Here is a 115,343-nt window from a genome sequence, read left to right on the forward strand (position 1 = left end):
CTTCGGCCTGTTCCTGACGCCGGTGTTCTACGTACTGCTGCGCACCCTGGCCAAACGCATGGAAAAGAAACCAAGCCATGCGCCTGGTATCGCTGTCGTGAAAATGGAAGGAACCCACGGATGAAAACGATGATTGCAAGGGGCGTCCCCGCTTTGCTGGCAGCGCTGCTGCTGGCGGCTTGCGGCGCGCCCGAACTGAAGCAGCCGGCCATCGAGGTGCCGACCGCATTCAAGGAACCACAGGACCGGACGGATGTGAAAACCGCAGCCGATGGCACGCGCTGGAAACAGGCGCAGCCTGCCGAACAGCAGCCGCGCGGCGAATGGTGGCTGGCGTTCAACGACCCGGCCCTGAACGAGCTGGTGGCGGAAGCGACCCGCAACAACGCCAACCTGGCCGTGGCGGCAGCGCGTGTAAAGCAGGCGCGCGCGATTGCCGGCGTGGCCGAAGCGGACCGCATTCCGCAGGTAGGCGTCGGCGTCGGCGCCCAGCGCGGGCGTCAGTCGCCGCTGGAGCTGGGCCTGCCGCAAGGTACGGACGTGCGTCCGACGACCAGCTACTCGGCCCAGCTGTCCGCGAGCTATGAAGTGGACCTGTTCGGCCGCGTGTCGTCCAACGTGGCCGCCGCCCGCGGCGACGCGGCGACGGTGGAAGCGAACTACCGCTCCGTGCTGTTGTCGCTGCAGGCCGACGTGGCGCAGACGTATTTCCGTTTGCGTGCCACGGACGCCGAACTGGCGACGCTGGCGGAGACGGTCCGCCTGCGTGAGGAAAACGTGCGCATCAACCAGCGTCGCTTCGACCTGGGCGATATCGGCGAGTTCGACCTGTCGCGTGCCCGCACCGAGCTGGCCACGACGCAGGCCGAAGCCATCGGCCTGGAACGCCAGCGCGCCAACGCGGAGCACGCGCTGGCCGTCCTGCTGGGCAAACCGGCGGCTGCCTTCACGGCGGGCGTCAACCCGCTGCAGGACTCGACACTGCTGCCGTCCATTCCGGCCGGCCTGCCGTCGGCACTGCTGGAACGCCGGCCCGACATCGCCGCCGCCCAGCGGGCGATGGAAGCGTCGAACGCCCGCATCGGCGTCGCCCGCTCGGCCATGTTCCCGGCGCTGACGATCAACGCGGCCGGTGGCGGCGTGGGTCCCGCGTTTGCCGACGTGTTCAAGTGGAGCAGCCGTTCGTGGGTGCTGGGCGCGTTGCTGAACCTGCCCGTGATCGACGGCGGCCGTAACCGCAACAACATCGTGCGCAGCGAAGCGGCGCTGGAAGAATCGGTGGGCCAGTACCGCCAGAGCGTGCTGACGGCGTTCGCGGAGGTGGAGGACAACCTGGCCGGCCTGCGCATCCTGTCCGGCCAGACGCAGCGCATCGACGAAGCCGTGCTGTCGGCCCGCCGTTCGGCCGACCTGGCGCGCAAGCTGTACGACGCCGGCCGTTCCAGCTACCTGGAACTGCTGGACGCGCAGCGCAACCTGGCGACCGTCGAACGCAACGCGGTGCAGCTGCGCGGCGAGCGCGCCGTCACCACGGTGGCACTGATCCGCGCGCTGGGCGGCGGCTGGGACGGCGCTCCAGCCGTCAACAACGCGCAGGCCCGCAACTGATGTAGCTTCCTCCAAGCAGCAGCCCTTGGCGGCGGACCCCTCACGGGGCCGCCGCTTTTTTTATGGGGATAGGCGTTTTGCGTGCGTCACCAAACCGGGGGCAGGTCCGATCGAGACGCTTGAGAAGTGCCGGGGTCGGACCCGCCGGGTTGGACCCCGGATCTCCTCGAAGGCCGTCGATCGCTCCAAAAAAAAAGCGGGCTGCTCAAAGGCCATGCGCACAGGGGGCAGGCGGTGCGTTATCATTCCGACCACCAAAGGAGACCGGCTTGATCACCAGCGCACTGTTGAACACGATCCCGAATAATCACCACGGTTTCGGCACGGCGGCGGAATTGGTGCCTGCCGTCTTGCAACCCGTCTGGGACGAGCGCCCGAACAAGCGCCAGGTCCACGGCACGCGGGCCGTCCACATCGTCGAAGTGCGCCAGCCCGTGGGCGACGCCGACGCGTTTCACACCGCAACGCCGGGCATTCCAGTCAGCGTGATCACGGCCGACTGCGTCCCGCTGCTGCTCGCCCGCCGCGACGGCGGTCATGTCGCGGCCGTGCACGCCGGCTGGCGCGGCCTGTACGACGGCATCATTGGCCAAACGCTGGCGCAGCTGGGCGGCGGCGACTGGGTTGCCGCCATCGGCCCCGCGATCTGCGCCGCGTGCTACGAGGTCGGCGCCGAGCTGGCCGACAGTTTCGTCCAGCGCTTTGGCGCCGCTATCGTGCCGACATACCGCCACCTCGACCTGCGCGCGCTGGCGCAGCGCCAGCTGGAGGAGGGCGGCGTGGCGGCCATCGAGCATGTCGGCGGTTGCACGCACTGCGCGCGCGCCGACGATGGCAGTTTCCTGTTCCGCAGCTACCGGCGCGGCGACCGCAATTCGCAGCAGCACGCCGGCCTTTTTATCCACCACGACCACTGACACAATGAAAAAACTTCTGCTGTCGCTGCTGCTTGCTTCGTCCACATCTCCCACCCTTGCCCACAACTGGGACGAGCCCCAGGAACCGTTCACCATGTATGGCAACGTCCATTATGTCGGCCAGCGCGGGATCAGCGCCGTGCTGGTGACCTCGCCGCAGGGTCACATCCTGATCGACGTCGGGACCGAGAAATCGCCGCAGGCGGTCGCCGCGCATATCCGGCAGCTGGGCTTCAAGGTGGAGGACATCAAATATATCCTCACGTCGCACGCGCACGGGGATCATATCGGCGGCACCGCCGCGCTGCAACGGCTGTCCGGCGCCACCGTCATCGGCAGCGCCAACAGTGTGCCCGTGCTTGCCAGCGGCAAGCCGGATGAGGCGGACCCGCAGGCGGGCAGCCTGCCGGACACGGCTCCCGTTGCCAGGACGCGGGTCGTGAAGGACGGCGATGTCGTCACCGTCGGCCCGCTGGCGCTGACGGCGCACGAAACGCCGGGCCACACCCGGGGAGGGCTGAGCTGGACGTGGCAGGCCACGGAAAACGGCCGCACTGTCGATATGGTGTTTGCCGACAGCCTGAATGCCATCGGCGCGAACGGCTTCAAGTATGGCGGCGATCCGCGCTACCCGCAGGCACGCGCCGATGTCGCAGCCTCGATCGCCAAAGTCGCGGGATTCAGGTGCGACGTGCTGATCTCGGCCCATCCGGAGGGCAGCGAGCTGTGGGAGCGCAAGGCGCGGCAGGCAAAGCTGGGCAACGCGGCGTTCATCGATGCGGAAGCGTGCCGCAAGTATGGCGCGAAGGCGAAGGCGAGGCTGGCGAAGCAGCTTGCAGGCGAAAAGTAAAAACCTCGGCGACAGGCACCTGGGCAGGCGCCTATCGCTGAGGGTCAGGCAACGTCAATCCTTCAGATACCCATGCCGGCGCGAATCCGGCATGATCCAGGAAGCCGCCAGCGCGACCGCGCAGACGGCGGCAACGTACCAGAAGAACGCGCTCTCATGCCCGTTCGACTTGAACAGCAGCGCCACGTATTCCGCGGTGCCGCCAAACAGCGCATTGCCGATGGCGTAGGACAGGCCAACGGCCAGCGCCCGCACCTCCGGCGGGAACATCTCCGCCTTGACGATGCCGCTGATGGAGGTATAAAAGCTCACGCCGGCGAGCGCCGAGAGGATCAGCGCCAACGCGGCAAACGGCGTCTGCACCTGGCCGATGGCCGTCATCAGCGGCACGGTGCCCAGCATCGTCAGGATGCCGAAGCAGATCATCATGTTGCGTCGTCCGATGCGGTCGGACAGCGCGCCGAACGCCGGCTGCAGCAGCATGAAGCAGAACAGCACGGCCGTCATCACGAGCGTCGCCGTTTCCGCATTCATGTGCGCCGTGTTGACAAGGTACTTCTGCATGTAGGTCGTGTACGTGTAGAACGCCAGCGAGCCGCCGGCCGTGTAGCCCAGCACCGTCAGCAGCGCGCGCGGGTGCTGCAGGATGCCCTTGATCGTGCCGGCCTGGGCGTTCTTGCGCGACGCTTCCGTCGTCGTCTCGACCAGTGCGCGGCGCAGGAACAGCGCCACGACGGCGGCCGCCGCGCCGATGACGAACGGGATGCGCCAGCCCCAGTCGCGCAGCTCTTCCGGCGACAGGAACTGCTGCAGCACGACGAGGACGAGGGTTGCCAGCAGCTGCCCGCCGATCAAGGTCACGTACTGGAACGATGCGTAGAAGCCCCGTTTGCCGGCGACTGCCACCTCGCTCATGTAGGTCGCGCTGGTGCCGTACTCGCCGCCCACCGACAGGCCCTGGATCAGGCGCGCGACCAGCAGCAGCAGCGGCGCGAAGTGGCCGATGCTGGCGTACGTGGGCAGGCATGCCACCATCAGGGAGCCGAAGCACATCATCAGCACGGAAATCATCATGGAGTTGCGCCGGCCGTATTTGTCGGCGATGCGCCCGAACAGCCACCCTCCCAGGGGGCGCATGAAGAAGCCGACGGCGAAGATGCCGGCCGTGTTCAGCAGCTGCGACGTCGGGTCGCCTTTCGGGAAGAAGGCAGCGGCAAAATACAGCGATGTAAAGGAGTAGGCGTAGAAGTCATACCACTCGACGAGGTTGCCAGAGGAGGCACCGATGATCGAGAAGACAGGATTATGGATCTTGTGGTCGTGGGGTTTTGAGTCGAAGGTCGTGGAATCGGACATGGTTGCTCCGCTTAAGTCAGAGCCCCGATAATACCGGCTGGACCGCCTCAGGCCGTGCCCGATTGGCGCGCATCCACCGTTCGACGAAAAAAGCCCCCGCCGGAAGGCAGGGGCAAGGGAGGGGGTACTTTCGTTATTGTTTTGTAGCAGCCTGAGAGTGGCCTTGTTATCGGGTTTGCGCAGCGACGCTGTCGTGCTTGTCTTCCTTGGCGTCAGCTTTCTTGTGGGCTGCCTTGCTGTGTGCCTTGGCTTTCTTTTCCTTCGCATCGGCCTTTGCTTCGGCGACGTCCTTCTTCGCCTCGGTCGATTCCTTTGCCACTTTGGCGTCGGCCTGGGCTACTTCCTTCGCTTCCTTGGCTTCCGCCTTGGCAGCAGCCTTGGTTTCCTTCGCTTCCTGTTTCCCGACATGCGTATCGGCGTGAGCGGCCGGCGCGGCGGTTTGGGCGAATGCAGCGCCTGCGAACAGACCGGCGATCATGGTGGCGATAATCTTTTTCATGACGTATTCCTTCAGAAGTTAAAGTCCGGGTGGTGCACCTTGCAGTCCAATCTGCACGTGTCACTGGGCAGAAAACGCCGCCCGTTTCACACCAGTTGACGCCGATTACAAGTGTTACAAATTGCCGCTCTTCTGTTAGCTGACGTACCGAACGCTGCGCGTGCGGCGCCTACAGTGGCAACATGAACGATTCCCTCAAAACCTATAAAGCCAAGCGCAACTTCGCCATCACGCCGGAGCCGGCGGAGGGCGGCGAGGTTGGGGTGGAGGCACTGACCTTCGTCATCCAGAAACACTGGGCGACGCGGCTGCATTACGACTTTCGCCTGGAGCTGGACGGCACGATGAAAAGCTGGGCCGTGCCGAAAGGGCCCAGTTACGACACGCACGACAAGCGCATGGCGGTCCATGTCGAAGACCATCCCATTTCGTACAACGACTTCGAGGGCACGATCCCGGAAAAGCAGTACGGCGCCGGCAAGGTCATCATCTGGGACAAGGGCACGTGGCATCCTCTCGGCGATCCGCACCAGGGCTACCGCGACGGCAACCTGAAGTTCGAGCTGCGTGGCCACAAGCTGCGCGGCAAATGGGTGCTGATCCGCATGAAACGCTCGGGCGAGAAACAGGAACCGTGGCTGCTGATCAAGGAGAAGGACGACTACGTGCGCTCCGCCGACGAGTTTTCCGTCATCGACGAGATGCCCGACAGCGTCAGGATGCTGGGCATGCCGACGGCCGAGCAGCTGACGCCGGCCGCCGGGGAGGCCGAGGAAACGGCGCGCGAGCATGCGGCGCCGGCCCGCAAGAAAGCGGCAGCAGGCAAGACGCCGGCAAAGACCGCACCGGCAAAGAGCGCACCGGCAAAGACCGCCGTGGAGAAGAAGCCGGCCCGCAAGGGCGCCGGCAAGGAGGCGCCGGCAGTCGGCAGCCGCGTGGCGCTGCCCGACACGTTCACGCCCGAGCTGGCGACGCTGGTCGATGCGCCGCCCGGCGATCCGCACGACTGGCTGTTCGAGATCAAGTTCGACGGCTACCGGCTGCTGGCCCGCGTGGATGGCAAGGACATCCGCCTGATCACGCGCAACGGCAATGACTGGACGCACAAGCTCGAACCCTTGCGCGACGCGATCGAAAAGATGAAGCTGCCGAAAGGCTGGTACGACGGCGAGATCGTCGTCCACGACGCGAGCGGCCGGCCCAATTTCGGCCTGCTGCAGCAGGCGTTCGACGGCACCAGGACCAGCAATATCGTCTACTTCATCTTCGATGCGCCTTACCTGGACGGCTACGACCTGCGCGACGTGCCGCTGGCGCAGCGCCGCGAACTGCTCAAGACCGTGATGGACCGCGCGGGCAACGACGTCGTGCGCTACTCGGCCGAACTGGACGCCCCGCCTCAGGAGATGGTGGCTGCAGCCTGCCAGATGGGCCTCGAAGGCATCATCGGCAAGCGCCGCGATTCGACGTATGTATCGCGCCGCTCGCCCGACTGGATCAAGCTCAAATGCGCGCAGCGCCAGGAGTTCGTCATCGGTGGCTATACGGATCCGAAGGGATCGCGCGTGGGCATCGGCTCCCTGCTGCTGGGGTACTACGGCGAAGACGGCAAGCTGCACTACGCCGGTAACGTGGGCGCTGGCTTTAATGAAACGGGCTTGCGCGACATTGTCGCCCGGCTGAAGAAGCTGGCCAGCGACACCAACCCGTTCGCGCCGACCAAGGCGATCGAGAAGCGCGCGCACTGGGTCAAACCGACTCTGGTGGCCGAGGTGACGTTCGGCGAATGGACGGGCAGCGGCTCGATCCGGCATTCCGTCTTCCAGGGACTGCGCGCGGACAAGAAGGCAACGAGCGTGACGCGCGAGAAGGCGGCTCATATGGAAACGCTGGTGGAGGGAACCATGCAGACACAGAGTGCGGCGAAGGCTGCGAAAGCAAAACCGGCGGCAAAGACGAAAGCCGCGGCAAAACCCGAAGAAAAGCGCGCGCCGGCAGGACTGGACGCGGACAGCCGGCTGCCGGCGTCGCTGAAGGTGACGAACCCGGACCGCCTGATCGACCCGGCCAGCGGCACGACCAAGATCGGCCTGGTGCGCTACTACGCGCTGGTGGCGGACTTGATGCTGGAACACCTGAAGGGGCGGCCCGTCGCGCTGGTGCGGGCGCCCGCCGGTGTCGGCGGCGAGCTGTTCTTCCAGAAGCACTCGGAAACAGGCAAGCTGCCCGGCGTGAAGCAGTTCCCGCAGGAGCTCGACCCGGACCATCCGCCGATGCTCGAAGTGGCGACGATGCAGGGGTTGCTGTCGTCGGCGCAGTGGAACGTCGTCGAGTTCCACACGCAGAACGCGTTCGGCAAGAACTACGAAAAGCCGAACCGCATGATTTTCGACCTCGACCCCGGCCAGGACGTGTCGTGGAAGCAGATCCAGGAAGCGGCCCAGCTGATGCGGGCGTTCCTGGCCGAGCTGGGTCTGCCGTCGTTCCTCAAGACGAGCGGCGGCAAGGGCCTGCACGTCGTCGTACCCATCAAGCCGCAGCACGACTGGGATACGATGAAGGGCTTTACGAAGGCGATTGTCGAACACATGTCGGCAACGCTGCCGGACCGGTTCGCGTTCAAGAGCGGGCCTAAAAACCGTGTCGGCAAGATCTTCATCGACTACCTGCGCAACGGCCGCGGCGCCACCACCGTTGCCGCCTGGTCGGCCCGCACGCGCGCCGGCCTGGGGATCTCGGTGCCGGTCGACTGGAGCGAGCTGGAACACCTGCGCGGCGGCGATCACTGGACGGTCGCCACCGTGCACGACCGGCTCGACGAGGGCAACACGCCGTGGGCGGATTACGCGAAGAGTGCCGTCAGCATCACCAAGGCGATGAAGCAGCTGGGGTACACGGGGCCCTGAGTCGTCCGGGGATTGGAGCTGGAATAAGCAGGCCAGTGGCACCGGAAGGTGCCACTGGCCTCAGCATCATGCGGCCTTGCGGCGCGTGCTCGAGGACTTCGATGCGGCCGGCTTGGCGACCGCCTTCTTAGCCGCCGGCTTGGCTGCAGGCTTTGCCGCGGCCTTCTTCGCCACCGTTTTCGACGCGGCGGCCTTGGCCGGGCTGCCCTTGGCCTTGGCGGTAGCAGTGCTCTTGCTGGCGGAACCCGTGGACCCGCTGCTCCGGGCATTCACGCTGCCGGCACTGCCCCGCGGCACCGGCCGGCGTGCCTTCGGCGGCGGTTCGTCGTCGTCCGAGTCCTCGTCCGCCTCGTCGGTCTGCTCCTCCTCCTCCTCCTCCTCGGCCGCTTGCGCCGCCTTGCCCTTGCCGGGTTTGGCGCCGAGCGACTGCTTCAGCAGCGCGACCAGGTCGATGACGTTCGAGCTGGGCGCTTCCTCGTCGCCGTCCTTGGACGGCATCGTGATCGTTTTGGTCTGCTTCGCCTTGATCTTCTTTTCGACCAGGGCAAGCACATCATCTTTATAGGTGTCGTGGTACTGCTCCGGCGCCCATTCCTCGCTCATCCCTTCCACGAGCGAGAGCGCCATTTCCAGTTCCTTTTCCTTGATGCCGGTGGCCTTCATGCCTTTTTCCGGCAGGTCCAGGCCTTCCGTGTCGCGGATCTCGTCCGCGTAGCGCAAGGTGTTCATGATGATGCCGTCTTCGGCCGCCACCAGTGCGCACAGGTGCTGCTTGGTGCGGATGACCACAGTGGCGATGGCGATCTTGCCGGCCCGGCGCAGCGTTTCGCGCAGCAAGGCATAGACCTTCGCGCCGCCGCGGCCTGGCGCCAGGTAGTAGGGCGTCTCGTAGTACGTCAGCGGAACATCCTCGGCATCGACAAATGCCTGGATGTCGATCGTCTGCGTGGCCTTGACGTTGGCCTGGCGCAGGTCTTCATCCGACAGCACCACGTATTCGCCGTCCGCGTATTCGTAGCCCTTGATGATGTGGTCCCACGTGACTTCCTTGTTGTTCGACTTGTTGTAGCGCTTGTAGCCGATGGGCGAGAAGTCGCGTTTGTCGAGCATCGTCAGATCGAGCTCGTTCTGCTTGATGGCCGAGTACAGCTCGACCGGGATGTGGACCAGTCCGAAACTGATGGCGCCTTTCCAGAGCGAGCGTGCCATGATGGTGTCCTCCTGCGGTTAAAGGGCGGCTTGCGCCGCCCTCGGGGTTCAGCCGACGCTGCCGGTGATCGGCAGGATGATGCCGGTGATGTAGCTGGCGCAGCTTGGCGCGGCCAGGAACACATATGCCGGCGACAGTTCTTCCGGCTGGGCCGGACGTTTCATGTCCGTGCTCTGGCCGAACTGCGAGATTTTCTCGGGCGTCTGGTCGGCCGGGTTCAGCGGCGTCCAGACCGGGCCCGGCGCGACGGCGTTGACGCGGATGCCTTTCTCCAGCACGTTCGACGCCAGCGACATCGTGAATGCATGGATCGCGCCCTTCGTGGACGAGTAGTCCAGCAGCTTCGACGACCCCTGCAGGCCCGTCACCGAGCCGGTGTTGATGATCGACGCGCCCTTCTTCAGGTGCGGCAGCACGGCCTTGGCCATGTGGAAGTAGCCGTAGATATTGGTCTTCATCGTCAGGTCGAAGCGCTCTTCCGTCAGGTCCTCGAGCGAGTCCGCGTGCTCCTGGAAGGCCGCGTTATTGACGAGGATGTCGATCTTGCCGAATGCCTGCAGTGTTTCATCGACGGCGTGCTTGCAGAAGGCCATGTCGCGCACGTCGCCGGGAATGAGGATGCAGCGGCGGCCTTCCGCCTCGATGCAACGCTGCGTTTCGACGGCGTCTTCCTGCTCGTCGGCCAGGTAGACCAGTGCCACATCCGCACCTTCGCGCGCGTACAGCACGGCCACCGCGCGGCCGATGCCCGAGTCGCCGCCCGTGACGATGGCGCTCATGCCTTCGAGCTTGCCGCTGCCCTTGTAGCCGGGTGCCATGAACTGGGGCTTCAGTTCCATGTCGGCTTCGATGCCGGGTTTCTCCAGGTGCTGGCTGGGGAAGTCGCCATCCGGGAAGTCGTGCGTGCCGGCTTGCACGCCCCCCTTTTCGTCGCCGCCGCCTTCGGACTTGTTCGCGTCGCGCGCGTCCTGCTCCTGCTGGATTTCTCGCTGCAGGTTGCCGACATTGCCGGCCTGGTTGAGTGATTCGTTCTGACTGTTCTGCGAATTCGACATTGCGTGTTCTCCATGGGTAAGCGTGAGAAATACGAAGGGTCAGTATTGTCAATCGGACGTGTTGCGACAGTGCGCTTGCGCACACATGCGTGCGAGCGCCGCCGCGGGCGACGTGGAAATAGTGTTTTAAGTTAAATACTATTGTTATTTTTGTACAGTCTGGCAAACTGTCGGCATCTGCGTCATATCTGTGGGAGTTTGTAAAGCATGTCGGAATCCGGTCCTGGCCGCATTGGCCTGTTCGTTCATCCGGAAGCCGCCCGGCGGGACTTGTTCCGCGCCGCCTGCGGCGAAAGTTTTGACAGGTTGTACCTGGTCGACACGGCAAGCGCCGCGGTCGAGCGCATGGCGCGCGGCGCCGTCGGACTGCTGGTGCTCGACCTGGCCGGCAGCATGCCGGGCGATACCGCGCAGCTGGCCGCGCTGTCGATGCTGGTCCGCACCCGCAACGGCGCGCCCACGATGGTGCTGTGCCCTTACGCGCATACCGCATGGCTGCCGGAGCTGCTGGCACACGGGCCGCTGCAGTATGCCATTCTCCCGTTGCCCGCACCGCAGCTGCGCAGCGCCGTCGAAGCGCTGTTGCGTGCCGTGCCGGATGCGCAGGCGCTCGCCCGTCAGCAGCTTCTGGACAAGGAACGCGAGCTGCGCGACCTGCTGACGCTCCAGCGCAGCGTGCAGCGCGCCATGGCGCAGGTCGACGATGGCGCGCGCCTGGCTGCGCAAGTGTGCGCGGCACTGTGCAGCTACCCCGGCGTGCGGCACACGGCGCTGCTGCGCCAGCGCGAGGGCAACGTGGCGGTGCTGGCGCAGGAAAGCCGCAATCACCTGGATCTGGTGCGCCTGCTGGAGCGGGGCGAAGACCTGCTGGCTTCTCCCTTTGCCGATGTCTTCCCACCGTTGCTGGCCGTCCGCTCGGGCGAGCCCGTGCTGCTGGACGCGCCCGAAAAAATGGGCGATCCGGCGCTCGCGCTGGCGCTGCACGAACGGGGCGTGCGCATGGTGCTGGCGCTGCCGCTGCGCGGCGAGCAGGGCGGGCCGGTATTGGGTGCGATCTGCGTGATGTTCGACCGCGTCGTCCAGCTGTCGCGCGAGGGCTTCGCCTGCTTCAACAGCCTGGCGCAATCGATCGGCAGCGGCCTGGCCATGAGCGACCTGAAGCAGCAGAACGAAGCACTGGCGGCGCGCCTGACGGAACTGGCCACGTTCGACCCGCTGACCGGGGCCATCAACCGCCGCGCTGGCGAGGAGCTGCTGGCGGCGGAGATCCGGCGCGCGCGCCGCTACGGCATTCCGCTGGCCATCATCGCCCTCGGCATCGATAACTTTCGCTGCGTGAACGACGCCTACGGCTACCCGATCGGCGACGGCGCACTGCGCGCGGTGGCGCAAACGATCCAGTCGCGCCTGCGCGCGTCCGACACGCTGGTGCGCATGCGTGGCGAGGAGTTCCTTGTCGTCGCCACGCACACGGGCGCCGCCGAAGTACGCCGGCTGGCCGAGAAGCTGCGCGAAGCGGTGGCGGGGACGCAGCTGCCTGGCTGCGATCACGTGACGATCAGCCTTGGCGTCGCTCACGTGGCGCCGGACGAAGGCGCCACGTCCGCCATCGACCGGGTCGACACGGCAATGCGCGGCGCCAAGCGGGCAGGGCGCAATTGCGTGGAGGTGGCTGGCTGATACGCCCGGGTGCAGGGTTCCACAGCCGTCCCGACTGCAGCGCATTGAGCTTTTGCATCCGGCCGGATGCTTATAACGCACATCCCTCGTTCTACCCGACCCGCATGCCCCCAAACCACCAAACAATTCTCTGGCTGACGTCCGAGCAAACCGGCAAGACCTTTCCCGTCGCGCAGTTCTCGGCCGACACGGACCTTGTCACGATGGGCTGGGTGTCGCTCACCAGCGTCGAGCGCCCTGACATCGTCGTGACGGCCATGACGGCGAGCGAGCTGGCAAATGCGATGACGGACACCGCCGGCTACCTGCAACTTGAAGCGCGGATCAACAAGCTCCTGCACCGCACCGATCTGGTCAGCTGCTGGCTCGTCGCTGTCGAGGAACCCGTGTACGACGTCGACATCGCCACGCTGTCGTTCCAGCAGTTCCGCAAGATCGAAAAGGCGCCGCGCCTGATGTATCGCGACATCTACAGTCCGCATACCTGCGCGACGGTCTCCAGGCAGGTCTCGCGGCGTCAGTTCGAGCGCCAGGGCGGGACGATCCGGGTGGTCTGAACGGCGCCGGATCGCCCGCCAAGTCCTGCGCGATGTTCCTGGCCTGCGACGTCTGGCTGGCGTCCGCCCGCCGCCAGGTCCTTCTCGTACGGAAGGACGAAGGTGGCGCCTGTCCTCACTCCCCCGGGCAGGTGCCCTTCGAACATCGGAAGTGCTGCTGTCCGTCCAGTGTCGGAATGCGCGGCGCGACACCGCGGCGTCGGAGGAACCCATGCCTGTCCCCCGGCGGCGCGGCAGTCTGGCGTCCTGTCATCAGCTCGGCCGTGGTAGGCTTCTGCCTTTGACAGAGTAACGGAACTGCAATGCTGCTTTGGCTGAGGCGCTACCGCCGTGCCGCGCTGCCGGGGGACATCGGCGCGGGTATCGTCGTGGCGATGATGATGATCCCGCAGGGGATGGCGTATGCGCTGGTGGCGGGCCTGCCGCCGGTGGCGGGACTGTATGCCAGCATTCTGCCGCCGCTTGTCTACGCGCTGTTCGGCAGCAGCATGACCCAATCGGTGGGACCGATGGCGATCGTGTCGCTGATGACGGCGGCGGCCATCGGCCCGCTGGCGCCGGCCGGCACGGCGCTGCATGGGGTGCTGGCGGCGCAACTGGCCTTGGTCGCCGGCGCCGTGCTGCTGCTGTGCGGCCTGCTGCGCCTGGGTTTTCTCGCCAGCTTCTTCTCACGTCCCGTCATGAGCGGCTTTACCGTCGGTTCGTCGCTGGTGATTGCCTGGGGCCAGGTCAAGCCGCTGCTGGGCGCGGCGCCGCCGCACGCGCACCTGCCCAGCGCCGCGCTGGGACTCGGTTCGCTTGTGCTGCTGGTGCTGGCGCGGGCCTACCTGGCGCCGCTGCTGGCGCGCTGCGGCCTGACAAAAAGCGCGGCCGACGTGGCGGCCAAGCTGGCACCGATGGTCATCGTGCTGGCGTCCATTGGCCTGGTGTCCGCACTGGATCTGCCGGCGCGCGGCGTGGCCGTGACGGGACCAGTACCCGCCGGTCTGCCGGAGCTCAACCTGGCCACGTCCAGCCAGCACTGGCAGGCGCTGTTGCAACCGGGCCTGCTGATCGGCTTCATTGTCTTCCTGATCAGCATGTCCGCCGCGCAGACATTGGCGCAGAAGCGGGGCGAAAAGCTGGTCAGCAACCAGGAGCTGGTGGGGCTGGGCGCGGCCAATATCGCCAGCATGGCGTCGGGGGGCTTTCCCGTCACGGGCAGCCTGTCGCGCTCCGCCGTCAATTTTGCCGCTGGCGCGAATACGCCGCTGGCCAGCGTGATTTCCGCCGCGCTGCTGGCCGCCGCGCTGGTGCTGCCCACCGGCTGGCTGGCGCTGCTGCCGCTGCCCACCCTGGCGGCGACGATCATCGTCGCCGTGCTCGGCATGCTGCAGCTCGATACGCTGCGCACCGCGTGGCACTACGACCGCGGCGACGCGCTGGCGTGGCTCGTCACCTGCGTCGGCGTGCTGGCGCTGGGCGTGGAGGCCGGTGTCGTCGTCGGCGTCGTGCTGTCGATGGGCACCCTGATCTGGCGCGCCAGCCGCCCGCATATCGCCGTGCTGGGGCGCATCCCCGGCACGGAGCACTTCCGCAACGTCGACCGCTACGCCGCCACCACGTGCGCGGCGGTGCTGATCCTGCGGGTGGATGCCAATCTGTTCTTCGGCAACGTCGAGGCCGTCAACGAGCGGATCGAGGACGAGCTGCGCGCGCATCCGTCCACGCGCCACCTGGTGCTGGCCATGTCGGCCGTCAGTTCGATCGACACGACGGCGCTGTTCGCGCTGCAGGAGCTCAATGCCAGCCTGCGCACGCGCGGCATCCACCTGCACCTGGCCGAAGTAAAAGGGCCCGTGATGGACCGGCTGCGGGCCAGCAGCCTGCCCGATACGCTCAATGGCCGCATCTTCCTCAGCACGGCAATTGCCAGCGATTTCCTCAACAACGAGAACTACCCTGACAAGGAACCCCGATGAAAGAGATGAACGCGGCCATGCTGGCCGCCTGCCTGCTGCTGGGCGCGCATGTAGGTGCCAACGCGGGCGCGAACGCGGTCGCCAAGGCGGGAGCCGCCACGAAATCGCTGGACGACCAGTTCCGCGCGATCTACACGCAGGAATGGAAGTGGCGCCAGTCGCAGCGCCTGGAGGATGCCGAGGACGACACCAGCGGGATTCGCGCCACGCTGCCGAAAATCGACGCGCCGACCCAACTGGCACGCCAGCGCTACTGGGAAGAGACGCTGCGCCGGCTCGACGCCATCGACGAGAAGCGGCTGTCGGCGCCGGAGCGCATCAACTACGCCGTCTACCGCGCGCAGATTGCCGCGCTGCTGGACAACCAGCGCTTCCGCGAATATGAGAAGCCGCTCAACGCCGACTCGGCGTTCTGGTCGAACCTGACGTACGAAGCGCGCAAGACGTTCCGCACGGCGGCGGAGTACCGCGCCTACGTGGCCCAGCTGAACGACGTGCCGCGCTACTTCAACGACGAAATGGCGAACATGCGTGCCGGCCTGGCGCGCGGCTTCACGCCGCCGAAGGTGACGTTGCAGGGCCGCGACGGCTCGCTCGTCGCCGTGGCGGACGCGAAGCCGGAGGACACGGCGTTCTTCAAGCCGTTCAAGGACATGCCGGCGACGATACCGGCGGCCGAACAGGCGTCGTTGCGCGAGGCGGCGTTGGCCGCCATTCGCACGGCCGTCATCCCGGCCCATGCGGCGCTGCTCAAATTCATGCGCGAGCAGTACGTGCCGGGCGCCACGGACAACCTGGCGGCGCAACGCCTGCCTGACGGCAAGGCCTACTATCAATCCAAGATCGTCGAGTTCACGACAACGAACCTGACGGCCGACGAGATCCATAACATCGGCCTGGCGGAGATGGCGAAGATCCGCGCCGAGATGGCGCAGGTGATGAAGGACGTGAAGTTCGACGGCGACCTGCCGGCATTCCTGCACTTCCTGCGTACCGATCCGCGCTTCTATGCCAAGACGCCGGAAGAGCTGCTGATGCGCGCGGCCTGGATCGCCAAGAAATTCGACGGCAAGGCGGAGCAGTATTTCGGCCGCCTGCCGCGCAGCCGCTTTGCCATCATCCCCGTGCCGCCGGAGCAGGCGCCGTACTACACGTCCGGCCGCGGCGGCCCGGGTGTCTACCTCGTCAACACGTACAACCTGCCGGCGCGCGCGCTGTACAGCCTGCCCGCGCTGACCCTGCACGAATCCGCGCCGGGCCATGCGTTCCAGATGCCGGTGGCGCTGGAGCAGAAGGGCCGTCCGGCGTTCCGCAATGCCTATATCTCCGCCTACGGCGAAGGCTGGGCGCTGTATTCAGAGCGCCTCGGCACCGAGATGGGCATCTATGAGACACCGTACGAGGTATTCGGCATGCTCAGTTACCAGGCCTGGCGCGCGTCCCGCCTGGTCGTCGACACCGGCATCCATGCCAAGGGCTGGACGCGTGAGCAGGCGCAGCGCTACCTGATGGAGAATACCGCGCTGTCCCGCCATGAAGTGGAGACGGAAGTGGACCGCTATATTTCCTGGCCGGGCCAGGCGCTGTCGTACTACCTCGGCGAGATGGCGATCATCGACGCGCGCCGCCAGGCGGAAGCGGCGCTGGGTGCAAAGTTCGACATCCGCGCCTTCCACGACACGGTGCTGGAGCTGGGCTCCGTGCCGCTGCCGGTGCTGAAGGCACGCATCGAGCGATTTATTGCGGAAGGCGGGAAGGGGCCGTATTGACCGTTGAGTAACTGCAACATGCGGACGGGAAACGACTTCTACAGTGAGTCTTTCCACTGTGAAGGAGGTCCGCATGAACGTCATTCTCCGTACCGCCGCGCTGGCGGCGCTGCTGCTGGCGGCCGGCAGCGCATCCGCTGCCGGGGCCAAGACCGAAGCCATCTACAAGTTCAAGGATGCGCCGCGCACCGGCAGCCACGTCGCGCGCAACGTCGCGTTTTCTGCGGTGCCATTCGACAAGCGCTACGCCGACCTCAGCGCTGCTCAGCGCGACGTGGTGCGGGGTGCCTATGAACGCTTGGGCGAGAACGACGAACCGCCGTTCCCGGCCTACGGACTGAACCCGATCTTCCGCCTGCTGGCCCGGCTGGACCGGTCGCTGATCAAGGCCGGCCTGCTACGCGCCGCAGTCACGGTAGGCCCCGACGGCAAACCGGTTTCCGTGCGGGTGCTGGATGCGCCCAACGAATTTCTGACGGGATTTGTCGGCAACGCGCTGCTGCTGCAGGATTACAAGCCGGCCATCTGCGCCGGCCAGCCGTGCGGCCAGGAGTTCCTGCTGCTGGCAACGCTGACTGACGAATAGCGTGTGTGTATGCCAGGGCGCTGTCGGGTATCATAGCGCCCTGACAACCCGGAGTTTCACCGATGCCTCTTTATCAGATCTGGTACAACGATCTCGACCAGCCGCTGGTCGTCAACCCGCCTTACCGCCTGCGCGACGTGGAAATCGTCGGCGAGGTGCTGCGCCACGAACATCGTGCCAACCGCCAGAGTGCGGACCCGAGCGGCCTGACCGTGCGCGAGCTGCTGCGCATTAATGGCCTGCGCAACCTGCGCTACACGATGGACGAAAGCGAGCCGGTCACCCTGACCGGTTGACGGTGGCGCTGGGCGCGCTGCCTTGACAGGCAAGCGCGTCCTCTTTCCGGGCACCGGGCATATTCGCGCACCATTCTGGTGCGGCGGACCGGGCAGCCGTCGGTCCCGGGTCCCTCGTAGCTTGGCACGCTCCTTGCATCTGATGGGAGGTCTGCCACCAGTGCCAAGCCCATGCCCGATTGCCACCCCGATTCCGTTACCACCGCCGCCTGGCAGGCCCGCCTGCGGCTGGGCTTCCGGCGCGACGGTGGCGTGACCCGGCTGGCGCAGCGCGAGCACAGCGGCCCGCTGCGCGTGCAGAAGGCGCTGTATCCGGAAGATCCGGCAATCTGCCATGCGATCGTCGTGCATCCGCCCGGCGGTGTGGTGGGCGGCGACCGTCTCGCCATTGACGTCCATGTCGGCGAGACCGCCCACGCATTCCTGACCACGCCCGGTGCGGCCAAGTGGTACCGCGCCAATGGCAAGGTGGCGCACCAGCAGGTGACGCTGGACGTCGCCGCTGGCGGCTCGCTCGAATGGCTGCCGCAGGAAACCATTCTCTTCAACGATGCCCACGTCGAGCTGGATCATCACGTCACGCTGGCGCCCGATGCCGCCTACCTGGGCTGCGAAATCCTGTGCCTGGGCCGGCGCGCCGCCGGCGAGACGTTCAACACCGGCCGCATCGGCCAGCGCATGTCGATCCGCCGCGGCGGCCGGCTGCTGTGGTGGGAGCAGGGCGCGCTGACGCCCGGGCTGCAAGAAAGCCCCGTCGGCATGGCCGGTGCCAGCGTCTGCGCCACGCTGCTGGCCTGTGGGCCACAAGTCCCGCCGGACGTATTGCAGGCAGTCCGCGCCCTGGCCGACGTTCCGCACTTCGGTGCGACCCAGATGAAATATTTGCTTGCCGTGCGCTGGCTGGGCGACGACAGCGAGGCCGCGCGCGACATCATGCTGGCCGCGTGGCGGCTGCTGCGGCCGGCCGTGCTGGCCCGCGAGCCCGCCGACCCGCGCAGCTGGCGCACCTGAAAGGAAACCTCATGGACCTGACACCCCGCGAAAAAGACAAGATGCTGATCTTCACGGCCGGCCTGCTGGCCGAGCGCCGCCTGGCACGCGGCCTGAAACTGAACCACCCGGAAAGCGTGGCGCTGATCAGCGCGGCGCTGCTGGAAGGCGCCCGCGACGGCAAGAGCGTGGCGCAGCTGATGTCCGACGGGACAAAGATCCTGACGCGCGACCAGGTCATGGAAGGCGTCCCGGAAATGATCCCGGACATCCAGGTCGAAGCCACCTTCCCGGACGGCAGCAAGCTCGTGACCGTCCACAACCCCATCGTGTGAGGCCACCATGATTCCCGGCGAATACCAGCTGCAGGCAGGCGAGATCGCGTTGAACGCGGGCCGCGAGACGGACACCGTCGTCGTTGCCAACAAGGGCGACCGGCCGATCCAGGTCGGCTCCCATTTCCATTTTTTCGAAGTCAACAGCGCGCTGTCGTTCGAACGCTGGAAGGCGTACGGCCGGCGCCTGAATATCGCTGCGGGTACCGCCGTGCGCTTCGAGCCGGGCCAGCAGCGCACCGTGGAACTGGTGGCGCTGGAAGGCGACCGCGAGGTGTACGGTTTCTCCGGCAAGGTGATGGGCAAGCTGAAGGACAAGCCTTGACGACGATCTCGCGCCGCGCCTATGCCGAGATGTACGGCCCCACCACGGGCGACCGGATCCGCCTGGCGGACACGGCGCTGTTCATCGAGATCGAGCGCGACTGCGCGACCTACGGCGAAGAGGTCAAGTTCGGCGGCGGCAAGGTGATCCGCGACGGCATGGGCCAGTCGCAGCGCGCGCACGCGCTGGTGATGGACACCGTCATCACCAATGCCGTCATCGTCGATCACTGGGGCATCGTCAAGGCCGACATCGGCCTGAAGGACGGCCGCATCGCCGCCATCGGCAAGGCCGGCAATCCCGACATCCAGCCCGACGTGACGATGGCGATCGGCGCCGCCACCGAGATCATTGCCGGCGAGGGAATGATCGTCACCGCGGGCGGCGTGGACAGCCATATCCACTTCATCTGCCCGCAGCAGATCGAGGAAGCGTTGATGAGCGGGGTGACGACGATGATCGGCGGCGGCACCGGTCCCGCTGTCGGCACGGCGGCAACCACGTGCACGCCGGGGCCGTGGCATCTGCACGCGATGCTGCAGGCGGCCGATGCATTCCCGATGAACCTCGGTTTTCTCGGCAAGGGCAATGTTAGCCTGCCGCTGCCGCTGGAAGAGCAGATCCGCGCCGGCGCCATCGGCCTGAAGCTGCACGAGGACTGGGGCAGCACGCCGGCCGCCATCGACAACTGCCTGAGTGTGGCGGAGCGCTTCGACATCCAGGTCGCACTGCACAGCGATACGCTCAACGAAGGCGGCTTCCTGCAGGACACGCTGGCCGCGTTCAAGGACCGCACCATCCACACGTTCCATACGGAGGGCGCGGGCGGCGGCCATGCGCCGGACATCATCGCCGCCGTCGGCCAGGCCAATGTGCTGCCGTCGTCGACCAATCCCACCCGGCCGTTTACCGTCAACACACTGGACGAGCACCTGGACATGCTGATGGTGTGCCACCACCTCGATCCGGCCATCGCGGAGGACGTGGCGTTCGCCGAATCGCGCATCCGCCGCGAGACGATCGCCGCCGAGGACATCCTGCACGACCTGGGTGCGATCTCGATGATGTCGTCGGACTCGCAGGCGATGGGACGGGTGGGCGAAACGATCCTGCGCACCTGGCAGACGGCGCACAAGATGAAGGTGCAGCGCGGCGCGCTGCCGGAGGACGGTGCCGGCAACGACAACTTCCGCGTAAAACGCTATATCGCCAAGTACACCATCAACCCCGCCATCACGCATGGTGTGGCGCACGCCGTCGGCTCGCTGGAGGTGGGCAAGATCGCCGACATCGTCCTGTGGAAGCCGGCATTCTTCGGCGTCAAGCCGTCGATGATCCTGAAGGGCGGCGTGATCGCGGCGGCGCAGATGGGCGACCCAAACGCGTCGATTCCGACGCCGCAGCCCGTGCATTACCGGCCCATGTTCGGCGCGTTCGGCGGCGGCCTGAAAAAATCGTTCACCTTTGTATCGCAGGCCGCATTCGACGCCGGCATCGGCACGGCGCTCGGGCTGTCGAAGACGCTGATCCCCGTGCGCGGCATGCGCCAGCTGCGCAAGCACCACATGATCCACAACGGCGCCACGCCGGTGATGGAAGTGGACCCGGAGACCTACGAAGTGCGGGCCGACGGCCGTCTGCTGACGAGCGAACCGGCCACCGTGCTGCCGATGGCGCAGCGCTATTTTCTCTTTTGATTCGCCTGTTCCGTTCCCCGGAGACACCATGCTGACACTGCACACGAAAATCAACGACCCGCGCGCGCCGGTCGACGGCCGCCTGGTGCTGCCGTACGAGCTGCGCGAAAAATGCCGCCTGCGCGCCACGCTCGACACGGGCGAGGACGTCGCCATCTTTACGGTGCGCGGCACCGTGCTGCGCGACGGCGACCTGCTGAAGGGCGACGATGGCCGCGTGGTCCGGATCGAGGCGGCACCCGAGGCGACCTATAAGGTCACCTGCGAGAATGCCCACGCGCTGCTGCGCTGCGCTTTCCACCTGGGCAACCGGCACACCCAGGCCCAGGTGGGCGACGGCTTCCTGCGCATCCGCGCCGATGCCGTGCTGCGCGAGATGCTGGCCGGCCTCGGTGCCACGGTGCGCGAGCAACTGGCGCCGTTCGAGCCCGAGTCCGGCGCGTATGGCAGCCACGGCGGCGGTCACCACCACGACCACGGCCCGCTGGCACCCGTGCCGCTGCGCCAGCGCATCCACCGTCCGGGCGACCCGGCATGATCGGCGCGGCGCAATTGCTGCACCTGCTGCAGCTGGCCAGCCCGTCGCTGCCAATCGGTGCCTACAGCTACTCGCAGGGGCTGGAAGCGGCCCTGGAAGGCGGCCTGGTAACGGATGCGGACAGCGCCAGGCGCTGGATCGTGCACCAGCTGCACGACGTCGTGGCAGCCTGGGAGGCGCCCATGACGTGGCGGCTGATGGCGGCGTTCACGGCGCGCGATGCGCCCCTGGCGGCCGAGCTGTCGGAACAGTTCCTGGCGTCGCGCGACACGTCCGAGCTGCGTGCCGAGACGGTGCAGATGGGCTTCTCGCTGGCCCGCCTGATCGGCGAACTGGGCATCGCTGACGAGGGCGCGCTGGCGATGCTGCAGGCGCATGGCGAAGTGCCGCTACCGGCGGCGTATGCGTGCGCTGTCGCCGCGCTGGCCATCCCGCACGAGGAGGCGCTGCTCGGGCTGTTGTTTGCGTGGGCGGAAAACCAGGTGCTGGTCTGCGTCAAGTCCGTGCCGCTGGGGCAGGTGGCGGGACAGAAGCTGCTGCTGTCGCTGCGCCCGGAACTGGAAGTGGCCGCGCTGCGGGCCCGGTCGCTGGCAGACCGGGAATTGTCGAACTGGTCGCCGGCGTTCTCGATGCTGTCGATGCGGCACGAGGTGCAGTACAGCCGCCTGTACAGATCATGAAAGGAATCACGATGAAGATGGGATCGGACCCGCTGCGGGTCGGTATCGGCGGGCCGGTCGGCTCGGGCAAGACGGCGCTGTGCGAGATGCTGTGCAAGGGCATGCGCGAGCGCTACGACATGGCCGTCATCACCAACGACATCTATACCCGCGAGGACATGGAAATCCTGCTGCGCGCGGACGCGCTGCCGGCCGCGCGGCTGATGGGCGTGGAGACGGGCGGCTGCCCGCACACGGCGATCCGCGAGGACGCGTCGATCAACCTGGAGGCGATCGCCCGGATGCAGGCCGACTTTCCCGACCTGGACCTGATCCTGGTGGAGTCGGGCGGCGACAACCTGGCGGCCACGTTCAGTCCCGAGCTGTCCGACCTGACGCTGTACGTGATCGACGTGGCGGCCGGCGAGAAGATCCCGCGCAAGGGCGGGCCCGGCATCACGCGCTCGGACCTCCTCATCATCAACAAGACGGATCTGGCGCCGCACGTGGGCGCCGACCTGGGCGTGATGGCACGCGATGCCGCGCGCATGCGCGGCGACCGGCCGTTCGTGTTCACCAATCTGAAGCGGGGCGACGGTGTCGACAAGGTGATCGCGTTCATCCGCGAGCACGGTCTGATGGAAGCCTCCGGGTAAGCGCCCGTCGGCGGGGCTTCGTTGCGTGCTCGGACGCGTGCTCAGTTACGTGGACTTTCGCGCCGCTCCGACAGCACGATGGGCGCCGCGTTCTCCGGGTGCTTGCCCTGGATCCCCTCGTACACGGCGCGGATGGCTGCCATGTCGCGCTCCTGGTCGCCCGTCAGCCAGACGTGGTCCGCCATGCTGAGGATCCGGTTCGCGTAATCGAGGTAGACCAGGCACAGCGGCACTTGCGCTTCCATGGCCAGGTGATAGAAACCGCTTTTCCAGTGCGGCCGGTAGCCGCGCGTGCCTTCCGGCGTGATGGTCAGCCAGTACCACGGCGCCGCGTTCATGCGCGCGGCCTGCGCGCGGATCATGCCGCTGGCCGCGCTGCGGTCGACGGGCTGCCCGCCCAGCGCGAGGAACCATTTGCCCAGCACGGGAATCCGGAACAGCGAATCCTTCCCCAGCCACAGGAACGGCAGGTCCACGGCCCATTTGCTGAACAGGCCGATGGGGAAATCCCAGTTCGACGTATGCGGGTAAACCACCAGGATGCCGCGCGGTCCCGGCAGGGGGCGATACATCATTTTCCAGCCAAACAGATGCAGCACGCGCAACGCCAGGCGCTGTCGTCGTGTGGGCAGTTGGGCAGGCTCGAGCCTGTAATTGGTCATGCATTGTTCCTGTGAATGGCATGGGCGTGGGGCGCATTGCGCGAGAGCGGCGCGACAGCCGACGTGACGCACGTTTCACGTTGTGAAAACCGCGGACGAAATTCTATCCCGTTCGCAAGAGGCAGGGCAAGCACAGTTGCCAGAATGAAAAAACGTTTCCGCAGCAGCGCTGCGGACCGTCTGTCGTTCCCGTGCCCGGCAGTGCCGTAGCCGTGGCAGGCGAAGGTGCGCCATTTGGGGTAAGGTAGCGTGCCGTACATCCAGAACATAAAGGAACAATACGATGTCCCGTAACGTTATATTGCGCCGCGTCGCGCTGGCTGCCGTTCCGTTCGCCGCGCTGGCGCTGGCCGGCAATGCCGCCCTGGCTGCGGCACCGATGGTCAAGACCCAGGCGCCCGGTTTCTACCGCACGATGGTGGGCGACTTCGAAGTGACGGTCGTCAGCGACGGCACCGTCGATCTGCCGATGGACAAGCTGCTGCAAGCGCCCAAGGCCAAAATCGAGGGGCGCTGAGCCGCAACTTCCTCAGCGCGCCCGTCGAGACGTCCGTCAACGCTTTCCTGGTCAACACGGGCAGCAAGCTGGTACTGGTGGACGCCGGCGCCGGCAACCTGTTCGGCCCCACCCTGGGCAAGCTGCTGACCAGCATCAAGGCTGCCGGCTACCAGCCCGAGCAGATCGATGAGATCTTCATCACGCACATGCATCCGGACCATGTCGGCGGCCTGAATACGGGCGACAAGCCGGCCTTTCCGAATGCTGTCGTGCGCGCCGACCGGCATGACACCGACTATTGGCTCAGCAAGACGCAAATGGATGCCGCACCGGCCGACAAGAAGGGCTACTTCCAGGGCGCCCAGGGCGCGCTGGGGCCGTATGCGGGCGCCAACAAGCTGCAGCCGTTCAGCGGCGGCACGCAGCTGGTGCCGGGCGTGCGCGCCACGTCGAGCTACGGCCATACGCCAGGGCACACCAGTTATGTCGTGGAAAGCCGCGGCCAGAAGCTGGTGCTGCTGGGCGACATCATGCACGCGAAGTTCGTCCAGTTCGACGACCCGTCCGTGACGATTGCCTTCGACAGCGACAGCAAGGCGGCGCTGGCGGCCCGCAAGGCCGCGTTTGCCGAAGCGGCCAAGGGTGGCTACCTGATCGGTGCCGCCCATCTGCCGTTCCCGGGTCTGGGCCATCTGCGCAGCAGCGGCAAGGGGTACGAGTTCGTTCCCGTCAACTACACCGTGCCGCGCTGAGGCGGGGCCAGGCTGAGACAAAAAAAGGTCGCCGCGGCGACCTTTTTTTGCGAAGAACGACCGACTATCCGACAGCCGCTTACGCCAGCGCCGGGTAGTCCGTATACCCCTCCGGGCCGTTGCCGTAGATGACATTCGGACGCAGCGGGTTCAGCGGCGCGCGCAGCCGCAGGCGCTCCGGCAGGTCCGGGTTGGCGATGAAATCCTTGCCCCAGGCGATGGCGTCGGCGGTTCCCTCGTCCAGGGCCTTTTGCGCCGCTTCCAGGCTGAACTGCTCGTTGGCGATATAGATGCCGCCGAATTGCTTCTTCAGCAGCGGGCCCAGGCTGTCTTCGCCCACGGCTTCCCGTGCGAAGATGAACGCGATCTTGCGCTTGCCCAGTTCACGCGCGACGTAGCCGAACGTGCCGGCCGGATCGGAGTCCCCCATGTCGTGCGAGTCGCTGCGCGGTGCCAGGTGCATGCCGACGCGGTCGGGGCCCCAGACGGCGATGGCCGCGTCCGTCACTTCCAGCAGCAGGCGGGCGCGGTTTTCGACCGGCCCGCCGTACTGGTCGGTGCGCTGGTTGGTACTGTCCTGCAGGAACTGGTCGAGCAGGTAGCCGTTGGCACCGTGGATCTCGACGCCGTCGAAGCCGGCCTTTTTCGCGTTTTCCGCACCCAGGCGGTAGGCCGCCACCACATCGGCAACCTCGGCCGTCGTCAGGGCGCGTGGCACGGGGTAGGGGCGCATCGGGCGCAGCAGGCTGACGTGGCCCTGAGCGGCAATGGCGCTTGGCGCCACGGGCGCTTCGCCGTTCAGCAGGCTCGGGTCGGAGATACGGCCCACGTGCCACAGCTGCATGAAGATCTTGCCGCCGCGTGCGTGCACGGCCTGCGTGACGAGCTTCCAGCCTTCCACCTGCTCGTCGGACCAGATGCCGGGCGTGTTCTCGTAACCGACGCCCTGCGGCGTGACCGACGTGGCCTCGGACAGGATCAGGCCGGCGCTGGCACGCTGCGCATAATATTCGGCCATGAGCGCGTTGGGCACGCGACCTTCGCGGGCGCGGGCGCGGGTCAGCGGCGCCATGATGACGCGGTTTTTCAGGGGCAGGTCGCCAACGGTGACGGGATCGAACAGTGTGGTCATTTTCTCTTCCTGTGATGAGGCGCTGCCGGCCGCCGCGCGGGCGCGGGCCGTTACAGACCGAGGTTCATATGGTCGAGGAAACCCTGGATGACTTCGTCGTTGCGCCTGAACATATTCCACTGTCCCAGCCGCGTCACGGTCACCAGCCCGGCCTTTTGCAGGATCGCCAGGTGGCCCGATACCGTCGACTGCGACAGGCCGCAGCGCTGGTCGATCATGCTGGCGCACACGCCCAGCGAGACCGGATGCAACTGCTGCGAAAAATAGGTGTCCGGCTCCTTCAGCCACGCGAGGATCTGGCGCCGCACAGGATTGGCCAGCGCCTTGTGGATCGCGTCGATGTCGAGTTCAGTCATGGGTTTCTCCGATGCTTGCATCGGCATTCGCCGATGTGCATATTGGTATTCTACGATATAGGCGGGGCGCCTGCAGGCGATGCCCGAAATCTTGCAAGGGCGGAATGATATACTGTCGAGCCACCCGCGGGGACGACCCCGCCGGCTCGAACGCCGCCGGGTTCAGGCAGGGACGACCTTGCCATAATTTGGAGAGTTTATGTCCTGGATATTCCTGTTTTTCGCGGGCCTCCTGGAAGTCGCGTGGGCCGTCGGGTTGAAATATACGGCCGGCTTTACGCGGCTCGTTCCCAGTGGCCTGACGCTGCTGGCAATGCTGGGCAGTATCGGCTTGCTGGGCCTGGCGCTGCGCCACCTGCCGCTTGGCACGGCCTACGCCGTCTGGACGGGCATCGGTACCGTCGGCACCGCCGCGTTCGGCATGATCGTGCTGGGCGAGCCGGCCGGCGCCGCACGGCTGCTGTGCATCGGGCTGATCGTGGCCGGCATCGTCGGCCTGAAGCTGCTGTCGCCGCACTGACGGGGCCACCGCATGCAGTCCATTTCGATCGTCGATTCCCACACGGGCGGCGAGCCGACCCGCCTGATCGTCGGGGGCGGCCCCGACCTCGGGTCCGGCCCGCTGTCCGAACGGCTGGCGCGCATGCGCGAGCAGTACGACCGCTTCCGCACCGCCACCGTCTGCGAGCCGCGCGGCTCGGACGTGCTGGTGGGAGCGCTGTTGTGCGAACCGCATGCGCCCGACTGCGTCGCGGGCGTCATCTTCTTCAACAATGTAGGGTATCTCGGCATGTGCGGCCACGGCACGATCGGCCTGGTCGTGTCGCTGGCACACATGGGGCGCGTCAAGCCCGGCGTGCACCGCATCGACACCCCCGTGGGCGTTGTCATGGCAACCCTGCATGACGATGGCAGCGTCACCGTCGACAACGTGCCGGCGCGGCGCACGCGCCATGCGGTCCAGGTCGAGGTGCCGGGTCACGGCCCGGTGACGGGCGACGTGGCGTGGGGCGGCAACTGGTTCTTCCTGATCGGCGCGCATCCGTTTGCCGTCGTGCCCGGGGAAATCGACGCGCTGACGGCGTTCTGCGTGGCCGTCGGCGACGCGCTGGCCGCCCATGGCATCACCGGCGACGACGGCGCGGCGATCGATCACATCGAAGTGTTCGGCGCGCCGCGCAGCGCGCAGGAGGCGGACAGCCGCAGCTTCGTGCTCTGTCCGGGCAAGGCGTACGACCGCTCGCCCTGCGGCACGGGCACGAGCGCCAAGCTGGCGTGCCTGGCGGCGGACGGCAAGCTGGCGCCCGGCGTCGTGTGGCGCCAGCAAAGCATCATCGGCAGCGTGTTCGAAGGCAGCTACCGGATCGAAGCGCGGATGGACGGCGAGCTGGTGTTGCCGTCGATCCGCGGACGTGCCTGGGTCAACAGCGAGGCGCGTCTGCTGGTCGATGACGGCGATCCGTTTGGCTGGGGCATTGCGCCTGGGACCTAAAAATCGGCGACAGTGCGCGCCAGGTAGAACCACTCCTGGTTGGCGCGGGCAGCGGTGTCGGGGAACAGCATCATCGCATCGTACGGCGCCAGCACCGGCGTGCCGTCGGCGCGCCGGCCGATCTCCGCGCCCGCCGCGACGCGGTCGAAACTGGACCAGGGTCGGGTGAAGACATCGTCGTCGTGCATCTTGTCGTGCACCTCCATCATCGACAGCGCCTCCATCCTATCGCGCGCGATCGCCATTGGCGCCGGCGCCTCGATCAGCCGCAGGTGCGCCAGCGTGTTCATGATCGCCTGCCACGCCACGCGGGGCGCCTGTGGGTCGTCATGCTGGCCGCACTCGAGCGTCAGCGCGTAGCCGCCCGTCGTGCGCATGTATTCCGTCGTGCCGACGCCGTAGCGCAGCACCGTTTGCAGCCGGCTGTCGCCGCTCAGCCGGCGCTGCACGCCCGCACCGTAGGTCCGCAGCCAGCCATCGACGAATCTGCGCACGCCCAGCACCCGCGCCAGCGCGCGTTCTTCGGCCTCGTGACAAAACGGCTCCAGCGGCCCGTCGTTGTCGCGCGGCCCGACCATGACGAACGGCTCGCCCGGCGCATTGAACGAGTGCAGATCCAGCAGCACGTCGTGGGCCGCCAGCAGGGGGCACAGCCAGTTCGCCACGCGGTCTTCGAAGTCCTCGGGGCTATCGGTAGGGAACAGATTGCGGTTCAGGTTACGTTCGCCCGCCCGTTCGCCTTTGGCGTAGGCGAGGGGATTGGTCACCGGCACGAACGTGACGCTGCCGGCGGCAATGGTCAGCGCGCCGCTGTCGAGTTGCCGCATGACGCGCAGGATGCCCTGCGTGCCCGCCGTTTCGTTGCCGTGCACGGCGCCCGTGACGATCAGTCTGGGTCCGGCACCCAGGCCGGTATAGGTCACGGAGCGGAACTGCAGCGCGGCGGTGGCGGTCATCGGGGCCTCTGGGTCTCGGAGCAAGCGGGGAGCATCATTCTAGCGGCATTCGGGCAGCCGGCACGACAGGGGCGGCGGTTAAAATGCCGGCATGAAGCCCATTTCCTCCCGCCTGTACGGTCTGGACACGCTGCGCGCGCTGGCGATCCTGCTGGTGTTCGCCAACCACTACGTTAACTTCGTTACGCGCCGGCCCACACTGGGGTTTGTCGGCGAGATCGGCTGGGCGGGTGTGGACCTGTTCTTCGCACTGTCGGGCTACCTGATCGGCAACCAGATCTTCGCCGGCATGCGGCGCGATGCATTCTCCCTGCCGCGCTTCTACGCGCGCCGGCTGCTGCGCACGCTGCCCAATTACTATGTCGTGCTGGCGCTGTACGCCTTCTGGCCCGTGTTCTCCGCAGGCGCGCACCATGCGCCGTGGTGGCAATACCTGACCTTTACACTGAACTTCGACCTTCGGCCAGGCACGCTGTTTTCGCATTCCTGGTCGCTGTGCGTCGAGGAGCAGTTTTATATGGTGCTGCCGGCGGTGGCGCTGCTGGCGGGCGCCGTGCGCGGCGCGTGGCGGCTGCGGCTGGCCTGGGCGCTCATCGCGGCCGGCTTCGTTGCCGGGATGCTGATGCGAGCCCATGCATGGGACGATGTCCGGCCCCCGCCGGGCGGCAACGGCACCTTCTACCGCGAGATCTACTATGCAACGCTGTGCCGCTTCGACGAGTTGCTGGCCGGGGTCGCACTGGCGCTGATGAAAAACTGCCACGCGGGACTGTGGACGCGGCTGACGGCGTGGGGCAACACGACGCTGGCGCTGGGCGTGCTGCTCGTCGGCTGTGCGTTCCGGCTGTTCCTGGCCGATCACTTCGGGCGCAGCGAAACCATCTTCGGCTACCCGTTGCTGGCGCTGGGATTCGGCCTGCTGGTGCTGTCCGCGCTGAGCCCCGGTTCGCTGCTGCACCGAGTGCGCGTACCCGGTGCCGCCAGCATCGCCGTGTGGTCGTATGCCATCTACCTGATCCACAAGCAGTTGTGCATCGTGCTGGCCAGGGAGCTGACGCCGCTTGGACTGGACCCGAACATGCCAGCCGGGGTGGCACTGCTGCTGGCCGCCAGCATCCTGGCCGGCTGGGTGCTGTATGCGCTGGTGGAGACGCCGTTCATGTGGCTGCGCGAGCGTTATGTTCCCGCCGACCGGGGCGAAAAAAAACCCGCGGCCGAAGCCGCGGGTTTGCGGGGTGCCGGGTCCTGAGCTCAGGCTTTTTTCGCTTTGCGGCGTGCGGCATAGCCCAGCAGGCCCAGGCCGCCCAGCATCATGCCATAGGTGCTTGGCTCCGGTACGGCGGCGACCGATACGTGCAGGTCGTTGATGGTGGCCCAGACGCCAGGCTGGTCGCCCGTTGCCATCGTCAGCGAAACGAGGTCATCGGTCGACACGAAGCCGACAAACGAATCGAAGTCCGGCGTGTTCAGTGTGTAGGTGACGGAGGCACCTGAGCTGTCGGTGGCCGTCAGCGTGATGAAGTCCGCCGGCGTGGACGAACCGAGCAGGTCCGAGCCGAAGAAGAAGCCGCCGGCGCCGGCCACCTGATTGGCGAATGTGAACGAGACCGTATCAAGGCGATTGCCGCCCGTCAGCCAGAAGTCGGAGAAGTCGTCGGTAGCACCCCACACGGTGCTCGCATTCGGACTGGCCGACACGGTGTAGCCGTAGTCGCCCGCAAAGCGGTCCAGCGGGCCTTCGTATTCGTCCAGGTCCAGATCGTCGAAGGTGTCAACGCCGGTGTTCCCCACTGCGGCCAGGTAGGCGGCCTGGCTGGTGTAGGTCGTGATTTCTGCTTGGGCGGCGCCGGCGGCGCACAGCAGGACTGCGGAAGCGATTGCGGTCGATACGAAGCTGGAAATACGCACAGTGAACTCCTTGACAGATTTTGGGAAGGGCACCCCGTTTTCGGCAGGTGCAGCCCCACTGTACTCCTGCCGGTTGCTAATGCAACAACGAATTAAGCATGACTTAATACAGTTTTTACCATGCGCTTCTGCGAACTTCATTGATTTGTCATCAAGTTGTCATCAAATGCTGAGCTGCTGCGGCAAATCGGCTCAACAGTAAAAAATCGGCGGCCCGGTTGATGTTGTCTTTATCGCACACCTGCCAAAAGCCGGGTTGACAGCAAGTTACTACTTGGGCGTTGCCATGTTCATCTCGATGACATCGAACGGCGCCTGCGCTTGCCCCAGGAAGTCCAGCACGGCGGTGATCCGTTCGGTGGCGTCCAGATGCGTGCCGGCGGCGATGACGGCGCGCAGCCCGGGCATCGCTTCCACGATGTCCGGGCTGCCGTAAGCCTTGATCAGCAGCGCGGCCAGCTGGGCCGCTTCGCGCTGGTGCCCCAGCCGCAGGCGCTGTTCGGCCAGGCCGAACAGGGCACGCTGCATGCGCGGCGTCGGGTTGACGATATGGGCGAACACCAGAGGCGTGTTGACGATGGCGTCGCAGATGCGGCGCTCGATCTCGTCGGGCGGCACGTCCGAGGCAATGTCGAAATAGGCCGCGTCCCAGCGGGTGCGGGCATGCTGGTGGCCGGGCGGGAAGGTGTCGGCCGTTTCAAGGCCGAGAGCGCGGCTGAGCCGGCGCAGCAGATGGAAGAGGGGGCTGGTCATCGGCGCATTTTAGCGCGATCGATATCACGGGGCAGGCGGGGGCAGGGCAACCGCCCCGCCCCCCTCCGTTACGCCCCGTGCGCTTCCTCGCCCAGCCGGCCGGCGCGGAAGTCTTCCACCGCCTGCTGCAGTTCCTGCTGCGTGTTCATGACGAATGGACCGTACTGCGCGATCGGCTCGTTCAGCGGACGCCCGGCGATCAGGATGAAGCGCGCAGGCTCGCCGGCCCCGGCGGCCACCTGCACGCCGTCGGCCGCCGCGTCGTTGGCAAAGATCGCCATCGAACGCGTCGCCACCTGCCGTCCGCCCGTCGTCACGCTGCCGCGATACGGGTACAGGAAGGCGTTGTGGCCGGCTGGCAGCGGTTGGCTGAAGCTGGCGCCTGCCGGCAGCTCGACATCCAGGTACAGCGGTTCCGTACCGTCACGCTGCACGGCGCCGGCAATGCCGTGGCTGCTGCCCGCGATGACCCGTACGGTGGCGCCGGCGGCCGTCGCGAAGGCCGGCACGTCGGCCGCGCCGAAATCCTTGTACCAGGGCGCCCGCATCTTGTCCCTGGCCGGCAGGTTCAGCCACAGTTGAAAGCCTTCCATGCGGCCAGCCTGCTGCTCCGGCATTTCGGAGTGAATCACGCCGCGGCCGGCCGTCATCCACTGCACGCCGCCGTTCTCCAGCAGGCCTTCGTTACCGGCGCTGTCGCGGTGGCGCATGCGGCCTTCGATCATGTACGTCACCGTCTCGAAACCGCGGTGCGGATGGTTCGGGAAACCGGCGAGGTAGTCGTTGGCTTCGTCCGAGCCGAAATTGTCCAGCATCAGGAACGGATCGAGGCGGCGTTGCAGCGGCTGCGTCAGCACGCGGTTGATCTTGACGCCGGCGCCGTCCATGACGGCCTGGCCGGCAATCAGGCGTTCCACGGTACGTGGATGCCCGACCGGTTGTTGCGTAACTTGTGTCATGGTGTGCTCCTTGCGCGAAGTGGTTCAGGCCAGTGCTGCGTCGATCTGCTGCTGCGCCTCGGCCCGGGCACGCGCCACGGCCTCGGGGCCCATGCCGTGGCCTTCGGAGAACACGAACTCCACATCGTCCAGACCCACGAACGACAGGAACGTCTTCAGGTGCGGCAACTGCACGTCCGACGGGCCGCCGCGATGCAGGCCACCGCGGGTAACGGCCACGTACACTTTCTTGCCGGTCAGCAGGCCGACAGGGCCGGTGGCCGTGTACTTGAACGTGACGCCGGCCCGGGCGATCGCGTCGAACCAGCTTTTCAGCTGCACGGTAATGCCGAAGTTGTACATCGGCGCGCCGATGACGATGACGTCGGCCGCCTGCGCCTGGGCGATCAGCGCGTCGTCCAGGGCGACGCGGGCGCTTTGTGCCGGCGTACGCTGGTCGGCCGGCGTGAACAGGGCCTGCAGGGCGGCCTCGTCCAGCACCGGATGCGGTTCGGCAGCCAGGTCGCGGCGGGTAACCGTCGCAGTGCCCCTGGCGGCCAGGCGGGCGACGATCTCGTCGGCCAGGCGGGTGGACTCGGAACCGGTGCTGCGGGCGCTGGAATTGATCTGCAAGATGTTCATGGTGTGCTCCTGTATTGGTTTGTGTGCTGCGATGGGTGTACTTTACTTGTTCCATTGACGTTGGGGTAGGCGTTAAAATGGATAACATTCGTCCATTAATGGAACAATAGGAGCTCGACCTCATGCAACTGGACCCGTCCGACCTGCTGCTGTTTGCCCGCGTCGTCGAGTGTGGCAGCCTCAGCGGCGCGTCTCTACAGCTGGGTTTGCCCAAGTCGACCGTCTCGCGCCGGCTGACGCTGCTGGAAGGGCAGCTTGGGGAGCGCCTTCTGCAGCGCACGACGCGCCGTCTGGTGCTGACCGAGTTCGGCGCCAGCCTGCTGGAGCACGCCCGCAAGGTAGCGGACGAGACGGCTGCCGCCGGCGCGCTGGCCCAGCACCGCCAGCAGGCACCCAATGGCCAGCTGCGCGTGTCGATGCCCGCCGACTTCGCCAACGAGGCAATGGACAGCGTGCTGCCGGCGTTCATGGCGAAATATCCCGGGATCTCGCTGCAGCTGGACTTGTCGCCGCGCCGGGTCGACCTGGTGGCGGAAGGATTCGATCTCGCAGTACGCATGGGGACGCTGCCGGATGACGCCACCCTGGCGGCGCGGCCCGTCGTGCACAGCACCTGGTCGCTGTATGCGGCGCCTGGCTACACGGCGCAGCGGGGCCTGCCCGAGCATCCCGACGAGCTGTTCCGCCATGACCTGCTGAGCCTGGCGCGCACGCCGGCCGGGCTGACGCAGTGGCAGCTGCTGAAGGGGAAAACGACGTGGGAGCGCGAGCTGCCCGTGCGCATGACGGGCAATTCGCCGGAGTTGCTGGCGCGGCTTGCCGCGACTGGTGTCGGCATTGCCAGTTGCACGGACCGGTCAGTCGCACCCCTGGTGCGCAGTGGCGCGCTGGTCAGGGTACTGCCGGAGTGGCGTTTCCCCGCCGTGACAGGCTGGGCGGTCTTCCCGGGGCGTCGGCTGATGCCTGCCAAGACGCGGGTGTTCCTCGATGCGCTGGAAGCGTACTACCAATCCACGCAAGCGGCATCGTAAAATCGGAAAACCGGTGACAGGCTCCGATTTCTCGAAAACCGGAGCCTGTCACCGGTTTTATCCCCGGGTGTCCCGGATAATGCCCGGTCAGCGCGGCTGGAAGTTCCCCATCATCTCGCCCAGCCGCACGGCGCCGGCCGGTTGCCACTGGTGATTGAAGGTAAGCGTGTCCTGCGGAAACAGCATGACGACGGTGGAACCCAGCAGGAAGCGTCCTAGCTCTTCGCCTTTTTTCAGCACGATGTCGCGGTCGGCATAGGTCCATTCGCACAATGTCGGCTGGCGCGGCGGGTTGACCACGCCGTGCCAGACGGTGGCCATGCTGCCGACGATGGTGGCGCCGACCAGCGTCATGACGAAGGGGCCCGCTGCCGTGTCGAACACGCAGACAACGCGCTCGTTGCGGGCAAACAGGCCCGGCACCCCGCGCGCCGTGGTCGGGTTGACGGAAAACAGTTCGCCCGGGACGTAGATCATCCGTGTCAGCTTGCCGTCGCACGGCATATGGATGCGGTGGTAATCGCGCGGCGACAGGTACAGGTTGGCGAAGCTGCCGTGACGGAACTGCTCGGCCAGCGTCCTGTCGCCACCCACCAGCGCCGCGGTGCTGAACTTGTGACCCTTGGCCTGGAAGATCTGGTCGTCCTCGATGGCGCCAAACTGGCTGATGCGGCCGTCCACCGGGCAGACGTAATCGGCCTGCGCCAGCGGCCGCGCACCCGGTTTCAGCGCACGGGTGAAGAACTCGTTGAAGCTGTGGTAGCTGGCGATGTCCGGATTGGCCGCCTCGTCCATGTTGACGTCATATTTGCCGACAAACCAGCGGATCAGCCGTGTCGTCATGGCGCCGCCCTTTGCGCCCGCGACGCGGCCGGCAAAATTCGTCAGCGCCCCCTTCGGGAGCAGGTATTGGGGCAGTACGGCAAGGCGGTCGGACACGATGTGAAATCCCGGACATGATCAAGATCGCATTATAGCCGCGCACATCCGTCCGCTGGCACCGTCCTGCATGAGAAATATTTCCGTGATCCCAACTAATTGCGCCAGAAGCATCTTACAATAGAGCATCTTGCTTTATTGCTAACCGCCAGCACCCCTTCATGCCCAATCCCGCATCGTTGCACCGCCACGCCGTGGCAGCCGCTGTCGCGGCCGCTTTCTGCGCCGCGTCGACCAGTCACGCCCAGTCCGCTGCCCCGGTCATCCCGGATGAACCCGCCAAGGTGGAACCCAAAACCGGGTCCGGCAACGACGCGAAGCCGCTGCCGGAAAACATCCAGCGCGTCGAAATCAAGGGTGCGGTGGCGGCGTACGATCCGCGCCGCGACGACACGGCCAGCAAGATCGTCGTCACCAGCGAGGAGATTCAACGCTACGGCGACACGTCCGTCAACGACGTCCTCAAGCGCCTGCCCGGCATCACCGTCGGCGGCGCGGCCGGACGCAGTGGCGGCGAGATCCGCATGCGCGGCCTGGGCAGCGGCTATACGCAGATCCTGCTGAACGGCGAGCGCGCCCCGGCTGGCTTCTCGATCGATACGCTGTCGCCCGACGTCATCGAGCGCATCGAGATCGTGCGCGCCGCCAGCGCCGAGTTCTCCACGCAGTCCATTGCCGGCACCATCAACATCGTGCTGAAAAAGGCGGTCAAGTCCGCGCAGCACGTCCTCAAGATCGGCGCGGGCAAGAGCGCGGACGCGTTCAATCCATCGGGCAGCCTGCAGCTGTCCGACAAGCTGGGCAACATGAGCTACTCGATGGGCGCCAACGTCTGGCGCTACCGGTACGACCGGCAGTCTCCGACCGAGGACACGCGCACCGATCCCGCTGGCCGGCTCGTCATGCTGCACAGGTCGCGCCAGCACGACTGGGGCAGCCCGGAAGGACTGAACCTGTCGCCGCGGGTGAACTGGACGCTGAAGAACGGCGATACGGTGACATGGCAGGGCTTCGTCAACGTCAACCGCGGCGAGCACGCCAGCGAGGAGGTCATCGACACGCCGACCGGAACGCCGCCGCTGTACGACGCGGGCACGGGACGGCAGAGCGGCCACACGAATTTTCTCCGTTCCGATCTGAACTGGGTGCGCAAGCTGGACGGCGGCGGCAAGCTCGATATGAAGCTGGGCGCCAGCGACATGCGCTCGCGTAATACCTGGCACGAACTGAATTACCGCGCTGCGTCCCTGGCACGCGACAGCACGGTCCGCACCAACACGGATGAATGGGGCATCACCAGCCAGGGCAAGTATACGGCGCCGCTGATGCCGGGACACGAGCTTTCGATGGGATGGGATGGCGGCGCCACGCGGCGCGACGATGCCCGCATCGAGCGGACGGTCGACCTGCCCGGCGCATCTCCGGGCAGTGCGGACAATTCCGACGAGGGCTACGCGGCCAGCGTCGACCGACTGGCCCTGTACGTGCAGGACGAGTGGAATGTCACTCCGCGCTGGTCGATGTACGTGGGCGTGCGCTGGGAGGGCATCGACACGGCCAGCGAAGGCGGCACGTTCGAGACCGTGCGGCAGAAAACCAGTGTCTGGAGCCCGCTTGCACAGACGCTGTACAAGATTCCGGATACGCGCGACCAGCTGCGCCTGGCACTGACGCGAACCTACAAGGCGCCGCCGGCCGGCAACCTGGTGCCGCGCCGCTTCACGTCCACCAATAACACCCAGACCGAACCCGACCGGCGCGGCAACCCGGATCTGCAGCCGGAACTGGCGACGGGCATCGACGCGTCGTACGAGCATTACTGGGCGGAGAATGCGCTGCTGAGCGCCGCCGTCTCGATGCGCCATATCAGCGGCTATACGCGTCAGGGGCTGCTGCTGGACCCGGACGGGCGCTGGGTGTCCACGCCCGTCAACGACGGCAGCGCCGTTACGCGCAGCCTGGAGCTGGAAGCGAAGTTCCCGCTGTCGGCCATCATGAAGGATGCGCCGGGCGTGGACATGCGGGCGAGCGTCAGCCGCAACTGGTCGCGCGTGGACGCGGTGCCGGGTCCGGACAACCGCCTCGACCAGCAGACCCCGCTGTCGGCCACGGTCGGCTTCGATTACAAGACCCGCGACGGCAAGCTGACGACGGGCGCCAGCTTCGCGTTCAGGAACGGCGGGCCGGTGCGCATCGACGTCAACCAGACGGGTTACCAGTCGGTGCGCCGGGACCTGGATCTGTATGCGCTATGGAAGTTCGATGCCCGCTATCAGTTGCGCGTCGCCGTCGCCAATGCGCTGAGCCAGGACTACCTTTTCGACAGCGCGTACACGGAGGCGAATGGCGTGTTGCGTCGCACGGGCCGCCATGCCGGCTATGCGCAGGGCAGGGCCACGCTCGAAGTGCGCTTCTGAAAAGCCATGCCGCCCCGGGCCGCGCACCGGCACCGGAGGCATCGGCCGATAAACCCCGGTTTTGTCCCAGGTTTGCGGCGATGCGCAATGCGCCCGATCATGCGCTGTCGATCGGATGGCCGGTTAGCGGGTGGATCAAGCCAGCATCAGTTCGAATACATCATCCGTTATGCAAGGCCCTGCAATTGGCGGCGCTGCACCGTGCGGCAAATCGCGCTATCGGTAACGGCGCGCCGATTCCGTTCGCACGCACCTCGACCTGTTCCAGTTAATCGGAATGCGGTCGATTTATTCTCCAGAAACGTTTCGTTGCATTTTGCACGAATAAATGTGGAATAGGTTTGCCATCTTATGGTAAATTGGCGGTACATTCAATTCTCACACATTGTCACACCCCGGTTTTACACTTACGAAGGATAAGAGATGACGACCTACCAGGAATACCAGGCCAAGATTGCTGAATTGCAGAAGGCTGCCGAGAACGCCCGCAAAAACGAAATCGCGCAGGCCAAGGAACAAATCGCCAGCATCATGCGCGAATACGGCCTGACCTTGGCCGATCTGGGCCCTGCGGTAAAAGCCGCCAAGCCCGTCAAGCCGCGCGCTCCGGTCCCGATGAAATACCGTGACGACAAAACCGGCCAGACCTGGACCGGCCGGGGCCGCGCTCCGAAATGGCTGGAAGGCCGCAAGAAGGAAGAGTTCCTGATCAAGCAATAATGTCGCCGGCGTCGCGGCGCTGGGTGTGGCGCCGCTGCCGTGATGACCATTTTCGCTGTGGGAATGAGGCTGTGGCGGACGCTGCGCGCGGTCCGGATGGCCAATTGCGGCAAGGGGCGTCAGCATTTGCGCGATACATTGGTCAGTCCGTCAGCCGCCGTCTTGCATGCGCGGTCGGATCGAACGCTAACCCCGGCAAGCTCCGCGGTCAAATGTATGCCGCGCTGCGCATTATCTGTCCGGATCTCCGGCGAATGCGCGCAGATACCAATCGGTAGCCTCGCCAGGCAACTGGCGGTAGTGATAAATCGATTACGCCTTCGATATTGTGCCTAATAGCGCTGGGCTTTGATCTACGCCAGCGCCTGCTTCCAGGGCCAGCTTCCAGCGTCTGCTTCTATTGTCGCCGGATAGCGACACCCTGACTGTCGTCCCATTCTCGTTTCCTCATCGGCGCAAATCGTACAAGCGCTGGTCGGTTCCGCCCATCTCGCGCCAATCTTGCGTCCCACCATTTTCACCTGCGAAGCCGCCATTCGCCATGACCCCGCGTGAATAGGACAGACGGATGGGATGCCAGGTGTTTATTGTGCCGGCCCGGCTTTGGTATGAGGCTTTCCAACTTGTAATGGTGAGGACCGCCAATGCCGAGGCAGGCGGGTTGGACCCGGGTGATGCCCTGTCGGCTCGTCGATTCACGTCCTTTCTCCGACCGCGACGGTGCCGCGTTGCGCGACGTGTGCTTCGTCATGAAGGAGGCCATTGAGCACCTGCGCCAGGCTTCGTATCTGCATCCCACGCGGGCGTCAGGTGTTGGCGATTCATGCGAAGATGCGCCGCATGATACCCTTGTTCCCCTCAATACGATCCTGTTCCCGGACGGCCGCCTGGCGCTGCAGGTGTTCGAGGTGCGTTACCTGGACATGATCCGCAAATGCATCGCCAACGCCGAAGAGTTCGGCGTCGTGCCGCTGGCCCACGGCGACGAAGTGCGCAAGCCCGGCCAGCATGAAGCGCTCGCCGGCGTCGGCACGCTGGCGAGCGTCGTCGATTGGACGGCGCCGCTGCCGGGCCTGATGCGGATCACCTGCGTAGGCACGCAGCGCTTCCGCATCGTCGAAGCTACGCAGCTGCCGCACGGCCTGTGGATGGCCGATATCGTGCGCCTGCCGCACGACCTGGAAATTCCCGTTCCGATGGACCAGCAGGACGTCGCCAACGCGCTCGGCTCGCTGATCCGCACGCTGCAGCAACGGGGCGTGACGGGCGCGCAGATGCCGATGCAGCCGCCGTACCGGCTCGACGACAGTGGCTGGGTCGCCAACCGCTGGTGCGAGCTGCTACAGCTCGACATGATGCAGAAGGAGCTGCTGCTGGCACAGGAAAACCCCGTGCTGCGGCTGGAGCTGGTGCAGGACGCGCTGACGGAAAACGGCCTGCTGAACTGACGGGCCACCCGCGCGGTCACGCCGGCTCGATACGCGCCGGCGTCGCATGTGCGCGCACGGCCCACGTCACGCCGGCCACCAGCAAGGCCATCGCAGCCGCTTCCAGCGGGCGTGGCCACTGCTGCCGGTACAGGAACCCTTACAGCAGTGCGAACAGCGTCTCGAACAGGATCAGCTGGCCGGACAGCGTGACGGGCACGCGCCGGCTGGCCACGTTCCACAACTGATTGCCGATCACGGAAGCGCCCAATGCCAGCAGGGCGTTGAACAGCCAGAAGCGGCCCCAGTCACGTCCGCTGGCGGCGCCCGCGGCACCTGTCACGCTGTCGTGCCACAGCGCGAACGCGAGAAGCCCCACCAGCACGGCAATCGCGCCCGACATCAGGCCGTACAGCGCCGACCATTCGCCGCTGCTGAAGTGATGATTCTTCTTCAGGTAGCGGGCGTTGTCGACGGCATACCACGTCCAGCAGGCCAGCGCGCCACCGGCACACAGCACCCCGGTCAGCGTCCGCCACAGCGGCCTGCCGGCGGCCTGCGCATGCCCGAAAGCGTCCACGTTGATGCAGGCGATGCCGGCGCCCACGATCAGCAGTGGCATGGCCAGCTGGCGCAGCGGCACGGCGCCCGCATCGCGGCGCCCCATCAGGGTGACGGTGATCGGCAGCACGCCGATGATCAGCGACGTGGGCGCCACGCCCGCCAGCCGCACGCCCAACGCCAGCAGCGTGTAGTAAATCAGGTTGCCCGCCAGTGCCTGGCGCAGCAGCGCTTCGAGGTCGGTCCGGTCCAGCCGGGCCGCCAGGCCGCGCAGCTTTGGCAGCAGCAGCGTCAGGGCCATCGCGCCGTAGGCCATGTAGCGGCCCAGGGCCAGTTCCAGCGGGGTGAACGCCATCAGCAGCTCCGGCACGATGAACACCATGCCCCAGAATGCGCCTGCCAGCAGGCCGCATGCCACTCCTTGCCACATCGTCTGTCTTTCTCGTCGTTAAAGCTGCGACAGTGTCGCACAGCTTGCGCTAAGGTGGGGGGCAGCGAAAGTGGAGGAGATCATGACCGACAGGAGCAGCAATGAAGACATCATTGCGGGACTGCGCCAGGATGCGCGGCCTTTGGCACAACCGGACGACCTGAACGCAGTGCTGGAACAGATCGGCGACGCCTCCATCGTGCTGTTGGGCGAGGCGACCCACGGCACGCGCGAGTTCTACCAGTTGCGGGCCGAGATCAGCAAACGGCTGATCGTCGAGAAGGGCTTCGACGCGCTGGCCGTCGAGGCGGACTGGCCGGACGCGCTGCGCGTCAGCCGCTACGTGCAGCACGGCGGCGACGACATGACCGCCGAAGGTGCGCTGTCCGGCTTCAAGCGCTTTCCCCAATGGATGTGGCGCAATCAGGAGATCGTCGAACTGGTGAACTGGCTGCGCGTGCACAACGGCCACGTGGCCAGCGCTGCGCGCAAGGCGGGCTTCTACGGCCTCGATCTGTACAGCATGGCGCAGTCCATGCATGCGGTGATCGCCTACCTGGAGAACGTCGATCCGGAAGCGGCGGCGCGGGCGCGCCAGCGCTATGCGTGCATCGACCATATGGCCGAGGACCCGCAACGCTACGGCTACGCCACCACGTTCGGCATGAAGGAGGATTGCGAGCGCGAGGTGGTGCGCCAGCTGATGGAACTGACACGGCAAGCCAATGAACACGTCCGTGCCGGCGCCGGTCTCGTGCCGGACGAGCTGTTTTACGCGCAGCAGAATGCCCGCGTGGCCCGCAATGCGGAAACCTACTACCGTTCGATGTTCCAGAGCCGCGATGAGTCGTGGAACGTGCGCGACTCGCACATGGCCGAAACGCTGGAGGCGCTGCGCGAGCACATTGCCCAGCGCACGGGCAAGCCGGCGAAAGTGGTCGTGTGGGCCCACAACTCGCACCTGGGCGATGCGCGCGCCACCGAGATGGGCGAGGGCGGACAGCTCAACCTGGGACAGCTGGTGCGCGAGCGCTACCGGCCCGAGGACACCTTCCTGCTGGGCTTTACGACGCACACGGGCACCGTGACGGCGGCCACGGACTGGGACGGCCCGGCGGAGCTGAAGGGGCTGGTGCCGTCGCGCCAGGACAGCGTGGAGCGGCTGATGCACGAGGTCTCCGTCAGCAGCGGATGGGCGCGTTTCCTGCTGCCGATCCGCGGCCGCGACAGCATGCTGGCACGGCTGCCGTCACGCTGCCTGGAACGGGCGATCGGCGTCATCTACCGGCCAGGCACGGAGCGCCACAGCCACTACTTTCATGCCGACGCGGCGAAGCAGTTCGATGCACTGATCCACGTCGACAGCAGCACGGCCCTGCAGCCGCTGGAGCGCTCGGCGCTGTGGCAGCAGGACGAGGTGCCCGAGACCTATCCGTCAGGCCTGTAGGACGAGGAACGCTGCGGCGGCCAGGTTGACGACAGCCGTGAGCCAGAACCTGAACCGGAACGACGTCTTCGCAGTCTTGTGGCGCAGCCGTTGTTGCGCCACGAAGGCCGCGGGCCAGCCGCCCAGGAGGCCGAGCAGCAGCAGCGTGTTTTCCGGCGTGCGGCGGCGGCCCTGGCGGGCGGCCGATTTGTCCCGGGCGTACGCAATGTACGTGGCGAGGTTCAGGCAGGCGAGGGCTGCGGCCAGGAGGGCGACTGGGTTCATGAGAGCGTCGGGGACTGGCATCTCGCGGGCCCTTCGGCCCGACAGGACCCAGTCCCCAGCTGAATCACAAGCAGGCCGTTAGAAGTACGTCAGGCCCAGTGCCGCCTTGACCTCGTCGGCCGTCTTTGCCGCCACTTCGCGCGCGCGCATCGTGCCTTCCTTCAGCAGCTGCATGACGTAGCCCTTGTCCTTGGCGTATTCCTCGCGGCGCGCGCGGATCGGACCCAGCATCTCCTGCAGCACCGCTTCCAGGCGCTTCTTGACGATGGAGTCGCCCAGGCCGCCGCGGGTGTAGTGCGCCTTCATCTCTTCCAGCGCGGCCTTGTCCGTGTCGAACGCGTCCAGGTAGATGAAGGCAACGTTGCCTTCCAGGTGGCCGGGGTCCTGCACGCGCAGGTGCAGCGGGTCGGTGTAGACTTTTTTCACGGCGGCGGTGATCTCGTCGGCCGAAGCGCCCAGGTTGATCGTGTTGCCCAGCGATTTGCTCATCTTGGCCTTGCCGTCGATGCCCGGCAGGCGGCCGATTTCCGGCACCAGCGCCTTGCATTCGACGAGGACATCCTTGCCCGCCAGGCGGTTGAAGCGGCGCACGATCTCGTTGGTCTGTTCGATCATCGGGATCTGGTCTTCACCGACAGGCACGATGGACGCCTTGAACGCCGAGATGTCGGCCGCCTGCGAGGCCGGATAGGTCAGGAAGCCGGCCGGGATGTCGCGCTCGAAGCCGCGCAGCACGATTTCCGCCTTGACCGTCGGGTTGCGTTCCAGGCGCGCCACGGTCACCATGTTCAGGTAATAGAACGTCAGTTCGGCCAGTTCCGGGATCTGCGACTGGATCAGGATCGTCGACTTGGACGGGTCGATGCCCACGGCCAAGTAGTCCAGCGCCACTTCCACGACGTTGCGGTGCACCTTGTTGGTGTCGTCCATATTGTCGGTCAGGGCCTGCGAGTCGGCCAGCATGATGTACTGCTTGTATTGGTGCTGGTATTCGACGCGGCTCCTCAGGCTGCCCACGAAGTGACCCAGGTGCAGCGGGCCGGTAGGGCGGTCGCCCGTCAGGATGACGGCCGGCGTGGCGCTTTTCACGGCGTCGGCGGAGGTAATGACGGCGGACTCGCTGGAGTCTTGCTGGCTCGGATCTTGGCTCATGTACGGAGGCTTTCGTTTGGCCCCCGCCGGGCTGCGCCATGAAAAACGCCACCTGGCAGAGGCGGCGTTGATATTGAAATCACATCACTTTGCAGTGGCCGCGCGCTGTGAGCGGCGCCACCAGAAGAAGACAGAGCGATGGGATTGATGGAATTTCATGCCGGTATGTTTACAGTTTGGCGCCGCCGTGTCAAGCGACGGCGCCGTCAACCGTCAATAGCGGCGCGGATTGTCCGGGCGATCGTCGCGGCGGTTCGGCACGCCGTCGCCATCGCGGTCGCGGTCGGCGCGGTTCGGCACGCCGTCGCGGTCGCGGTCATGGTAGCTCTGGCCGTTCGGCGTGCGGTCGACACGGTTGGGGATGCCGTCGCCGTCCCGGTCGCCGCGGCGCCATTCGCCGCGGGCGAATTCCCAGCGGCCGTTGCGCTCCTGCCAGGTCGGCTGCGCATAGTGGTAGCCGGCGCGTGCCCGCACATATTCGCCGCGGTGCCAGACGTAGCGGTGGCCCGTCCAGTTCCAGTAACCCGGCGTCCACACGTAGCCGCGGCGGGCCGGCGGTACCGATTCATGACGGGGCTGCGGCGGCGCCTCGCGCACCACGACAATCGCGGCGCTGGCGCTCACCGGCACGGCGGCGGCACCGACGGAGGCGGCAAGGAAGGTGGCGATCAGCAGTTTTTTCATGATGTACTCCTCGTGTTGGTATGGCTCCATACTGACAGCCAGATGTAACGGCCGTGTGCCCGCCACCATTTAGCTTGTAAGCAATTGTTTCGTTGCGGTTATACCAACCCCACGGTAGACTTTGCGGATAACCATTCCGGAGAGTCCCATGCGTCTGCGTCGTCGGCTTATCGTCCCTTCCTTTACCCTCGTTTCCTCCCTGCTGGCCGCGTCGAGCCTGGCGCAGACACCGCCGATGGCACCCGATATCGCGCCGAAGTTCGAGGCGCCGACGGATGCGGCGGACTACGTCAAGAAAGTCGTGATGATCCCGATGCGCGACGGCGTCAAGCTGCACACGGTGATCGTCATGCCGAAGGGCACCAGGGGTGCGCCGATCCTGCTGACGCGCACGCCGTACAATGCGGCCGGACGCGCCAGCCGCAACGCCAGTCCGTCGATGCTCGCCACGCTGCCGCAGGGCGACGAGACGTTCGTGCGCGAGGGCTATATCCGCGTGTTCCAGGACGTGCGCGGCAAGTACGGCTCCGAAGGCGACTACGTGATGACGCGGCCCCTGCGCGGACCGCTGAACAACACGAAGACCGACCACGCGACGGACGCATGGGACACGATCGAATGGCTGGTCAAGAACGTCAAGGAGAGCAACGGCAAGGTCGGCATGCTGGGGTCCTCGTACGAAGGCTTCACGGTGCTGATGGCGCTGGCCGATCCGCATCCCGCGCTGAAGGTGGCCGTGCCGATGAGCCCCATGGTGGACGGCTGGCGCGGCGACGACTGGTTCCACAACGGCGCCTTCCGCGTCAACACGATGCACTACCTGGCCAGCCAGACGACGGCGCGCGGCAGCGGCAGGGAACTGGCGACGGGCATCTACGACGACTACGACGCCGTGCTGCGGGCCGGCTCCGTCGCCGGTTTCGCGAAACAGCATGGCCTGGACAAGCTGACCTACACGAAAAAGCTGTTCGAGCATCCGGCCTACGACAGCTACTGGCAGCACCAGGCCCTCGACCGCATCCTGGGCGCGCGCAAGCTGACCGTGCCGACAATGACGGTGGTGGGGCAGTGGGACCAGGAGGACATCTACGGCGCCTACGCGGTGTACGCGGCGCTGGAGCCGCAGGACAAGGACAACACCCTCAATTACCTTGTCGTGGGGCCGTGGCGCCACAGCGGCGTGAATTACGACGGCTCCACCCTGGGTGCGCTGAAGTTCACGGGCGACACGGCGCTGGAGTTCCGGCGTCAGTTCCTGCAGCCCTTCCTGAACCGCCACCTGAAGGACGAGATCGTGCCGGCCACGCCGCCCGTGCTGTGGTACCAGACGGGCACGAATTACTGGCAGCACCTGGAAAGCTGGCCGCGGTCGACGGCTGCGAAAGCGGTCTACCTGCAGCCCGGCTTCAAGCTGGACTTCACGCCGCCGGCGGGAGGCGCGCCGTATGACGAATACGTGGCCGATCCGGCCAAGCCCGTGCCGTTCGTGCCGCGGCCTGTACGCATGCTTGATCGCGACGTGTGGCAGCCATGGCTGGTGCGCGACCAGCGTTTTGTTACCGACCGGCCGGACGTGCTGAGTTATCTGTCCGAACCGCTGCAGGTGCCCATGCTGCTGACGGGCGCACCCGTCGTCAATCTGTTCGCCGCCACCACGGGCACGGATGCCGACTGGATCGTCAAGGTCATCGATGTCTATCCGGACGAGATGCCGAACCAGCCCGCCATGGGCGGCTACCAGCTGCCGGTATCCATGGACATCTTCCGGGGCCGCTACCGCAACAGCCTGGAGTCGCCGTCGCCGGTCGTCGCCAACAAGGTGGAGCGGTACCGTTTCGCATTACCGAACGTCAACCACGTCATCCTGCCCGGCCACCGGCTGATGGTGCAGATCCAGTCGAGCTGGTTCCCGCTGTACGACCGCAATCCGCAAAGCTGGGTGCCGAACATCTTCCATGCCCAGCCGGCCGACTACGTCAAGGCAACGCAGCGCATCTACCACGCGCCGGACGCCGCCAGCTTCGTCGAACTGCCGGTCCAGATACCCCCACCGTTCTGAGGCCACAGCCCGGCCCGTGTCAACATCGGGGGGACGCAAAACCCCCAACCAGACACGAGCCGGGCACCGGGCGGAGGATCGGGCAATCACGCCAGACCATTGCGCAACCGCGTCGGCCGCCGTGCTTCTACACTTCTCCCATCGATCAACAGACAGGGAGAACACCATGACGCAACTGAACCCACAGCAAAAAATCGTCCTGATCACGGGCGCCAGCAGTGGCATCGGCGCCGCCACGGCGCGGCAGCTGGCGGCCGCCGGCCACCATGTCGTACTGGGTGCGCGCCGCACCGACCGTCTCGAACTGCTGGCCGCGCAAATCCGTGCCGCCGGCGGCAGCGCCGACTACCGGGCGCTCGACGTGACGGATGCCGGTGACGTGCAGTCGTTCGCGCTCGCGGCCCACGCAAAGCACGGCCGCATCGATGTGCTCATCAACAATGCGGGGGTGATGCCGCTGTCCCGCCTGGACGCGTTGAAACTGAACGAGTGGGATCGCATGATCGACGTGAACGTGCGCGGCGTCCTGCACGGCATCGCCGCCGTGCTGCCGCTGATGCAGCAGGCGAAGTCCGGGCAGATCGTCAACCTGTCGTCGATCGGCGGCCACGCCGTCAGCCCGACGGCGGCCGTCTACTGCGCCACCAAGTTCGCAGTGCGCGCCATTTCGGAAGGGCTGCGGCAGGAAGTGGGTGGCGACATCCGTGTCACGGTGATCTCGCCGGGCGTGACAGAGTCGGAGCTGGCCGAGTCGATCTCGGACGAAGGCGGACGGGAAGAGATGCGCGAATTCCGCCGGATCGCCATCGGCGCCGACGCCGTCGCCCGCGCCATTGCCTATGCGATAGAACAGCCGGCAGACGTCGACGTCAGCGAAATCATCGTCCGGCCGACGGCCAGCCCGTATTAATATAGGCAGCGAACTTCAGGCGCGCAGGTGGTGGTCGCGGAAGTAGCGCCGCGCCACCAGGATGGCAACGGCCTGCATCGCCGCGCTGACGAAGAACGTGGCGCCGATGCGCCAGTCCGATGGGGGCAGGTGGCTTACCTCGCCCAGCAGCAGGCCGCCCGCCAGCGGCATGAGGACGATGCCGACGCTGCCGATGGACTGCAGCGAACCCATCAGCTCACCCTGTTCGCCGGCGGGCGTCGATTTCGACACGATGCCCTGCAGTGCGGGGCCGGCGGCAAACGCCAGCAGATTACAAAGGATGAAGACGTACATCATCCAGCCCTGCGTCGCCAGGCCGTACAGCAGGTAGGTGATGGCGCCCGACGTCAGGCCAAGCAGCGACAGCCGCACCTCGCCGAACCAGCGGATGAACACGCCCAGCAGCGCCGCCTGCACGACGGCGGCGGCCACGCCCACGCAAAACAGCGCGATGCCGTTCTGCGTGGGCGTCCAGCCGAAGCGGAAGTGCGTGTACAGCACCCACGTCGAGTGCAGCATCATCTGCGCCATCGTCACGAGCGTATACACGATGACGAGCCCGCGGATGTCACGGCGGCGCCCCAGCTTGATCAGGCCGGCCAGCGGGTTCACGCGCGTCAGGCGGAACTTGCCGCGCTGCGCTTCCGGCAGCGATTCGGGCACATACAACCAGCCGTAGACGAAGTTCGCGGCCGACAGCGCCGCCGCCACGTAGAACGGCAGGTGCAGGTCGATGCCGCCCAGCAGGCCCCCCAGCATCGGACCGGCAATGAAGCCCAGCCCGAACGCGGCGCCGATCTTGCCGAAGCTCCTGGCCCGGTTGTCGTGCGTGGAGATGTCCGACGCATACGCCGATGCCACCGACATGCTGGCCGACGACATGCCGCCGATGACGCGGCCGATGAACAGGCAGGCCAGGTTCGGCGCCCATGCCGTGGCCAGGAAATTGAGCCCCATCCCCGCCATCGAATACAGCAGCACGGGGCGGCGGCCGATGCGGTCGCTGATCGCCCCCAGCATGGGCATGAAAATGAACTGCATCAGGCCGAACGTGGCGGTAAGGATGCCGTACCACAGCGTCTGCGCTTCGCGCGTGGCGACGAATTCGCCGACCAGGATCGGCAGCACCGGCACAATCAGCCCGATCCCCAGCATGTCGATAAAGACGCAGACCAGCACGAAATTGAGGTTGCCGGGCGATGCCGCCTGGACGATGGCAGGTTCGGGACGGTGATCGTTCATGGGACGCGGGGGGCGGTCATTCGCCGCGCCACTCGGCGATGAAGGTGTCGCGAAACGCGTACAGCTGGCGTAGCCGCTCCTCGCCGAGGCGGCGACCGGCAGGGGTGCGCATCGTCGCCGGCAGCGTGGCCAGCTTGACGGCGATATGGTCGAGGGAATAGGCCTTGTCGTCCAGCGGTCGATGCAACCCGGCCGGATCGAGATCGTGCGCCAGCGCGCTGCCCATGCGTCCCGCCGTATAAAACATCCGCGCCAGGCCGACGGCGCCCAGCGCATCGAGCCGGTCGGCGTCCTGCACGATGGCCGCCTCGATGGTTTCCGGGCTCAAGCCGGCGGAAAAACTGTGCGTCTCGATCGCGTGAACCACGCCGGACAGCAGCTCGGCGGGAAAGTTCAATGCGTCCAGCTCGGCGCGGGCGCGCCCGGCCGCCTGGCGCGAGGCGAGGTGCCGTTCCGGATGGTTTTTCGGCAGGTTGACCAGGTCATGCAGGTAGCAGGCCGCCAGCACGACCAGCGCATCGGCCTCCGCATGGTCCGCCAGCAGGCGGCGCGCATTGCCCCAGACGCGGTGCAGGTGGTTGATGTCGTGGGCGCCGTCGTCGTCGCCGGCGGCGGCCCGGGCAAGCGCTTCGAGCCGGGGCTGCCAGTCGGACAGGCGGGCGGTGGCGGAGGTCATTGATCGATATCTGGAAAGTGGTGATTCGGTGACGCATTGTGCCATGAATGGCACGCTTTCCGTGTTTTACCGACAATATTCGGGCCCATTTGGTATTTCCGCGTGGAATTTTCGTCGCTAAATAACTTGGCTTACGGTAACATTTCGACTGTCTATTTCTTACTTACGGTCGCGCCGGCGCTATCGCCACCTGCGGCCCATCAGGAACCGCCATGTCCCAAACCGAAAACACCACGTCCACGATGCCCGCCGAGTACCTTGCCTTCACGCTTGGCAAGGAAGAATATGGCATCGATATCCAGAAAGTCAGCGAGATCCGCAACTACGAAACCCCGACCCGTATCGCCAATGCACCGGAGTTCATCAAGGGTGTCGTCAACCTGCGCGGCATCATCGTGCCGATCGTGGACATGCGCATCCGCTTCGCACTGGGCACCCCGAATACGGTCCGTTCACCGTCGTTATCATCCTCAATATCGGCACGCGCGTCGTCGGCATGGTGGTCGATGCCGTCTCGGACGTCACGACGCTGACGCCGGACCAGATCAAGTCCACGCCGGACATGGGTTCGACGCTCAACACGGAACATATCGTCGGCCTGGGCACGGTGGACGAACGCATGCTGATCCTCGTCGACATCGACCGTCTGATGTCGAGCGAGGAAATGGGCCTGATCGAACGGCTCGCCGCGTAACCTTCCCATAAATTAAGGCAAAGTTCATGAATTTCTTCGGAAACATCGCCATCGGCAGGCGGCTCGCAATGGGCTTTGCCGTCACTATCCTGCTCGGCATCCTGATCGCCGCCATCGCCATCTGGCGCATGCACGACGTGTCTGTCGCCACGCATGAAATGATGTCCTCGCCGCTGGCAAAGGAACGCATGATCGGCGACTGGTCCAGCAAGATCGACAGCGCCATCCGCCGCACGTCGGCCATCGCCAGGTCGGCCGATCCGTCGCTGGCAAAGTATTTTGCCGAGGAGTCGAAGGCTTCCAGCGCGATTTCCGCCGAGCTGCAGAAGAAGATCGAGGCGCTGCTGGAGGCCGATGACGAGAAGGCGCTGTTCGGCCGCATTACGGAACAGCGCAAGCTGTATCTGTCCACCCGCGACGAGGTGGCGAAGCTGAAGGCGGCGGGCGATCTCGAAGGCGCGCAGAAGGCGTTCGATGGCGGCTTTGCGCCTGCCGCGGCGGCCTATCAGGTCCTGATGGCGGACCTGCTGAAGATGCAGCGTGCGCGCATCGATGCGACGGCGAGCGAAATCGACGCCATCGGTGAGCGCAGCCGCAACCTGCTGATCGTGCTGGCCGCGCTGACGCTGGCGCTGGGCACGTTCAGCGCCTGGACCCTGACGGTCGGTATCACCGGCCCGCTGCGCGAAGCCGTCGATGCGGCCCGCCGAGTGGCCAGCGGCGACCTGACCGGCACCATCGTGGCACGCACCCAGGACGAGTCGGGCCAGCTGCTGCGCGCGCTGGGCGAGATGAACCAGTCGCTGTTCAATATCGTCACGCAGGTGCGCAGCGGTACCGAGAGCATCAGGGTCGCATCCAGCGAGATCGCCTCCGGCAACCATGACCTGTCGGCCCGCACGGAACAGCAGGCCGGCGCGCTGGAGGAAACGGCGTCGTCGATGGAAGAACTGACGTCGACCGTGCGCACCAACGCCGACAACGCCCGCCAGGCCAACCAGATGGCGACCGCAGCCGCCAGCGCCGCGGCCAAGGGCGGCGACGTGGTGCAGCAGGTGGTCGGCCGCATGAACGCGATCGACGCGTCGTCGCGCCGCATCGTCGACATCATCGGCACCATCGACGGCATCGCCTTCCAGACCAATATCCTGGCGCTGAACGCCGCGGTGGAGGCGGCACGCGCCGGCGAGCAGGGACGCGGCTTTGCCGTCGTCGCATCGGAAGTGCGCAACCTGGCGCAGCGTTCCGCCGCGGCGGCGAAGGAAATCAAGGAACTGATCGGCGACTCCGTGGCCGAAGTGGCCGAGGGTAACAAGCTGGTGGCCCAGGCGGGTGCGTCGATGGAAGAAATCGTCACCAGCGTGCGCCGCGTGAACGACGTGATCAGCGAAATCGCCACGGCCAGCAACGAGCAGAGCGCCGGTATCGAGGAAGTCAACCAGGCCATCGTGCAGATGGACAGCGTGACGCAGCAGAACGCGGCCCTGGTCGAGCAGTCGGCCGCCGCAGCGGAATCGATGCAGCAGCAGGCAGGCGCGCTGGCCGAGGTGGTGGGCGTGTTCCGTACCGGCGCGGCGGCACCGGCGGCATCGGTTGCCTGGCCGGTCGCCAAGGCTGCCGTGAAAACCGCAGAGAAGCCTGCGGCGACGAAAGCCGTCGCCGTGCGCGCGCCCGTTGCGCGCAAGCCGGTGGCCGAGACGTCGGATTGGGAAGAGTTCTGATCTGAGTGGTTGAACGCTGCAACAGGAACGCCGGCATCTGCCGGCGTTTTTCATGGCGCTGCCGCTAACGCCTGCTGCGACAGCGCATCGGCGGCGCCGTTGCGATGCCGCGGTACCCAGCGCAACGCCACGTCGCCCATCCGGGCAATCAATACCGCCGCCGCGGCGCGATGGTGTTCCAGTCCCTTGGCACCGGCGCCGGCCGTCAGCAGCACGTCGTGCACGACGACCTGGCTGTCGCCGTACACGACCAGCTCCGTTACGCCAAGGGTTGCGGCCTGTTCCAGCACTGCGATCAGGGCCAGGTATTCGGCATCGCCGCTGCTGCCATGACCGGCCTGCCGGCTGATCTCGAGCCGCTCGCCCCGTGGGCCCAGCAGCAGGGCGCCGATGCCGATACGGCCGGGGTTGGGCGTGGCCGAGCCGTCGAACCACGCGCGCCATTGCGCGGGTGTCGGCGGCACGCTGCGGCGCGCGAGCCGGGCGGCGGCGGCCAGCGCCTGTGCGGCGGCGCGGGGCGGCAGGGGAGTCGTCATGGGCCGCGATTGTACGCAAAAAAGGCCATCCGCGGATGGCCTTCGAAATGGTCAGTTGCGATAAGGATTGTCCGGACGATAGTCGCGCCGGTTCGACACGCCGTCGCCGTCGCGGTCGCGATCGTAGCGATTCGGCACGCCGTCGCCGTCGCGGTCGCGGTCATAGCGGTTCGGCACGCCATCGTGATCCTGGTCGCGACGGCCGCCCCGGTTCCAGCCATCGCGGTTTCGGCCATCGCTATGCCAGCCGTTGTGTTGCCAGGCGCGCTGCGGGGCATGATCCCAGCCGCTCCGATAGCGGCCGTCGTGCCGGTCGTAGCGGTTCGGGACGCCGTCGCCGTCGCGGTCGCGGTCATAGCGGTTCGGCACGCCGTCGTGGTCCATGTCGCCGCGCGGGCTGAAGCGGTTCCAGCGCGCCTGCTCCCAGACCCAGTTGCCGCGGCGTTCGATCCAGCGTGGCCCGGCGTAGGCATAGCCCGGGCGCTCGTGCAGCCAGTTGCCGCCGACCCAGACGTGACGGTAGCCGTCCCATGCCCAGTAGCCGGGCGCCCATACGTACCCGCTGCGTGGCTGCGGAACCATTTCATAACGCAGCGGCGGCGGGGCCGTCCCGATCACGAGATTGACGTCCACCTGGGCCATCGCCTGCGCCGGCAGCAAGGTGGCCGCGCCCAGGACGACCGCTGCGAGGATGGTTGGCTTGATCATGGTGTTCTCTCCGTGGCATTCATGGGCGTTTGTTTACCCGATGCATGCACTATATCAAGGCGCGTGAGCGGACATCGTGCCTGATTCAGATTTTTACAAATGCCGGAGAGTTTGCAACAGGCCGGATGGAGCGGCGCACCCGGCCCTTGTTCAGATGCGCGCGCCTGCGGGCGGCGCAGCCGGTGCCGGGTCGACGCGGGATTTTTCCTCGGCGGTCATGCGCTTGCCGCGCACGATGACGACCGGCACGGATGGCACGGAAACGAACCGGGCCACGCGGCGCGTTTCAAGCGTCCCGCCGGCCTGGTGGCCGGGCTTGGCGCCCTCGTAGAAGCTGCCGGCGAAAGCGACGGCAAAGGCGATGGCAACGGCGCCGACAAAGACTGCTTCGGCATTACGCACGACATTCATGATGATTCCTTTCAAGAGAGCAAAGTGCCCTGTCATCGTGCCGAAATGCATCGCCGGCACCTTTGCGCCATGTCGTGTCCGGATTGGAAACAGCGCGAAAGCGCGCAAAAACAATGCGGCGTTTTGCACTGCCCCCCGCTAGAGGTGAGCAATCCCGCAATCCCTTGCCGACCATGCCATCTTTCCGAACTCAGTTTGCCGGGCGCCGCCGCGCATGGCGCCGCGCCGTCAACCTGCGGCGGGCGAACCTGCCGGCGTGGCCGGCCTTCGCCCGCCGCCTTGCGCTGCCCGCGCTGCTGATGTTGCTGGCAGTTGCGGGCGGATGGCTGATCGCCAGCCACGCCCGCCGCCTGGGCGGCACGACAACCGCGGCCGGCGCCGAGGCGCAGCGGGCAGCGGCCATCCTGCAATCCATCGTGCCCGGTGCCGCGCTCACGGTGCCGGAACAGGGTGTACAAATGCTGGCGCAGCCTGCCGGCGCGCTGGCGATCGCGGCTGGCATGCGCGCCGCGCCGCCCGTGCGCCTCGATCTGTGCCGGCAGCTGCGCGATCCGGGCCGGGCTGGCATGCTGGTGCCGCTGCGGCTGGGCTACAGGGCCGACGACGTGCGCCGCTGGGCGGACGGCGCGGCGCCCGCGCTGCGCAATGTGGTGCTGGTGGGCGGCGATGCGACGCCGCTGCTGCGACTGAGTGGCCGGGCCACGGCGGACTTCGACGGCGAACCGCTGCGCGTCGCCTGGCAGCACGGCACGCCGGTGCGCTGGCTGGCCGGCGCCGACGGGCCGCGCGAAGGTGCCAGGGGTGAGGGCACGCTGGCGCGCCAGGGCTGGCTGGCATGGCAGGGCGGCGCGCTGCACGTCGAGCGCCGCGCCAGCACGGCCTGTCCGGCAGCGGGCGAGCTGGTCCTGCGGCCGTACACGCCAGCCGGGCGGGCCGGCCGCGCCACCGTCACGGCCTTCGGCGCGAACGGCACCGCCACCGTGGCGCTGGCGGCAGGCGACTACCGTATTCCCGCCGCGAGCCCGCCAGCGCTGGAGGACGCCGCCCTGTTCGAAGCGCTGCAAGGCGCGGGCCTGCTGCGCCTGTCCCGCCGCGGCGCGATCGCGCTGGCGCCGGCCGACCTGCCGGCGTGGGCCGCCGCCTCGCCGTCCGAACGGGCCGCCGCGCTGCCGGAATGGGCCGACGTGCGCATCGACGACGCCGCCCGCAAGCTGCTGCGCCGCCTGTACCGCCAGGCCGACGGTGCCTACCTGCGTCGCCAGGTCGAGTTGTACAACAGCGAGCGCAGCCTGCTGGCCTGGCGGCTGGCCGACGGGCAGCAGGCCAGCCCGCAGGCCGCCGGCGTGGCCGGGCCGCTGACGGTGACGCCGGCGATGCCGCCAACGGCGGTGCGCCTGTTCGACGCGCTGCCGCAGGGCTGGCAGCCGTGGAAGCGGATCGCGCGCTGGCCGGCGGGCGACCAGGCGGTGCGACTGTCGTTCGCCGCGCCGCGCGACGGCCGCATCGACCTGCTCCTGGCTGGCCGGATCACGAGCGTCAGCGGCGCCACGGCAGACACGGCGTCCGCCTGCACGGGCCGCGCCTGCACGGCGCGCGACGATGTCGTACGCGTCACGCTGCAGGCGCAACCCGGCGCGAAATCGGTCGTGTTGGCCGTCACTCCGCTTCCCGCCGCGGCAATGGAACGCCCGGGCGACCGGCGCTACCGGCACCTGCGCGTCGTCGCGGGCCGGGTGCTCTGGCAGCCGCTGGGCCAGGGAACGGTGTCTTCGCCGGCCCCGGTGGGCGCGCCGGTCACGCTGACGGACCGCAACGGCACGCCGCTGTGGGCGGACGACGCGCCCACGCCGGCAGCCACGCGCGCCGGGCTGGGGACGCTGGTGGGCCTGAACCCGGCGCACGACAGCGGCGTGGCGGCAGTGCTGCGCCGTGCCGGCACCGGCACGGCGGCACGGCTGACCGTCGACCTGCCGCTGCAGGCGCTGGCGCGGGACGTGCTGGCGTGCGTCGGCATGCGGCGCGGCGCCTGGGATGGCCGGCGCTGCGCGGGTGGCACCGCGCCGCCGATGGGACGGGAGGCGGGACTGGTACTGCTGGACAGCGAGAATGGCGACATCCTCGCCGCAACCGGGTTCGGCGCCACGCGGGCCGAGGGCGCCGACTGGGCGGAAGTACGCGACTTCGACCGCGCCAACCCCGCCCGCAGCCCGCTGCGCCTGCCGGCCTTGCAGCACGACGGCGGCGCCAGGCGCAGCCCCGGCTCGACGTTCAAGATCGTCAGCGCGCTGGGCCTGGAAATGGCGGCGCGCAGCGACCTGCGCCTGGATGCGCTGCTGGCCGGCGTGCCGCTCGCGCGCCTGGACACGGTCGCGCACGAGCGCGGGTTCGATTTCGCCAGCGCGGCGGCGACCTATCCCGCAGCCGCAGACGGCCCGCACGTGACGAACTACCGCGAACTGGGGCTGGAACGGCGCGCCCAGGACGGCAAACTGGGACTGGCGCAGGCACTGACCTACAGCCTCAATACCTGGTTTGCCTGGACCGGCGAGTTGTCCGATGCGACACTGTTCGGCCGTGCCGACGGCGGCGTGCCCGATGCGCAGGCTCTTCAGCCTGGGCACTGGACGGTGCCCGGCCCATCATGGCGGCGGCGCGCCGGCTCGGTTTCGAACAGCCGGTGCGCCTGGACGGCGGCCTGCTGCCGGCGGACTTCGACTGGCGCCAATACGACGCGCTGCAGGCCACGCCGGCCGGCTTCGATCCGATCCGCAGCCGGCACGAGTTGCGCCAGATGAGCATCGGGCTGCGCATGCAGGCGACGCCGTTGCAGATGGCGATGGCGGCCGGCGCCATTGGCCAGGGTGCGACGGTAGCACCGCGGCTGTTGCAGTCGCTGGATGGGCGCCAGGCGCAAACACCGGCGCCGCGCAAGCTGGACGTGCGCCTGGACCGCATCCGTGCCGGCATGCGCGGTGTGGTCGAGCGTGGCACGGCGGCCAAGGCATTGCGCTGCGCCGGCTGTGCGTCCGTGCGGGCGGGCCTGTACGGCAAGACAGGCACGGCGCCCGTGGAGGACGATGCGACGGTCTGGTTCACGGGCTGGCTGGAGCCGCACACGCTGCCCGGCCAGGCGCGCCGTCTGGCGTTTGCCGTTTTTGTGAGCCGTTCGGAAGCGGGCGGCGGCGACCATGCGGCGCCCGTCATGGCCGCGCTGCTGGCGACCCTGACGGGCGGCAGCGTGCCGGAACGATAAACAGAGGGCAAAACAGCCATGTTAATCGGGAAATGATTTGGCGCCGGTCGTGGCATGATGAGCATATGACCGTCGATTCCCGACGGTCCTTGAGGGAAGTCACGAATACCATGCGGCTGCCGGGAACGCGCTATCAGGAGCACGGCTGGGAAGGCGTGCGCAAGCTGCTGGGCGGCTGCTCGCTGGCGGCGCTGCGCCGCATCGAGCTCGATGCCGTCCTCGATGCGGCGCGCCACACCGGACTGCTGGACGACTACACGGACGCGCTGGCGCCCGTGCTGCACGCCGACGCCCGCGCGCAGCGCAGCGCCGGCAACAGCTATGGCGACAGCGTGGGCGACCTGGCCATGGCGCTGCTGTTCGAACTGCAGGCGCAGCCGCCGTTCTGGCACGCCTTTGCAGCCAGCCTGGCGGCCGAACACGGCAAGCAGGGGCCGTTCTGGCGCGAACCGTCGGGCGACGCGCTGCTGCGCAAGAAGGTCAACGACATGTATGCCACCCTGCGCGACAAGGTCGATGCCGACAACTACACGGCTGCCACCGGCCAGCCCTGTTCGGCCAACCGCATTTACACCTACCGCATGCTGGGCATGGCGTATCGCGCGATCGAGAACGTGTTTGCCGGCTGGCCGGGCACCACGGAGCAGGTTGCGGCCATCATCGGTCGGCCCGCGGATGCGATGCCGATCGAGATCCGCCAGATGAAGTCCATTGCCATGTGCCGGCCCGAGTGGATCGTGCGCTGGAGCGCGTCGCTGGAGCGTTTTACCGGCGCGCCCGGCCCCTTGCACACGCGCTCGAAACGGTTTGCCAGCCTGGCCAACAGCGTGGAGAAGATCGGCGCGCTGCTGGCGGAAATCGGCGACTACGAACAGCTCAGCGCGAACGGCGACGGCGCGGCGTGGCTGCACGATGCCCATGCATCCACCGACTGGCTGGACGACCTGGCGCGCGTCGGTGCCGAATCGGCCGGGACCGGGGTTTCCCCGTCCCCCCGCTACGCTGCGATGGATGCGGCGCTGGCGGCGTTGCGGGCGGCGCCGCTGCCCGTGCGCCAGGCCGTGTTCCTCAAGCTGCTGGGACCGGCCGACGACAGCTATCCCGACGACTGGTGCAGCGGCGGGGCACTGCCCACGCTGCAGCAACTGGCGCTGGCCGGGGGCGTTTCGGTGCCGACGTTGCGCAAGCGGCGCGACGCGGCCATCGCGCAGCTGTACGGACGGGCGGAACGAGAGGAAGTCAACGATGAATGAAGAACGCATGGAACAACGGCTGGAACGACGGCTGCAGGAGCGCCTGCTGCTGCAGCCGATGGAAGGCGACCGGCTGGTGCTGGACGACGCCACGCTGCGGGCGGCGCTGGACGGCAGCCGGCGCCTGACTGCCGCCGAACTGGCGGCCTTGCACGCGTCGCCGCTGACGTTACGGCGCTTTCGCCATCTGGCGCTGGCACGACGGAACGCCGCGTGGCAAGCCAGCGGCGGCATGCTGCGCGCGGCCGACAGCGGCGCGGCGCTGGCGCAACTGGTGACCGACGACGGCAACTGGTCCCTGCACTTCGTGGCGCAGGACGGCGGCTGGCAGGTCATCCTGCGTCTCGACCCGGCCGCGCCGTTTGCCGCGGCGTTGCTGCGCGAAAGCCCGCTGCTGCGCGTTGCCGACGGTGCGGGCGCAACGGTGATGCAGGGCCGGCTCGACGCGGATGGCGAATGCGAAGCACCCTGGCCCTTCGCGCTGGCGCCGGCGGGCCATTTCCAGGCGCACGGCGCGGCTTTCAGCGTGCGGCGCGAACCATGAAACTGTTTGGCCGTGCGCCGACGGCGCGGCTGGACGGCGCGACCATGGCGGTGCGCTGCGATGGCGCCCGCCCGCCCGCCGGCAGCACCGTCATCGTCTTCGGCGCCGACGGCCGCGCGCGACGGCAGGCGGCAAAGGACGACCAGGCCGTCAAGTGCCGGGACGGTGAATCGGCCTGGTGCTGCCAGGCCGGGCCGTACGCGCTGGAGCTGGTCCCGTTCCCGGCCGCGCCCGAAATGGGCCTGCGGCTGGAATGCGTCATCGCCGCGCCGGACCCGCTGAGCGACAGCCAGCGTTTCGACCTGTTCCTGTTCAGCGAGGGGGCGACGCGCTGACGGTGGCCGCCTTTGCGACGCTGGCCCAGGGCGCGTTACGGGGCGCGCTGGCGGCGGCCCTGCTGGAGCTGCCGCCGTGCACGTCGCTGGACGAGTGGAACGCGTTCCGTGCCGGTCTTAACGAACTGGTTTATACCCGCTTCGGCGTTACAGTCACCGACTGCCTGCCTGTCGACCTGGGCGACACGGTCGATTACGCGGCCGTACTGCGCGCGCGCGCCGCGGCCATCGTGCCCCCGGTCGCTCCGGTGATACCTGTGCCCGCGCCGCAACCCGTACCGATGCACGTGCCGGATGACGCCTCGGCGCTGCGCCGGCTGTTCCTGGAGCTGCCGGCGCTGTCCGCGCAACTGCGGCTGCTGGCCTTGCCGGACGGCGCCTTCGCGGCGCACCGCGACCTGCTGCAGCGGCTCGCACTGGCTGCGCTGGCAGTCAATACGATGCCGGCCCTGGCGCTGGCCGCGCCGGGCGTGCCGTTGCACGCGACGATGCGCGAGCGCCGCGCGGCCGCCAGCGCCGCGGCACTGGCGGCGCTGGACGAGGCATGGGGCGTGCTGGCCGTGATGAAGGGGGGCGGCTTCGATGCGGCGCGCGACGATGCCGAGCGTGTCGTCGCCAATCTCGGCTATGCGCTGGCGCGGCGCCGCCTCGTCGCGCCGGAACGGACGGAGCCGGTCTTATGAGTACGCCACCCGACTCCGCCCGCTGCCGCACGGCGCTGCGCGACGGCACCGTGCTGACGGTGACCGCCACGCGCCGCCCGCGCGCCAACCGGGCCGAGGTCAAATGCATCGTGCCCGGTGCGCCCGCGCTGGCCGAGCGCATGACGGAAGTGGTGCGGCTGGCCCGGCTGACGGAAGCGCGCTGGGACAGCCGCGACCAGGTCGTCCTGAGCATCGATGGCACGCCGGGACTGGCGGAGCGCGACTGGGAGCTGGCCGCGGTCTTGGCCGACCGTCTCGTGCGCGGCGCCTGGCGCGCCCCGCAGGACCCCGTGGCGCTGGGCTGGTCGGACGCGTGGCAACTGGGGCGTGTCGACGGCCACGATGCGCGCATCCTGCCGCCGGGGCCATTGCTGCTGGGCGGGCCACGACCGGGGGGCGAGGCCGACATGGATTACCTGCCGCACCTGGGCGCGCTGACAGGACACGCCGATCCGTCGGCCGCGGTGTCGTCGGTGCGCGCATGGTTCCCGCTGCATAGCGGTGGCATCAACGACAGCCTGGCCTGGGTCGACGTGGCCGTGTTCCCGCGCGATGCCGCCGATGCAGCGGACGAGGAGGACTCGATCGCCGTTCCGGGCGCGGATGCCGTGCTGCAGGCGGCGGTGCGCGCGGCCCTGGCGGGCGCCCGGCATTTCGACGGTCGCGGGTCGGGACGCTGGCGCACCGTCGTGCGCTTCAGCCAGGCCCGCTTCCAGGGCGATTCGTACGGCCTGGCGCTGGTGATGGCGGACCGGCTGGCAAGGGGCCGCGATTTCGTGCCGCGCGGCCGGCTGATCGCGACCGGAACGTCGGACGCCTGGCATGCCGGCACCGTGGCCGGCGTCGAGGGACTGGCCGCCAAGACGGCGTTCATCCTGGCGCAGGCCGCGCCGGGTGACCGGGTACTGCTGCCGGCGGCATGGCAGGACGAGCTGCCGGCCGGTTTCGCCGACGCGCTGCGCGGGCGCGGCGCATCGCTGGCCTGTATCGACCGGATCGGCCTCATATAGATGAGCGAATGGGTGAGCAATCGTGCGGTGTCGGCCAGACCGGCGCGCCTGTTAGAATCGCACGGCAGCCCGTGTACAAAAAAGCAAGGAGTCTGACATGTTCAAGATGTTTGGTGCCGGTGGCGTACGTTGTCCCCGCTGCGGACAGCGCAACGGTGGCACGGACAGTGGCGCGCAACCCTATTGCGGTGGCTGCGGCCTGTCGCTGGGCGCGCCGCGCAGCGAGCCGGTGCTGCAGGAAAACCGCTGGGTGCCGGCGGCCGACGAACTGGCCGTCTATTTTGGCGTGCGCGAGTTGTCCGGCATCTTCACCAAGACGCTGCGCGTGCCCGCCACCACGCGCGCCTACATCCTGCAGGGCGAAACGGCCACCGAGGTGACGCAGGGCGAATACGAACTGGAAGGCTTCTTCCAGCGCCTGAACAACCTGCTGCGCGACCAGCATGCGGAGATCCTCATCACCCGCACCACGCCGCTGCCCGTCGAGTTCTCGTTTTCCGACCTGGCCACGGCCGAACACCTGAAGGTCGCGGCCCGCTTCACCGTCGGCATCAAGGTGGAACAGGTGGCCCCGTTTGCCCAGCACTTCATGACGGCGCCGGGTACCGTGACGACGCGCCATCTGCACGAGCTGCTGGCGCCCATGGTGCGCCAGATCGCCGCGGAGTTCATCGGCTCGCGCTCGCTGCGTGAAATGAACGCCAATCCCGACCTGCGCCCGCAGCTGGACGAGCGGCTGCAGGCCGCATTGAGGCTGCGCCTGGCGGAATTCGGCCTGGCCGCCGTGCAGGTCGAAACCCTGGCGCTGCGGCACGACAAGTTCGATGCCAACCGGGAGCGCATCGGCAGCCTGTGGCTGGTGGCGGACGAGCGCCACGTGCAGCTGGAGCACGTCAAACAGCTCGACCAGTTGTACGACGAGGAAGAGTGGCAGGCCATCTGGCGCGCCGAGCAGAAGGCGCGCACCGACTACCGGCGCGCCGAACTGCGCCAGGATGCCACGGTGGACAAGGCCGAACTGGCGCTGCGCGAGTCCGAGCGCCTGCAGGCCGTGCGGGCCCGCGAGATCGACCTGTATGCCCGTGTCGTCGAATCGGAATCGCGCAAGCATGCGTTCGACAAGGGCGCCGGTGCAGCGGTGGCGGAGCTGGAACACGAGCTGGCGAAAAAGGCGTCGCAGCACGCCGGTGCCGTCGCCGAATGGGAACACGTGCGCCGGCTGGCGCAGATCCGCATGCGCACGGAGCTGGAAGTGGCGCAGCAGGCGGGGGTGGAAGAGCGCGCGCTGGCGCGCCAGCGTTTCACGCATGGGTTGCACCTGCAGCAGATCCGCAACCAGATGGAGCAGGCGCTGGCGATCGAGGACGCATCGGCCCGCCGCGCCCAGACGAAACGCCTGCAGCAGGCGGAAATCGATGCGCAGCGGCGCGAAGCCGAGTTCGAGGCGGAGCACCACCAGGCGCGCTTCCAGGGTGTGGCGCTGGCCAACTTGGCGCGCCGGCGCGAGGCCGAACGCGTGCAGGAATGGGAAGAGGAGCTGCACCTGGCGCGCAAGCGCGAGCTGGCCCGCGGCGAGGGCGGCAAGGATGCCGAAGCGACGGCGCGGCTGGACGAGCTGCGTCGCGGCGGCGCCAGTGCCGAAGCGCTGGCCCAGCATGAAAAGCTGCTGCGCACGATCGAGGCGGACGGCATCGCCCAACGCCAGGCCAACGCGGTGGCAATCGAGGCGGACGAACAGCGCCTGGCGCTGAAGCTGCGCGAGCATGAAGCGCAGTGGCAGCAGGAGCTGCGCCGCATGGAGCACGAGCGCGAGGAACGCTTTGCCCGCTGGCGTCACGAATACGACACGCTGGCCGCGCAGCAGAACCATGCGGCCGAACTGGCGCGCATCGAAATCGAACGGATCCAGGCCGTGGGCACGCTGTCGGACACCGGCAAGATCGCGCTGGCCGACACGCCCAACGCGCAGGCGCTGGCGCAACTGATGAAAACGCAGGCCCACGCGGGCATGAGTCCCGAGCAGCTGCAGGCGCTGGCCGGTGTCGTCGCGGCCGAAAACAGTATCAGCCAGCTCGATGCGATGCGCCTCGCCCAGCAGGGCGTCGCCGATGAACGCAGCCGCACGGACGCGCAGCAGGACAAGGACCGCCAGCACCAGCTGGAGCTGCTGAAACTGCAGAATGCCACACATGCCAATGCGCTGGCGGCGCAGATGCAGCTGGGTGTCGGCGTCGCGCAGGCCGGCGCGCCGGTGCACCATCATCACGCGGCCGCGCCCGCGGGAGCACGCGTCTGCGTCAATGGCCATCCCGTGCCGGCGGACCGGCCGGACGCGAAGTTCTGCGCGGAGTGCGGCGTGCCGCTGCAGCGGTAAAGGCGGCGATGCAGACAGCCAGAGAAAAGATCCGCGAACTGCGCGCGCTGCATGAGGACGGCCTGTTAAGCCTGGAGGAATTCGACCGCCGCAAGAACGCCATCCTCGATGCCGAATATGCGCCGCCGGGCGGCAGCGCACCGCCGCTGCCGCCGCGGCAGGGCACGGAGCTGGGCCTGATGGCGGGGCAGGAGATCGGCCCACAGCACCGCCGCTACCGGCTGGAGCGGCTGATCGGCATGGGCGGCATGGGGCAGGTCTGGCAGGCAGTCGATCTGGCCACGCACGCGGAACTGGGGCACAGCGAAATCGTCGCCGTCAAGATCCTGCCGCCGGCACTGACGCAAAGCCCCGTGCACGCGCGGCTGCTGGTGGAGGAGGCCACGCAGGCGCGCCGTCTCGCGCATGGCAATATCGTGCAGGTGTACGAATGGGCGCAGGACCCTGCGACCTCCAGCTACTTCATCATCATGGAATGCCTGGAGGGCGAGGACCTGGACGCCTGGGTGGCCCGCCATGGCAAGGCCGACCTGGCGGCGGTGGAACGCATTCTCCGCCCCGTCGCGTCGGCATTGCAGTATGCGTGGGACAAGCACCGGCTGGTGCACCGCGACCTGAAACCCGGCAACGTGTTCCTGACGGCGCACGGCGAAATCAAGCTCCTCGACTTCGGCATCGCCGCGCGCGCGCGCGATAATGCCTCCAGCCCGGGCGGCGCGCTGGCCGCCAATACCCCGAATGCCGGCACCGCCGGTTACCGCGCGCCGGAAGCGGGCACGCACCAGGGGCAGCCTTCGCCGAAGCTGGACGTGTATGCCGTTGCTGTCATGATCTACCAGCTGCTGGCGGGCGCCATGCCGTTCGACGACACCCGATCGGCGCAGGTCCAGCCGGTCCCGCCCGCCGGCCTGAACGACGCGCAGTGGGAAGTGCTGCAGCACGGCTTCGCGTTCGACCACGAGGAGCGGCCCGAATCGGTGGCGGCGCTGCTCGATGCGCTGGGGCGGGCTGCCGGGCCGACGGCGGAGGAACTGGCCGCGCAGGAAGCGCGGGCGCAGCGCGATCAGGAGCGAGAGCGCGAAGTATTGGCGGAACAGCGTGCGGCACCGCCGGTGGCCGCCGTCGATCCGCAGGAAGCGGAACGCCGTGCCACCGCCGAAGCGGCCGAGGCGCGCCGGCTGGAGCTGCAGCGCCAGATGGCACTGGCCGCGCGCCGCAAGGCCGAGGCGCAGGCGGCCGCGCTGGAAAAGCTGCGCCAGGACCAGGTGCGCCGTGCGCTGGAAAAGCAGCGTCGGCTGGAGGCCGAGGCGCAGGCGCAGGAACGCAAGGAACGGCTGCGCCAGCAATTGCTGGCGCGTCGCGAGGCCGACGCTCTCAAGGCACGCCAGTTCGAAGAAGAGAAGCAGCGCAAGGCCGCGCAGCTGAAGGCGGAGGCGGCCTATCGCGCCGAACAGGAACGGCACCGGCGCGCACAGGCGGCGCGCCACGCGGCGGATCTGGCGGCCCAGCTGCCCACGGCCACCAGCCCCGTTGCGGACGCGGGCGGTGTGCTGCGCGATGCATTCATCGACGGCACCGGCGTGGGGCCCGACCTCGTACTGATCCCCACCGGACGGTTCGAGATGGGCGCGCACGATTATGAACACACGGTGGCGTTGAAAGCGGGGGCACAGGCGCCCTGGCTCGAACGGGAGAAGCCGCCGCACTGGGTCGGCATCGAACACTCGTTCGCGCTGGGCCGCTATCCCGTCACGGTAGGGGAATGGCGCAAGTTCGTGCGCGCCACGCGCTGGGAACCGAAGCTCGACGTCGATTGGGAGCATCCCGGCTTCCGGCAGACGGACCAGCATCCTGTCGTCGGCATCAGCTGGTACGACGCGCAGGACTATGTCAACTGGCTGTGCGTGATGACGGGCCAGGTGTACCGCCTGCCCAGCGAAGCGGAATGGGAGTATGCCTGCCGGGCGGGCACCAAGACCGCCTTCAGCTTCGGCAACGAGATCGGCACGGAATACGCCAACTACGACGGCAATTTCACCTACGGCGCCGGCGTCAAGGGCGAAACGCGCAACGGCACAACGAAGGTAGGCAGCTTCCAGCCCAATCCGTGGGGCCTGTACGACATGCACGGCAACGTGTGGGAATGGGTGCAGGACCCGGTGCACGACAACTACGTGGGCGCGCCCACGGACGGCAGCGTATGGGAGCAGGGCGGCGACCCGTCGCGCCGGGTGCTGCGCGGCGGCGCGTGGCTGTACCAGCCCCGCTACCTGCGCTCGGCCGTGCGCAACGGCTACTCGGCATTCCTGTCGAACGACGTGGTGGGGTTCCGCGTCGCGCGGCGTCTGGGGTAGCCAGTCGTCGGCTAGTGCGCCGCCGACTTCGAAAACACGTTCATCACGACGACGCCGGCAACGATCAGTCCCATCCCGGCAATGGCGGCGGCATCGAGCTTCTGCCCGTACAAGATCCACCCGACCAGAGAAATCAGCATGATGCCGACACCGGACCACACGGCATACGCCACGCCCACGGGAATCGTGCGCAAGGTCAGCGACAGGAAATAAAACGCGATGCCGTAACCGGCAACGACGGCCACGGAGGGCCACAGCCGTGTAAAGCCGTCGCTGGCTTTCAGCGCGGACGTGGCGATGGTTTCGGAAACGATGGCAATGGCCAGGAACAGCCAGTTTTTCATGAGGTACTCCCGCGGTAAAGGGAGAGTATGCAGCGCACTGCTGAAAATGACCAGATTGACATCCCGGTCGACTTCGTCGCAAACCCCGACCGTGACAATGCCCCACTCGTGCAGTAGGCAGCGGCCGCCAAAGGGTGTAGATTCAGGCAAACTTATTCAGGCAACCAGGAAACCCCATGTCGACACCCATCACCGTCATCCGCGATCGGACCCAGCCCATGCGCCATATCGTCCACGTGCGCAACCACATCCTTCCGGCCGACGTGTCGGTCGAGGAGGGCGGGCTCGATGCGGGACCGTCGCCACACGACCTGTACGACGCGGCGCTGTCGGCCTGCAAGGCGCTGACGGTGCTGTGGTACGCCAGGCGCAAGCACATCCCCGTCGAGGACGTGCAGGTGACGACGGCGCGCGATGCCAGCGAGGAGCGCCACGGCGTCTACCGCCTGGCAACCACGCTGCACCTGACCGGCGACCTGTCCGCGGCGCAGCGCGAGGAGCTGCTGGGCGTGGCGACCAAGTGCCCTGTGCATAAACTGATGACAAGCGTAACGACCGAGGTCACCACGGCGTTGGCAGAGGAGGCAGCATGACCGTCGCCCAACTGCTCAAAGGCCACGACAAGGACCTGGGCGGCGGCTTCATCGTGCGGCGCTACCTGCCGGCCGCCGTGAAACAGGCCGTCGGACCATTCATCTTCTTCGACCACTTCGGCCCCATCGACGTGGCGCCCGACGCCAACCACGACGTGCGCCCGCACCCGCACATCGGCCTGGCGACGGTGACGTACCTGTTCGAAGGCGCGATGGATCACCGCGACAGCATCGGCACGGTCCAACGCATCGAACCGGGCGCCATCAACTGGATGACGGCGGGGCGTGGCATCGTCCATTCCGAGCGTACGCCGTCCGACCTGGTCGGCCGGCCGCACCGCACGCACGGTCTGCAACTGTGGGCCGCGCTGCCGAAGGCGAACGAAGAGGATGCGCCAGCTTTCTCGCATACGCCCGCGGACGCGATTCCCGAGCTGACGGTCGGCGGCGCCACCGTGCGCGTGCTGATCGGCACCGCGTTCGGCCAGACGTCGCCCGTGCCGACCTTCATGGAGACGCTGTACCTGGACGTGCAACTGGCCGCGGGCGCCGAGCTGGCGCTGGACGACCTGCCGGCCGAGGCGGCGATCTATCCCGTCACCGGCACGCTGCTGCTGGACGACGCGCCACTGGCGCCCAACCTGATGGCGCTGCTCGACACGACACAACACGTGCCACAGCGCGTGCGTGCCGAAGGCGATGCGCGCTTCGTCGTCATCGGCGGCGCCCCACTGGACGGACGCCGCTTCATGTTCTGGAATTTCGTCTCGCCGTCAAAGGTGCGGCTGCTGCAGGCGGCCGAGGATTGGGATGCGGGGCGCTTCGACAAAGTGCCTGGCGAGACTGAGTTTATTCCGTTGCCGAAGAAGCCGACGGGTGGGACTTACCTGTAATGTCTGGAGGGGGCGGAGAGGCTGCTGGAAACGTCCGCTTCAGTTCCGGAGCGAACGCCGGTGTCACGCCGCGGCACAGCTGCTGTTCATACGCCGGAAACAGTCTTCCGCAGCTTGAATACTGCCACCTTGACTAAGGCAGATCACATCTGGCGAACGCGGAAGACTTAGCGCACGAGGTGGCAGAAAACACGGATCACAAAACCTTCAAGCCTTACGTTTGCGCATGGCGTAGCCTATAACGCCCAAGCCGGCCAGCAGCATGCCGTAGGTGCCGGGTTCTGGGACCGGCAGTGTCGGAGCATTAATCTCGGAACCCAGTTGGCTGGAAAGGCCGATGCGAGCGTCATACTGATAGTAGTCCGTATTATTGTCCATGAACCCGGTGAAATGCAGCTCTTTCGTATAATTGCTCAAGGGTGTCGTCAAATCGTCGCGATACGCGATGTCGTGCGCCGGGAACCCGATTCCCACCCCATAACCAAGATGCGTAAAATAATATGTCCCTATCTGTTTCTCGGTATCGAACTGCATATCGATGCTGACCGTGACCGTGTAATCGAAGCTTAAACGGGTATGCGGGGCCATTGTAAACGTCGCGGAATCTGATGCCGATGTCCACGCCAGGTTCCAAAGCGCATTCTGCTCAAACGCGTCGGTTGTGTGCAATTCCTGGCGGAAATCCCCGAACGGACCCGCTGTGCCTGCCTGTGTACTGGCCCAGATTGTCTCGGCCGCAGTCTTTACCGGGACCAGAGATCGCGTTTCGTGACCGTAATAGCCTGGAGAGCCAGGTGGGTGGGGCAGGGCGGACACTCTGTACTCGCGCCAGTAGCGCATGTCGGAAATCCCTGCCTGAATTCCATCGTCGGTCGCGAGATCGGTTACCGAGAAAACAAAGGGAATCCCTGTACTAGTCAGAGTGGTGGTGGCGGTGGCCGCCAGCGGCGTCATCAGGACGGCCAGTGCAGCGAGTGGAACACACAGCAGCTTCATCGGAACTCCAGTCATATTATTGCGAAGAGCGCTACGGCAGCTCACAACAACCCTCAGGCTGGTGCCTGCCAAAAGCGCAGCGAGTACAGAAAGATAATAAAATTTCAATTACAATTCGATTGTATCTGTTCAGTTAAGGTTATGCAATGCAATCGACGCGTTAGAACACGGCAATTTGGTTGTAGCAGCGGGAAGAGCCTTTTTACCTAAGCAGGCGTGATCCGTGACGTCCGGAGTGACACGCTGTGGCGCATGCCGGACGGAAGCAATCCGACTGCTAACGTTGGTGAGTTAGATAGCAACCATGAGGCTGAATCGGCTGACTGAGGCCGACTGCCGGCGATATCGTAATCTGCTCCCGGACTGTCCGTGCCGAAGGCGCCATGAAGAGGTGGCCGTACCTCGTGCGTAGCCGTGTCCCGTCGGTGGTCCGCACGCCGTTGGATGGGTCTCTTACCGTGCCCTGGAAGTTGTCGCCACAGGCCGGACTTCAGTAGTCCACAGTGACAGGTCCCGCACCGGCCACCGCCCAGCCCGGCAGGTCTCGCTAACGATCACGGTGCCGAAGCCGGGGTAGTGGCACGCGCCGCGTTCATCGCCCGGCCACCTTTGCAGCCACCGCCGCCTCAGCAGCCTTGCGCATCATAGGAGCTTGCGCATGCTTGGACCGCGCGGTCTCCATGCCGAGCGCCAATTCGTTCGTCACCAACCATCTCAGCAGGATGGGTTACCTGGTTGTCGTCCTCCGAGACAGTTCTGGTGGCGCGGTGTTGGATCGGAACGCCCCGGTGTCGCCGCAAGTACAAGCAATGGCCCGGGCAGCGTCGCGTTTGATCTCCACCGTAATAGACGAGGCCGCTGTGCGCGGTCCCCGGTTCGATTGGCAAAATCTGCTTCTCGTCGGGCACTCACTCGGTGGCGATAGTTCGGCTCGGTTTGCCGCTGACCAGCCGAACCGGGTGTCCAGTCTGATCAGCCTCGACAGCCGGCGGGTCGCGTTGCCGCGCGCTGCAGGTATCCGCGTTCTGACAATTCGAGCCAGCGATACCGCTGCTGACCCAGGCGTTCTGCCAAGTTTGGAGGAGCGCAGCCGTTTCGGTACATGCATGGTCCACATCGAAGGTTCCCGCCACAACGATATGCAGGACGCTGGAAGTGAACAGTTAAAAGCGAAAATCGTGTCCGCTATCGATACTTTCCTTACCCCGGCACGGCAACCGAAATACGCCTGCGACCCAGACTCCAGGCTGCAAGGACTGCCAGGTGTGACCTGACAAAAGAGGTACGCCGTTGCGCTATGTGCTGCGGCTGTAACCAGCAGCGTCGAAGACAGTACGCCTGTACGACAAGACGATGCGACGCAGCCATAGGAGTTTTGTTAGGCGGTCTTAGACGATTCAGACGGCATCTATCCGATAGGATAGTGGAACAGATACTTAACGCAGACCTTTGGAAAAATATGTTCGTTTTTGATCTCCGCCTCAATTTGTCGCCATCGTTCCATCGACAATGTTCGATTCGAATAGAAGGCGATATCACTGGACTGGCAACATTTGAAGCTGGTCCGAGCGGCCTACTACCGCGCTTTGATCTTACTCTGCCGGTGGCGCATGTAAACATGGCTGCGCTCCGCAGTAGTTGCGAAAGTATATTGGCCGGGTGGGATGAGCGTTGGAGTCAATTTGGCTTAGACGGAATTAGCATTGATGGCGTATTCGCTTTTTCAGACTCGAAGTCACAGAATTTTTCTCTGTGGAGTCCGCGTGCAGGGAGTGCCCCGCATACGATGTTAACCGCTGCGTTTGAGTGTTTTCCCGCCGACTATTGCGACGGGAAAGCGGGGTACCTGCTAGAAAGCCTGAGAAGTTACTTTGATCTGCAGTCCCCCGCGGTCGTCATCGGCAAAAGCCCAATGTGCCTTCGGATTGCACCTTGGACCCATGCGAAGGATGCGGACGAGATCGAACGTACGGTGTACTCAATTCCTGACGGTGTAGACCTGATCGTTGATACTTCTGGCATGGAGCGGTTTTGTGGCGCTCTGGCGCGCATTCTGCCTGTTAGACATCTGGTGAAACGAAAGGGTGTAGTGAGCTGGAAAGTGCATAGCGACTTTTTAGATGATCTCGTTCGCGCTGGAGTTGCGCCGTCATTGATTGAACTCGTTCACTCTGTTCCGATCTCGCCCAGGGGGGAACCCATCGTACTCGGCTCGATTTTGAGTTTGTCATCCGACTTGATTCCGATCGCCAAGGCAGGCAATAAGACTGAATTAGTCCGCGCTTTTAGAAAAGAATATCCGCTGACAGTGGAGCAGGCTTCAAAGGCGGCCGCAGAGCTGATGGAAATCATCGCACTCGTTCCCACACTTTGAATAGCTAGGTCTTTAATGACAAGAATTTTTCGAATTGCGCCCATGTATCCGGTGCTCAGCGTCCGCTATGGGTCGAAAGCCGCCTGTCGTGGCTTTGTGTGACTTTTCCGGTTTGGCGACCTGGTATCCTTCGGCGAACGGCCGAGTTCGGCCAGTAGCGGAACTCCAGCGTAGCCTGCACAGCTAGCCTTTCTTCTTCTAAACCTTATCTTTTCATCGACCTCATGTCCAACCGCACGCTAATTGAACGGATCGAAAGCGGGCTAGCGGATATAAGGGCAGGAAAAATCTCCGCTCGTACGTTTGCCGAGATAGTTCGTAACAACGGTCGTGCTTTGGAGGGGATGCCGTACGCACTAATCAGGGAATTTGAGCTCCTTGCTCTCGAGCTGGAAATCGCTGACTGGTATGTCGAGGACGGCTTTTCTCCAGAATTGGCGCCACTTCTCGTCAAGACCCAAGCTTGGCTCGCGATGCTCCCTAGAGATGTTTAGCGACCGTTTGGTGGTGTGTGCAAGGTCCGCTTCGGGGCGAAACCGGCCACTCGCGAACGGCCGAGATTGCCGAGTCAGCAACAAGCCCGTACACTGAGCGATACCAACCGGCCGCGGTGGGCCGCAAGCGCACCGTCGTGCTGCCGTGACAATGCGTGAGTTTTCTACAGCGGAAATTTGCTAAGCTTGTCTGGTATCGGCCTGCCGTATTCGACTTGAAGCCGAATCGGCGATGTTGAATTTCTTACTGCGTCAGGAAAATATGAGCTTGCTAACCGATATTTCGCCGGTCGTGATTCCGGTCCTCGCCTTGCTCGTTCCCATCGTCGGCGTCATCGCATGGGCTGCGGTCAGGATCACGCAAATGAACCTGTTGCATGAAACGGTCCGTCAGCTCAGTGCGAACGGCCAGCCGATCCCGCCTGAGCTGACGGCCCGGATTACGGGCGACAAGCAGTCCGAATTGACGGCCTAGCTGGAACTGCCTGGTCGGAAAGACTCGGCCAGCCTGATTCAGGCCAGGTCGAAGGTTGGCGCGGCAGTCACGGTATCGCGCGCCACGCCGTTCGTGCGGATGATCCAGCTCTCCGGATAAGCATCGCTGGCAAAGCGCGTATGCGGCGCCACGCGCGACAGCTTGTCCATCTGCACCGTCGGCGCCAGCGCCGTTTCCTTGCCCGTCAACGCGTCCAGGTGCCAGAAGCCGCCGTCCAGGTGGAACAGCAGCGGCAGGGCGCCGGCCTGCGGCGTCGTCTGCACGCGGCGCAGCGGGAAGCCGGGGTGGGTGTCGGGTGCCAGCACGATGAAGCATTCGGCGCGGGCGCCTTCGTCGATGCGGTGCAGGATCACGCCGTGCGGCATCAGGCCCGTCACTTCCAGCACGGCGATGCCCTTGATGCTGGCAGACAGTTCGATGCGCATGCCGAGGCGCAGCGCCACCGGCTTGTGCTTGCCGGGCCAGACGCCATCGAGCAGGATGCCGTAGCGCGACACATCCTCGATTTCAAAACCCTGCGTGCCGCGGCGGATAACGGCGTGGCGGCCGGACAGGCGGCGCGTCAGGCCGGCCGTGTCGATGCCGTCCTGGGTGTAGTGGTGCAGCAGCGCGTGCGCTTCCGGTTCCACCAGCTCGAAGCGGCCGAACACGCACTCGTCCAGCGCGAACAGGCGCACGTGGCGCTGCGCGCCCGCTTCCGGCGCCGCGTTGACGAAGCTAGCGGCGCGGCTCGGGTGCGGGTGGGCCGCCCCGCTGCGCGGCATGTCGATCTCGATCAGGTCCTCGTCCCATGCGATGGTCGTGAAGCCCATGTCGATCTTGCCCTGCGGCGCCGTCAGGTCCACGTGCGCGATGCCGGCATTGCGCGCGGTGACGTCGATGTCCATGCTCTGGCCACCCTGGCCGGCCACGCGGGCAATCGACGCGTCGTCCGCCATCACGCGCACATTCTTGTGCGTGGAGAGGAAGATGCGGTGGATTTCCGTCAGCGTCGCGTCCAGGCGCGGCACCAGGATGACGAACGTGCATTCCCATTTGCGCGCGGGCTGGCCTGGCAGCTGCGACAGCACTTCGGTTGCGATCTGGTACTGGCCATGCTCGCGGTCGCGCGACGAGAACTCGACGAACACGGGGCACCAGTCGCCGTCCACGGACCGGACGAACTGCTGGCGCGTGGCGCCATGGGGAATCAGGTCGGACGCCAGCTGCACGGCCAGGCGCGAGCCGCAGTTGTCCGGCATGCCGCGCAGTTCGATCTTGAGAGTCTGGCGCCCGCCCGCCGCGCGCGGGTCGAAGCCGCTGATGCGCAGTTGCGGCCGCACGCGGACCGGCGTGGCCAGGCGCTCGTACGATGGCTCTGCCGGCGTTTCGACCACGGCCGCCTGTGGCGCGCGCGCATTGCGCACGGCGCTCAGCACCTCGTAACCCGACTGCAACGCCGGCGCCGGCGCGCCCTGGCGGTGGCCCCCTTCGCAGGCGTGCTGACCCGGCGCGACCCAGAAGGTGCAGTGCGGGTGATCGGTGTTACGGCATTTGTTCATGGGTTCGCCAAGGTGGGATAGGCGAACTTTACGCGCTTTTACGGTTCCTTGGCAATCGGGCTTTAGCCCGAACAGGGGGGTGTTTCGCCCTGTATTCGGACGCTGCCGCACGGCATGCCGCAGCGCCATGAACTATTGCACAATCGCCGATGTCGGAATAACAAGAATGCGTCACGGCTCCCGCGCCTGGCGTAACCATAAACTGCTGGCCCAGCCCTGCCGGTCGGGTGCGTCGCCATAGCGGATCTGCCACCAGTCGCCGGCCTGCCGCCCTGTCGGGGTGACAAGGGTGCCCGCCGGGACCACCGTCACCCGCGCGGCGCCCACGCCGGCCGCGCTGCGCACGTTCAGGTCGCGATAAACGCGATAAGGCTGACCGGGAACAAACGCCAGTGGCGGATCCGCCACAGCCTGCGCCTGGGCCACGGGTGTCGTCGGCACGGCCGACAGCAGCAGCGCGCCGAATGCCCACGTGCCGCCGCCCAGCACGACGGCATTGCGGGCCGTGGGCCGGCGCCACCAGCGGCGCGGCGTCAGGAAGGCGGCCAGCACCAGCGTCAGACCCAGGGCCAGCAGGTAGGCCGGAGCGCCATGGCCCCAGTGCAGCGCGTCGACAAGCGTCATGGGGACTCCCTCAGGCGTCGTAGCGCAGCACGTAGTGGCCGGCGACGACGTGGTGGCCGGGGGGCAGCACGAACGGCTCGTCGCCTTCGGCCGCATCAATCATGCCGATGTAGCCCAGCGCCGCGTCGAGGTGGTACAGCGCCTGGTTGGCCGACTGGCGCAACAGCAGCAGGCCCTGGGCCGACGGCTCGAAGCTGAACGCGCTGCGCGACAGGCCGATGCGGTCCGGGCTGGCCGCGCTGTCGGCGCCGGTCATGCAGCGTGCCGTTTCAAGCACGCGCAGCGCCGCCAGGGCCGGGCTGCCGCGGCCGAACACGCCTTTCGCGGAAACCGGCGCCATCACGGGCTGCGGCAGCGCGACCATGGCGCTGTAGCGTTCCGCCATCGCGGCCGGCACGGACGTCACGTGCAAGGCGTGCTCGCCGTGCGTGGCGCAGGTGCAGGGTAGTTCGAGACTCATGCTGTCGTCCCGCGTCACGACCTGCAGCGTATCGGTCGCATCGACGGCGATCGTCACGGCCGGCATGACGTTGACGGCAAAGCCCAGCGTGCAGTCGAACGGCAGCTCCAGCCGGGTCACGCCCGTGCTTCGATAGCGGCTCAGGCGTGGCAGGGCCAGCGCCGCCAGGGCGAGGCGGCCGCGCGCGCCCGGTGCGTAAGTCGCATCGCTGGCCGTCTCCGTCCGCATTGCCGCCAACGGCAGGGCGGTGGGTTCATCGGCGCGCGGGGACGCATCGGGGCGGGTGCGTGGCTGCCACACGGCGGGGGGCGCCACGCGCACCGGCGCGGTACCGCTGCGCGTTATCTTCAGCAGGAGGCGCTTGCCGCCCTGGCGCGACGTGACGGTGTAGTGGCCGGCGGCGTCGAGCCGGCAGTCGAACGCGCCTTTCGGGCGCACCTGCAGCACCGGTTCCGCGTCCGGGCCGTCATTGATCAGCAGCAGGACGCCATCCGTGCCGAACGGCCAGCCGGGCGCGTCGCCGATCAGCGCCAGCCGCTGCTGCGGATAGACGGGGCAGACGCTGTGCCACGTCGCGCCGTCGCTGGAGGCGGTGACGTCGAACAGCACCTTCTCGTCCGGCGCTGGCAGATAGACGGCGTGCCCGAACCGAACTTCGATCTCACCGGTAGCCAGGTCGTCCGCGCCGATGACGTGATAGCGCACGTCGTCGTTGCCCAGCAGGTCGCCGAAGTCCTTGCGGTGCAGGGCGGCCAGCGTATCGGTCAGCTCGCGCGCGCGGTTGCCGCGCGTTAGGTGATAGTCGTCGTCCACGTCCTCCTGGGGCAGGCGCAGGGTGACGTGGGCGAAGCAGCGCGTGGCGGCGCGGCCCCGCTGTTCGCGCGGGCAGCGTTCCAGCAGGTCGCGCAGCAGCGGACGGCGCGCGAACAGCGCCAGGCCCGGGGCCTGCCAGATCGCTTCGGCGTTGAAGACGTCCGGTATCCGTCCCAGGACTTCGTGTTGGACATATGTGGGCATGGGTTCACTCCTGATTGCGGGTCGATGGCGATGCGGCGTGGATGCCTAGCAGGGGGAGCAAGAAAAACAGCAGGTGGCTGCCGCCGGCGGACAGGAAGCTCATCGGCTGCCCCATGACGGGCACGATGGCCAGGTTCGTGCCCCACGACAGCAGCAGGTGGCCGCCGATGAAGGAGGCGCCACCGCACAGCGCGAAGGCGTGCAGGCGGGCGCGCCAGGCGACGCGGAAGCCGCACGATGTGCCGGCGGCGCGGGCGGAGCGCACGGCCGCATGGCACAGCCCCGCCAGCACGGCGGCCTGCAGGCACCACAGCAGCAGGCCGCCCAGCAGCCCGTGGCGGTGCAGGAAGAACGCGGGCGCGAAGTCGTCCTGCACGGCCGGTATCGCCAGCGCGCTGCCGGCACCGCGGCCCATGGACGCCAGGCCCAGCACGCCGTCGGTGCCCAGCCAGCCGCCTTGCGCGATGGCGGCGCCGCCCTGCAGCAGTTGCTGGCCCGTGTGCGGATGCAGGTCCGGCGCCAGCCAGACCTGGAAGCGGTCGCCGTAGAACGACGCCGGCAAGCCGTCGCTGCCGGCCGCGTGCAGCGCCGGCACGGCCACCGCGCCCGCCAGCGCAGCCGCGGACAGCAGCGCGGCGCTCCAGCGCCGGCGCGTTGCCAGAGCATAGGCCAGGGCCAGCGCGCCGGCCCACAACAGCAGCAGGATCAAGGGCGAATAGTCGTCCACCTGCACCAGCGCAAAGCCCAGCAGCGCGACAAAGAGCAGGGCAGGGCCCAACAGGCGCAGCCAGCGCGCGCCCAGGCCGGGCCTTGCCGCGTGATCCGCGCTCCAGCCCATGCGCAGCGCCAGGCAGTGCGCCGTCAGCCCGGCCAGCGCGAGTTTCGCCAGTTCCACCGGCTGCAGGTCGAACACCCCGGTTTCGTCGCCCCACAGCACCTGGGCCGCCAGCAGGGCCAGCGCCACGCCGGCTATGGCAGCCAGCAGCCACTCCACGTGCGCCTGGCGCAGCGGCCGGCGTTGCGCAGCCCACAGGCGCCACAGCATCGCGGCGCCGGAACCCGTTGCCAGCAACGCCGCCGTCTTGTGGTAGTAGCGCAGCCAGCCCGTGTCCGGCGCGCCCAGGCCCAGGTCCAGCTGCGCCAGCAGGCCGGCGCCGAACAGCATCAGCGCGGCGTTGCCGGCCAGGCCGGGACGCCCCGGGCACACCAGCCAGGCCGCCAGCGCGCAGCTGGCCAGCAGCAGCGAGCAGGCGGCGGCCGGCGGCGTGCCGCTCCGCTGCAGCACCAGCGAGACGACACCCGCAGCGCACAGCGTCGCCGCGGCAGGCCAGTGTGCCAGCGCAGAGGGCGGGCGAATCCGTCGGGAGGGACGCAGGATATTGCCCCGTGCGGGAAGACGGCGCGCAAGGGCCAGCGGCAGCAACCATGGCGCTGCCAGCGTGGAGGCCGTCAGCAGCGCAGCCGTCCACGCAACTGCGTCGCCGCGCCACAAGCTGTGCTGGCGCCATTGCCACGCCACTTGCCGCGGCAGCTGTACGTCAGGCACGCCGAACAGGGCGACTCGGCGCTCCGGGGCCAGTGTCAGGGTGTCATTCCCCAGATCGACCCGATAGCGGGTCGCGCCCACGGTCAGCGTGCGGGCATCGCGCAGCGGCAGCTCCTGGGCGCGCAGGTCCGAGCCGCCGGCGAGGACGGGCGCGACGCCGTCCGCCGCGGCGGTCAGGCGCAATCTGCCATCCACGCGCGCGATGACGGCGGCACCGCCCTCGATACCGGCCAGCCCGAGGCGATTGCCGCAATACAGATTGCCGCCGACGGCCAGCGGCCGCGCTGCCGTCAACGCGTACGGCGCGGCGCGGTTCCACAGCGCGACCAGGCGCCGGGACAGCGGTGTATCGGGGCAGGGCGCCAGCGCGGCGCCGTCGCGGTACAGCGTGGCACCGTCGTAGCGCCATTCGCGGGCGCCATCGGTAAAGGCAATCTGGCGCGCGTCTGCCTGACGCACGCGGAACACGGCGGCACCAACCTGGAACGAGCGCAGGCTTGCGACGTCGGCGGCGCCCATGCGGGTGTCGCCGACGACCGGCGGGCGCGCGCCCGGCAGCATCCGCACGGACCAGTTGCCGGCGCCGTCGCGGCGCAGTTGCACGTGCTCGGCCTGCGCTCCGCTGGCCGCCAGCTCGGACCGTCCCAGCGTCAGCGCGTCGTCTGGCGCCAGGCGGATGGCGATGCTCCCGGGGTACCAGGCTTCCGGCGCGCGCACCATTGCCAGTCCGTGCAGGAGCAGCAGGCCGGCCAGGCCGGCGACGGTAAGCCAGGCGGAAAGGCGACTGGCGCTCATGCGAATGCCTGCGCTTCACCTGCGCGCACCGCGGGCGCCGCCACGGCGGCGCGGCCCAGCATGCGGCTGATCGCCAGCGCGCTGGCGGGACGCCCGCGCGGCTCGGCCGCCAGCAGCGTCTCCAGTAGCGTTACGGCCGCTGCGCGGGCGATGGGCGGCACGGCTGCGGCGAACCGTGCGGCTTCGTCAGGCGCCAGCGGTGGCGGCAGGCTGCCGGCGTGGGCGGCCAGCAGGTGGCGCGCGCCGTCCGTTTGGTGCTCGCGAAAGGCCTGTCCGCAGGCAATGCTCCAGCGCAGCGGCGCGGCGGTGACGAGAAAGTAGAACAGGGCGCCCAGCGCGAAATAATCGCTGTGGCGCCCCGTGGCATAAGCGCCGTGCGCGGCCGGGAAGAACTGCTCCGGTGCCTGCCACTGCGCAGTGCCGGCATAGCTGTGCGCATCGCCCTTGGCCAGCTGGCGGTTGGTGCCGAAGTCCGTCAGGCGCAGCGTGCCGGTGGCCGTGTCGACGAGGATGTTGGCGGGCTTCAGATCCAGGTAGCGCCAGCCGTACTGGTGCACCTTGGCCAGCGCCTGATTCAGCTGCCCGATCCAGTCGAGCGCCTGACGAAAATCCGGCGCAAGTCCGGCCGCGCGGCGCCGAGCCAGATGGCGGCCCAGGTCCGTCGGCAGCAGTTCGAGCGCCAGCACGGGGAGACCGGCGTGCCAGCCGCTGTCGACGAGGCGGACGATATGGTGACTGTCCCAGGGTGCCAGTGCACGCAGGAAGGCGATTTCATTGCAGGCGCTGGCGATCCAGCGCTCGCGCAGGTCCGGCTGGGCCAGGGCCATCTGCGCTTCGTTGACCAGTTTCAAAGCCACGTCCGGCCGGCCCGCAGGCGCGGCGGCGCGCCAGACGGTCCCGTACACGGACCCGCCGATCTGCGCGCGCAGTCGGTAGTGGCCCCGTTCAAGGGCGATGACGTTATCGCTCGGTAGCATACCATTCTCCGGTTGGATCATGCCGGGCTAGCGGGGGGAGATGCAAAAAAGCCCGGCAGTGCCGGGCTCATGACAGGAAAAACAAAGCCCGGCAGGGCCGGGCTTTGTGAGTGTTCTTCGGATCAGTGGCCGTGGTGGCGGTGACCGTGACCGTGACCATGGCCGCGGCCGCGACCGTGGTGATAATGGCCGCGCGGTTCCTCATAATAATAGACGGGGCGCGGCTCGACGTAACGCACTACGCGCGGCGCGCGCTCATAATAGACAGGCTGCGGCTGGTAGTACACACGCTGCGGCTGTGCATAGACGCGGGTCTCGCGGTGGCGGTGGCGGCTCTCCGAGCTCAGGGCATTGCCCAGTGCCGCGCCAACCACGCCGCCGACGACGGCACCGCCCGTACCACCTTGCTGGCTGCCGATAGCGGCGCCCAGCACGGCACCGGCGGCGGTATTGAATTCGCGGTCGCCTGCGGCCAGCGCGGCCGACGATGCGGTTACCGCGGCACCCAGCAGCATGACGCTAAAGAATTTCCTGATCGACATGATTGTTCCCCCTGATTATTATTCACTGCACCCGGCGGCGTGAAAGCCCTGCGGTATGGGACCCAATATATCGAACGCGGCCGTAGCTGCCCACGTCTGATACGCATTCTTACAATCGGTGCCCGGGTGTAACAGATGGCGTAACAATTGACGCAACATCACGGCACCATCCCGGCGCTGCGCTCCCACTCGGGCCGCAGCAGGCCGAGCACCTTGACGTCCTCGTGGCGGCCGTTGATGAAGAAGGCGCCGCGCAACGTGCCGTCCTCGCGGTACCCGCATTTCTGCGCGACCCGCAGCGAAGCGACGTTCCCCGGCGCCGCCAGCACTTCCAGCCGGTGCCACGTGTGGACGCGGAACAGGTAGTCGGTCAGCAGGCGCAGCGCCTCCGTCGTGTAGCCCTGGCCGGACAGCTCGACGTCGAACAGGCGGTAACCGATCTCGCGGCTGGTGGGCGTGCGGCTCTTGAAGTGCGTGATGACGCCGACGATGTGGTGGCGCAGGTCTTCGACGACAAACAGTTCGCTGTCCTCCGTGACGAACGCCGTCTGCATGAAATCCTTGCGCATCGCTTCCGGCGACTTGAAGTGGCCGGAAAAATAGTCCCCCCGCGATGGCAGGTCGTTGACCAGCGCGATGAACGCGTTCAGGTCCGTCCCGAGCAGGTGACGGAGCGTGCAGAGGGAGCCTTTGAGCATGCTCCGATACTATGCCAACGGTGCGGGTGGGTCAACGCGGCGGCCGGTCGGATGAGTTGCTGCGCAACAGTGTCAAATGCGCTATCGTTACGGGCTGAGCGCAACATTATTTACCGGTTAACCTCCCAGGATAACTTCACAGGACAACCATGAACCTCCGCAAGCCCGTATTGACCGCCATCGCCGCCAGCCTGTTCATCTTCAACGCCTCCCAAGCAGCCCCCAACGACAGCGCCACGCTGGGCCAGATCCGCGATACCGCGATGGCCAGCGACTGGGCGTACGGGCGCCTGGAGGACATGACGGACCTGATCGGCCCGCGCCTGTCCGGGTCGCCCGGCGCCGCCGCCGCCGTGCAGCAGGTGGCCGAGACGATGCGCAAGCTGGGTGCGAAGGTCACGCTGCAGCCGGTCAAGGTGCCGCACTGGGTCCGCGGCGAGGAAAAAGCGCAGCTGGTGGACTACACGGGCCGTCCTGCCGGTATCGTGCAGAACGTCGTGCTGACGGCGCTGGGCGGCTCCGGCGCCACGCCGGCGGGCGGGCTGACGGCGCCCGTCATCATCGTGCATGACTTCGACGAGCTGAAAGAGCGCGCCGCGGAAGTGAAGGGCAAGATCGTGCTGATCGACGTGCCGTTCGACCAGGGCATGGCCGAGCGCGGCCTGGCCGGCAACGCCTACGGTCGCGGCTCCGCGGCGCGCACGCGCGGCCCGGCGCTGGCGGCCGACCTGGGCGCCGTGGCGGCGCTGGTGCGCTCGATTGGCGGCGCCGACTTCCGCCTGACGCACACGGGCATGACGCGTCTGCAGGACGGCAAGCGCATTCCCGCGGCCGCCATCACGGCCGAAGACGCGATGCTGATCGGCCGCCTGTCCAAACGCGGCCCCGTCAAGATGCACCTGGCCCTGACGCCGAAAACCCTGCCCGACGCGGACAGCTTCAATGTCCTGGCCGACCTGCCGGGCACCGACAAGGCCGACGAAATCGTCATTGTCTCGGGCCACCTGGACTCCTGGGACCTCGCAACGGGCGCGCACGACGACGCCACGGGCGTGACGAGCGCGATGGCCGTCATCGAGACGCTGAACAAGCTGAACCTGAAACCGCGCCGCACGATCCGCGTGGTGGCATGGATGGCCGAGGAAAACGGCGGCAGCGGCGGGCGGGCCTACCACCAGGCCAACAAGGCGACCCTCGACAAGCAGTTCGCGGCCATCGAAAGCGACGGCGGCGTGACCGGCCGCACCTTCGGCATCGTTGCCGGCGTGCGCCCGCAATACGAAAAACTGTTCGCGCCGCTGCAGGCATCGCTGACCAAAATCGGCGCCGGAGCACTGACGCGGCGCGACGTGCTGGGCGAAGGCGACCTGCACTACATGGAGTCCGACGGCGTGCCAAGCTTCGCGCCGCACGTCGACACCAGCGCCTACTTCAACTATCACCACACGCCGGCCGATACGTTCGACAAGGTCAATCCCGAGCACCTGAAGCGGCACGTTGCCGTGTTGTCGACGTTGTCGTGGTACCTGGCGAACATGGAGGAGCCGATCGGGCGGGCGCCGGAGCAGTTTGATAGATGAGCGCCACCGCGATCGTTAGCGGAAAGTAAGGTTCGCGGTCTTCACCGAAAGTGAAGGCTGTAGACTAGCTGCAGAGCTAACGGACTATCATGCGCCGTAACGCTAGGAAGTCGTTCAGGAATTTTGAGATAGTAAAAAAAGCAACAAATTCGTAAAGGGATAGGGAAATGTCTGCGCTGAAAGTAAGCCAAATACGGGGAAAACTGCTGGCCATGTTCGAGCCACATCTGGATGTGGCGGATATAGGGGTGACCGACAAAGAGCGCGAAACAAAAATTCTCTCTCGATCGTTGGCTGCGTTGGCGATTTATCTCGAAGCGGGATGCACCGAGAAAGAGGCGGCGGAGTCGGTTTGGGATGGCGCCGATGACAATGGCATTGACGCAGCATTTTACGATGCGTCGACTCAGCGTGTGATATTCGTTCAGTCTAAATGGATAATCAAAGGCGCCGGTGAACCAGAAGCAAAAGACCTCGGGGCCTTCGTGCAAGGGGTGAAAGATGCAGTTGAGCAGGATGCGACGAGTTTTCACCCCCGCCTGCATGCACGCTTCAGTGACATAGCGTTACGCACTTCGACGCCGGGCACTTCGGTCGAGATCGTCGTCGTCAGTACCGGAGCAAGCGTTCTTGCAAAACATGGGCAAGCCGTGCTTGATAAGTTTACGGCAGAACTCAACGGTGACGATCCGGAGCCGATAGCGCACTCGGTTACCTATGGATTGAGTGAAATATATTCGGGCTTGGCCAATGATCTAAGCCTAAATAACGTGACGCTCGATGCTACTATTCTGGATTGGTCTTATATTTCCGCGCCACATCCCGCATATTACGGAGTCATTGATGGTCTATCTCTCAAGGAGTGGTGGAAGAAACACGGGAAAAGTCTGGTGTCTTCTAATATCCGGCACGCGCTCGGCAGCACAGAAGTTAATAATGAAATTAGACTCTCAGCTGCAAGTTTTCCGCAGAAATTTTGGTACTTTAATAACGGCATAACGTTGATTGCTAATGATGTGGCAAAGGCGCCAGCGGGTGCTGCATCAAGGTCCGCAGGGGTTTTTTCGTTCAAGGGCGCATCGATAGTGAATGGCGCGCAAACCGTTAGTTCGCTCGCTAAAGTGGATGATACGCCGTTGGGGCAGGTTCGGGTGCCAATCCGTGTTATTGTGCTTAAGGACGCGCCTGCTGAGTTTGGGCAGGAAGTGACTCGCACCAATAATCTGCAGAATCGCGTCGAGCCGCGCGACTTCGTCGCTCAAGATCCCGAGCAAAAAAGGCTGCGACAGGAAATGGCGATAGAAGGCATTGACTACCAATTCGTCCGAAGCGATGATGTGGTCGCCACTGCAACTTCTTGTGAGCTCGTCGAAGTCACCACCGCGTTAGCTTGCGCCACAGGTGAATCTGGGCATGCCGTTCAGATTAAAACAGGTATCGGTCGATTTTTTGCAGATCTAAAAAAGCCTCCCTATAAAGCTATATTCAATCCGTCGGTCAGCGGCGCTAAAGCTTTCAACGCGACCGTTCTACTTCGAGAAATAGACAGATGGATTGATAGCAAAAAACTCACGATTACGAAGCGTAGTGGGCCGAGATGGGGAATTCTCATTCATGGTAATCGAGCGATAGCTGCTGCCGTGATGACGCGTTACGGCCTATCTAAGTTATCTGAGCCTATAGCTACATTCACAAGAGATCTCGACTTAGCTTCGCTGCACGCGCATTGCGAAAGCGCTTATACAGCGGCAGTGGCGACGATCGAAACAACGTATCCGTCCAAATTCTTAGCCGTTTTATTTAAGAATCCAAGTATGACGAAAGCTGTTTTCGATTCTGCTGTCTGAGGACGGGACGGGACGGGACGGGGCGGTGACGAGATGCCGAGCGCCTTTCTCTGTGGCAGCCGTTATCGCCAGCCACTGCCGTGTTCCGTGTCGTGAAGGAGGGCGCCAGCGGACGGACTTGGTCCGTATGGTACTCGCAGCGCCTGTTCGGGCGGGCACCGTGCGGGCGACGCGGCCTTCAGGTCTCGAAGCGCTGCCGGTAAGCCGCCGGCGTCACCCCGATCGTACGTCGGAACAACCCGATAAACGTACTGGGCGTCGAATACCCCAGATCCAGCGCAATGCGCGTGACGGGCACGTCCTCGGCCAGCAGTTCCAGTGCCCGCATCAGCCGGGCGCGCCGGCGCCACTCGGTTAACGTGAAACCCGTCTCGGTGACGCAATGGCGACTCAGCGAGCGGGCGCCGATGCCTGCCCAGCGGGCCCAGTCGTCCAGGCCGCGCTCGATGGCGGGATCGTCCACCAGGCCTGGGCGATGCGCAGCAGGCGGCCGTCGCGCGGCAGGGGCAGGTCGAGCGGATCGATGGGCAGGCTGCGGATCTCGTCCAGGATCATGCCGGCCAGCCGTTCGGCCGCCGCGTCCAGCGCTCCGGGTGGCCAGCGGGCGGCGCAGCGTCGCTTCGCGCAGCAGGCCGGACATGCGGATGGCGCACGGCGCCGCGGGCAGACCGGCGCATTGCGGTTCGGCGACATAGGCGGCGTAACCGTGGAACGGGCCGTGCGAGCGGGCCCAGTGTACGCGATGCGGCGGCACCCAGATGGCGTGCGTGGTGGGCACGACCCACACGCCATCGTCCACGCCGATCGTCAGCAGTCCCCGCATCGAGCCGAACAGCTGGCCGCGCGGGTGGCTGTGTGGAGGAGAGCTGCGGCCCGCGCCCTGCCTGGCGGCCGCCACGATGATCGCGGGGCCGTCGGAAGTGTTGATCAGTGCAGGGTCGAGGGTTTCGTCGGCCATTGGCGTCGAATCGATATAAGTTGGCCTGGGAATTGTACAGCCGCCAGCACTGTCATTACTACGCTGGGGTTCCCTTGACCTCGCAGGAGTCGCCATAACCGACCTCGACATTCCCGCCCTTATACCCGCTCCCACCCCGACCTCGACGCGCTGTACGATCCCCCGGCCGAACGCATCCAGAACGCGGTACTCGACCGCCTGATCGACTTTCACTGCGACTACCTGCGTGTCGCGACGTTCTTTTGCCTGGCCACCGGCAGCGCGCGCGGGCTGGATGCGTCGCCGCGCGGCGGGCAGCCCGGGTTCGTGCACGCGCTGGACGACCGGCACGTGGCGTTTGCCGACTAGCCCGGCAACAACCGCATCGAATCGCTGCGTAACCTGGAAGCGGACGAGCGCGTCTGCATGCTGTTCCTGTTTCCCGGCCTGGAAATGTTCATGCGGATCAACGGCCGCGCCCGCGCGACGACGGACGAGGCCTTGCTGGTGCGCCTGTCCGAGGGCGGCAAACGGCCGAAGACGGCGACGGTGGTGGCGATCGACGAGGTGCTGTTCCATTGCGGCAAGGCCATCAACCGGGCCGGTCTCTGCCGTACCGACCGCCAGGTGGATCGCGCCGCGCTGCCGACGCCGGGAAGGATGGTGGAAGCGCTGGACGCCGCCGCTCAGGGCCGGGCCGCCGATGCGGCAGCGGCAGGGCAGCTCGACGCGCATTACGCCCGCGCCGTGCGCTACGATCTTTACGGCTGATGAGCGGGGCGGCGGCTGTCGGGTAGGACGTGCACGACCGCAAGCTGGCCGAGGCCGCCCTGAAGACAAGGTAGACGAGCTATCGATCCCTGTTCAACTCGATCGACCAGGGATTCTGCATCACAGATGATATTCGATCCGGATGGCCGTCCCAGCGAGAGCTGGGCCATCGGGTCGCCATCGAATATCACCCGCACCGGGCGATAGAGCGCGCCCTCAGCGAAGTACCCGATCTGTGCCTGCTCGATATCGGCCTGCCGACATGGAGGCCTGGGCGCAGGCAACGTTCGGCAAGCATGCGCGAGCCGCGAACCGGAACCCCGCCTTGCAGCAAGCCGGGGTATAATGAAGGTCGGGTGATCGTACGATCGGGTATGACAGGATCAGCGCTGGTCGGGCCGCCACGCTGCTTGCTTACGACCCTGTGTTTCTACTCCATGCCCAATATCCTGTCCCGTACCTTCAAAGAATTTGCCGAATCGAGCAAGGCCGGAGGCATCGTCCTCATCGCGTGCACGCTCGCCTCCCTCGCCCTCGCCAACTCGCCATTGGGACCCGCCTATCTGGGCTTCTGGCACCAGACCGTCGCTGGGCTCAGTGTCGAGCACTGGATCAACGACGCGCTGATGGCCGTGTTCTTCCTGCTGATCGGGCTTGAACTGGAACGTGAGCTGTACAGCGGCGAGTTGGCCGACATGCGCCGTGCTCTTTTGCCGATGCTTGCAGCGGCGGGCGGCATCGCCGTCCCCGCACTGATCCACTACAGCCTGAACGGGGGCAGCGCCACCCAGGCCGGCATCGGCATCCCGATGGCCACGGACATCGCCTTCGCCCTGGGCGTGCTGGCGCTGCTGGGCAGCGGCGTGCCGGCCACGCTGAAGATTTTCCTGACCGCGCTGGCCGTCATGGACGACCTGGGCGCGATCGCCGTCATCGCCGTGTTCTACACGGCCGACCTGTCTTTCCCGTACCTGCTTGGCGCCCTGGCAGTGTTTGCCGCGCTGCTGGCGATGAACCGGCTGCTGCGCGTGATGGCGCTGCTGCCTTATGTGCTGGGTGGTGTGCTGATGTGGTTCCTGATGCTGAAGTCGGGCGTGCACGCCACCATCGCGGGCGTGTTGCTGGCCTTTGCGATTCCGTATTCCGTGAAGGACGAGGATGCCGGCTCGCCGTCGCACCGGCTTGAACACATGCTGCACAAGCCCGTCGCGTTCCTCATCCTGCCGCTGTTCGCATTGGCCAATACGGGCATCGCGATCGGTGCCGGCTGGGCGATGGAACTGCTGACGGCGAACAGCCTGGGGATCTTCCTCGGTCTGGTGGCCGGCAAGCCGGTCGGGATTTTCCTGTTCAGTTTCGGGGCGGTGGCGGCGGGGCTGTGCCGCCTGCCGCCGGGCCTGGGCTGGCGGCACGTTGCCGGGGTGGGACTCCTGGGCGGGATCGGGTTCACCATGTCGATCTTCATCACCAACCTGGCGTTCACGGGCCAGCCGGAGACGATCGATGCGTCGAAGATGGCGATCCTGGCCGCAACGGTCACCGCCGGGGTGCTGGGCTTCCTGTGGCTGAAATGGCTGGGTGCGCCGCGTGCAGACAGCCCGGCAGGCGCGAGGATCCCGTCCTAGAATCTGTCGATCGGGATCTTCAGGTAGCGCACGCCGTTGTCCTCCGGCGCCGGCAATTCGCCCGCGTTCAGGTTGACCTGGATGGCGGGCAGGATCAGGGTCGGCATGGCCAGCGTGGCGTCGCGCGCGGTGCGCATCGCCACGAACTGTTCCTCAGTGACGCCGTCGCGCACGTGGACGTTGGCGGCGCGTTGCTCGGCCACCGTCGTCTCCCAGGCCGGCCCGCGCCCGGCGGGCGGGTAGTCGTGGCACATGAACAGGCGTGTCTCCGGCGGCAGGTCGAGCAGGCGGCGGATCGAGCGGTACAGCGTCGTCGCGCTGCCGCCGGGGAAGTCGCAGCGCGCCGTGCCCACGTCCGGCATGAACAGCGTGTCGCCAACGAACACCGCGTTTTCGATGCGGTACGCCATGTCGGCCGGTGTATGGCCCGGCACGTGCAGCGCGCTGGCCGTCAAGGTGCCGATGGCGAAGGTCTCGTCGGGGGCGAACAGGTGGTCGAACGCGGCCTGCCGGGGTGGCGCGCCGAAGACGTGCGCAAAGCTTTTCTGCACCGCGTGGATCTGCGCGCCGATGCCGATCCGGCCGCCCAGCTGCTCGCGCAGGTAGGGCGCGGCCGACAGGTGGTCGGCATGGGCGTGCGTCTCCAGCAGCCAGGCCGTCAGCAGGCCGTGCTCGCGCACGTAGGCGATCACGCTGTCGGCCGATGCCGTGTCCGTGCGGCCCGACTTCGGGTCGAAGTCGAGTACCGGGTCGATGACGGCGCAGGTAGTGCCGTCATGGACGACGTAGGTGACGGTGGACGTGGCGGCGTCGAAATAAGCCTGGATGGCGGCGGTCATGGTGAGCTTTGGTCGTGGTGTCCCGATGATTATAAATAAAGTTCATAACAGCGGCGAGCCAATCGCGTTTTTCGACTAAGGCGAACCTGAGGCGTACGCGCGGCGGCCATGCTAAGATGGCGGCCATGAAAGCGCTGCTTCGCATTCTTGTCCTCTGGCTGCTGATGGCCGGCGTTCCCCTGCAGGGATACGCCTCGGCCACGATGCTGCTGTGCGCTCCGCCCGCAACGGCGGCGGCGCATTCCGCGGCAATGGCGCATGGCGAGCACGATCACGCAGCCATGCTGGCCGCGCAGGAGCATGGCGACCATCAGAACCAGCAGGACAATCAGAACCAGCCGGGCACGCATCACGGCGATGCCAAATGCGCCGGCGCCGCTTTCTGCTGCACCGGTGCGCCGCTGGCCGGCGCCATGCCGACGGCGCCGAGTCTGCCGGATGCGCGCAGCGCCCCCGTTCCATTCGACAGCACCGCGCCCGCCGCCGTCGATCTCGCCGGCCTCGAACGGCCGCCCAAACACCTCGCCTGACCCAGCCCGTCCGGTCGTACCGACCGGGTTTGCCCGCATTCGCGGGCCGTTCAAGCTTGAGGTATCACTATGAATCGACCAATTACCGCGCTGGCCATCGGCCTGGCGCTGGGCGCGTCTGCGCAGGCGCAGGATGTCGCCCAGGCCACGGCACCGGTGCCGGCAACCCGCTATATGTCCGCGCTGGCGGACTACCGTCCCGCGCCGGCCGACGCCAGACCGGCCGCCAACTGGGCCGCGTCGAATGCCGCCGTCGCAGCGGGCGGCCACGCCGGCCACCAGATGCACGGAAAGCAGATGCAGGGTCACCGGATGCATCCGTCGCCCGAGCGCAAGGAGGCGCCAAAGGCCGCCAGGCCGCAGGAGCACCACCATGAACATTAAGCCATCACAGCGCCTGTTGGGCGTCACGGGACTGGCATTGGCGCTGGCCGGCTGCGCCTCGTTCTCACCGGATGGCGGGATGAACGCCGTCAGCGACATCGCCCGGGCCAAGGCCGGCGCGCCTGCGCGGATGCTGCGCAGCGACACCGACCGGCATGCGCTGGACGAGCTGCTGAAGGCGCGGCTGGCGCAGCCGCTGTCGGCGGACGATGCCGTCGCCATCGCGCTGCTGAACAACCGCCGCCTGCAGTCGACCTACTGGGAGCTCGGCGTGGCCGAAGCCGACCTGGTCCAGGCGGGCCGGCTGCAGAACCCCTCGTTCGGCTACAAGCACACGCGCGGCGGCGGCGATGTGTCGATCGAGCGCGCGCTGACGTTCAACCTCGTCAGCCTGATCACGGCGCCGCTGGCTTCCCGCATCGAAGGCCGGCAATTCGAGGCGACGAAGCTGCGCGTCGCCGCCGAAGCCGTGCAGGTGGCCGCCGACACGCGCCGGGCGTGGGTCGAGGCCGTGGCCGCGACGCAGGGCGTCGGCTATGCAAAACAGGTCGCGCTGGCGGCCGACGCCGGCGCCGATCTGGCGCAGCGCATGCGCAATGCCGGTAACTGGAGCGCCTACGACCAGGCCCGCGAACAGGCGTTCTATGCCGAAGCGATGGCCGATGTGGCCCGTGCCACCAAGGCGGCAACCGCGGCGCGCGAACAGCTGACCCGGATGCTGGGACTGTGGGGCGAGAAGGCCCAATACCGCCTGCCGGAGCGCCTGCCGGACCTGCCGGCCGCGCCGCGCGAGCTGGCGGACGTGGAGCAAACAGCCGTGCGCGAGCGGCTCGACGTGCGCGCCGCCACGCTGGCGTCGCAGCAGACGGCAGCGTCGCTCGGCCTGACGCGTGCAACGCGTTTCATCAATGTGCTGGAACTGGGCGGGACGCGCGAGTCCAATGGAGACGAGCCGAAGGAGCGGGGCTATGAAGTGACGCTGGAGATTCCCCTGTTCGACTGGGGCGGCGCGCGCACGGCGCGGGCCGAAGCCGTGTACATGCAGGCCGTCAACCAGCTGGCCGCGACGGCGACGGATGCCCGCAGCGAGGCGCGCGAGAGCTACTTTGCCTACCGCACGGCCTACGACCTGGCGAAGCACTATCGCGACGTCGTCATCCCGCTGCGCAAGAAGCTCTCCGACGAGACCCTGCTGCGCTACAACGGCATGCTGGTCAGCGTATTCGAATTGCTCGCGGATGCGCGCGAGCAGCGTGGCACCGTCAACGCGGCGATCGAAGCGCAGAAGGATTTCTGGCTGGCGGACAGCAACCTCGAGACGGCACTGGGCGGCAAGCTGCCCGCGACACAGCATAACGGAGAACACCAATGAGCAATCGCAGAGCGTTTCTGCAAGGGGCCGCGCTGCTGGGCGCGGGTGTCGTCAGCAAGGCGGGCGCCGCGTCGCTGCCTGAAGCGCCCGTGCAGGGCAGCGCGGCCACGGCCGCGCCATTGACGCCGCCGAACGGCCGGCCGTACAACCCGGTTGTCACGCTGAACGGCTGGAGCCTGCCGTGGCGCATGAAGGACGGCGTCAAGGAGTTCCACCTGGTGGCCGAACCCGTCGTGCGCGAAGTTGCGCCCGGCATGCATGCCAACCTGTGGGGCTACAACGGGCAAAGCCCGGGGCCGACCATCGAAGTGGTGGAGGGCGACCGCGTCCGCATCTTCGTGACGAACAAGCTGCCCGAGCACACCAGCGTGCACTGGCACGGCCAGATCTTGCCGAACGGGATGGACGGCGTGTCCGGCGTCACCCAGCCGTCGATCAAGCCGGGCAAGACGTTCGTCTACGAATTCGTCGCGAAGCACGCGGGCACGTTCATGTACCACCCGCATGCGGACGAAATGGCGCAGATGGCGATGGGGATGATGGGCTTCTGGGTGACGCACCCGAAGGACATTCGCCAGCACGCCGTCGACCGCGACTTCGTGTTCCTGCTGGGCGCCTACGACATCGAGCCGGGCAGCTATACGCCGAAGGTGAACACGATGCTGGACTTTAACCTGTGGACGTTCAACAGCCGCGTGTTCCCCGCCATCGACCCGATGGTGGTGCGGCGCGGCGACCGGGTGCGCATCCGCGCCGGCAACCTGACGATGACGAACCACCCGATCCACGTGCACGGGCACACATTCGAGGTGACGGGCACGGACGGCGGCTGGGTCAGGCCATCGGCCCGCTGGCCGGAGGTGACGGCCGACATCGGCGTGGGCCAGATGCGCGCCATCGAATTCGTGGCCGACAATCCCGGTGACTGGGCCTTCCACTGCCACAAGTCGCACCACACGATGAACGCGATGGGACATGACGTGCCGACGTTGATCGGCGTCGATCACCGCGGGTGGCCGAGAAGATCAACCGCCTCGTGCCGGGCTATATGGTCATGGGCGACAAGGGCGGCGCGATGGGCGGCATGCAGATGCGGCTGCCGGAAAACACGCTGCCAATGATGACGGGCACGGGCCAGTTCGGCGACATCGAGATGGGCGGCATGTTCACGCTGCTGAAGGTGCGGGAAGGGCAGGCGCGTGGCGACTACCGCGATCCGGGCCACTACCGCCATCCGAAGGGGACGGTCGCATACGAGTGGACGGGGGAGGTGCCGGCCGCGCCGACCGCACCGGGCGCGCCGGCAGGGCCGGTGCAAGGGGCGATGAACGTGCGCCGGGGCGGAGGGCACGAAGGCCATCATTAAAAAAAACCGGTGCCAGGCTCCGATTTGGTGAAAACCGGTGCCAGGCTCCGGTTTTCAGGCCGCTGTGGTGGAAAAAAGGAGCCTGTCACCGGTTGTGAAATTGGAGCCTGTCACCGGTTTTCGCTGCATGCTATATTGGCCGCCGATGAAAACCCTGCCCGAACCCCTGGCGGCGCTGCCGTATCTCGTTAAATGGAGCCTGCTGGCCTCCCTTGTCGCGCTGCTGGCCGGTAGCGCCTCCGCGCTGTTCCTGTTCTCCCTCGATGCGGCCACCGGTTATCGTCTGGCCCATCCCGCCATCGTCTGGCTGCTGCCGCTGGCCGGCTTCGCCGTGGGCTGGGTCTACTGGCGCTTCGGCCGCGCGGTGGAGGCGGGGAACAACCTGCTGATCGACGAGATCCACGATCCGGCCACGGTCGTTCCGCTGCGTATGGCGCCGCTGGTGCTGGCAGGGACGGTGATCTCGCATCTGTTCGGCGCGTCCGTCGGGCGCGAGGGCACGGCCGTGCAGATGGGCGGCACGCTGGCGGACCAGCTGTCACGCCTGCCGCGCATGGGCCCCGTGGACCGGCGCATCCTGCTGATGGCGGGCATCAGCGCCGGTTTCGCTTCCGTGTTCGGCACGCCGCTGGCCGGGGCCGTGTTCGGCCTGGAAGTGCTCGTGATCGGGCGCATGCGCTATGACGCCATCTTCCCTTGCGTGGCCGCCGCCGTCCTGGCCGACCAGGTGGGCCTGGCCTGGGGCGTGCATCACACGCATTACGCCATCGGCACCGTGCCGGCCGTGACGGCGTGGGGCGTGGCTGCCATTGCTGTCGCGGGGATTGTCTTCGGCGTGGCCGGCATGGCATTCGCCACGGCCACACACCGGCTGTCCGCTGCGATGAAACACTGGATCGGCTATCCGCCGCTGCGACCGCTGATCGGGGGCGCCGTCGTCGCGATCGCCGTCTGGGCCATCGGCACGCAGCGCTATGTGGGCCTTGGTATTCCGGTGATCCTGGAGGCGTTTGCGCATCCCGTTGCGGTGTACGACTGGCTCGGCAAATTCGCCTTTACCGTGGTGTCGCTGGGGACGGGGTTCAAGGGCGGCGAGGTGACGCCGCTGTTCTACATCGGCGCCACGCTGGGCAATGCACTGGCGCCGCTGCTGCATCTGCCGTTCGCCATGATGGCAGGTGTCGGCTTTGTCGCCGTGTTCGCCGGCGCCGCCAATACGCCGCTGGCATCCACCGTGATGGCCCTTGAACTGTTCGGTCCCGCCATCGGGCCCTACGCGGCACTGGCGTGCGTGGTGGCCTATCTGTGCTCTGGGCACTGCGGCATTTACCGGGCCCAGCGGGTTGCAGGCCGGAAGATCGGCATCGACAAGCCCACTTAATTCTTCATGGAAACAATTGTTTAGATTGCACGATTGCCAAATCAACTTGTATGATGTCTGTTGACCGGGGCGCATAAGGTTCCGGCATTCCCATTAGGAGAGAAACCTTGACATCGAAAAAGTTGATTCTGGCAGGTGCCGTCGCACTGCTGTCCTCCGCAAGCGCGGCGCAGGCAGCCGACTGGCCGTCCGGCTATTCCAAGTGCGCAGACCAGGGTGGTACCTGCAAGGCAGGCAGCAGCCCGCGCCCGGTATCGTTCGGCAGCAAGGACCAGTTCGTCGTGAAGACGCTGTCCGGCAATGTCGCCTGCACGACCGCGACGTTCGGTACCGATCCGAACCCGCGCCAGACCAAGAAGTGCGCCGTCGGACCGGTAGGCAGCACGACCCCGACCCCGACCCCGACCCCGACGCCGACGCCTGCGCCGCAGGCGGCCGCGGAAGCCAGCACGGAAGCCGCCCCATCGACGGGTTGGGCCAGCCGTAACGGCGGCACCACGGGCGGCAAGGCTGCGCCATCGACGGCCGTCTACAAGGTCAGCTCGCCTTCCCAACTGCTGGCTGCGCTGAAGGCGCAGGGCGATAACCCGAAAATTATCAAGCTGTACGGCACGATCGACATGGCGGCGGCCGATAACGGCGGCCCGTTCAAGAGCACCAGCGACCAGGCCCTGCGCAGCCAGATCAAGGTGGGCAGCAACAGCACGCTGATCGGCACGGGCAGCGACACGCGTCTCGTCAACGGCACCATTTCGATTTCGGGCGTACAGAACGTCATCGTGCGCAACCTGACCATCGTCAACCCTTGCGACGTCAGCCCGGTCTGGGACCCGAATGACGGCAGCTCGGGCAACTGGAACTCGGAGTTCGACAGCGTCGTCATCAGCAAGTCGAAAAACGTCTGGGTCGATCACAACGTCTTCACCGACGCGCCGATCACCGACGACACGCTGCCCGTCGCCAACGGCAAGGTCAAGCAGTGCCACGACGGCGCGCTGGACGTCAAGAACGGCTCGGACTACGTCACCGTATCGAACAACCGTTTCGAGCTGCACACGAAGAACAACCTGATCGGCTCTTCCGACAGCACGACCAGCGATGCCGGCCACCTGACCGTCACGTTCAACAATAACCACTTCCTGAACGTATCGGAACGGGCGCCGCGCGTGCGTTTCGGCATGGTGCACATCTACAACAACTACTTCGAAGGCAGCCGCTCGCACAAGGTCTACCCGCATCACTACAGCATCGGCGTCGGCTACCAGGCCAAGATCATTTCGCAGAACAACGCGTTCGATATCGCCGGCGCGTCCACCTGCACGCAGGTCCTGAACAACCCGGGTTCTTCCAGCAAGACGGGCGCGATCGTCGATACGGGGTCGCTGATCAACGGCGCGGCGCTGGACGCAGCCAACAAGTGCAGCTTCAGCTCGGCCGTGGGCTGGACCGTGCCTTACTCGGTGACTCCGCTGTCCGCTTCGGCCGTCCAGGCTGCCGTACTGGGCAATGCCGGCACCGGCAAGCTGACGGTGCGTTAAAAAGAGAGGGCGGCCGTTCCGCCAGGGACTGGCACCTTCCGGTGCCGGTGCCCGACGCGTTGGCGGAGGTCGCCGGCAGCAAACAGCGGCGCCAGCGGAGCAACAAAACCGACTTCAGCCATTACCGGCCGGCAGGTCCAGCCCCGCCGGCCGCGCATCCCACCGCCGTGCCCGGTTTTGCACGGCGTTCGGATCGATCTCCAGCACCACCTTGTCCGTCTCGGCAAACAGGTTGGGCATTGGCAAGCCCGCCACGTCGCCGCAGATCTCCAACGCGCGCGCCAGGCCGTAGCCGTATTTCTCGACCAAGAGCCCGGCCAGCTCGCGGGTTTCGGCGCCGCGGTCGATGTCCTTGCGCCGTCCGGCAGCATAGCGCCGCAGGTCGGCCAGCAGCCGGTCGTGCAGTTCCGTCGCGTCCATCGTTTCTCCCATGCCGGTGCGCCTGTAGTGGCGGTACGTCACATTCTGGCACACGGAGGGTGTGATTCCGCGCCCCGCAGTGATCAAGCCGAAATAGCCATTGCAAAAGTAAATGAGAATCAGTATCATTCGCGTTCTGGGAAGTGCAGATTTCATAACAACAGGCTAGAACGTAATGTCCATAACAAGAAAGCTGTTAGCAGTCAGTATCGCCGCCATCGGCCAGCAGGCATTTGCCGCCGGGGCACCGGAGGCGCCCGCGGCCGACCCCGGCATCGCCGAACAATCCGTCGTCGTCGTCACCGCGTCGCTGCGCAATCACACGGCCGCTTCGGCGCCCGCGTTCACGACCATTGTCACGGAAGAAGACATCGCCAGGTCCCCCGTCAACAGCCTGCCGGACCTGCTGCGCGACACGGTCGGCGTCAACAACATGACGGACAGCACGGGGCGCGACGAGATCCAGATCCGCGGCCTGGGTGGCAAATACACGCTGATGCTGGTGAACGGCAAGCGCGTGTCCTCGGGCGGCGCACTGTGGCGCGGTGGCGACTTCGACTTCAGCTCCATCGCGCTGTCCTCGATCAAGCGCGTCGAGATCGTGCGCGGCCCGATGGCGGCGCTGTACGGCTCGGACGCCATCGGCGGCGTCGTCAACATCATCACCAAGGCTCCCACACGCGAATGGAAGGGCAGCGTCAGCGGCGAGTACCGCGTCGTGCAGCCGGGCGACGAGGGCGACCAGTATCGCGTGGGCGCATCGATCGCCGGCGCGCTGAACGATACGTTCGGGCTGTCGCTGTCCGGCGAATACTACGACCGCGATCCGTGGTATGCCATTTCCGCTTCGGATACCACGCGGCCCGCGCGACTGGAAGAGAAGCGCGCGGCCAACGTGGCCGGCACGCTGTCCGTCAAGCTGGCGGAAAACCAGTCGCTCGACATCGACGCGAGCCTGAACCGCGACCACCGTCCGCGCGCGCTGTTCTACTACGACTACAATGCCGAATGGGACTGGACGACGCGCGACTACCGCGAACAGGAGATCGAGCGCGGCACCATCGGCGCGACGCACAAGGCCGACTGGGGCTGGGGTAATACGACGGCGTTCATCACGCGCGAACACGCCCGCATCGACGACTTCAACAGCCGCTATGACGCGCCGCAGCAGCGCGTCCTGTACGAGGACAATACGTACGCGAAAGCCTACGCCAACGTCACGCGAGGCATCCATGCCGTGACGGCCGGTATCGACCTGCGCCGCCAGGTCATCAAGGACAATGCCACCTACCGCGATTCGGGTCGCATCAGCACCGACAGCAAGGCCGTGTTCCTGGAAGACGAACTGACGCTGACGCCGGCCCTGCACCTGACGCTGGCCGGGCGCGTGGACGACAGCAATACCTTCGGCAGCCATTTCTCGCCGAAGAGCTACCTGGTCTGGCAGGGCGCGAACGGCCTGACGGTCAAGGGCGGCATCAGCCGCGCATTCAAGGCGCCGGAAGCGTACCAGCTCAGCACCGAGTACCGCACCGTCAGCTGCGGCGGCAAATGTTCTCTGTCCGGCAATCCGGACCTGACGCCCGAGACCAGCACGAACTATGAAGCGGGTTTCGAGATCCATCGCGCCGGCTGGGACTTCACGGCGGTCGTCTTCAAGAACGACGTGGACGACATGATCGTCGCCACCTACGATCCGGCCGGCCCGTCGCGCGCCTGGGTCAACGTGGCCAAGGCCAGGACGCGCGGCATCGAGCTGCAGGGCGAGGCGCGGCTGTCGCCGGCATTTTCCATCAGCGCCAACATGACGCACCTGAATGCCGACTACATCGACGAGACGGGCAAGGAGGCGAAACTGGACAACCGTCCCGAAAACGTCGCCATGGCGAGCCTGAACTGGAAGATCGACGAGCGCTTCAGCACCGCGCTGTCGGCGCACTACACGGGCAAGCAGTATTACCTGACCAAGGACCTGCCGGGCTACACGCGCACCGACCTGTCGTTCGCCGCCAAGGTGAACAAGCAGCTCACCATCCGCGCGGGCGTGAAAAACCTGACGGACGTGGACCTGGAGAAGAAAAGCCGCGACTTCGACTTCTTCGAGCTGGGTCGCAATTACTACGTCAGCGCGACCTACAACTTCTGATCGCCTGACCCTCGGGCGGTGCCCCAACGTAGCCAGCATCCGCCAGCCAACGTAAACGTCTTTTAAAGTTTGCGAGGTAACGATGGCTACATCCCCCGTACTGTTCCTGTCGGCGCACCGAAGCGTGCGCGGACAAGGTGTTTTCGAGCGCATCGCAACGCCCGCGCAGGGCGGCGCCCTGCAGCGCGACGTCGTCGCGGCATTGCAGCGAGCACGTGACGCCGGCATCGCCGATCCGATCGCAATCGGCGCCATTCCCTTCGACGCCTCCCGGCCCTCGGCGCTGATCGTGCCCGAGCGCAGCGAGATCTTCAGCCGTGACGCAGTACCCTTTGCCGTTAATGACGGCGGCGCGCTGCCGCCCATCGTGGCATCGCACAGCATTCCCGGCGAGGACCGCTTCAAGCAGGGCGTCCGCCAGGCCGTCGCCAATTTCGGCCTGAGCGACATCCGCAAGGCCGTGCTGTCGCGCGTGCTGGAAGTGGAACTGGCCGGCCCCGCCGACCCGGCCCGCATCTTTGCCAGCCTGGCCGCGCAGAACCCGACCGGCTACCAGTTCCGCGTGCCGCTGGCCGATGGCGCGGAGCTGGTCGGCGTCAGTCCCGAGCTGTTGCTGCGCAAGGAAGGTGCGGCCATCGTCTCCAATCCGCTGGCCGGCTCCGCCCGCCGCCAGCCGGACAGCGACAGCGATGCCGCCGCCGCCGGCGCGTTGCTGGAGTCCCCAAGGACTTGCGCGAGCACGGTTACGTCACCGACGACATCCGCCGCCTGCTGCTGCCGCTGTGCGACACGCTCGACGTGCCGCAAGGGCCGTCGCTGCTGTCCACCAACGCGATGTGGCATCTGTCGACCCGCATCGAAGGCACCTTGCGACAGCCGGACATGTCGGCGCTGGAGCTGGCGTGCATTCTGCACCCCACGCCGGCCGTCTGCGGCTACCCGACCCGGCTGGCCCGCAAGCTGATCGACCTGGTCGAGCCGTTCGAGCGCGACCTGTTTGCCGGCATCGTCGGCTGGATGGATGCCGACGGCAACGGCGAATGGGCCGTGACGATCCGCTGCGGCACGGTGCAGGGCAACAGGATCCGCCTGTTTGCCGGCGCCGGCATCGTGGCCGACTCCTGCCCGGACGCCGAATGGGCGGAAACGCAGGGCAAGCTGGGAACCATGCTGCGCGCGCTCGGCGCCAGCCGGCCTGCGCCGGCCATCACGGCGGAGGCGGCATGATCGCGTTCACGCCCTGGCCGGAGGACGATGCGCAGCGCTACCGCGCGGCGGGCTGCTGGATCGACCTGCCGATGACGGACATCCTGGAGCGCCAGTGCCGCGAAAGTGCGGGTAGCAGCGCGGACGGGATTGCCGTGATCTGCGGCGAGCGCGCCATCACCTATCGCGAGCTGGACGCGCAGTCGACGCGCCTGGCCGCGGCGCTGGCACGGCGCGGCCTGACTAAGGACGACACCGCGCTGGTGCAGTTGCCGAACGTGGCCGAGTTCTACATTGTCTTCTTCGCGCTGCTGAAGATCGGTGTCGCACCTGTCAACGCGCTGTTCAGCCATCAGCGCCTGGAACTGACGGCCTATGCGCAGCAGCTGCAACCGAAGCTGGTCATCGGGGCGGCCAGCCATCCGCTGTTCGCCGACAGCGCTTTTGCCGATGTGCTGCGCGCCCTGGTGCCGGACCTGGCGCACTTGCTGGTGCTGGGCGCCGGCCTGGAAGAGGTGTTGGCCGAGGAAGGCCTGGTGCCGGCGTTCGCGCCGTCCGCCGCGGGCGAGCCGGCGTTCGCGCCGTCCGCCGCGGGCGAGGTGGCGTTCTTCCAGCTCTCCGGCGGCAGCACGGGTACCCGAAGCTGATCCGCGCACCCATAACGACTACTACTACAGCGTGCGCCGCAGCGCCGAAATCTGCCGGCTGGACCGTGCCACGCGCTTCCTGTGCGCGCTGCCGGCGGGGCACAACTTCCTTCTGAGCTCTCCCGGTGCGCTCGGCGTGTTCTGCGCCGGCGGCGCCGTCGTGCTGGCACCGTCGCCCGAGCCGCTGGGCTGCTTCGCGCTGATCGAACAACATGGCGTGACGATGGCTGCGCTGGTGCCGTCCGCTGTGGTGCTGTGGTTGCAGGCGGCACCGGAGCGCCGCGCGCAACTGGCGTCGTTGCGGTTGCTGCAGGTGGGCGGCGCCAGTTTCGCCGAGGCGCTGGCCCGGCGCGTGCCGCAGGAACTGGGCTGCGCGCTGCAGCAAGTGTTCGGCATGGCCGAAGGTCTGGTCAACTACACGCGGCTGGAGGATCCGGAGGACAAGGTCTATACGACGCAGGGCCGGCCGATGAGCGAATTCGACGAAGTGCGTGTCGTCGACCTGGACGGCCAGCCAGTGGCGGACGGCGAGGAAGGGCTGTTGACGACCCGCGGCCCGTACACGTTCCGCGGCTATTACAACGCGCCCGAGCACAACGCCCGCGTCTTCGATGCGGACGGCTTCTACGCCACGGGCGACCTGGTGCGGCGCAGTGCGGACGGCTACCTGACCGTCGTCGGCCGGGTAAAGGACCAGATCAACCGCGGCGGCGAGAAGATCGCCGCCGAGGAGGTGGAGAACCTGCTGCTGCGCCATCCTGGCGTGCTGCAGGCGGCGCTGATCTCGGTGCCGCATCCGCTGCTGGGCGAAATGAGCTGCGCCTGCATCGTACCGCGCGACGGCGAGGACGTCCTGCGCCCGCCACTGCTGCGCCAGTACCTGCGCGAGCAGGGCGTGGCCGAATTCAAGCTACCCGACCGCTTCCGCATGCTGCCCACGCTGCCGCTGACGGCGGTCGGCAAGACCGACAAGGTGGCGCTGCGCGCGCAGACCACGATCCAATAGACGAAAGAACACATCATGGCGATACCTTCGATTTCCTCCTACCCGCTCCCAGGCGAACTGCCGGCCAACCGCGTGCAATGGCACATCGATCCGACGCGCGCCGTGCTGCTGGTGCACGACATGCAGGATTATTTTCTGCGCTTCTACGGTGCCGACAGCCCGCTCCTGACGACCCTGATCGACCATATCGCCCGCCTGCGGGCATGGGCGGACAAGGCCGGCGTGCCCGTCGTCTACACGGCGCAGCCCACCGAGCAAAGTTCGGCCGAGCGCGCGCTGCTGAACGACATGTGGGGTCCTGGCCTGACCACCGCCGATCCGGCGCTGCAGCACGTAACCGCCGCGCTGACGCCGGCGCCGCACGACACGGTGCTGGTCAAATGGCGCTACAGCGCGTTCCAGCGCTCCAACCTGCAGGACCTGATGCGGCAGTGGGGCCGCGACCAGCTGGTCATCACGGGTGTCTACGCCCACATCGGCTGCATGACGACGGCGCTGGACGCTTTCATGCGCGACATCCAGGCATTCATGGTGGCCGACGCGGTGGCCGACTTCTCCGAGCGCGAGCACCGCATGGCGCTGGACTACGTAACCGGCCGCTGTGGCGCGGTGGTGGCGACGGCGCAGGTGCTGGCCGCGGGTACGCCGGTGGACATCTCCTGGCTGCGCGCGCGCCTGGCGCCGGCATTGGACGACAACGGCTATGGCCCGGACGACAACCTGATGGACTACGGCCTCGATTCGCTGGAGGTCATGAACCTCGTGGCGGAGCTGGACCGGTTGGGCATCAAGTTGTCGTTCGAGGAACTGGCCGTGACGCCGACGCTGAACGCGTGGCAAACGCTGCTCGAACGCAGGCAGGCGGCATAAGGAGAGCGGCCATGATGCTCGCAGACCAGAAGAACCTGGGTGCGGCGGCCAGTCCGCGCGCGCCGGAGCCGCCCGCCTTGCAGTTCGAGGGCCGCCAGGTCTGGGTGACCGGCGCGGGCCGGGGCATCGGCCACCAGATCGCGCTGGCGTTCCGCCAGCTGGGCGCGCGCGTGACAGGCATCGACCGCAGTTTCGACCGCGAGGAGGCGGGACCTGCCGGCAAGCGCTATCCGTTCCGCACCGTCAGCATGGACATCACCGATCGCCCGCGCATCGCCACCGTCTGCCAGCAGTTGCTGACGGAAATGCCGCGTGTCGACGTGCTGGTGAACGCCGCCGGCGTGCTGCGTCTCGGCACGCTGGATTCGACCACGGTGGAGGACTGGCAGGCCAGCTTCGACATCAACGTCAGCGGCGTGTTCTACCTGATGCGCGAGCTGATGCCGCAGTTCCGCGCGCAGGGCGCCGGTTCGATCGTCAACGTGGCCTCGAATGCGGCGCGCGTACCGCGCATGAACATGCTGGCCTATTGCGCATCGAAATCGGCACTGGTGGGCATGAGCCACTGCGCCGCGCTGGAGCTAGCCCAGTACGGCGTGCGCTGCAACGTCGTCTCGCCCGGCTCCACCGACACGCCGATGCTGCGTTCCATGCTGCCGGACGAAGCGGGGATGCGGCGCACGATCGAAGGGCTGCCGGAGCAGTTCAAGCTGGGCATCCCGCTGCGCAAGATTGCCACGGCGCGCGAGGTGGCCAACACGGTGCTGTTCCTTGCCTCCGACCTGGCCAGCCACATCACGATGCAGGAGCTGGTCGTCGACGGCGGCGCCACGCTGGCAGCGTAGCGCAGGCTGGGGGCAGGCGCCGATATCGGGGCCTGTCCCCGACGTGAAGTTCCCGAAGTCAGTAACAATAACAAGTAAGAGACCACATGCACATCACACTCCGCCGCTTGCCGGCACTGGCCGCAGTCCTGCTGGCCGCTTGCAGCGAGCCCCCATCCGCGCCACCGCCCGAGCAGCCGCCGACGGTTGCCGTCCTGACGGTGCGCCACGAACCCGTCCCGCTGCGCGCCGAATTGCCCGGTCGTGTGACGGCCCTGCGCGTGGCGGAAATCCGGCCGCAGGTGGGCGGCGTCATCGTGCGCCGCTACTTCGAGGAAGGCACGGACGTGCAGGCCGGCGCGCTGCTGTACGAGATTGGCAGCGACAGCCACGCGGCCCGGGCCGAGCAGGCCGCCGCGGAGCTGGCGATCGAACAGGCGGCGCTGGTCAACCTGCGCATCATCGCGGAACGCTATCGCCGCCTGATCGAGAGCAAGACGGTTACGCAGCAGGACCACGACCTGGCACAGGCCAACCATGAACAGGGCCTGGCGCGCGTCAAGGCGCGTCAGGCCGCGCTGCGCACGGCGCAGATCGACCTGCAGCGCACGCGGATCCGCGCGCCGATCGCGGGCCGCATCGGCCGCTCGGCCGTCACGGAAGGCGCGCTGGTGGCCGGCGAACAGGCCGAAGCCCTGGCGCGCATCCAGCAGCTCGATCCCATCCACGTCGATATCGTCCAGTCCAGCCAGCAGCTGACGCAACTGCGGCGCCAGCTGGGCAGCGGCGCCCTGCAGCCGGGCAAGGCGGCGGTGACCTTGCTGCTGGAGGACGGCCAGCCGTACCCGCACCAGGGCACGCTCAAGTTCACGGAAATGAACGTGGATGGTGCCACCGGCTCCGTGACGTTGCGCGCCAGCTTCCCCAATCCGGCGAAGCTGCTGGTGCCCGGCATGTACGTGCGCGCGTCGGTCGAACAGGGCATGCAGCCCGATGCCGTGCTGCTGCCGCGCCAGGCCGTGCGCCACAACGAACGCAATGAAGCCACCGCCTGGGTGGTGGGACGCGACGGCAGGATCGAGCAGCGCGCGCTGGACGTCATCGGCAGCCACGGCGACGGCTGGGCCGCGCGGGCCGGGCTGAAGGCCGGCGACAAGGTGGTCGTGGAGGGCGGCAGCAAGGTGGCGCCCGGTGCGGCCGTCACAGCCGTCGAGTGGCAGGGCCGCACGGCGGCCGCGCCGGCGGCCAGGCCGGTGAAGGGCTGACGTGCTGTCGCGCTTCTTTATCGAACGCCCCGTGCTGGCGTGGGTGCTGGCGATCGTGCTGATGCTGGCTGGCGGCGTGGCGCTGTGGCGCATGCCGGTGGCGCAGTATCCGGACATCGCGCCACCCGTCGTGCGCGTGGCCGCCACGTACCCCGGCGCTTCGGCCACCGTCGTCGAAAACGCCGTCACGCAGGTGCTGGAGCAGGAGCTGAAAGGTGTCGAGGGCCTGCTGTACTTCGACGCCGCCAGTAATTCCTCCGGCGAGGCGGAGCTGATGCTGACGTTCCGCCAGGGGCTCGATCCCGTGCTGGCGCAGCTGCAGGTGCAGAACAAGGTCAACCAGGTCACTTACCGGTTGCCCCGTGCCGTGCAGCAGAACGGCCTGTCCGTCAGCGCGCTCCAGAACAGCTTCCTCATGGTGGCCGTGTTTGCCGACCGCAGCGGCCGGCGCAGCGACGCCGACATCGCCGACTGGATGAGCGGGCAGGTGGTGGATGCCGTCAGCCGTGTGCCCGGCGTCGGCCAGATCCGCAACTTCGGCGCGCCCTATGCGATGCGCGTCTGGCTCGATCCGCACAAGCTGCACAACTACGGCCTGATGCCGGGCGACGTGATCGACGCGATCGAGGCGCAGAACACGGAAGTGCCGGTGGGTGAGCTGGGCGCGCGGCCGTCGGCCGCGGGCCAGCAGCTGAACGTCACCGTGACGGCGCTGTCGCGCCTGCGCACGCCGCAGCAGTTCCGCGCGCTGGTCGTCAAGACGGCCGGCGACGGCGCTGCCGTGCGGCTGGAGGACGTGGCCCGCGTGGAGATCGGCAGCGAAAACTATGGCAGCACGTCGCGCCTGGATGGCCTGCCAGCGTCCGGCTTCGCCGTGCTGCTGGCACCGGGCGCCAACGCGCTGACGACGGCGGCCGGCGTGCGCGCCAGGATCGCCGCGCTGGCGTTCCCGCCTGGCGTCGAGGTTACGTATCCCGAGGACGCGACGCGCTTCGTCAAGCGCTCGATTGCCAAGGTGGCGGTCACGCTGCTCGAAGCGGTCGTGCTGGTGGGCGCCGTGATGTTCCTGTTCCTGGGCGGCTGGCGTGCCACGCTGGTGCCGCTGGTGACGGTGCCCGTGGTGCTGCTGGGGACGTGCGCCGTGCTGGCCGCCTGCGGCTATTCGGTCAACACGCTGACCTTGTTCGGCATGGTGCTGGCCATCGGCCTGCTGGTGGACGACTCCATCGTCGTGGTCGAAAACGTCGAGCGCACGATGCGCGAGGAAGGGCTGGACGAGCGCGCCGCCACCCTGGTATCGATGCGAGGCATCGGCGGCGCGCTGGCCGGCATCGCGCTGGTGCTGGGCGCGGTGTTCGTGCCGATGGCGTTCTTCCCCGGCTCCGTCGGCGTGATCTACCGCCAGTTCGCCGTCACGCTGGTGACGGCGATGGCGCTCTCCGTCATCGTAGCCGTCGTGCTGACGCCCGTCCTGTGCGCCAGCCTGCTGCGCCCCGCCGCGCATGCGGCGGGCGGCCTGCACGAACGCCTGCAGCGGCGCTACAACGGTGTGCTGGGCAGGATGCTGGGACGTCCGCTGCGCTGGCTGCTGGTCTATGGCGGCCTGCTGGCGCTGGCGGCGTACGGCTACGTGGGCCTGCCGACGGCATTCCTGCCGGAGGACGACCAGGGCACGGTGATGGTGAAGTTCGCGTTGCCGCCGGGGGCGCCGTACGAGCGCACCGCCGCGCTGGCCGCCCAGGTCGAGCGTCACTTTCTCGGAGCGGAAAAGGCCAATGTGGACAATATCTTCACGATTGCCGGCTTCGGCAACAACGGCGGCGGCCAGAACGCCGGCATGGCGTTCGTCAACCTGAAAGCGTGGGAAGCGCGCGCGGGCGGCGACAACACGGCGCAGGCCATTGCCGCCCGCGCCACGACGGCGCTGGCGACAGTGCCGGACGCACGCGTGTTCGCCATGGTGCCGCCGCCGATCGACGGCCTGGGTCAGGCCGGCGGGCTGGAATTCTGGCTGCAGGATGCCGCCGGCGAAGGCCCGGCCGTGCTGGCCGCCACCGCCGCAAAGCTGTCGCAGCAGGCCGGCGAGCTGCCGGGCATGATGTACGTGGACGCGGACGGCGCCATCGACGCGCCGCAGCTGCGCATCGATATCGACCAGGTACGCGCCCGCACGCTGGGACTCGATCTGGACGACGTCAACGCCGCGCTGGGCGCCGCGTGGGGCGGCGTGTATGTCAACGACTTCATCGACCGTGGCCGCATCCGCCGCGTGCTGGTGCAGGCGGACGCGCCGTATCGCGCCGCGCCGGAGGACCTGCAGCACTGGTTCGTACGGGGCACGGGCGGCGCCATGACGCCTCTGACGGCGTTCTCCGCCACGCGGTGGGACGCCGGACCCGGCCAGCTGCGCCGCTTTAACGGCATGCCGGCCGTGCAGATGTCCGCCGCCGCGGCGCCGGGCGCCAGTTCCGGCCCGCTGATGGACGGCATCGAGGCACTCGCCGCGAAGCAGCCCGGCACGGCGCTGGCGTGGAGCGGCCTGTCGTACCAGGACCGGCTGTCGGCCGGCCAGGCGCCGCTGCTGTACTGCGCGTCGATCCTGTTCGTGTTTCTGTGCCTGGCCGCGCTGTACGGCAGCTGGTCGATTCCGTTTTCCGTGCTGCTGGCCATTCCGCTGGGCGTGCTGGGCGCCGTCGCCGGCGCGTGGCTGGGCGGGATGGGGCGCGACATCTTCTTCCAGGTGGGCGTGCTGACGACCGTGGGCCTGTCGGCCAAGAACGCGATCCTGATCGTCGAATTCGCCGAGCATGCGCGACGCGCCGGCAGCACGGCGCTGGCGGCTGTCACGCACGCCGCCGCGCAGCGCCTGCGTCCCATCGTCATGACGTCGCTGGCGTTCGGTGCCGGCATCGTGCCGCTGCTGCTGGCAAGCGGACCCGGTGCTGCAGCCCAGCGGGCCATCGGCGCCAGTGTGCTGGGCGGCGTGCTGTCCGCCACCGTGCTGGGCGTCTTCCTGATTCCATTGTGCTACCTGCTGGTGGCGCGCCTGGCGCCGCGCGCCCCGGCGCGCGCCGGCGCCACTTCCGGTATTCAAACGATATGAGCTTACTTTTTCTGATCCTGGGCACGGCCGGTTGCGCCGTGCTGTACCTGAGCCACCGCCACCAGGGCTGGTTGCGCCAGCCGCTGCCCCGTGCCGCCCGCGTGGCCGGCGCGGCACTGCTGGGCACATCGCTGGCGGCGGCGCTGGCCGCGTGGACGCCGCTGACGGCCGTCTTCGCGTGGCTGGTGCTGGCGATGCTGGCCTGGGGCCTGCTGCCGTTCGTCTCGCTGCTGCTGGAGGGCCGCCATGAGCGCTGAAATGGGCGATAAAACCAAGCGCGCACCGATCCGCCCGGACTGGTGGGGCAAGACCTTTGCCGGCGCCGTGCTGGGTGCCACGCTGGCGTTCGCGCTGGCCGGGATCTTCGCGTGGGCCGGCCCGGGCGGCATTGCCCCGCCGGACAAATCGCAGTTCGTCATGTGGCTGATCGCGCCGGTCTGGATGACGGTGTTCGGCTTCGTCTGGCTGTTCCGCAGCGGGATGCTGGCGCTGCTGTGGCTGGGCGGCGCCAACCTGCTGGCCTGGGGCCTGCTGTTTCTGGTAAGGGGCTGACATGAAAATCCGCAGCGATATCCTGCGTATCTACCAGGCCGTGCACACGTGGGGAGGCATCTGTGCCGGCATGCTGCTGTTCATCGGCTTCTTCGGCGGCGCGCTGACGATGTTCAAGGAGCCGCTCGACCGCTGGGTCAGCGCGCCAACGGTGTCCGCATCGCCATTGGCGCCGGCGCAGGTCGACAAGGTCGTGGCCGACGTGCTGGCCGCTTACCCTGCCGCGCGCGAGGAGTTCACGCTGCACGTGGCGCGCCATGAAAACACGCCGGCGCCCGTCAGCTGGCAGGCCGGCGAATCGGGCCACGAGATCGATTTCGGCCTGGTGCGCTGGCAGGCCACGCTGGACGGGCAGGGCGCGCTGGCGGTGGAGCAGGTCAAGCCGTCGTTGCTGGCGCAGCTGATCGACATGCTGCACCGTACCGGTGGCATTCCCGGCACCCTGGGCGAGGAATACTTCGGCATCTACGTGATGGGCGTGGCGGGCGTGCTGTACTTCCTCGCGCTGGTCTCGGGTGTCGTTCTGCTGTTGCCCACGCTGGTCAAGGACTTCTTCGCGCTGCGGGCCGGCAAGAACCGCAAGCGCTTCTGGCTGGACGCCCACAATATCCTCGGCATCACCAGCCTGCCGTTCCATATCGTCATCAGCCTGACGGTTGTCGTGTTCGCGTTCCACGACCAGTTCTACGACGGATTGCGCGGCATCGTCTACCGCGAGCGGCCGATGTTCGTGCCGCCCGCCATCCATAACGTACCGGGCGATGCGACGAAGCTGCTGCCAGCCAGCGAACTGGTACGCCGGGTGCAGCAGCAGGCACCGGGCTTCGAGGTGACGGAACTGCTGTACATGGGCGTCGAGTCGCCCCGGCCGATCGTGCGCGCGGCCGTCGCCAGTCCGCGCCACGTGGTGCAGGGCGCCGAGACGGGCTTCGTCATCCTGCAGCCATACACGGGCGACATCCTCAGCACCAGCATGCTGCCGGGCCAGGGCAACACGTGGAGCGCGATGGTCGCGCCTTTCTTCGCACTGCACTTCGGCAGCTACGGCGGCGTGACGGTGCGCTGGCTGTACTTCGTCTTCGGGCTGGCCGGCGCCGCGCTGTTCTATACAGGGAACCTGCTGTGGATCGAGAAGCGCCGCAAGAACCAGCTGAAGAACGGGCCGCTGCCGGCCCAGCCGCTGCGCACTGCGCTGATCGCATCGGCCACCGTCGGCGTCTGCCTGGGCAGCGTGGCCGGTATCGGTGCCTGCATGGTCGCTGCCAAATGGCTGCATGCGTTCAATGCCCATGCGAACGATGCCTACCCCACGGTCTATTACGCCATCTTCCTTGCCTGCGTGGCGTGGGCCTTCGCGCGCGGGGCCGCCAGGGCCGGCCGCGAGCTGCTGGTCGCCTGCGCCGTCACGGCGCTGGCAATCCCCGTCACGAGCGTCGCCGGCGCACTCGTACCGGCACTGAATATGTGGGCGCATACGAGTCCGGCCACGCTGGGCGTCGACGCGACGGCACTGGTGCTGGCGGGGCTGTTCGCCTGGGCCGCCAGGCTGGCCGCGCGCCGCGCCGCGCAAGGGCCGGCCGACAGCGTGTGGGCCAATGCAACCGATGCCGCGCAGGCGGCGCCGGAAGCGGTGCGCAAGGTGGGCACGTGACGTCGCTGGCCCTGCTGGAACGGACGGACGTGGGCAGTCCCGCCTGGTGGCAAGACGTCGCTGCGGCGGGCACGCCACTGCGGGCGCCACGCGGCGAACATGTCGAGCTGGCGTTCCTGTGGCGCGGCACGGATTGCGCGGCCGTCTACCTGGACGTGTATTCGCATACGCCGCATCCGGTATCGCAGCGCACGGCACTGATGCGGCTGGGCGGCACCGATGTCTGGGTCTGGCGCACCACGTTGCCGGCGGACTGGCGCGGCAGCTACTTCCTGCTGCCGGTGCAGGGCGGCCAGGAAGCGCCAACGGAGCGCCGTGCCGTGCGCGCGTGGTGGATCGACCTGATGACACGTCAGGCGTGTGCCGATCCATTCAACCGGCTGCCGGCGCACGGAACCGGCTGGGGCGTGCCACTGTCGCCGCTGCTGCTGCCGCAAGCGCCCGTGCATCCCGCCTGGCAGGTGCCGGCCGCGGCCGATGGGATGACATGCCGGCGCTGGCACAGCACCCGGCTCGATGTCGCGCGCGACGTCTGGGTGATTCGTACCGGCCCGGTGCACGTGCCGCTGCCGCTGGTGGTCCTGCTGGATGGCCAGTATTGGGCGCGGGAGATGCCCGTAGCTGGGGCGCTGCACGCGATGACGGCCCAGGGAGCACTGCCGCCGGCCGTGTATGTGCTGATCGATGCGGTCAGCCCGGAGCGGCGCGGCGTCGAGATGCCTTGCAACGAAGCGTTCTGGCTGGCCGTGCAGGAAGAACTGCTGCCGTGGGTGCAGCCGTTCGAACGCAGCCCGGCGGACACGGTCGTGGCCGGACAAAGCTATGGCGGACTGGCGGCGCTGTACGCGGCGCTGCGCTTCCCCGACTGCTTCGGCTGCGTATTGAGCCAGTCCGGCTCGTTCTGGTGGCCCGACCCGGCGCGCACGGAAGGGGAAGGCTGGCTGGCCGAACAGGTCAACGGCGGCCTGGGGAACGATGCGCGCATCGTGGCGCTGCTGGAGGTGGGCTGCTACGAAACGGAGATGACCGGCGTAAACGGGGCGATGGCCGCCGCGCTCGCACGGGCCGGTCACACGGTGCACTACACGGTAGTACGAGGCGGCCATGACCCGCTCTGCTGGCGCGACGGGCTGCTGGACGGCCTCGCGCGGCTGCTGAACAAGACACCATAACGACAAATCAGAATCAGGGAAATATCATGAGCCAGGACTATGTGAATCCGTTCGACGACGAACAATACCGTTTCCACGTACTTGCCAACGCCCGGGGCAGTACAGCCTGTGGCCGGAGTTTGCCGACGTGCCGCCCGGGTGGCAGCACCGTTTCGGGCCCGCGGCGCGCGCCGAGTGCGTCGATTACGTCGAGCGGCACTGGCAGGCGATCAACCCGTTCGCCCGCACGGCCGGCGGCAACGCGTGAGGCCGCGATGAACGACATTCGCAATATCGAAACGCTGCCGCTGAACGGCACGCAAATGGGAATCTGGCTGGCGGACCAGGTGGCGGCAGGCGCGCACGCGTCCAGCGGCTACGTCATTGCCCACTGCGCGGAACTGGATGGCGCGGTGGACGGGCCGCTGCTGTGCCAGGCGATCCGCATTGGCCTGGCCGGTGCCGACACCGTGATGGCCCGGTACCGCAGCGGCAATGCCGGCCCCGAACAGCGCATTCCCCGCTTCGCCACGGCGGACGACGTGCCGGCGCCGGAACTGCACGACTGGCGTACGCCCGAGGCCAGAGAACGGGCGCTGGCGGCGATGCGTGCCGATATCGACGCGGGACTGTCGGTGGAAGGGGAAGCGCCGCTGTTCCGGCACGCGCTGTACCGCGTACCGGAGGGCTGGCTGTGGTACCAGCGCTACCACCACATCATGCTGGACGGCTTCAGCTTTGTCGCGCTGACGCGCCATATCGCGGCCGTCTACACGGCGCTGGCGCAGGGCGCGGCTGTGCCGCCGTCTCCGTTTACGCCCGTTGCGACAGCGGTGGCCGAATATGAGGCATATGGCGGGTCGGCGCAGTGCGCGGATGACCGCGAGTTCTGGCGCGGCTATGTGGAGGCGCTGCCGCCGGCAACGACGCTGGCGCTGCAGCCGGCCGCCACGCCAGGTGCCATCGTCACCCATACCGTAACGCTGCCCGCCGTGCTGCACGCCATGGCGCGCCATCCCCAGGCCGTGCGCGAGCGCCTGGGCGTGGCCGACCTGGTGCACGGCGCGCTGGCGGCCTACCTGGCACGCATGACGGGACAGTCCGGCCAGAGCATCGGCGTGCCGTTCATGCGCCGCATGGGCAGTGCCGCCGTACGCACGGCCGCGCCGCTGGTCAACGTGTTACCGATCGGCGTGACGGTGGCGCCGGGCGCGGACTGGTTCGGGGCCGCCGGAGCCTTCCGCGAGGCGCTGCGCGAGGTGCGGCCGCACCAGCGCTATGAAGCCGAGCAGATCCAGCGCGACGCGGGGATCGTGGGATCGGGGCGTCGCCTGTACGGTGCACTGATCAACTACAAGATGTTCGATTACCGGCTCGACCTGGCCGGCACGCCGGGGAGCACCCTGCATCTGGCGACCGGGCCGGTGGACGACCTGGAATTCGGCTTGCAGGTGGATGGCGACGCGGTGTCCCTCGAGCTGCGCGCCGATGGCGCCCGCTACACGGCCGCCGATCTCGCCGCGCATGCGGCCCGGATCGCGCACCTGCTGGAAGCATGGGCGCAGCAGCCGGCGCTGCCGGTGGCAAGCGTGCCCCTGATGCCACCAGCCGAACAGGCGGCGCTGGAGGACTGGGCGGGCGGTCCGCGCATCGAGCGCGACGCGACGCTGCGTACCATCGTCGACCTGCTGAACCGTCAGGCCGGCATGCAGCCGGAGATGACAGCGCTGGTCTGCGGGGAGGAGCGCTTCACGTTTGCCGAGGTGGCAGGCAAGGTAGCGCAGCTGGCCCGCCTGCTGCGTTCCTGTGGCGCGGGGCAGGGAAGAGTCGTGGCGGTCGCACTGCCTCGCTGCGCCGATGCGGTGATCGCCATGCTGGCGGTATTGGAGTCGGGCGCCACGTTCCTGCCGCTGGACCTGGATTATCCGCTTGAGCGCATCGCGATGATGTGCGAGGACACGCAGCCGGTGCTGGCCCTGTGCAGCGAACGGGCTGCCGTGCCGCTGCCGGCCGGACTGCCTTGCCTGCGCATCGATGCCGCGGGCGTGCGCGCCGACGTGGCAGGCATGCCGGCGCACCCGCTGAACGATAACGAGCGCGGTACGCTGGCGATTGACGCCATCGGCTACGTCATCTTCACGTCCGGCAGCACCGGCCGGCCGAAGGGCGTCATGAATACGCATACGGCCCTGCTGAACCTGATCGGAGTCCATCGCGATACGATCTATGAACCGGCGCGTGCCGCCGTGCGCGCGAACTTCTCCGGCCGTGCGCTGCGCGCGGCGCATACCCATTCGTTCTCGTTCGATTCGTCATGGCTGCAGCTGTTCTGGATGCTGCTGGGCGAAGAGCTGCACGTCATCGACGACGAAATGCGGCGCGACGCCTGGGCGCTCGCGCGCCACGTCGACAGCGTGGGAATCGACGCAATGGACCTGCCGCCGTCGTTCCTGGCGCAACTGCTGAACAGCGGCCTGATGGCGGGCGGCACGCATGCGCCCACCGTCCTCCTGATCGGCGGCGAAGCGGCGCCGGAGGCGCTGTGGCGCCAGCTGCGCGCATACCCGGCGCTGCAGGCCCATAACCTGTACGGTCCGACCGAATACACCGTCGACACGCTGCGTGCGCCCATTCTTGCCAGTGCGCGCCCCGTGGTCGGGCGCCCCATCGGCAACACCCGGGTGTACGTGCTGGACGCTCGCCTGCAGCCGGTGCCGCCCGGGGCGCTCGGTGAGCTGTACGTGTCCGGCGCCGGGCTGGCGCTGGGCTACCTGGCGCGGCCCGACCTGAGCGCCGCGCGCTTCGTTGCCGATCCATTCGGCCAGGATGGTGCGCGCATGTACCGCACGGGTGACCTGGTGCGCTGGAACCTGTCCGGCCAGCTCGAATTCATCGGCCGCTGCGACGACCAGGTCAAGGTGCGCGGCTATCGCGTCGAACTGGGCGAAGTGGAAAACGCGCTGTCGCTGCTGCCCGGCGTGGAAAGCGTCATCGTGCTGGCGCAGCCCGTCAACGGCAGCCATCGTCTGGTGGCATATTGCGCGGTGCCGGGCATTGCCGGGGAGGCACGCGCGCAAACGTGCCGCGAACTGCTGGCCCAACTGGCCCAGGTCCTGCCGGACTATATGGTACCCGCGCTGCTGCTCGTACTGGATGCGTTCCCACGCAACGTCAGCGGTAAGATCGACCGCAAACGGCTGCCGGCACCCGAGTCCATCGTCATGACGACCGGCGGCGGCGCACCGGCCGCCGGCACCGATGCGGCGCTGCTGTGCGACGCGATGGCGCGCACGCTGAAGCTGGCCGGCGTGGGCGCGGACGACGACTTCTTCGCGCTGGGCGGCGACAGCATCGCGGCCATCGTCCTGTGCGGCGAGCTGCGCAGGGCGGGACGGCAACTGCGCCCTTCAGCCGTATTTGCGCTGCGCACGCCGCGCGCGATGGCCGCATCGTTGACGGCCATCGACACGCCGGCGGCCGGCTGGTCGCTGCCGCCGGCGCAGCATGCGGCACTGGCGGCACGGCACGGCGCCTTCGCCGCCGCCGCGCCCGTGCTGCCGCTGCAGCAGGGGATGCTGTTCCACACCGGCATGGGCGGGAACTACAGCGCGTTCACCAGGCTGCGTCTTGAGGGCGCTGTCGATCCGTCGCGGCTGCGGCGTGCGCTGGACGCACTGGTGCTGCGCTATCCGCAACTGGGCGGCCTGTTCGACACGGAGACGGTCGAACAACCCGTGTTCCTGCTGCCGGCAGTGGGCACTGCGGGGTGGTTCTGGCGCGAGGACGACGTTGCGGATCTGGCGCCGCATGCACGCGCCGAGCGCATTGCGGAAGTCGAGGCGGACCTGCTGGCCGGTTCCTGCCATACGGACCGCTTCGGCGGCATGCTGGCCGCCGGTCTGACGCGTACGGGCGCGCGGGAATACACGCTGCTGCTTGCCATCCATCACCTCGTCATCGACGGCTGGTCGACGCCGCTGCTGCTGCGCGACCTGCTGGCGGCCTACCGCGACGACGCGGCGCTGCTGCCGCTGCCAGTCGGCTACGAGAAGGTCGTGGGCGCGCTGGCCGTGCGCGACCAAACGGCATCGATCGCGCAATGGCGCGCGGCACTGGAAGGTGTGCAGCCGACGGTGCTGTTCGGCGAACCCGCCGGCACCGTCACGGAAAGCCTGCTGGCATTGACGGTGCAGGAAAGCGCCGACCTGACGAACCGGCTGCGTGCGGCCGGGGTCACGCTCAACGTCATGATGCAGGCCGTCTGGGGCATCGTGATCGGCGCGCTGGCCGGCCGTGACGACGTGGTGTTCGGCACGCCGGTGGCCGGGCGCAGCGCGCCCGTCGACGGCATCGGCGACCAGGTGGGGCTGTTCCTGAACACGGTGCCCGTGCGCGTGCGGCTCGATGCCCATGCGCCGCTGTGGGCGCAACTGCCGGCGCTGCAGGCCCGGCATGCGGCGCTGCAGGAACACGACGGGCCGGGCCTGGCGGAGATCCAGCGCGCGGCCGGTGGCGCCACGCTGTTCGATACGCTGCTGGTGGTGGAAAACTATCCCGACAACAGCTATCTGGCGCAGCAGCTGGCCGGCGCGGACGGTGCGCCGCTGCGTGCGGGCGACGTGCAAAACCGGGGCTACAGCCACTATCCGCTGGCGCTGCTGGTGCTGCCGGGCGACGAGATCGCGTTCCTTTTGGAGAACCGCAGTGCCGTGGCGGATGCCGCCGCGCTGGCCGAACGGGTCGTCGGGCTGCTGCGCACGGCGCTGGCCACGCCGGACCTGCCGCTGGCGCGCTACCCGCTGGTGACGCCGGCCGAGACGGCGGCCATCGGGGCCGTCAACGCGACGGCGCATCCGCTGCCACCGGCCACCCTGCGCAGCGCGCTGGCGATCCAGGCCGAACGCACGCCCCGCGCGCCGGCCTTGTGCGACGCGGACCATGCGCTCGACTATGGCCAGCTGCGCCAGCAGGTGCGGGTGCTGGCCGGCCGGCTTGCAGCAGCGGGCGTCGGTCCGGGCGATATCGTGGCTGTGGCGCTGCCGCGCTCCGTGCGGCTGACGATCGCACTGCTGGCCGTCATCGAGGCGGGCGCCGCGTACCTGCCGCTGGAACTGGGTTATCCGGACGAACGATTGCAGTACATGCTGGAGGATGCGGTGCCGCGCCTCCTGATTGCGCAGGAATCGGACCGTGCCCGCTTCACGGCAGCTGCCGTGCTCACGTTCGACCGCCTGGCGCCGCCGGGCGAGTGCGGCGCCGAGCTGGAGCCCGTGCTGACACCGGACCATCCGGCCTACCTGATATATACGTCGGGTACGACGGGGCGGCCAAAAGGCGCGCTGGTGTCGCACCGGGCCATCGTCAACCGGATCGCCTGGATGCAGCACCAGTATGCGCTCGGGCCCCTCGACGTGGTGCTGCAGAAGACGCCGTGCGGCTTCGACGTCTCGGTCTGGGAATTCTTCTGGCCCCTGATGACGGGCGCCAGCCTGGCGATGGCGGCCCCCGACGCGCACAAGGACCCCGCCGCGCTGCTGGCGACGGTGGAAGCGTACGGCGCCACCTGCATGCACTTCGTGCCGTCGATGCTGGCGACGTTTACCGCGCACCTCGCCACGCTGGACGAACGCCGTGCGGCCTCGCTGCGGCTGGTGTTCTGCAGCGGCGAAGCGCTGACGAAGGCGCAGGCCGCGCAATTCGCGCGGTACTCGGCCGCCCGGCTGCACAACCTGTACGGTCCCACCGAGGCGGCCGTGGACGTGACGTATATGCCGGCGGACGAAGTGACGGCGACAGGCGGCAGCGGCGTGCCGATCGGCCGTCCCGTCTGGAACACGCAGTTGCGCGTCCTGGATCGCTGGCTGCGGCCCGTGCCGCCCGGCGCCGTCGGGGAACTGTACCTGTGCGGCGTGCAGCTCGCGCTCGGCTACCTCGGCAAGGCGGCGCTGACGGCGGGCCGCTTCGTGGCCGATCCGTTCGGCGATGGCGGCAGGATGTACCGCACCGGCGACGTCGTGCGCTGGCTCGACGACGGCACGGTGGAATACCTGGGCCGGGCCGACGACCAGGTCAAGATCCGCGGCCAGCGGATCGAACTGGGCGAGATCGAAAGCGTATTGACGGCGCTGCCGGAAGTGGCGCAGGCGGCCGTCAACGCCGTCGCGCTGGGGCAGGCCGGCGGCGCGGTCGACAACCGCCAGCTGGTCGCCTGGCTGGTGCCGGTGGCCGGTGCGACCCTGCCGGAAGACGCGGCGCTGCGCCAGTTGCTCGCCACGCGGCTGCCGGCGCATATGGTGCCAGTGGCGTTCGTGCCGCTGGACCGCCTGCCGCTGAGCGCGAACGGCAAGCTGGATCGCAAGTCTCTGCCGCTGCCGGTGCCTGACGACAGCGGACGGCGAATACCCGCGCGCGGACTGGAAAGCCGGCTGGCGGAAGTATTTGCCGCCGTGCTGGGCGTGCCGCAGGTGTACGCGGACGACGACTTCTTCGCCATCGGCGGCCACTCGCTGCTGGCGATGCGCCTTGCCAGCGAGATACGGCGCGTGCTGGAACGGCCCGTCTCCGTCGGCCAGATCATGACGGCGCCCACAGTGGCGCGGCTGGCGGCGCGCCTGAACGAGGACGGCATGCGCAACGATTTCGGCGGCGACGGCTTCGAACCCGTCATCCACCTGCGGGGCGGAACCGGCACGCCGCTGTTCTGCTTCTATCCAGGCTCCGGCTTCGCCTGGCAGTACAGCGTGCTGGCGCGCTACCTGGAGGAGGAGGTGCCAATTATCGGCCTGCAGTCGCCGCGTCCCGATGGCCTGATCGCCACCAGTCCGGACATGGAGACGCTGGTGACGCGCCAGCTGGCAATCGTGCGTGGCGTGCAGCCGGACGGGCCGTATCGGCTGCTGGGGTATTCGCTGGGCGGCACGGTGGCGTATGCGCTTGCCGCGCGGCTGCGTGCGGCCGGCGAGGAAGTGTCGTTCCTCGGGCTGCTGGACACGTATCCGGCCGAGGTGCACGACTGGACCGACCCGCAAGGCGCCGAGGCGGCCATGGGTGCGGAACGCGAGCAGCAGCAGTTGCTGGCCGACGCGTACGACGGCGACGATGGCGCCGCGGCCGCGGCACTGGCAGCGGAACGCGAAGCGCTGCTGGCGCAGATCTTCGCCAATTATGGCGACGCGGTGCGCCTGCTGGCCCGGACCCGCACGCCCGGCTACGACGGCGACCTGACGCTGTTCGTGGCCGAGCAGTCGCTGCCCGCGTACATCGAACCGGAGCGCGACTGGCGGCGGCACGCGGCGTCGCTGCGCGTGCACCGGCTGGCGCAGGCATCGCACGAAAATATCATGTCGCCGCAATCTCTGGAAACGCTGGGCCCGCTGCTGCGCGCGGCGCTGGCGGCATCGGAAGGAACACCATGAAGAAAAAACTGTTCGCCGACTTCGGCCTCCTGGCGCGCAATCGCGACTTTCGCAGCGTATTCATTGCCCGCACCATCTCGCTGCTGGGGCTTGGCATGCTGTCCGTCGCG

At 67.1% G+C, this 115,343-nt stretch carries 99 protein-coding genes and 7 pseudogenes (2 of these 106 cut by a window edge); 72 read left to right on the plus strand and 34 right to left on the minus strand.

Features of this window, described 5'->3' with window-relative positions:
- The 4 genes from E1742_RS00485 to bla form a co-directional block, all read left to right on the plus strand.
- Positions 1–124 carry the 3' end of an efflux RND transporter permease subunit gene (locus tag E1742_RS00485; protein ID WP_134382748.1) on the plus strand. The gene continues 3,065 nt to the left of window position 1, outside the view, so the window shows 124 of its 3,189 coding nt (coding positions 3,066–3,189); the start codon falls outside the window, past its left edge; its stop codon occupies positions 122–124.
- Positions 121–1,608: an efflux transporter outer membrane subunit gene (locus E1742_RS00490; RefSeq protein ID WP_134382750.1), complete on the plus strand. Its 1,488-nt coding sequence runs from the start codon at positions 121–123 to the stop codon at positions 1,606–1,608. The genes E1742_RS00485 and E1742_RS00490 overlap by 4 nt, the downstream gene beginning before the upstream one ends.
- Before the next feature lie 269 nt (positions 1,609–1,877).
- Positions 1,878–2,525: a purine nucleoside phosphorylase YfiH/LACC1 family protein gene (locus E1742_RS00495; RefSeq protein WP_166793373.1), complete on the plus strand. Its 648-nt coding sequence runs from the start codon at positions 1,878–1,880 to the stop codon at positions 2,523–2,525.
- A gap of 4 nt (positions 2,526–2,529) precedes the next feature.
- On the plus strand, positions 2,530–3,375 hold the full coding sequence (bla, locus tag E1742_RS00500; protein ID WP_166793374.1) for a subclass B3 metallo-beta-lactamase: 846 nt from the start codon (positions 2,530–2,532) through the stop codon (positions 3,373–3,375).
- Between the two features lie 54 nt (positions 3,376–3,429).
- Here bla and E1742_RS00505 read toward each other — a convergent pair whose 3' ends face one another.
- Positions 3,430–4,731, minus strand: coding sequence for an MFS family transporter (locus E1742_RS00505; protein ID WP_134382756.1), 1,302 nt, complete (start codon positions 4,729–4,731; stop codon positions 3,430–3,432).
- 166 nt (positions 4,732–4,897) lie between these two features.
- A complete protein-coding gene (locus tag E1742_RS00510; protein WP_134382758.1) occupies positions 4,898–5,230 on the minus strand; it encodes a hypothetical protein in 333 nt (110 codons plus the stop codon).
- A gap of 182 nt (positions 5,231–5,412) precedes the next feature.
- On the opposite strand from E1742_RS00510, the gene ligD reads away from it, so the two are divergent.
- A complete protein-coding gene (gene ligD, locus E1742_RS00515) occupies positions 5,413–8,136 on the plus strand; it encodes a DNA ligase D (RefSeq protein ID WP_134382760.1) in 2,724 nt (907 codons plus the stop codon).
- 66 nt (positions 8,137–8,202) lie between these two features.
- On the opposite strand, the gene ku is transcribed toward ligD, so the two are convergent.
- Positions 8,203–9,345: a non-homologous end joining protein Ku gene (gene ku, locus E1742_RS00520; protein WP_134382762.1), complete on the minus strand. Its 1,143-nt coding sequence runs from the start codon at positions 9,343–9,345 to the stop codon at positions 8,203–8,205.
- A gap of 48 nt (positions 9,346–9,393) precedes the next feature.
- Positions 9,394–10,401 (minus strand): SDR family oxidoreductase, encoded by a 1,008-nt coding sequence (locus tag E1742_RS00525; RefSeq protein ID WP_134382764.1) that lies wholly within the window; start codon positions 10,399–10,401, stop codon positions 9,394–9,396.
- Positions 10,402–10,608: 207 nt separating this feature from the next.
- Here E1742_RS00525 and E1742_RS00530 point away from each other — a divergent pair, with 207 nt between their 5' ends.
- The 13 genes from E1742_RS00530 to ureG all read left to right on the plus strand — a co-directional run bounded on the left by E1742_RS00530 (position 10,609) and on the right by ureG (position 22,450).
- Positions 10,609–12,081 (plus strand): GGDEF domain-containing protein, encoded by a 1,473-nt coding sequence (locus E1742_RS00530; RefSeq protein ID WP_134382766.1) that lies wholly within the window; start codon positions 10,609–10,611, stop codon positions 12,079–12,081.
- Between the two features lie 104 nt (positions 12,082–12,185).
- Positions 12,186–12,638, plus strand: coding sequence for a hypothetical protein (locus tag E1742_RS00535; RefSeq protein ID WP_134382768.1), 453 nt, complete (start codon positions 12,186–12,188; stop codon positions 12,636–12,638).
- A 302-nt stretch (positions 12,639–12,940) separates the two neighbouring features.
- The gene (locus E1742_RS00540) at positions 12,941–14,599 is read left to right on the plus strand and encodes a SulP family inorganic anion transporter (RefSeq protein ID WP_134382770.1); all 1,659 of its coding nucleotides are present in this window, start codon (positions 12,941–12,943) and stop codon (positions 14,597–14,599) included.
- Complete coding sequence (locus E1742_RS00545; RefSeq protein WP_134382772.1) at positions 14,596–16,368, plus strand: DUF885 domain-containing protein; 1,773 nt, start codon at positions 14,596–14,598, stop codon at positions 16,366–16,368. The genes E1742_RS00540 and E1742_RS00545 overlap by 4 nt, the downstream gene beginning before the upstream one ends.
- A gap of 73 nt (positions 16,369–16,441) precedes the next feature.
- On the plus strand, positions 16,442–16,954 hold the full coding sequence (locus E1742_RS00550; protein WP_134382774.1) for a hypothetical protein: 513 nt from the start codon (positions 16,442–16,444) through the stop codon (positions 16,952–16,954).
- Positions 16,955–17,016: 62 nt separating this feature from the next.
- Positions 17,017–17,250, plus strand: a complete 234-nt coding sequence (locus tag E1742_RS00555; protein ID WP_134382776.1) for a hypothetical protein — start codon at positions 17,017–17,019, stop codon at positions 17,248–17,250.
- Positions 17,251–17,421: 171 nt separating this feature from the next.
- A complete protein-coding gene (locus E1742_RS00560) occupies positions 17,422–18,261 on the plus strand; it encodes an urease accessory protein UreD (protein ID WP_134382778.1) in 840 nt (279 codons plus the stop codon).
- 11 nt (positions 18,262–18,272) lie between these two features.
- Positions 18,273–18,575, plus strand: coding sequence for an urease subunit gamma (locus E1742_RS00565; RefSeq protein WP_134382780.1), 303 nt, complete (start codon positions 18,273–18,275; stop codon positions 18,573–18,575).
- A gap of 7 nt (positions 18,576–18,582) precedes the next feature.
- Positions 18,583–18,900 (plus strand): urease subunit beta, encoded by a 318-nt coding sequence (locus E1742_RS00570; RefSeq protein WP_134382782.1) that lies wholly within the window; start codon positions 18,583–18,585, stop codon positions 18,898–18,900.
- Positions 18,897–20,597 carry an urease subunit alpha gene (gene ureC, locus E1742_RS00575; RefSeq protein ID WP_134382784.1) on the plus strand — a complete coding sequence of 567 codons (1,701 nt, stop codon included), beginning with the start codon at positions 18,897–18,899 and terminating at the stop codon, positions 20,595–20,597. Before E1742_RS00570 ends, ureC begins: the two co-directional genes overlap by 4 nt.
- A 28-nt stretch (positions 20,598–20,625) precedes the next feature.
- Positions 20,626–21,135 carry an urease accessory protein UreE gene (gene ureE / locus E1742_RS00580; protein ID WP_134382786.1) on the plus strand — a complete coding sequence of 170 codons (510 nt, stop codon included), beginning with the start codon at positions 20,626–20,628 and terminating at the stop codon, positions 21,133–21,135.
- Positions 21,135–21,815: an urease accessory protein UreF gene (locus E1742_RS00585; RefSeq protein ID WP_134387896.1), complete on the plus strand. Its 681-nt coding sequence runs from the start codon at positions 21,135–21,137 to the stop codon at positions 21,813–21,815. Before ureE ends, E1742_RS00585 begins: the two co-directional genes overlap by 1 nt.
- Positions 21,816–21,826: 11 nt before the next feature.
- Positions 21,827–22,450 (plus strand): urease accessory protein UreG, encoded by a 624-nt coding sequence (ureG, locus tag E1742_RS00590; RefSeq protein ID WP_134387897.1) that lies wholly within the window; start codon positions 21,827–21,829, stop codon positions 22,448–22,450.
- Positions 22,451–22,491: 41 nt separating this feature from the next.
- On the opposite strand, the gene E1742_RS00595 is transcribed toward ureG, so the two are convergent.
- The gene (locus E1742_RS00595; protein WP_134382788.1) at positions 22,492–23,112 is read right to left on the minus strand and encodes a 1-acyl-sn-glycerol-3-phosphate acyltransferase; all 621 of its coding nucleotides are present in this window, start codon (positions 23,110–23,112) and stop codon (positions 22,492–22,494) included.
- A gap of 283 nt (positions 23,113–23,395) precedes the next feature.
- Here E1742_RS00595 and E1742_RS27190 point away from each other — a divergent pair, with 283 nt between their 5' ends.
- Both E1742_RS27190 and E1742_RS00600 read left to right on the plus strand, forming a co-directional pair.
- On the plus strand, positions 23,396–23,629 hold the full coding sequence (locus tag E1742_RS27190; protein WP_307721899.1) for a hypothetical protein: 234 nt from the start codon (positions 23,396–23,398) through the stop codon (positions 23,627–23,629).
- A 77-nt stretch (positions 23,630–23,706) separates the two neighbouring features.
- The gene (locus tag E1742_RS00600) at positions 23,707–24,363 is read left to right on the plus strand and encodes an MBL fold metallo-hydrolase (RefSeq protein ID WP_307721900.1); all 657 of its coding nucleotides are present in this window, start codon (positions 23,707–23,709) and stop codon (positions 24,361–24,363) included.
- A 79-nt stretch (positions 24,364–24,442) separates the two neighbouring features.
- Here the strand turns inward: E1742_RS00600 and E1742_RS00605 are convergent, their stop codons facing one another.
- Positions 24,443–25,495, minus strand: coding sequence for an alkene reductase (locus E1742_RS00605; protein WP_134382790.1), 1,053 nt, complete (start codon positions 25,493–25,495; stop codon positions 24,443–24,445).
- 50 nt (positions 25,496–25,545) lie between these two features.
- A complete protein-coding gene (locus E1742_RS00610) occupies positions 25,546–25,851 on the minus strand; it encodes an ArsR/SmtB family transcription factor (RefSeq protein WP_134382792.1) in 306 nt (101 codons plus the stop codon).
- Between the two features lie 199 nt (positions 25,852–26,050).
- Between E1742_RS00610 and sugE the strand changes: the two genes are divergently transcribed.
- Positions 26,051–26,371, plus strand: a complete 321-nt coding sequence (gene sugE / locus E1742_RS00615; protein ID WP_134382794.1) for a quaternary ammonium compound efflux SMR transporter SugE — start codon at positions 26,051–26,053, stop codon at positions 26,369–26,371.
- A 12-nt stretch (positions 26,372–26,383) separates the two neighbouring features.
- Complete coding sequence (locus E1742_RS00620; RefSeq protein ID WP_134382796.1) at positions 26,384–27,343, plus strand: 4-hydroxyproline epimerase; 960 nt, start codon at positions 26,384–26,386, stop codon at positions 27,341–27,343.
- Here E1742_RS00620 and E1742_RS00625 read toward each other — a convergent pair.
- Complete coding sequence (locus tag E1742_RS00625; protein WP_134382798.1) at positions 27,340–28,299, minus strand: M14 family metallopeptidase; 960 nt, start codon at positions 28,297–28,299, stop codon at positions 27,340–27,342. The genes E1742_RS00620 and E1742_RS00625 overlap by 4 nt on opposite strands.
- A gap of 91 nt (positions 28,300–28,390) precedes the next feature.
- Between E1742_RS00625 and E1742_RS00630 the strand changes: the two genes are divergently transcribed.
- Positions 28,391–29,548: an acyltransferase family protein gene (locus E1742_RS00630; protein WP_134382800.1), complete on the plus strand. Its 1,158-nt coding sequence runs from the start codon at positions 28,391–28,393 to the stop codon at positions 29,546–29,548.
- 2 nt (positions 29,549–29,550) lie between these two features.
- Here E1742_RS00630 and E1742_RS00635 read toward each other — a convergent pair whose 3' ends face one another.
- The 4 genes from E1742_RS00635 to E1742_RS00650 form a co-directional block, all read right to left on the minus strand.
- Positions 29,551–30,207 (minus strand): PEP-CTERM sorting domain-containing protein, encoded by a 657-nt coding sequence (locus tag E1742_RS00635; protein ID WP_229466400.1) that lies wholly within the window; start codon positions 30,205–30,207, stop codon positions 29,551–29,553.
- Between the two features lie 270 nt (positions 30,208–30,477).
- Positions 30,478–30,960, minus strand: a complete 483-nt coding sequence (locus E1742_RS00640; protein ID WP_134382804.1) for a hypothetical protein — start codon at positions 30,958–30,960, stop codon at positions 30,478–30,480.
- A gap of 68 nt (positions 30,961–31,028) precedes the next feature.
- A complete protein-coding gene (locus E1742_RS00645; RefSeq protein ID WP_134382806.1) occupies positions 31,029–31,919 on the minus strand; it encodes a pirin family protein in 891 nt (296 codons plus the stop codon).
- Between the two features lie 24 nt (positions 31,920–31,943).
- On the minus strand, positions 31,944–32,540 hold the full coding sequence (locus E1742_RS00650) for an FMN-dependent NADH-azoreductase (protein ID WP_134382808.1): 597 nt from the start codon (positions 32,538–32,540) through the stop codon (positions 31,944–31,946).
- A gap of 122 nt (positions 32,541–32,662) precedes the next feature.
- On the opposite strand from E1742_RS00650, the gene E1742_RS00655 reads away from it, so the two are divergent.
- A complete protein-coding gene (locus E1742_RS00655) occupies positions 32,663–33,571 on the plus strand; it encodes a LysR family transcriptional regulator (protein ID WP_134382810.1) in 909 nt (302 codons plus the stop codon).
- Between the two features lie 87 nt (positions 33,572–33,658).
- On the opposite strand, the gene asd is transcribed toward E1742_RS00655, so the two are convergent.
- Positions 33,659–34,510: an archaetidylserine decarboxylase gene (gene asd, locus E1742_RS00660; protein WP_134382812.1), complete on the minus strand. Its 852-nt coding sequence runs from the start codon at positions 34,508–34,510 to the stop codon at positions 33,659–33,661.
- Positions 34,511–34,671: 161 nt separating this feature from the next.
- Here asd and E1742_RS00665 point away from each other — a divergent pair, with 161 nt between their 5' ends.
- From E1742_RS00665 to E1742_RS00675, 3 genes are all read left to right on the plus strand, one after another.
- Positions 34,672–36,927 carry a TonB-dependent receptor plug domain-containing protein gene (locus E1742_RS00665; RefSeq protein ID WP_134382814.1) on the plus strand — a complete coding sequence of 752 codons (2,256 nt, stop codon included), beginning with the start codon at positions 34,672–34,674 and terminating at the stop codon, positions 36,925–36,927.
- Between the two features lie 423 nt (positions 36,928–37,350).
- Entirely contained in the window at positions 37,351–37,647 is a 297-nt protein-coding gene (locus E1742_RS00670; RefSeq protein WP_134382816.1) for an H-NS histone family protein, read from the plus strand.
- Positions 37,648–38,321: 674 nt separating this feature from the next.
- A complete protein-coding gene (locus E1742_RS00675) occupies positions 38,322–39,095 on the plus strand; it encodes an LON peptidase substrate-binding domain-containing protein (protein ID WP_307721901.1) in 774 nt (257 codons plus the stop codon).
- Between the two features lie 16 nt (positions 39,096–39,111).
- Here the strand turns inward: E1742_RS00675 and E1742_RS00680 are convergent.
- Positions 39,112–40,065 (minus strand): annotated as a pseudogene (locus E1742_RS00680) (DMT family transporter).
- An 82-nt stretch (positions 40,066–40,147) separates the two neighbouring features.
- Here E1742_RS00680 and E1742_RS00685 point away from each other — a divergent pair.
- On the plus strand, positions 40,148–41,512 hold the full coding sequence (locus tag E1742_RS00685) for an erythromycin esterase family protein (RefSeq protein ID WP_134382818.1): 1,365 nt from the start codon (positions 40,148–40,150) through the stop codon (positions 41,510–41,512).
- Here E1742_RS00685 and E1742_RS00690 read toward each other — a convergent pair.
- The 3 genes from E1742_RS00690 to E1742_RS00700 form a co-directional block, all read right to left on the minus strand.
- The gene (locus E1742_RS00690) at positions 41,501–41,776 is read right to left on the minus strand and encodes a DUF1294 domain-containing protein (RefSeq protein ID WP_229466402.1); all 276 of its coding nucleotides are present in this window, start codon (positions 41,774–41,776) and stop codon (positions 41,501–41,503) included. The genes E1742_RS00685 and E1742_RS00690 overlap by 12 nt on opposite strands.
- A gap of 78 nt (positions 41,777–41,854) precedes the next feature.
- Entirely contained in the window at positions 41,855–42,928 is a 1,074-nt protein-coding gene (gene trpS, locus E1742_RS00695; protein WP_134382822.1) for a tryptophan--tRNA ligase, read from the minus strand.
- 213 nt (positions 42,929–43,141) lie between these two features.
- Positions 43,142–43,612: a YXWGXW repeat-containing protein gene (locus tag E1742_RS00700; RefSeq protein ID WP_134382824.1), complete on the minus strand. Its 471-nt coding sequence runs from the start codon at positions 43,610–43,612 to the stop codon at positions 43,142–43,144.
- A gap of 148 nt (positions 43,613–43,760) precedes the next feature.
- On the opposite strand from E1742_RS00700, the gene E1742_RS00705 reads away from it, so the two are divergent.
- Positions 43,761–45,671, plus strand: a complete 1,911-nt coding sequence (locus E1742_RS00705) for a CocE/NonD family hydrolase (protein WP_134382826.1) — start codon at positions 43,761–43,763, stop codon at positions 45,669–45,671.
- 166 nt (positions 45,672–45,837) lie between these two features.
- The gene (locus tag E1742_RS00710) at positions 45,838–46,581 is read left to right on the plus strand and encodes an SDR family oxidoreductase (RefSeq protein ID WP_134382828.1); all 744 of its coding nucleotides are present in this window, start codon (positions 45,838–45,840) and stop codon (positions 46,579–46,581) included.
- A 15-nt stretch (positions 46,582–46,596) separates the two neighbouring features.
- Here the strand turns inward: E1742_RS00710 and E1742_RS00715 are convergent, their stop codons facing one another.
- Positions 46,597–47,844 (minus strand): MFS transporter, encoded by a 1,248-nt coding sequence (locus E1742_RS00715; RefSeq protein ID WP_134382830.1) that lies wholly within the window; start codon positions 47,842–47,844, stop codon positions 46,597–46,599.
- Between the two features lie 16 nt (positions 47,845–47,860).
- Entirely contained in the window at positions 47,861–48,520 is a 660-nt protein-coding gene (locus E1742_RS00720; protein ID WP_134382832.1) for an HD domain-containing protein, read from the minus strand.
- A gap of 212 nt (positions 48,521–48,732) precedes the next feature.
- On the opposite strand from E1742_RS00720, the pseudogene E1742_RS00725 reads away from it, so the two are divergent.
- Positions 48,733–49,214, plus strand: a pseudogene (locus tag E1742_RS00725) (chemotaxis protein CheW).
- 26 nt (positions 49,215–49,240) lie between these two features.
- Positions 49,241–50,935 carry a methyl-accepting chemotaxis protein gene (locus tag E1742_RS00730; protein WP_134382834.1) on the plus strand — a complete coding sequence of 565 codons (1,695 nt, stop codon included), beginning with the start codon at positions 49,241–49,243 and terminating at the stop codon, positions 50,933–50,935.
- Between the two features lie 50 nt (positions 50,936–50,985).
- Here the strand turns inward: E1742_RS00730 and E1742_RS00735 are convergent, their stop codons facing one another.
- The 3 genes from E1742_RS00735 to E1742_RS00745 form a co-directional block, all read right to left on the minus strand.
- On the minus strand, positions 50,986–51,471 hold the full coding sequence (locus E1742_RS00735; protein ID WP_134382836.1) for a ribonuclease HI family protein: 486 nt from the start codon (positions 51,469–51,471) through the stop codon (positions 50,986–50,988).
- 51 nt (positions 51,472–51,522) lie between these two features.
- Positions 51,523–52,179: a YXWGXW repeat-containing protein gene (locus tag E1742_RS27195; RefSeq protein ID WP_134382838.1), complete on the minus strand. Its 657-nt coding sequence runs from the start codon at positions 52,177–52,179 to the stop codon at positions 51,523–51,525.
- A gap of 150 nt (positions 52,180–52,329) precedes the next feature.
- Complete coding sequence (locus E1742_RS00745) at positions 52,330–52,590, minus strand: hypothetical protein (RefSeq protein WP_134382840.1); 261 nt, start codon at positions 52,588–52,590, stop codon at positions 52,330–52,332.
- Between the two features lie 173 nt (positions 52,591–52,763).
- Between E1742_RS00745 and E1742_RS00750 the strand changes: the two genes are divergently transcribed.
- The 9 genes from E1742_RS00750 (at position 52,764) to E1742_RS00785 (ending at position 64,417) form a co-directional block, all read left to right on the plus strand.
- Positions 52,764–55,385 (plus strand): penicillin-binding protein 2, encoded by a 2,622-nt coding sequence (locus E1742_RS00750; protein WP_229466405.1) that lies wholly within the window; start codon positions 52,764–52,766, stop codon positions 55,383–55,385.
- Positions 55,268–55,843 (plus strand): penicillin-binding transpeptidase domain-containing protein, encoded by a 576-nt coding sequence (locus E1742_RS26520; protein WP_229466406.1) that lies wholly within the window; start codon positions 55,268–55,270, stop codon positions 55,841–55,843. Before E1742_RS00750 ends, E1742_RS26520 begins: the two co-directional genes overlap by 118 nt.
- Before the next feature lie 110 nt (positions 55,844–55,953).
- A complete protein-coding gene (locus E1742_RS00755; protein ID WP_134382842.1) occupies positions 55,954–57,096 on the plus strand; it encodes a hypothetical protein in 1,143 nt (380 codons plus the stop codon).
- Positions 57,089–57,640 (plus strand): hypothetical protein, encoded by a 552-nt coding sequence (locus E1742_RS00760; protein ID WP_134382844.1) that lies wholly within the window; start codon positions 57,089–57,091, stop codon positions 57,638–57,640. The genes E1742_RS00755 and E1742_RS00760 overlap by 8 nt, the downstream gene beginning before the upstream one ends.
- Entirely contained in the window at positions 57,637–57,975 is a 339-nt protein-coding gene (locus tag E1742_RS00765; protein WP_134382846.1) for a hypothetical protein, read from the plus strand. The genes E1742_RS00760 and E1742_RS00765 overlap by 4 nt, the downstream gene beginning before the upstream one ends.
- A gap of 2 nt (positions 57,976–57,977) precedes the next feature.
- Entirely contained in the window at positions 57,978–58,658 is a 681-nt protein-coding gene (locus tag E1742_RS00770; RefSeq protein WP_134382848.1) for a hypothetical protein, read from the plus strand.
- Positions 58,655–59,689: a hypothetical protein gene (locus tag E1742_RS00775; protein WP_134382850.1), complete on the plus strand. Its 1,035-nt coding sequence runs from the start codon at positions 58,655–58,657 to the stop codon at positions 59,687–59,689. Before E1742_RS00770 ends, E1742_RS00775 begins: the two co-directional genes overlap by 4 nt.
- 97 nt (positions 59,690–59,786) lie before the next feature.
- A complete protein-coding gene (locus tag E1742_RS00780; RefSeq protein WP_134382852.1) occupies positions 59,787–62,063 on the plus strand; it encodes an SPFH domain-containing protein in 2,277 nt (758 codons plus the stop codon).
- 8 nt (positions 62,064–62,071) lie between these two features.
- Complete coding sequence (locus E1742_RS00785) at positions 62,072–64,417, plus strand: SUMF1/EgtB/PvdO family nonheme iron enzyme (RefSeq protein WP_134382854.1); 2,346 nt, start codon at positions 62,072–62,074, stop codon at positions 64,415–64,417.
- An 11-nt stretch (positions 64,418–64,428) separates the two neighbouring features.
- Here the strand turns inward: E1742_RS00785 and E1742_RS00790 are convergent, their stop codons facing one another.
- Complete coding sequence (locus tag E1742_RS00790; protein ID WP_134382856.1) at positions 64,429–64,761, minus strand: DMT family transporter; 333 nt, start codon at positions 64,759–64,761, stop codon at positions 64,429–64,431.
- A gap of 176 nt (positions 64,762–64,937) precedes the next feature.
- Between E1742_RS00790 and E1742_RS00795 the strand changes: the two genes are divergently transcribed.
- On the plus strand, positions 64,938–65,354 hold the full coding sequence (locus E1742_RS00795) for an OsmC family protein (protein ID WP_134382858.1): 417 nt from the start codon (positions 64,938–64,940) through the stop codon (positions 65,352–65,354).
- Entirely contained in the window at positions 65,351–66,247 is an 897-nt protein-coding gene (locus E1742_RS00800; protein WP_134382860.1) for a pirin family protein, read from the plus strand. Before E1742_RS00795 ends, E1742_RS00800 begins: the two co-directional genes overlap by 4 nt.
- 207 nt (positions 66,248–66,454) lie before the next feature.
- Here E1742_RS00800 and E1742_RS26525 read toward each other — a convergent pair whose 3' ends face one another.
- Positions 66,455–67,243 (minus strand): PEP-CTERM sorting domain-containing protein, encoded by a 789-nt coding sequence (locus E1742_RS26525; RefSeq protein ID WP_229466407.1) that lies wholly within the window; start codon positions 67,241–67,243, stop codon positions 66,455–66,457.
- 662 nt (positions 67,244–67,905) lie between these two features.
- On the opposite strand from E1742_RS26525, the gene E1742_RS00810 reads away from it, so the two are divergent.
- From E1742_RS00810 to E1742_RS00820, 3 genes are all read left to right on the plus strand, one after another.
- Positions 67,906–68,517: an alpha/beta hydrolase family protein gene (locus E1742_RS00810; RefSeq protein ID WP_134382862.1), complete on the plus strand. Its 612-nt coding sequence runs from the start codon at positions 67,906–67,908 to the stop codon at positions 68,515–68,517.
- Positions 68,518–68,666: 149 nt separating this feature from the next.
- Complete coding sequence (locus E1742_RS00815) at positions 68,667–69,617, plus strand: hypothetical protein (protein ID WP_134382864.1); 951 nt, start codon at positions 68,667–68,669, stop codon at positions 69,615–69,617.
- Positions 69,618–70,373: 756 nt separating this feature from the next.
- Positions 70,374–70,586 carry a hypothetical protein gene (locus tag E1742_RS00820; RefSeq protein ID WP_134382866.1) on the plus strand — a complete coding sequence of 71 codons (213 nt, stop codon included), beginning with the start codon at positions 70,374–70,376 and terminating at the stop codon, positions 70,584–70,586.
- A 38-nt stretch (positions 70,587–70,624) separates the two neighbouring features.
- Here the strand turns inward: E1742_RS00820 and E1742_RS00825 are convergent, their stop codons facing one another.
- From E1742_RS00825 to E1742_RS00855, 7 genes are all read right to left on the minus strand, one after another.
- Positions 70,625–72,148, minus strand: coding sequence for an FHA domain-containing protein (locus tag E1742_RS00825; protein ID WP_134382868.1), 1,524 nt, complete (start codon positions 72,146–72,148; stop codon positions 70,625–70,627).
- 171 nt (positions 72,149–72,319) lie between these two features.
- Positions 72,320–72,772, minus strand: a complete 453-nt coding sequence (locus E1742_RS00830; protein WP_134382870.1) for an SH3 domain-containing protein — start codon at positions 72,770–72,772, stop codon at positions 72,320–72,322.
- A 10-nt stretch (positions 72,773–72,782) separates the two neighbouring features.
- On the minus strand, positions 72,783–74,249 hold the full coding sequence (locus E1742_RS00835) for a hypothetical protein (protein ID WP_134382872.1): 1,467 nt from the start codon (positions 74,247–74,249) through the stop codon (positions 72,783–72,785).
- A gap of 4 nt (positions 74,250–74,253) precedes the next feature.
- Entirely contained in the window at positions 74,254–76,590 is a 2,337-nt protein-coding gene (locus E1742_RS00840) for an FtsW/RodA/SpoVE family cell cycle protein (protein WP_134382874.1), read from the minus strand.
- Entirely contained in the window at positions 76,587–77,567 is a 981-nt protein-coding gene (locus tag E1742_RS00845) for a protein kinase domain-containing protein (RefSeq protein WP_134382876.1), read from the minus strand. Before E1742_RS00845 ends, E1742_RS00840 begins: the two co-directional genes overlap by 4 nt.
- A 122-nt stretch (positions 77,568–77,689) precedes the next feature.
- Positions 77,690–78,109 carry a glycine zipper 2TM domain-containing protein gene (locus E1742_RS00850; protein ID WP_134382878.1) on the minus strand — a complete coding sequence of 140 codons (420 nt, stop codon included), beginning with the start codon at positions 78,107–78,109 and terminating at the stop codon, positions 77,690–77,692.
- A 158-nt stretch (positions 78,110–78,267) separates the two neighbouring features.
- A complete protein-coding gene (locus E1742_RS00855; protein WP_134382881.1) occupies positions 78,268–78,807 on the minus strand; it encodes a GNAT family N-acetyltransferase in 540 nt (179 codons plus the stop codon).
- A gap of 149 nt (positions 78,808–78,956) precedes the next feature.
- Between E1742_RS00855 and E1742_RS00860 the strand changes: the two genes are divergently transcribed.
- Positions 78,957–80,387: a M20/M25/M40 family metallo-hydrolase gene (locus tag E1742_RS00860; protein ID WP_134382885.1), complete on the plus strand. Its 1,431-nt coding sequence runs from the start codon at positions 78,957–78,959 to the stop codon at positions 80,385–80,387.
- Between the two features lie 167 nt (positions 80,388–80,554).
- Positions 80,555–82,234 (plus strand): AIPR family protein, encoded by a 1,680-nt coding sequence (locus E1742_RS00865; protein WP_134382888.1) that lies wholly within the window; start codon positions 80,555–80,557, stop codon positions 82,232–82,234.
- Between the two features lie 178 nt (positions 82,235–82,412).
- Here the strand turns inward: E1742_RS00865 and E1742_RS00870 are convergent.
- A pseudogene (locus E1742_RS00870) lies at positions 82,413–83,192 on the minus strand (AraC family transcriptional regulator).
- Between the two features lie 150 nt (positions 83,193–83,342).
- Here E1742_RS00870 and E1742_RS00875 point away from each other — a divergent pair.
- Positions 83,343–83,942 (plus strand): annotated as a pseudogene (locus E1742_RS00875) (pyridoxamine 5'-phosphate oxidase family protein).
- A 437-nt stretch (positions 83,943–84,379) separates the two neighbouring features.
- A complete protein-coding gene (nhaA, locus tag E1742_RS00880) occupies positions 84,380–85,567 on the plus strand; it encodes a Na+/H+ antiporter NhaA (protein WP_134382890.1) in 1,188 nt (395 codons plus the stop codon).
- Here nhaA and E1742_RS00885 read toward each other — a convergent pair.
- Complete coding sequence (locus E1742_RS00885; protein ID WP_134382892.1) at positions 85,564–86,406, minus strand: MBL fold metallo-hydrolase; 843 nt, start codon at positions 86,404–86,406, stop codon at positions 85,564–85,566. The two genes, nhaA and E1742_RS00885, sit on opposite strands and share 4 nt — an antisense overlap.
- Positions 86,407–86,522: 116 nt before the next feature.
- Between E1742_RS00885 and E1742_RS00890 the strand changes: the two genes are divergently transcribed.
- The 6 genes and pseudogenes from E1742_RS00890 (at position 86,523) to E1742_RS00915 (ending at position 92,977) form a co-directional block, all read left to right on the plus strand.
- Positions 86,523–86,936, plus strand: coding sequence for a hypothetical protein (locus tag E1742_RS00890; protein WP_134382894.1), 414 nt, complete (start codon positions 86,523–86,525; stop codon positions 86,934–86,936).
- A gap of 69 nt (positions 86,937–87,005) precedes the next feature.
- Positions 87,006–87,320 (plus strand): hypothetical protein, encoded by a 315-nt coding sequence (locus E1742_RS00895; protein WP_134382896.1) that lies wholly within the window; start codon positions 87,006–87,008, stop codon positions 87,318–87,320.
- The gene (locus E1742_RS00900) at positions 87,310–88,692 is read left to right on the plus strand and encodes a TolC family protein (RefSeq protein WP_134382898.1); all 1,383 of its coding nucleotides are present in this window, start codon (positions 87,310–87,312) and stop codon (positions 88,690–88,692) included. Before E1742_RS00895 ends, E1742_RS00900 begins: the two co-directional genes overlap by 11 nt.
- Positions 88,689–90,058: pseudogene (locus E1742_RS00905) on the plus strand (multicopper oxidase family protein). Before E1742_RS00900 ends, E1742_RS00905 begins: the two are co-directional and overlap by 4 nt.
- A gap of 145 nt (positions 90,059–90,203) precedes the next feature.
- Positions 90,204–91,439 (plus strand): voltage-gated chloride channel family protein, encoded by a 1,236-nt coding sequence (locus E1742_RS00910; protein WP_134382900.1) that lies wholly within the window; start codon positions 90,204–90,206, stop codon positions 91,437–91,439.
- A gap of 107 nt (positions 91,440–91,546) precedes the next feature.
- Positions 91,547–92,977 carry a pectate lyase family protein gene (locus E1742_RS00915; protein WP_206076720.1) on the plus strand — a complete coding sequence of 477 codons (1,431 nt, stop codon included), beginning with the start codon at positions 91,547–91,549 and terminating at the stop codon, positions 92,975–92,977.
- A 114-nt stretch (positions 92,978–93,091) separates the two neighbouring features.
- Here the strand turns inward: E1742_RS00915 and E1742_RS00920 are convergent, their stop codons facing one another.
- Positions 93,092–93,397 carry a hypothetical protein gene (locus E1742_RS00920; protein WP_134382902.1) on the minus strand — a complete coding sequence of 102 codons (306 nt, stop codon included), beginning with the start codon at positions 93,395–93,397 and terminating at the stop codon, positions 93,092–93,094.
- Positions 93,398–93,572: 175 nt separating this feature from the next.
- Between E1742_RS00920 and E1742_RS00925 the strand changes: the two genes are divergently transcribed.
- The 16 genes and pseudogenes from E1742_RS00925 to entS all read left to right on the plus strand — a co-directional run.
- Positions 93,573–95,543: a TonB-dependent receptor plug domain-containing protein gene (locus E1742_RS00925; RefSeq protein WP_134382904.1), complete on the plus strand. Its 1,971-nt coding sequence runs from the start codon at positions 93,573–93,575 to the stop codon at positions 95,541–95,543.
- A gap of 82 nt (positions 95,544–95,625) precedes the next feature.
- Positions 95,626–96,770: pseudogene (locus E1742_RS00930) on the plus strand (isochorismate synthase).
- A complete protein-coding gene (locus E1742_RS27120; RefSeq protein ID WP_276528541.1) occupies positions 96,767–97,396 on the plus strand; it encodes an AMP-binding protein in 630 nt (209 codons plus the stop codon). Before E1742_RS00930 ends, E1742_RS27120 begins: the two are co-directional and overlap by 4 nt.
- 19 nt (positions 97,397–97,415) lie before the next feature.
- Positions 97,416–97,964 (plus strand): annotated as a pseudogene (locus tag E1742_RS27310) (AMP-binding protein); the annotation flags it as partial.
- Between the two features lie 165 nt (positions 97,965–98,129).
- On the plus strand, positions 98,130–98,402 hold the full coding sequence (locus tag E1742_RS27315; RefSeq protein ID WP_371860244.1) for an AMP-binding enzyme: 273 nt from the start codon (positions 98,130–98,132) through the stop codon (positions 98,400–98,402).
- A gap of 15 nt (positions 98,403–98,417) precedes the next feature.
- A complete protein-coding gene (locus E1742_RS00940; protein WP_134382906.1) occupies positions 98,418–99,272 on the plus strand; it encodes an isochorismatase family protein in 855 nt (284 codons plus the stop codon).
- A gap of 11 nt (positions 99,273–99,283) precedes the next feature.
- Positions 99,284–100,117 carry a 2,3-dihydro-2,3-dihydroxybenzoate dehydrogenase gene (gene dhbA / locus E1742_RS00945; RefSeq protein ID WP_229466408.1) on the plus strand — a complete coding sequence of 278 codons (834 nt, stop codon included), beginning with the start codon at positions 99,284–99,286 and terminating at the stop codon, positions 100,115–100,117.
- A gap of 86 nt (positions 100,118–100,203) precedes the next feature.
- Positions 100,204–101,361: an efflux RND transporter periplasmic adaptor subunit gene (locus E1742_RS00950; RefSeq protein ID WP_134382908.1), complete on the plus strand. Its 1,158-nt coding sequence runs from the start codon at positions 100,204–100,206 to the stop codon at positions 101,359–101,361.
- A 1-nt stretch (position 101,362) separates the two neighbouring features.
- Positions 101,363–104,464, plus strand: coding sequence for a multidrug efflux RND transporter permease subunit (locus tag E1742_RS00955; protein ID WP_134382910.1), 3,102 nt, complete (start codon positions 101,363–101,365; stop codon positions 104,462–104,464).
- Entirely contained in the window at positions 104,461–104,721 is a 261-nt protein-coding gene (locus E1742_RS00960; protein ID WP_134382912.1) for a hypothetical protein, read from the plus strand. The genes E1742_RS00955 and E1742_RS00960 overlap by 4 nt, the downstream gene beginning before the upstream one ends.
- Entirely contained in the window at positions 104,711–105,016 is a 306-nt protein-coding gene (locus E1742_RS00965) for a hypothetical protein (protein ID WP_229466409.1), read from the plus strand. The genes E1742_RS00960 and E1742_RS00965 overlap by 11 nt, the downstream gene beginning before the upstream one ends.
- Before the next feature lies 1 nt (position 105,017).
- A complete protein-coding gene (locus E1742_RS00970; protein WP_134382914.1) occupies positions 105,018–106,667 on the plus strand; it encodes a PepSY-associated TM helix domain-containing protein in 1,650 nt (549 codons plus the stop codon).
- Positions 106,664–107,839 carry an enterochelin esterase gene (gene fes / locus E1742_RS00975; RefSeq protein WP_134382916.1) on the plus strand — a complete coding sequence of 392 codons (1,176 nt, stop codon included), beginning with the start codon at positions 106,664–106,666 and terminating at the stop codon, positions 107,837–107,839. The genes E1742_RS00970 and fes overlap by 4 nt, the downstream gene beginning before the upstream one ends.
- Positions 107,840–107,945: 106 nt before the next feature.
- Positions 107,946–108,086 carry an MbtH family NRPS accessory protein gene (locus E1742_RS27130; RefSeq protein WP_371860245.1) on the plus strand — a complete coding sequence of 47 codons (141 nt, stop codon included), beginning with the start codon at positions 107,946–107,948 and terminating at the stop codon, positions 108,084–108,086.
- Between the two features lie 7 nt (positions 108,087–108,093).
- The gene (locus E1742_RS00985; protein ID WP_134382918.1) at positions 108,094–115,233 is read left to right on the plus strand and encodes a non-ribosomal peptide synthetase; all 7,140 of its coding nucleotides are present in this window, start codon (positions 108,094–108,096) and stop codon (positions 115,231–115,233) included.
- Positions 115,230–115,343: the start of an enterobactin transporter EntS gene (gene entS / locus E1742_RS00990; protein ID WP_134382920.1), read on the plus strand. The gene runs 1,143 nt beyond the window's last position; only the first 114 of its 1,257 coding nucleotides appear in the window; the start codon lies at positions 115,230–115,232; its stop codon lies beyond the right edge, outside the window. The genes E1742_RS00985 and entS overlap by 4 nt, the downstream gene beginning before the upstream one ends.

This window comes from Pseudoduganella plicata (assembly GCF_004421005.1).
Lineage (GTDB): Bacteria > Pseudomonadota > Gammaproteobacteria > Burkholderiales > Burkholderiaceae_D > Rugamonas > Rugamonas plicata.

Bases quoted from the DNA above. Each gene is read 5' to 3' on its own strand.
- E1742_RS27195 (WP_134382838.1), bottom strand. From the start codon at position 52,179: ATGATCAAGCCAACCATCCTCGCAGCGGTCGTCCTGGGCGCGGCCACC.
- E1742_RS00605 (WP_134382790.1), bottom strand. From the start codon at position 25,495: ATGACCACACTGTTCGATCCCGTCACCGTTGGCGACCTGCCCCTGAAA.
- ku (WP_134382762.1), bottom strand. From the start codon at position 9,345: ATGGCACGCTCGCTCTGGAAAGGCGCCATCAGTTTCGGACTGGTCCAC.
- E1742_RS00860 (WP_134382885.1), top strand. From the start codon at position 78,957: ATGAACCTCCGCAAGCCCGTATTGACCGCCATCGCCGCCAGCCTGTTC.
- E1742_RS00565 (WP_134382780.1), top strand. From the start codon at position 18,273: ATGGACCTGACACCCCGCGAAAAAGACAAGATGCTGATCTTCACGGCC.
- E1742_RS00545 (WP_134382772.1), top strand. From the start codon at position 14,596: ATGAAAGAGATGAACGCGGCCATGCTGGCCGCCTGCCTGCTGCTGGGC.
- E1742_RS00830 (WP_134382870.1), bottom strand. From the start codon at position 72,772: ATGACGCTTGTCGACGCGCTGCACTGGGGCCATGGCGCTCCGGCCTAC.
- E1742_RS00840 (WP_134382874.1), bottom strand. From the start codon at position 76,590: ATGAGCGCCAGTCGCCTTTCCGCCTGGCTTACCGTCGCCGGCCTGGCC.
- E1742_RS00550 (WP_134382774.1), top strand. From the start codon at position 16,442: ATGAACGTCATTCTCCGTACCGCCGCGCTGGCGGCGCTGCTGCTGGCG.
- E1742_RS00625 (WP_134382798.1), bottom strand. From the start codon at position 28,299: ATGACCGCCACCGCCGCGCTGCAGTTCCGCTCCGTGACCTATACCGGC.
- E1742_RS00730 (WP_134382834.1), top strand. From the start codon at position 49,241: ATGAATTTCTTCGGAAACATCGCCATCGGCAGGCGGCTCGCAATGGGC.
- E1742_RS00985 (WP_134382918.1), top strand. From the start codon at position 108,094: ATGAACGACATTCGCAATATCGAAACGCTGCCGCTGAACGGCACGCAA.
- E1742_RS00525 (WP_134382764.1), bottom strand. From the start codon at position 10,401: ATGTCGAATTCGCAGAACAGTCAGAACGAATCACTCAACCAGGCCGGC.
- E1742_RS00775 (WP_134382850.1), top strand. From the start codon at position 58,655: ATGAGTACGCCACCCGACTCCGCCCGCTGCCGCACGGCGCTGCGCGAC.
- ureG (WP_134387897.1), top strand. From the start codon at position 21,827: ATGAAGATGGGATCGGACCCGCTGCGGGTCGGTATCGGCGGGCCGGTC.
- E1742_RS00700 (WP_134382824.1), bottom strand. From the start codon at position 43,612: ATGAAAAAACTGCTGATCGCCACCTTCCTTGCCGCCTCCGTCGGTGCC.
- E1742_RS00595 (WP_134382788.1), bottom strand. From the start codon at position 23,112: ATGACCAATTACAGGCTCGAGCCTGCCCAACTGCCCACACGACGACAG.
- E1742_RS00735 (WP_134382836.1), bottom strand. From the start codon at position 51,471: ATGACGACTCCCCTGCCGCCCCGCGCCGCCGCACAGGCGCTGGCCGCC.
- E1742_RS00650 (WP_134382808.1), bottom strand. From the start codon at position 32,540: ATGAACATCTTGCAGATCAATTCCAGCGCCCGCAGCACCGGTTCCGAG.
- E1742_RS00795 (WP_134382858.1), top strand. From the start codon at position 64,938: ATGTCGACACCCATCACCGTCATCCGCGATCGGACCCAGCCCATGCGC.
- E1742_RS00685 (WP_134382818.1), top strand. From the start codon at position 40,148: ATGACCGACAGGAGCAGCAATGAAGACATCATTGCGGGACTGCGCCAG.
- E1742_RS26525 (WP_229466407.1), bottom strand. From the start codon at position 67,243: ATGAAGCTGCTGTGTGTTCCACTCGCTGCACTGGCCGTCCTGATGACG.
- E1742_RS00850 (WP_134382878.1), bottom strand. From the start codon at position 78,109: ATGTCGATCAGGAAATTCTTTAGCGTCATGCTGCTGGGTGCCGCGGTA.
- E1742_RS00900 (WP_134382898.1), top strand. From the start codon at position 87,310: ATGAACATTAAGCCATCACAGCGCCTGTTGGGCGTCACGGGACTGGCA.
- E1742_RS00855 (WP_134382881.1), bottom strand. From the start codon at position 78,807: ATGCTCAAAGGCTCCCTCTGCACGCTCCGTCACCTGCTCGGGACGGAC.
- E1742_RS00865 (WP_134382888.1), top strand. From the start codon at position 80,555: ATGTCTGCGCTGAAAGTAAGCCAAATACGGGGAAAACTGCTGGCCATG.
- E1742_RS00845 (WP_134382876.1), bottom strand. From the start codon at position 77,567: ATGCTACCGAGCGATAACGTCATCGCCCTTGAACGGGGCCACTACCGA.
- E1742_RS00670 (WP_134382816.1), top strand. From the start codon at position 37,351: ATGACGACCTACCAGGAATACCAGGCCAAGATTGCTGAATTGCAGAAG.
- E1742_RS00925 (WP_134382904.1), top strand. From the start codon at position 93,573: ATGTCCATAACAAGAAAGCTGTTAGCAGTCAGTATCGCCGCCATCGGC.
- dhbA (WP_229466408.1), top strand. From the start codon at position 99,284: ATGATGCTCGCAGACCAGAAGAACCTGGGTGCGGCGGCCAGTCCGCGC.
- E1742_RS00755 (WP_134382842.1), top strand. From the start codon at position 55,954: ATGCGGCTGCCGGGAACGCGCTATCAGGAGCACGGCTGGGAAGGCGTG.
- E1742_RS00715 (WP_134382830.1), bottom strand. From the start codon at position 47,844: ATGAACGATCACCGTCCCGAACCTGCCATCGTCCAGGCGGCATCGCCC.
- E1742_RS00950 (WP_134382908.1), top strand. From the start codon at position 100,204: ATGCACATCACACTCCGCCGCTTGCCGGCACTGGCCGCAGTCCTGCTG.
- trpS (WP_134382822.1), bottom strand. From the start codon at position 42,928: ATGAGCCAAGATCCGAGCCAGCAAGACTCCAGCGAGTCCGCCGTCATT.
- E1742_RS00630 (WP_134382800.1), top strand. From the start codon at position 28,391: ATGAAGCCCATTTCCTCCCGCCTGTACGGTCTGGACACGCTGCGCGCG.
- E1742_RS27190 (WP_307721899.1), top strand. From the start codon at position 23,396: ATGTCCCGTAACGTTATATTGCGCCGCGTCGCGCTGGCTGCCGTTCCG.
- E1742_RS00645 (WP_134382806.1), bottom strand. From the start codon at position 31,919: ATGACACAAGTTACGCAACAACCGGTCGGGCATCCACGTACCGTGGAA.
- E1742_RS00710 (WP_134382828.1), top strand. From the start codon at position 45,838: ATGACGCAACTGAACCCACAGCAAAAAATCGTCCTGATCACGGGCGCC.
- E1742_RS00960 (WP_134382912.1), top strand. From the start codon at position 104,461: ATGAGCTTACTTTTTCTGATCCTGGGCACGGCCGGTTGCGCCGTGCTG.
- E1742_RS00675 (WP_307721901.1), top strand. From the start codon at position 38,322: ATGCCCTGTCGGCTCGTCGATTCACGTCCTTTCTCCGACCGCGACGGT.
- E1742_RS00640 (WP_134382804.1), bottom strand. From the start codon at position 30,960: ATGACCAGCCCCCTCTTCCATCTGCTGCGCCGGCTCAGCCGCGCTCTC.
- E1742_RS00555 (WP_134382776.1), top strand. From the start codon at position 17,017: ATGCCTCTTTATCAGATCTGGTACAACGATCTCGACCAGCCGCTGGTC.
- E1742_RS00800 (WP_134382860.1), top strand. From the start codon at position 65,351: ATGACCGTCGCCCAACTGCTCAAAGGCCACGACAAGGACCTGGGCGGC.
- nhaA (WP_134382890.1), top strand. From the start codon at position 84,380: ATGCCCAATATCCTGTCCCGTACCTTCAAAGAATTTGCCGAATCGAGC.
- E1742_RS00910 (WP_134382900.1), top strand. From the start codon at position 90,204: ATGAAAACCCTGCCCGAACCCCTGGCGGCGCTGCCGTATCTCGTTAAA.
- E1742_RS00690 (WP_229466402.1), bottom strand. From the start codon at position 41,776: ATGAACCCAGTCGCCCTCCTGGCCGCAGCCCTCGCCTGCCTGAACCTC.
- E1742_RS27120 (WP_276528541.1), top strand. From the start codon at position 96,767: ATGATCGCGTTCACGCCCTGGCCGGAGGACGATGCGCAGCGCTACCGC.
- E1742_RS00970 (WP_134382914.1), top strand. From the start codon at position 105,018: ATGAAAATCCGCAGCGATATCCTGCGTATCTACCAGGCCGTGCACACG.
- E1742_RS00760 (WP_134382844.1), top strand. From the start codon at position 57,089: ATGAATGAAGAACGCATGGAACAACGGCTGGAACGACGGCTGCAGGAG.
- E1742_RS00780 (WP_134382852.1), top strand. From the start codon at position 59,787: ATGTTCAAGATGTTTGGTGCCGGTGGCGTACGTTGTCCCCGCTGCGGA.
- E1742_RS00535 (WP_134382768.1), top strand. From the start codon at position 12,186: ATGCCCCCAAACCACCAAACAATTCTCTGGCTGACGTCCGAGCAAACC.
- E1742_RS00720 (WP_134382832.1), bottom strand. From the start codon at position 48,520: ATGACCTCCGCCACCGCCCGCCTGTCCGACTGGCAGCCCCGGCTCGAA.
- E1742_RS00530 (WP_134382766.1), top strand. From the start codon at position 10,609: ATGTCGGAATCCGGTCCTGGCCGCATTGGCCTGTTCGTTCATCCGGAA.
- E1742_RS00825 (WP_134382868.1), bottom strand. From the start codon at position 72,148: ATGAACAAATGCCGTAACACCGATCACCCGCACTGCACCTTCTGGGTC.
- sugE (WP_134382794.1), top strand. From the start codon at position 26,051: ATGTCCTGGATATTCCTGTTTTTCGCGGGCCTCCTGGAAGTCGCGTGG.
- ligD (WP_134382760.1), top strand. From the start codon at position 5,413: ATGAACGATTCCCTCAAAACCTATAAAGCCAAGCGCAACTTCGCCATC.
- E1742_RS00610 (WP_134382792.1), bottom strand. From the start codon at position 25,851: ATGACTGAACTCGACATCGACGCGATCCACAAGGCGCTGGCCAATCCT.
- E1742_RS00835 (WP_134382872.1), bottom strand. From the start codon at position 74,249: ATGCCCACATATGTCCAACACGAAGTCCTGGGACGGATACCGGACGTC.
- E1742_RS00785 (WP_134382854.1), top strand. From the start codon at position 62,072: ATGCAGACAGCCAGAGAAAAGATCCGCGAACTGCGCGCGCTGCATGAG.
- E1742_RS00790 (WP_134382856.1), bottom strand. From the start codon at position 64,761: ATGAAAAACTGGCTGTTCCTGGCCATTGCCATCGTTTCCGAAACCATC.
- E1742_RS00505 (WP_134382756.1), bottom strand. From the start codon at position 4,731: ATGTCCGATTCCACGACCTTCGACTCAAAACCCCACGACCACAAGATC.
- E1742_RS00490 (WP_134382750.1), top strand. From the start codon at position 121: ATGAAAACGATGATTGCAAGGGGCGTCCCCGCTTTGCTGGCAGCGCTG.
- E1742_RS00765 (WP_134382846.1), top strand. From the start codon at position 57,637: ATGAAACTGTTTGGCCGTGCGCCGACGGCGCGGCTGGACGGCGCGACC.
- bla (WP_166793374.1), top strand. From the start codon at position 2,530: ATGAAAAAACTTCTGCTGTCGCTGCTGCTTGCTTCGTCCACATCTCCC.
- E1742_RS00885 (WP_134382892.1), bottom strand. From the start codon at position 86,406: ATGACCGCCGCCATCCAGGCTTATTTCGACGCCGCCACGTCCACCGTC.
- E1742_RS00540 (WP_134382770.1), top strand. From the start codon at position 12,941: ATGCTGCTTTGGCTGAGGCGCTACCGCCGTGCCGCGCTGCCGGGGGAC.
- E1742_RS00570 (WP_134382782.1), top strand. From the start codon at position 18,583: ATGATTCCCGGCGAATACCAGCTGCAGGCAGGCGAGATCGCGTTGAAC.
- E1742_RS00510 (WP_134382758.1), bottom strand. From the start codon at position 5,230: ATGAAAAAGATTATCGCCACCATGATCGCCGGTCTGTTCGCAGGCGCT.
- E1742_RS00940 (WP_134382906.1), top strand. From the start codon at position 98,418: ATGGCGATACCTTCGATTTCCTCCTACCCGCTCCCAGGCGAACTGCCG.
- E1742_RS00745 (WP_134382840.1), bottom strand. From the start codon at position 52,590: ATGAATGTCGTGCGTAATGCCGAAGCAGTCTTTGTCGGCGCCGTTGCC.
- E1742_RS00750 (WP_229466405.1), top strand. From the start codon at position 52,764: ATGCCATCTTTCCGAACTCAGTTTGCCGGGCGCCGCCGCGCATGGCGC.
- E1742_RS00965 (WP_229466409.1), top strand. From the start codon at position 104,711: ATGAGCGCTGAAATGGGCGATAAAACCAAGCGCGCACCGATCCGCCCG.
- E1742_RS00560 (WP_134382778.1), top strand. From the start codon at position 17,422: ATGCCCGATTGCCACCCCGATTCCGTTACCACCGCCGCCTGGCAGGCC.
- E1742_RS00890 (WP_134382894.1), top strand. From the start codon at position 86,523: ATGGCGGCCATGAAAGCGCTGCTTCGCATTCTTGTCCTCTGGCTGCTG.
- E1742_RS00705 (WP_134382826.1), top strand. From the start codon at position 43,761: ATGCGTCTGCGTCGTCGGCTTATCGTCCCTTCCTTTACCCTCGTTTCC.
- ureE (WP_134382786.1), top strand. From the start codon at position 20,626: ATGCTGACACTGCACACGAAAATCAACGACCCGCGCGCGCCGGTCGAC.
- E1742_RS00620 (WP_134382796.1), top strand. From the start codon at position 26,384: ATGCAGTCCATTTCGATCGTCGATTCCCACACGGGCGGCGAGCCGACC.
- E1742_RS00820 (WP_134382866.1), top strand. From the start codon at position 70,374: ATGAGCTTGCTAACCGATATTTCGCCGGTCGTGATTCCGGTCCTCGCC.
- E1742_RS00655 (WP_134382810.1), top strand. From the start codon at position 32,663: ATGCAACTGGACCCGTCCGACCTGCTGCTGTTTGCCCGCGTCGTCGAG.
- E1742_RS00920 (WP_134382902.1), bottom strand. From the start codon at position 93,397: ATGGACGCGACGGAACTGCACGACCGGCTGCTGGCCGACCTGCGGCGC.
- E1742_RS00665 (WP_134382814.1), top strand. From the start codon at position 34,672: ATGCCCAATCCCGCATCGTTGCACCGCCACGCCGTGGCAGCCGCTGTC.
- E1742_RS00895 (WP_134382896.1), top strand. From the start codon at position 87,006: ATGAATCGACCAATTACCGCGCTGGCCATCGGCCTGGCGCTGGGCGCG.